The organism is Agrobacterium sp. 20P9.1.2, assembly GCF_057799395.1.
The window spans coordinates 1-115,343 of sequence record NZ_JBYOKI010000010.1; the positions used below are offsets into that span (position 1 = coordinate 1).

The window sequence follows — 115,343 nt, forward strand, 5'->3', positions numbered from 1 at the left end:
GGAACAAATATTCCAGCCGGAGTTTATGCGACAAAACTATCTATGCTAGTCTTGCTTTAACCAGTAGGCGTATTGCCCAAAAAACACTGGGGTAGAACCAGCCTGTCCCAGACGTTCACTCCAGCATATTCGACAAGGCCGCTACTTTGATTACAAATCGTCTTAGAGAAGATAAAAAACATCTCGTTAATTATCGGTAAGAGGTACTTATCGATGGTTAGAAGCTCAACTCTCAATCATACCATGTGAGGAACCACAATATTCAGATAGAGTTCGTATAAGAAATCATATATCATGATTTCAATGACTTACGATCTCACGAAAATCAGTATGACAGCCCTGATGCGGCCGGCTTTCGACGCCGGTCTTGCTCTCACGCGTCTGGATGAGCGTATCGCCCGTTCACCGGTTGGCGCGGGCTGGATCGAACGATCCCACTTTGCTGACGCATGCGCTTCGCTGTGGATAGACGGCGAACTCGTCCATCTCGAAGACCTCGTCCTTCACGACGCCACGAAGGATATTCGCACACCCACGCACGAGCTGACAATCGCTCGCGACGTGCTGCGCACTCGCCGGCGTATCTCTGGCCAATCCCCAGATTGGGCGCTCTCTGCCGATGGCATCCGCTCGCTGCGGAAAACCTCGGAGATCGGGTCGGGCGGCGGGGACGAGGCAACGACGGCGGGAATCATTCGGGCGGCGGTCGCGATCGATGCGGAAGGGGAGGGGGATGGCGACAACGTTGAAGATCTGCCCGGCGTCGACTATGCCGCCATCGATGCGGTACTTGCCCGATCGGAGGCGGCGATCGAAAACGCAACGCGGCCCGGCCGCGCCATCGCGGAAGACAGAGACGCACTGGTCTATGATCTCGACTGGGACGAGGATGCCCGGCTCGAGGAGTGGCGCGGCATGCTGCGGCAGGCCCAAGGACAGTCGGCGGTGCTGCAGGCCATCGTTGCCCTCGATGCCTGGAACGAACTCTCCGTCCTTCAGCACGCGCCCTGGCTTGGCCGGTTGCTGGCCGCTTCGATCCTGCGCCAGGCGTGCATCACGTCAGGTGCCCATCTCGCGGCCATCAACCTTGGCCTCAAAACCATCCCGGTCGATCGGCGCCGGCATCGCGATCGCGAGACCCGGCTGCTGGCCATCGCCCACGGATTTTTGGCGGCCGCCGAGATCGGAATGAAAGAGCATGACCGGCTGACTCTGGCGAAGACGATGATGGACCGAAAACTTGAAAGACGGCGAACCTCCTCGAAATTGCCAGAGCTGGTCGAGCTGGTGATGGCAAAACCATTGGTGTCGGCCGGGATGGTGGCCAAAACGCTCGACGTCACGCCGCAGGCGGCGCGGCGGATTGTTTTGGAGCTGGGGTTGAGGGAGATGACGGGGAGGGGAAGGTTTCGGGCATGGGGGGTGTTGTGATGGAGGCGCGACCTTGTTCATGCCAGACTACCTTTGGCTAGCCGGGACCATCTATAAGATCATAAGCAAAGCCGTGCTCAGCAAGCACCTGAGTGGTTTCATAAGGCACGCCAATCCCGCTGATCCGGCCGGCTTCAGCGATAAGGTGCAGGTTTTTTCGGGGGCGAGAGGCAACAACATAGAGCAGTTTGCTGGCGCTCTCTGCCGCGTTCGGTTCTGAGAAGTGCGGAACCATTCCCTCAAGCAAAGCGAAGGCAATCACTGTATCGAACTCTGCTCCCTTCACGCCGTGAATCGTCGAAACCGTTATGCCAGCTCGGGTGGCGAATACACGTCTGAACATGGCAACGCTCGATACGCCTTGAACGCCGGCATTCTCCAGTCGTTGGATTTGAACCCGGGACCGTTCGAAAAAGGCGACGTGGTGCTCCTGGAGTGGTGGGAAAAGATCGATCTCAATGTCGAGTACGAACAGCAGTTCCGCGAAGAACAACTCTAGATACTCCAGCCCATCTTCCACAGCGATCTCGATGCTATTGCAATGGCGCAGCAGATCACGCGGCGAGATCTTTGAAACGTCGACACCCGCGGATCTGAGGTGATCCAAAATCTCCTTGGCCCATCGTGTGCGTCGGACGAAGAGCTGAGGATCTGGACGGGTCAGGGCGAGACGTGAAATCTTGAACCAGATGTTGTCTTGGTCACGAGAGAATGGGGCCATGCCGGGGCCATCGAAGCTATACTCTGGAAGCGCTGCAACTAGGCGCCTCGTGACGGCAGCGAGCTGGATCCACTGCGGTCCAACCACACAGATTTCGTGAGGGGGAATGCCAAGCGTCTCGATATTGTAGCGGATGAGCCGGACGATTTCGTCGTCCAGCTCCTGCTGATTGATTTCCTGATTGAACGAGACCACGCTCGGATATTCTTTGTCAGGACCGACCGCTTCGATGACCGCTGGGACGACGCAATAATTGGAAAAGTAGTCGACGATCCTGTCCGAGGAGCGGTAGTTGCTTAAAAGGCTTTTGTCGGCAAGTGCAATGCCTGCCAGAGCGGCGAAGTCCAAGCGGCTCATGGCGAAGCCGCCTAGCGATCCGTAGATGGCCTGATTTGGATCGCCAACGATGAACGTCTCTGTATTCCCAGCCGACGCGCTGAGTATCGCAGCGACGATCGCGTACTGGATTTCCTTTGTATCCTGATACTCGTCTATCAGGATGTATCTGAACAGCTTGCCGAGCAGGATGGGAATAGAGGGTTGGGCGACGATGAGCTCATAAGCGCACCTTAAAATCATCTCAAAATCAATCAGCCGGTTCTCTTCCAAGTGGTGCCAGTATCCGTTCAACACGGAAAGCGCAGCCAGGCGCCTGTTCGGGTTCGCATTTTCCAGCTGACACCCGGCTGTCGAGTAATAATATCTGCAATCGAGTGCTCGAACTTGATACGGTGACTGATGGCATAGTTGGTCCAAAATTGCTTCGGTTTCATGCTGGTCCACCACGCGAAATCCGTTTTGCAGTTTTTCGTGATAGACGGAGTAAGGCCGTAAGATCCAGTCAAGACAAAACGAGTGGATTGTGCCGATCCAGAGCTGGTCCGTTGCCACGCCTAATCGCTCGATCCGCTCGGAGATTTCCTCGGCCGCGCGGTGCGTGTAGGTGATGGCAATCACCCAATGACGGTTGCTTTCGAGCTTGGATAACTCCAAAGCGATTTTATAAGTCAGTGCTCTGGTCTTGCCGCTTCCGGGGCAGGCGGCAAGGTACACGCTTCCGTCGTGCTCAATGGCGTCGACCTGCTCTTCATTGAGGTCGCCGTCTTCCCAGACAAACACCATCAAGCGTACCCCAGAACGTCGATGATGACGTCTCCTGCCATTGCGCCGATGATCGCTTCTCGAAGCGGTTCGATCTCCAAATCGCCGATACGGAATGCCTCGACTTGGGCACGCAACGCCAGGACCTGCGCCTCGGAAACAACGGCCGGATCCGTGTGGAATTTCAACCGGTGATCAATCATGTTCGCTAGCACTCGCCGGCTCAGTGGTTTGTGTGCGGTAAAAATCGCTTCAACCAGGTAGCTTGGGATTCGCGTTGTCCCTGTCACCAATTTAGCAACCTGTATTGCCAGCCAGCCCTTCTTGGCATAGCTCGCCATTGCGAGGATTCGCTTTCCGTAGATTGCAACATCGCCGGACCGCAGCTCCTCGGTCGCAGCAACAATGGTTGCGGCGTCGCTGTAGACGGAGTTGAGCACCGAAACTGTGAGCTCGACGTTCCCGGCTGCAACGAAATCGACTTCGAACGTGCGCGGCGCGTAGTGGACCGAAATCCAGTCGTTTCCATCCTTGAAGGCCGTCAGACGAGTACGTCGTGCGACTCCAGCTGCCTGCGAGCCAAGCGCCTTCGCTTTGGCACTCTTCAAAGCATCAGGATCGTCCAGATGCGGGTCAGTGTTGAAGAAGGTGGCGTCCAGATCCGTCACGATTGCGCAACGTCGACGAATACGATCATCGTGAAACAAAACTGCGACGTTCTCGAAGCCAGTGCTGCGGATGTTGATCAGACTTATGCCCAGTTCGTCGAGGCTCACACCCAGCACCTCTTTCACCAGTACCGGCACGAGGATTTCTTCGGCGTCGCCCTCTACCAGGATCACGCTTTTCGCGAACAGTAGATTGCTGCGGACGGCGTCAAGATAGCGCTGAATGCTGCGGATTTTTGGTGCTTCCAGGCCAGCACTCGGCTGGAACGCTTCGCAGCGCGAACCGCTCCGGCCCAAGATGTTGACATTCTCAATGTTGCTAACTTCGGAAATTTGGGTTGAATGCGTGGAGTATATCACCTGGGTGTCGGGGTAATTCAATCGGTCGAAAAGTGTCTTCTGAATATGGGTGTGAATGTGGGCCTCGGGTTCTTCAATGACTAGGAAGTTAGCGCAGGCCTGCTTTGCTTTCTGATACTTGAACTCGAGAAGCTTGAGGGTGAGAAATATGAGGTTGGCGCCGCCGAGACTCAGCTCGTTGATGGCTCCCTCGTATTCATCATCGGTCTCGCCAACAAACAATTTTAGAGATTGGAAAAGCCGATCCGCTTCACCCGGGACGGCCGATCGCACTGCGAGGCTCGCTGGCGAGTAAGTTTCGCCGGCAGCATCCCGGATCGTTTGGCGGATGTCGGCCCGGATTTCTCCGACGTCGGGAATTGCTTCGATTTCACTGTTCAGTTGGTTCACCCGATCAGTGATCGGCGCAAGCACCGCTGGATCCAGATCCCCGCTTTTGCTGCGGAGGAGCGTCAAAAGGGGATTTGTTCTCTGGCCTTGGAACTCACTGACTACGTCACGAAGGGCTTGGATGAAGGTGAAGCAAACCTCCTTGCTGACCGACATTATGCCTGGAACTCTTCCTCCGAGGGTCGCGGGATGAAGCTCTGCCGGAAACTGCACGGTCTCGAAATTTCCGACGAGTTCCTGGTACACGGCTGGATCAGAAAAGTCCGCGGTGCTTTTGCCGGTGAAGACGGTCTCGTAGTCGTCCAATGTGACCGCATGCAAGATCGCAGCCAAACCCGCATGATCGTCTTGATCGAGTTGCGCCAAACGCGTCCGGATCGCGGCATTCGGTCGGAAAATTAGATTGTAGGTACCCCGAGCAATCGCTTCTTCTTCGATAACTCCGGTCCCATGCAGGAAAAGTGCTTGTACGGCTTCGTCCTGAGACACCTCCCCAAATTCTATGCTGATGACGATCCAATGACCGCGCCAGTTGCCGATCCCGCGATGAAAATCGCTTTCCTCCATGCGATAGGCCCAGCGAAGGAAATCGTCGTCCAGCATGAGACGCATCGCGCGGAACGGATTGGTCTTGCCCGATCCGTTTTCACCGATGACGGTGTTTATGCCTTTGTTAAAATGAAAACTTGCGCGCTCGAAATTTCGATAGTTAACGAGCTGAACGCGAGAGATATGCATCGGGAACCCTTTGTGAATCGCCATAAGGCGTACGAATTGATGGACCGTGAAGAGCCGTTGCTTCCAATTTTCGTGGCCGCGACCTTCGAAGGGTAGCGTGCTATAGCGACCGGTTGAGGAGAAAGACGGCGATGCTGCACGCAACGCTGACAACGAGCTCAGCCTCGGCAGCACTTGCATCGCGCCCTTCCTGTACATGTCGACCATTTTGCGAAGCATATCCCCAGAGCTTGTGTAACGCCTCGCCCAACGGGGCCGTGAGGGCGAGGCCATTGATGAGCTGACCCAGGTTCATGTTTGGGGCGTTGGACAGGTCCCGAGCGACACATTCGAGCGCCGCCATAGAGTGCTGGATTGCGCCGGTGCGATCGGGTTCGGGTCGGCGTGAAATATCCTTTAAGGCTTCGCGGATCTCCCCTGCTGCCGTATATCTCCCACTCTTTGCAAAGGTGGCGACGGCCTCCTCGGTGGCAACCTTGAACGTTTGGCCGCCTCGAAAGACAATACCGTCCGGATGCTTCAGCTCCCACCCGATGCCTTTCTCACGAAATACGCGGTTTAGTTCGCTTCCAAATCGAGTTTGCTGATCAGGTCGGCGATCGAGAGACCGCCAGATGGCTTCGGCGACGTCATAAACTTTATACCAATCGCAGTGCTGGAGGAGCCCAATAACCTCGTCCCAAATGTTCGGATATTCACTCCAATTCCTGGAATCCGGTACCTCCAAGAGGACGTTGCAAACGATGGACCGAATTTCGCTGGGCCTGAGGTCGCATTTTTCCGCGATGCTGGCGACCTGAAAACGGAGAAAGTCGGGCGCATCTTCCCGAATGGAAATGTCCGGCTCGGCCCCGCTGTAGCCGTGCCTATCTGAAAAGGATCGTTCCATTTCCCCTCCGCAACAACGCAATTCGACCAGTGGATTTGCTCATTTTGCGTTCGAAAATGCAACCGAATCTCCATAGTCTCGCAGAGATTCGAAGTTGAAGGTCATGGCAGTGCAAGGAAACGTTACGTTCGATCCTCTCGCTTTCGCCGAGCCTGTGAAGGATCCCGAAATCAGCGAGATCATCGATCTCGAAACTGGCGCTTTCGTCGATGTTGTCTCGTTCATCTCAGGGCGCCGATATGACCGCCTCATTTCCGAGAGGGTGTCGATTAGCGAAAGTCTCGCCAACGCGCCGAGGTATGGGTGCGCTCTGTGTGCGACTCCGGTCTATCTCGTAGCTTCACGAGAGAAACGCTTTTTTTTCCGGCACAGTCGCGAGGATGGGTCCTGTCCGTCCGTTACCAGATCCCTATTGAGCCGGGATGATATCAAAGCTCTGAAATATCGAGGCCAGCGGGAGAGCCTTGCCCATCGAGTGGTGAAGGAGCTGATCGTGCGAAGTCTATCCGCGGACCCATCCAACGAAAAGATCCTGGTTGAAAAGCATTGGCGCTCCATACGAGATCCAGCAAGCCGACGGCAACCTGATGTCCAAGCCATCACCGTGCACGGGCGCGTTGCGTTCGAGGCACAACTTTCAACAACCTTTCTGGACGTCGTCGCTGGTCGGCGAACCTTCTACCGCGACGAAGGCGCACTGCTTGTTTGGATAATGGCCGAATTCGACCCTGATTACCGCCGGCTGACGACGGATGATTTGTTGTTTCCCAACAACTCGAACATCCTTGTGGTCGATGAGGAAACTACGGCTCTCTCTGAAAACACCGGGACCTTTTATCTTCGGGCGCATTTTCGCGTCCCGGAAATTGTTTCAGGCGCCATACAAGACCGATGGAAGTCAGAAGTCATAGCCTTTCGGGACCTCACCGCCAATCTCGACACACAGACGGCATGGGCCTTTGACTACTCAGGCCAGTCGGAACAGCTGCTAAAGCAGGAGAAGGAAAGCGCTGAGAGGCGCGACGACGACTTGCGCCAACGGTTTTGTTCCTTTTGGATCGGGAGGAACCACCACATGCCTGGCGGCGTGTCGACCGAGGAAGCTTGGCGCAGTTTGATTGGAGAATTGTCGGCCCGGGGCGTAACGCTACCGGCCAACGAGAGATATGATCGAGCAGTAACCAGTCTCATGAACGGAATTCTAAGCGCTCGCGAGAAAGAGCCGGTTGGCTGGGACTTCAAGCACCTCGTCGAGCTGGCACACCGAATATGTGACGGCTATCCCGAGCATGCGTTGGCGATCGGTTTCGCGCTTCGCATATACGGGTGCGAAGAATTGTTGGTATCTCAAGACAAGAGCAAGAAGTGGGAGAAGCGCGCCCGCTTATTGAAGGAGGCAATCCGCGCCGGTGATCAGCGCTATCTGCCTGATCAGGATACACTGCCATTTCTGAAATTTATGTTTCCCGAGGTTGGTGAAAAGATCGAGCGATTCCTTGCCTCGCGGCTCGCCCAGTCGAACTTTTGAGGTCGATGTCGGTGCTATCGCAACGACGGAAAACCTACGCCAGAGGACAGAGATCATGCTCTGATGGGGTCAGTTTCTCATCGGTCGAAACGTGTTCGAAGCACCCGCCAGAAGTTCGTCAGCCCTGCCGTGCACTTGTGCGCTGAACCTGTGCAAAGTTTTGGGGGGCAATAAGTGAAGAAATTCTCTTATTTCGGCGGAGAGCCCTCGGATGGAGCCGAGTTTCAAGGTGTAGATTTTTGTGTCTTTGCTTGGTGCGGCGTCGTAACCGCTAACATACAGGGTTTTCTGGCAGGCATCCCGGGCGAAGCGCTTCATCTCACGCACATCCACTGAGACTGCCCCTCTTTCAATCGAAACGCATGTCGAAAGAAAGATCATGTGCGCGGCCGGCCCATCGACAGAGTAAATCGACGAACCACCCGCCAGCATCTCCCTGAGCTTGAAGATCCCGACTTTGTTCAAAATGAAAGCAATGAGACGTTCCAATAAAGGCTCGCATTTTGATCGGCCAAGGTAGTCGGCGGACAGCGCGTAAGCTACGCCCACTCGGTTTACGGGAGTCGCCCTCGAGAAAGTGTTGAATATGAAGCTTTCGATCTCCTGGTGAGCTCTCCCGTTCTTCATAAGGTACTGGTAATAGACGTACAGGCGGCCAGGCGTTGTATTGCCCTCCGCCAGTGTCTTCTCTTCCTGCTTGATCGCCGGGTCCCGCGCAGTTATCATGAGGACCTCTTGGCTGATCGTGCCTTTGGCGTGTTCAAGCCCGGAGCGCATGTTCGAAACTGCCTCTGCTGGGCCTTCCGCAATGAACGACAGGATCTCGCTATTCATGTAGCGGAAGAAGGTAGTGTACATTTCGATGCTGAATTTTTCTCGACAGAAGAATTCTGCGACCAGGAACTCGACGTAGCTCTTGTGGGGGAAATAGTAGATCCGCGGCCCTTTCGTCCCAAGTACGGTGGGCTCGCCAACGTGCTCCACCACAGATCCGACGATGATCTCTCTGAGTGCTGCGTCGCTGCTGCGCGAATTTCGTATTGATTGCGGGACGAAATCAGCCGGCACTTCATTAGCTCTAAATCGGTTTTCCTTTTTCTCGGTTAGAAGCCACCACGCCAACCTCTGCATGAATATTGTACGGGGGTCGCTGTATCCGATGGATGAATCGCCCAGCTGATCGACAGTTAGCTTGCGGCTCGCCTTCGAATGCTCACGATGGACAAAACGGTAGATGAATTGAAAATAGAGATCATATCGGCTGAATTTGCCCTCCGGCGCCGCGGCACTGCTCATGATTGTCGTGAACATATTCAGCTGGACGGGCCTCGACAGAATGTCGAGCTCGTCTTCGAGCGCGCGGTCTTTGAATTGCCTTAGCCGGCTGATGTTTGGATCAGCGGCTTTCCGTTCGAGAAAGTTGTCGAGGTAAGTGGCCACTTGGTCCCTGCGCAACAGGTCAACCTCCACTTTTCGAAGGCGGCGCAAATCGCCCAGCACATTCGTTAAGATCGCGTCGATGACAGCATTCTCTTCCTCCGCCGAGAAGAAGGAGTCGGGTCTGCCAAGGATAATTGTTTTGGAATTGCCTTCGAATAGAAGCGCCATATCCTCGAATATGAACTTGAAATCGTCGAGCGTCATGGCGTGACGCATCTCGTCGAAGCCGTCCAAGATCAGAAGGAAATATCCCTCACGGTTCATCTAAAGGAAGAGATTGTAGGAAAAGTTTTGGACGGCGGCGCCCCCATCGGCGCCGGTCAACGCTGAGCATATGACACCTTTGAGGTCCTGTTTGGTGAACAGGTCCCCAAGCGTCAGTCGGATTGGTATCCTATCGAATTCCCCCGATCGGTGCCGTTCGGTCATCAATTTACAGAAATACAGGCTAAAACTGGTCTTCCCGACGCCGTATCCACCGTAAGTCAGCAGGATATTCTCGTCTGATGCGAGCCAATCGAGAGCTGCTTGCTCCAAGCTCTTGTTTTGCCCTCTTACGTTGGTGTGGATGAAGTTCTTCGAGGAATCGTGATTGTGATAAGCGGCAATGTTGTCCTGAAGAACATAGCTAAAATTCATCAGCGTCGTGACAAACCGCTCAAATGAGACGTACGTCACATCACGCAATGCTGAGGTCGACCTTGATGGCTGTTGTGAAAGCTCCTTGTCCCCGATGATCAACAAATTATCGATTTCACTGCTGTCGAGTGACGGCCTGTAGAGATTATAAATTTCCGCGATGTCAGAAGAGGCGAGACCTTTCTTCCAGTCTTTGCACTCAACGGCGATTTTCTTCGGAAAAAGCTGACTGCTTTCATCAATGAAGAAGACGTCTGCAGTGGTAACTGCGAGACCTTTTTCGAGCTCCACGTCAGCGTGGATGCATTTTAAGAGGCCAGCTACTTTATCTCGGAGAGAGGAGCCTGCGGGTTTCAGCTTTGGCGCCATTTCGAACAATCCATATCGTTTGATGAGTGGCTGACAGAGCCGGTTGTCGGCTCGTTCTTTACGCAGAATTCAAGGCCAGAGTTCGCTTCACAATTAACTCGTCTTCACGGGACCGAACATTCCACTCTCAACCATCGCGAGATAAATTTTCTTCATTGCCAGTGCTGTATCTTGGCTGACGAAGAGCGATGATCTGCTTCCATATGGAGCGCCGAGAAGATAAGGCCGCATCGTTTCCCAGTTCTCCGCCCGGGATGACCATCGCCAAACCGGGATTTCCTGCTCAAGCATAAGCGGGACAGCAAGCGATTTCGGCACCAGCTTCCCCGGCTCGAGCATTGCATCCCATTCACAGCGAACAAGAACCGCTTGGGTACCGGTATTGTAGAAGGGAACGTCAAGAATCTCAGCGGTGATCTTTGCACGGGGATGGTGCGGGAGACTGTCAGCGGATGCGACAACTTTCTCGCCGTTTACATATGGGCAAGTTAAAAAGCCGTGCGCGAAATAGACCGTATGATCAAGCCCCTGATAGCCACAACGATCACTGGGATAAGTCTCAGGATTGTGCTCATCGTGACGCGATACCAATGGATGCCATGTCGGATAGCCTTCAACAACTGGTCCACACTCATCGATGATATCCAGTAGCGCACGCTCGCTCCGCAAGCGTTCAGCGGGAGTGAAATTTCTCGACACTAGATAGCTTTTCGCTCGTTCGAAACCATTGACGGCGGCTTCATCAGCTCTGAACGCCATTCTCTGCACTCCTCAACTGGTTAATGCATAGAATATAGTTAAAGCGCATGAAATGTCAATTTTATGCGCAGAAATTTGATTCCGTTTGGAGATTCTGCTCACGACACGCGAGGACCGAGCCGAACCAAGGTTCGCCCATCGATCAATCACCTCGGATAAAATGGCCTTCCTATGCGAGTTCATGCGAATGTTGAGGCACTAGTTGCTCGTTCCGAAGACCGAACCCCATGAGTGACCGAAATATTCGGAAGTAGTAGTGTCGGGTTGACTTCATACGTGCAGCGCCCGTCTTGAACTCGAAAGTTCGAGGCCGCCAAGCCCACCCAGAACAGCGCCATGTCCCTGTCCGCAGTGCAAAGCATAAGATGTTCGTGCGGAAAAAAACCGAAGAGAGCTGCAAGGATCTCCAGCGCCCTAATGTCGGCGAGTGCGTTGTAGACATCCGCCAAAGCGTACTCCTGGCCAAACTTAAGCAGGCCTTTAGCGGGATTGCTCTTTTGCGGTGAAATAACCGCACTCAGTGCAGCCAAGACGACGAGGGAAGTGGACGGAAGACCGTGACGCGCTGCCGCATCAACAACGCGATCCGAAACGACGTCGCGGCGTTGGCGGCTCACGGGCGACTTGAGGTGTTGATTTATCTCAAGAAGGAATGTCTGCTTTCGCTGCGCTCCCTCGCGAGTGTCTTCTATAAGCCCCAGTACGCCCCGGAGACCTTGGTCATCTCCGGCAACTATCTCGCAGTTCGGCAAGGCCGACCGCAGCTTCGTGCGTGCTTCAGCCAAGTGCCGGCGGAGTTGATCGGGCGTTGGATTGCTTCCCTGGTCCCCCTCAAGCACAAAAAGTAAGGGGTTGATTCGAACGGGATTGGCTGCGAAGAGGTCGATGAAGTCCGGTTCGGATCCGTCTCTCGTAATCCCATCCTTCAATCTTGAGGCGAGCTGGGCGACCACGCGGCGGTCGGGTAACACGACTGTATCTGCGATATGTGCTAAAGCCGAAGGCAGCCATCCGCCCTGCACAAGTCCGATGGCTTTCGATGTAAAGCGGCTCTCCAGGATCGTGCTGAAAGTCGCAATCTTTCCGTGGTGGATATCAAGACCCTGGGTCGAATGGACCCGACCGCGGCCTCTCAGCGGGATGTCCAAACGCTGGTGGAGCTTTGCGCCCCGCAGAGCGTTAAAATCGAGCGGCGCAAACTTTACGTCAGTGATCGATATCTCCCGGCCCTGCGACCCATCGCTGCCGGTCTCTCGAACGGTCAAAACATTACCCGCCACCTCTACACCTCACTTTAGAACGTCCCCGGATGCTCCACTTGGTTAGCTTTCATCGAGCCAGGCTACCGGGTTGATGGAAGTGGCGTCCATTCCGCCGGCGTTCATCAAGTCGCCACTAATTTCGTTCAACAACACCGAAATATCCTGGGAGTCGCCCAAAGTGTAAATCGGGAACACCGTTCGGGAGGCCAAGCGGCCAAACACTGCCCCGCCATTGAATCCATCGAACCGGCCAATACCGACTTCGCCCATCGTGTGGATGTCAACGCTCACGTCGGCGGGTGCTGCAGGGTAACTGCTCTTGCGCCTCAAGCGGTCGAATAGTCCAACGGCGAAACCCGCGGCGGTTATAACGAGATCCGCAGTGCATGTGCAGGATGACGTCGGACGGACCTGAACGAAGGATACTGTGACTAGGCCGTCGCGCATGACCGTCACGGTCTTGTCGAACCCTCCCTCTTGGCGCGACGTCACCCCGCCGAGGATTTTGCGCCCCGAACCTTCGACATAGGTGTAGGTCTCAATCCAATGCGTAGGTCGCCGCTCTGAGCCCTGTATAATACCAATGGCACCGGGATCGGGAACGAGGCCATTGAAGCTTTCGAGCCTTGGGAGACCGATTCCAAAGTGTGGAACGATTGTGACCTGCAGGCCTAAAGCCGCCTGACCGGTCTGCTTCAGCCATACCGGAACGCCGCTGTCATTTGGGCCGCCGAGAAAATTCGCAGGCTTCAGATGAACGAGGTGGTCTGCGAAGTGCTTCTGGAATCGGCTCCGTTCCTCAACCTGCCGTGCGGCAGCCTCGTCCAGCGATCTTGCGCGTCTGAGCACCATGTCGTGAAGCTCCGGCATTGAAAGAGTATCGCATCGATCTTCTCTGCGAATGGTCGGTTTTCTGCTTTTCTTCACCCAATGAGGACCAAGCGATGAGGGCGAGGTTTCGATAAGCACGACCCCCGAGCCATCATTCTCGGTCACCAGGGAGCGTACGGCAAGGTAGGGGAGCCTGGGCTCGATGCAATCGTTGAACGCATCGCGCAGGCGCCTCTCGAGGTGGAAGACATTCGGGAGTACGTTCAGCCTCGAAGCTCTCGGCGGCGCTGCCTCGGTCTCCTCCATTCCGAGAACGAGCGTCCCACCGTCAGCATTGGCAAAGGCGACAATCTCTTCGGCAAGTGCATCGCGTCCAAAGTTCGAAATGCTCCCGAAGCCCTGCCACCCGCGAGGAACGGAAAGCGACGGATCCTTCGCTCTCTGGGCCTTCTGCTCCTCCGGGCTCACCGGGATATCCAGTTTGAATTCGATGCTGAGGCTCTCGCTCACGCCGTCCACAATGAGCTGACGGACATCTTCGATCGTGATGAACTCGATTGCTTTCCCGCGCATGGACCTGCCGTTCCTAAAGTGTCGCCCGTCTGTCAAACGCTGCGTGGGCTTAGCTAAAAGTCGCGTCTTCAAGCTCTCGCAGGTCCTTGACCTCGCGTCCCACCAGGGGTTGGTCGCCGAGGCGCGCCACCGCCTCGGCATGCTCTGCCCCGGCAATCTCGCAGCGGCTCGGAAGATCGCCGGCAGGATAACCGTGTGTCATGGCGCTCCACCAGGCGTTCATGAGCATGATGAGGGTAAGCCCCTTCTCCGCAGCCTCTCTCGTTCGATAGAGCCATTCCGATGGTCCAATCATCAAACCGATCTCTGTGCGCTGAGCGCATGACAGGAGATAGCCGCGGTCGGTCGAGGTGAGACGGTATCGATGTTCGGTATCGATTTCGGCTCTTAGAAGTTCAACCATCTCTTTTTCCCTTGACTGTTTTGATGAAAAACCGGCCGGCGAGCCGCGCTCAGGCCACGCTTTCCGAAATATCGTCATCGTCTCTCGCCATCCGCTCCATCGTGTCCAGCAAGATCGTTTCGGGACGCCCGATGTTCAGGTAGGCGAGCGCGCTCGAATTGGCGATCGCCGTGTCGAGGCAGGTTTTCAGTAGCTCTCTCCTGCGGCCGTCCTCTTCGAGCAGATCGAGCACATCCTCGAACGGGCGACTTGACCCGCCATTGATGGAAAAATTGCCTTTCTGATGGACCGCCAAGTAGGTCGCCTCGTCGATTATTTCTCTGTGCTGAAGCAATCGCAAAAAGTCCGTCAGGACCTGCATTCTCAACATGCCCGAGACGATCTCGGTCCAGGTCAGCGCCCGGCCGAATGTCTCCACCGCGGCCGGGATAAAGTCGGAAATCCGGAAGACCAATCGTGCAGCGAATGCAGCGGCCGCGCGTGCGTCGAGGGGAAAGACAGAGCTGAGGACCGATCGGCATCCCAAAGCCAGGAAGCCGTTTGCGACCGTTGCATGGTTTCTATCGGCCGCGTGGGTATCACAGGCGCTCAAAATGACGATCGGCGGCGGTTGGGGAACGCGGTCGCGCAATTGCCAGACGTCAATCTCCTGGTCCTTGAGGTGCAACACCCCAACCCCGTCCTTTGGATGGCTGCCATGTCCATCAAAGATTACCAGGGGGCCGTCGAACTCATTCAGGGCGGAAACGAGCTCGTCGGCATTTGAGACCTCCACGAAATCGACTTGAAGCGTTTCGTGCCAGTGCTTGCCGAAGGCATCAAAGGCGATTTCGAACATCGGCCGTATTGGGTCTTCGCGTTTCAGTGCACTGATGACGAGGATCCGGCGGAAACTTGCGGGGATTAGCCTGATCAGAGGAAGCGGCGCCAGCTGGTCGATGAACAGGTTCCCGGGTGTGACAGGAATTCTTGAGACGTTCTTCCTCAGGCAAAGCGGAAGGCCATCGACATCGAGCCATTCCACATGGGCGTCGGCAACAATGCGAACTCCGTCTTTTGATGATTTCACGAGCGGCACAAAGCGTGCGGGGAAGGCCGAGGCGAGTGCTGCCTGTAGCTGCTGAAAGGCTCGTAGCCGCTTTTTTGATCCGTCCCCGTCGCTACGATAATGCGCTGCGAACTGCCGTACCGCCCCCGATGTCGTGTTGATGGCGTTTGGAAGACGAATGGTTGCCGAGAGATCCGAGGCTGAAAGGGCTGCGATCGCCTCGGTCGCGAGGGCGAGCTCGAGTTGGCGAAGTCGCGAGAGCGGGTGGGGTGACGGTTTGGCTCGCCCTGCTTTTATCTCCTCCAGCGACGCACCGAACAAAGCCTCTGCCTGATGCGGTGTTTTCGCGGTGTACCCGTAGCCAGTCTGGCGTACAAGGGCGTTCCTAACCGTTAAGAACCGCTGCTTTTCAGGCCCCACCATGTCATCGGGAGGAGCCATCGTCGCCACGTGGGAGAACATTGCCGGCGCAAACAGGTTCAGGTCGGGGAAGCTGCGATAGGCGTCGCTAGCACCTCCAGCATCGGATTTTTCTCGCTCCGCGTAGATGTTGTTGGTAGTTGCCACGATTTGCTCGACATATGGGTCAATCCCGTTGCCTATGTCGTCAAAGGGACCTTCCACCATATCTGCAAACCCAAAGGCCGACAGGGCCATCAAGTTGGGGACGACGGTCGCATGCCCTCGGATGTTATATTTGAGACGACGTGAAGGAGGAGGCAACCATCCTTGGAGCGCTTCTCTGGCGTCACGAACGTGGTCCGGGTCGATCGATTGCGGCAGGCGATCGCAGGCGCGTAGGCAATAGGCTTGTAACGCGTTGATCGTGAGGTCCGATAAGGCCAAGTCACCCTCTTTATCTGCGACGACGAGGGGAGCGATGGCGCAGGATTGCGCCCAAGTACGAAATTCGGCGGCAGCGTGCATCTCGCCAACCAAAAGGATGTTGAAAGGTAGATAAGCGGGCAACGGCACGGAACGGATCGCCCGTGGAGACATCGGAAACCAGTTGATCGGATTGACCCCGCAGATTCGCCGGGGCGCGAAGGTCCGCATACCATCCTCGGTTAGATCATAGATGGAAGACGGAAAGAACGACGCCGCGCGAATGAGCCGCACGTTATGGCATAGGCTCACGGAGAAGCCTTGGAGCGGTGTTGCCTTCGTGGGCTCGCCATCGGCCACGGGAATCAAGAATCGAATTGAACTGTCGAAAGTCGATATCTCCGGGAGTTCACTCATTGGCTTGCATTCGCACCACATTGTACCGTGAGCCCGCACGCTATCTAACCGTAGCGCCAAAATCTACTTCTTGAAGTTTAGGGTTGTCGAATGGAATTCCCTTACCCTGAACCGAATATCGGGTTGCCGAAACGGATCCCTTTTTGTGTCCCCCCGCGCTGGGAAGACAACCACGTCATAGCCCAGCAACAGGGATACACGGAATCAAAAGCTGGAAATTCGCTGAGCGCCCAAATCTCGAACGCGAATCGCCTGCCCAAATTTCTTAATCGGCCTGTCACGCGGCGCCTGCGGTCAAAGCACACTGAAGTTCTCGGCCTTCGACTTCCTGTCTAGCAGTCGGGGCGGGAGAGCCCCAACGTTATCTAGTTGTTTGCTGCGCAGTACATATAGACATTTTTGCGGATATGCGGCATAAGAGTTATATTTGCTGCGCAGGGAATATCTATGGAAGAGCCCATAGCTTTCGATATGTTGAGTGAGTTGACGGCCAGCCTTACGGAGGCAGGCGGAGAAATCACGTCCGAGCCTATATTTGAGCAGCAGATGGGAAACTCTCGCGCAGATTTCCTTATAGATGCGCGATTTTTTGATGCGCCTCTCAAACTTATTGTCGAGGTCAAAAGATCGGCTTTTCCGAGAGACGTCAGGGAAGCAATCTGGCAGCTGAAAAAATACATTGCCGCCATGCCGCCCGGCAATTCCAGAGTTCTCCCCCTATTGATGGCCGATACCATTTCCCCAGGTGCACGTGCACTCCTGCGCGAGGAGAAGATCGGTTATTTCGATCGTAGCGGCAGTCTCTATCTTTCGTCCGACAATCTCTTTGTTCTCGTCGAAAAGCCAGCCTCGAAGCAGCAGGCTCGATCGCTCAACAATCTGTTCGTTGGGAGTCGCGCACAGGCCCTCCATGCCGTCTGGACATTTAAGGACCAATGGTTCGGTGTGCATGAACTGGCCGAGCGGGCATCCGTATCTCCGACAACTGCATCCCAGGTTCTTATCGAACTAGAGCGCCGCGAATGGGTGAACTCCAAGGGTGCCGGTCCATCGAAGGAAAGGATACTCTCCAACCCCCGCGCGCTGCTTGACGAGTGGTCTTCCTATGTCGCTTCGATCAAACCGAAGCCGCTCCGCTCTTACTATATGCGGATGACCAATATCGATGAGGCGATGCATGAGATTGACCGCATCAGCGATGAGACGGGAGTTCGCTACGAAATTTCCGGGCTCATGGCTGGGCAGATCCATGCACCGCACCTCTCGAAAATATCTCAAATCCATTGCCGCATCGATCACGGCGGCGAAAGTCTTCTTCGGAAACTGGGAGCAAAGGCTGTCAAAGAGGGCTGGAATCTGGGAGTTATAGACTCTAATCCACGCCACGACTTTCTGTTTCGCCAGAGGGTCGGTCATGTCTGGGTCACAGATCCACTTCAAACTTACCTCGACCTTCTGCAGCTTGACAGCGGTCGCTCAAAGGAACTGGCCGACCACCTTCGGCTGACAAAACTCGCGGGATCCGAATGACAAAGCCCCAGATACTGACTGAATACAGTGCCGATGTTACCCGCGACTGCGAGCGCGTCTTGGTTACGCTCTTCAGCGGCCTCGGCCCCTGGCGTGATTCCGTCTTTCTGGTCGGCGGACTGGCACCGCGCTACATTGTCACCAAGCGGCCGCCTGACGTCCCGCCTCATGCAGGAACCGGCGATATCGATGTCGTCGTCGATCTGTCGATCCTCGCCGACACAGAGGCATACCGGACGCTCGAGCAGAACCTCAAAAAAATGGGTTTCGAGCGTGCGCAAAATGACAAGGGCAATAAGGTCAACTGGCGTTGGCAGACCCTAACCGAGCACGGTATTCTCGTCATCCTGGAGTTCTTGGCAGACGATCCGAAGCTCCGGGGTGGCGCATTGCAGGAACTGCCGACGGAAGGAAATGTTTCTGCGGTGAATATTCCTCACGCGTCGCTCGTGTTCGGGCACCACGATCGGATGGAAGTCACCGCTGATCTGTTGGGTGAAAAAGGCCGCTCGACAGAATCCATCCCCTACGCCGATATCGTGGCATTCACATGCCTCAAGGCGTTTGCCTTTGATCACCGGCGTGAGCGCAAAGATGCGCACGATCTCGTCTACTGCCTCGAACACGGAGAAAGCGGGCTCGCCGGTGCAATCGCCAAATTCCAAGAGGCTCTGAAAGGCAACGATCGGGAGGTCATCGAACGTGCCCTGACGCTATTGCTCACCCGTTTTTGTGATCCGGAGCCAGACGAAGGCTACCTGCGCGAAGGCAATGTTGCCGTGGCGCAGTTCGAAATTGAAGGTTCTGCAGACGACACGGAAATCAGAGAAGCCCGGATTTTGCGCCAGCGTGACGTCAATGACATCATGCGAGAGTTTTTAGGCGCGCTAGGTATTGCGTTTAAGTGATGCTCGGAGCGCGGAAGCGGATAGATCATGGAGTGACTTGATCGATATCTCATTCTGATGCCATTGTTTTTTATGCATATTTTCGGCAGAGAACTGGGGTTGCGGGTTCGTATCCTTTCAAGGCGAAGACGCTCACGAAGCTTGACACAACGAGTCGGTGACTCCGACCTGAATGCGGAGTGATGGGATCACACAAATAAAGGTGCAATATGCCACACCTGCGCGCGATGGGTCCGCACGTGTCGAGAGTTGCTTATCTAGACGAGAAAAGCCAGGCCTCGATCACAATGCACAGATGCCAAACCCCTAATCTCGCCCGATGATTTCGCTTGCCCCACAATCTGAGTGTATGTGAAGTTCGTGATTCACGAAAACAAGCTGCGATCATAGCGGCAATAAAAATTTGAGGACTTTACATGCCATTTTTCCTCGTGACCCAGACCTCGCTGGTTGAGGGGAGAGATGAGATCTCTGCCGCAGAAAAGACGCTCCGCCAAATCAGGGAGGCTGACAAAGTCGCTTTTTCAGTGAAATTTGACGAGGATACTATCACGCAGGTCTCGATCAGTGTGCCCGGCAAGATGCTTGAGGAGACCGCCTCTACAGGGGCTCATCTCGCGAGGCCTGCCGAACCGACTGACAACGGGTTGGAGCCACCGCACTCGGTTGTTGCCCCGGTGTTGGGACGTGGTTTCCTCTCGACGACCGCTCTTGTGGCGACGGGGGTGGTAGTCGGAGCTGCCTGGAGCCACTGGATCGCTTGAGGCAATAGCTCTAAGTCACAGTGCCCATTGAGATCGATTGATGGAAGGATGATAGTCGCGCTCGGATGGCTGTAAAATTAGGAAAGAAAGAAAAGCACGCCATTCCATCCGCGTCCCGCGGATTGCTTACTCAGCTCGCAGCCATGCCAGAGCACCTGAGGCGTGCTGATTTTCGCCAGCAATATGCCGCGCTCTGCTTCCGGCGCGTTCCCGACGGCGATGACATCGAGATATTGGTGGTTACCTCGCGCGAAACCGGGCGCTGGATTATTCCCAAAGGCTGGCCGATGAAGAAAAAGAAACCGCATGAGGCGGCGGCGCTTGAAGCCTCTCAGGAGGCTGGCGTGCGCGGCCGGGTCGGCAAACGTGCAGTCGGACGCTACACCTATCTTAAATGGCTCAATAACCAGCATGTCGCGCCCTGTATCGTCGAAGTCTTTGCAATCGAAGTCACAGAGCAAAAGGCCAGTTTTAAAGAACAGGGCCAGCGTAAGCTGGCGTGGGTTTCCCCCGACGAGGCTGCACGGCGGGTGCGCGAGGTCGAGCTTAAATCGCTGCTGGTTCATTTTCGGCCGACGCGGAAGAAAACTTCTTGAGTGGAATCTACGAAAAGCTGATTGCGACGGTCCTCACTTAGTCCATCATATGATCAAAAACGGCGTTTACGCGAAGATTCTGGAGCACTGAAAACCTTCAGAAGAAGCCCTGCCAGAATCGCGAGACGACCCGCGAGGCCTGCCGAAGACTTGGGCCGCAGGTATATTGAAAATAACGGTCAGCAAAATGTGCGGAACACCGCATCGGGATATTCCGACTACGCTATCCCATTTTAATAGGGCCGATATTTCTCTCAGCGCCTGAAATTTGGAAAGTCTGCGGATTACAAAGTTGGTGAAATTGCCGGAAGCTGTGCCTCTAATTTGGAGATCGAGACATGAGAGCATGGATTGCGTCGGCGTTGGGTGCATTGGCAGGACTGGTTGCGCTAGGCCAGGCTCATGCCGCAGACATTTCTGAGATCCGCATCGACTGGGCGACTTACAATCCCGTCAGCCTCCTTCTGAAAAGCGACGGATTGCTGGAAAAGGAATTCGAGAAGGACGGCATCACGATCACCTGGGTGCAGTCTGCCGGTTCCAACAAGGCGCTGGAATTTCTCAACGCCAGCTCGCTGGACTTCGGCTCCACGGCAGGTGCAGCAGCGCTTGTCGGTCGGATCAACGACAACCCGATCAAATCCATCTACGTCTATTCGAAGCCTGAATGGGTCGCACTGGTGACGCGCAAGGATACCGGCATCACCAAGGTTGAAGATTTGAAAGGCAAATCGGTTGCCGCGACCCGCGGTACCGACGCGCATATCTTTCTGGTGCGAGCGCTTGCCGAAAAGGGCTTGACGGAAAAGGACATCAAGCTGGTTCTGTTGCAACATGCCGATGGCCGTCTGGCTTTGCAGCGTGGCGATGTGGACGCATGGGCCGGTCTCGACCCGATCATGGCATCTGCCGAAATCGAAGATGGCGATATCCTGTTTCATCGCAATCCTGCCAACAACTCCTGGGGCGTGCTAAATGTGCGTGAAGAGTTTGCCAAGGAACACCCTGAAATCGTCAAGCGTGTTCTGGCAACCTATGAACGCGCCCGCGACGAAGCACGCAAGGACCCGGCCAAGCTGAAAGCAGCACTCGTGGCGGCAACGAAACTGCCCGACGCCGTGATTGCACGCCAGTTGGAGCGCACCGATCTCAGCCAGTCCAAGATTGGCGATGAGCAGGCTCAGACGATCGAGGCGGCAGGTCTCGCGCTTCAGAAGGCGGGCGTTATAAAGGAGAATGTTGACGTGAAGGCAACGGTCGCAAGCCTTATCGACACAAGCTACGCTCCTGCGGCGGGTCAGTGATATCCCATGGCTTTGCTGGATACAGTGCTGCTGAAGCGGCAAGACATCGACAGACCTGAAAACCGGCAACCCCGGTTTTCGCTGCTTGATCAGCCGTTGATCGGTATCGCGTTTCCGATCGTCGTTATTCTCGGTTGGGAACTTCTGGTGCGTGCAGGTGTCATTGGCGGGCGGCTGATGCCGCCGCCATCACGGGTACTGGCAACGGTTCAGGAGCTGGCGACAACTGGTGATCTCCTGACCCACATCTGGGTCACCTTGAAACGCGTGCTGTTCGGGTTTACGCTGGGTGCCGTGGCCGGAACGGTTCTGGGTGCCCTGACGGGGTTTCTGCCGCGGGTTGCGCGCATCCTCGACCCCACCTTGCAGGCGCTACGTGCTATCCCTTCCATCGCATGGGTGCCGCTCTTCATTCTCTGGTTTGGCATTTTCGAAGCCTCCAAGATTGCCTTGATCGGCGTGGGCGTGTTCTTTCCCGTCTACCTCGGCGTCTATGGCGCCGTGGTTGGTGTGGACAGACGGATCGTCGAAGTCGGGCGTATTTACCGTCTCTCCGGCCTTGACCTTGTACGCCGCATCCTGCTGCCATCGATCCTGCCCGGATACGTGCTGGCACTCAGATCGGGCCTTGGCCTTGGCTGGATGTTCGTCGTGGCCGCCGAATTCATGGGTGCTTCCGAGGGACTTGGTTATCTCCTTGTTGATGGACAGCAACTGGGTAAGCCGGACCAGATACTCGCCGCCATTCTGATTTTCGCCATCGTCGGCAAGGCGACAGATAGCCATCTCATTCTGGTAACCGCTCCTTTCCTGCGTTGGCAGGACACGCATGGGGGGGCACAATGATGCTGGATATTCGCAATCTCTCCAAGGTTTATCCCAACGGCACACATGCGCTCGATGGCTTTTCGCTGAGCGTGCGCGAAGGCGAGGTCGTCGCCGTCATTGGCGGCTCCGGTTGTGGCAAGAGCACGCTTCTGCGCCTGCTGTCGGGGCTGGAAAGCCCAAGCAACGGTGACATCCGCCTCGATAACAAGCGCCTGGTAAAACCGGACCCGCTGGTCAACATCGTCTTTCAGGAGCCGCGCCTGTTTCCTTGGCTGACGGTGGCCGACAATATCGGCTTCGGTCTGTCGTCTCTCAGTGCGAACCAGCGCCGCGACCGCGTGCAGCAGGTGCTGAAGAAGATTGGGCTCTCAGGCTACGAGACACGGTGGATCAAGGAGCTTTCGGGCGGGCAGGCGCAGCGCGTTGCACTGGCGCGGGCGCTGGTCACGAAACCATCGGTGCTTCTACTTGACGAACCTTTTTCCGCGCTCGACGCCATGACCCGTGCCGATCTGCAAGACCATCTGGTCGATCTGTGGAGTGAGGCAGGCTCGACCATGCTGCTCGTCACACACGATATCGAGGAGGCCATCATCATGGCAGACCGCATCATCGTCATGCAGCCGTTTCCGGGCCGGATTCTTGAGGAAGTCTGCGTTGACCTACCGCGCAAGCGGGAACGGACATCACCGGACTTTGCGGCCTTGCGCAAGCATTTGTCAGAGCTTCTGGCCCTGTCTCTTTCCAACACCAAAAGCAGTGCAAGCGCATGAGCGCAAACTTTCATTTGAAATTGGAATCTAGCATGCCGGTTGTGGCCGTCATCGGCGGTGGCTTCAGTGGCGCAGCTTTCGCATTGCACTTGAATGCTTTGAGTGCTGGCGAGTTGCGGATTGTTGTTTACGAACCGCGCCAACGTCTGGGCGCCGGCCTTGCATACAGTACGGAAGACGCCGCGCATCGCATCAATGTGCCTGCGGGTCGCATGTCTGCCTATCCTGACGATCCTGAAAGCTTTCTTCGGTATCTGGCGACAACGGAGGAAGCCATCACCGATGCGTCCCTCGTGGGCAAGGATGGCCTGCCCTATCCGCGCCGTCAGGTCTTTGGAGACTACGTTGCCTCGGAAATCACGCCGCTGCTGGCGTCAGGCGCTGCTGAACATCGGCAAGCCGAGGTTACCTCCATCGTGGCTTCAGGTCACGGTTGGCATATCCGCGACAGCGATGATGGAGAGTTGCAAGCACAGTTCGTGGTATTGGCAGCCAGCCATCCCTCGCCCACGTTGCTTCGCCCGTTGCTGCCCTTTGCGAACCACTCGAAACTGGTTGCCGATGTGACGGTGCCCGCAGCACTTCATGCGATTGAACCTGATGACCGTGTCATGATCCTCGGAAACGGGCTGACCGCCGCTGATGTCGTCGCGTCACTGGAAAAGCGCGGCCATCGAGGCACGATCCTGTCGGTGTCGCGTCGGGGGTTACGCTCGCGTGGCCACGCGCCATCCGTGCAGGAGCCATTCGGCGATTTTTCGTCCCAGCCTTCAACGAGGGCCTCGGCGCTGCTGCACAATATCCGCCGGTCGATCAGAGAGGCCGAGGCTAAGGGCTTGACGTGGCATGCGGTGCTGGATGCCGTGCGTGGGCAGGCCTTTACCATATGGCGGGCGCTTCCCGTCACTGAGCGCCGGCGCGTCGTACGCCTTGCGCGCCCATTCTGGGATGCGCACCGTTTCCGCATCGCACCACAGGTGGAAGACACGCTCGACGCGGCCATTGGTGCCGGGCGTTTGAGCATCCGTGCGGCACGGCTGAAGCAGGTAATAAGGGATGGCGACGCCTTCCGCGTTACACTGTCTGCGGGGAATCAACCCGCGCCTGAAGAGCACGTTTTCGATGCCATCATGGTGACGACAGGTCCGGCGCATGACCATATCCTCCAGTCTCAAGCCTTTCTGGCTGAGCTGTCGGAACACGGCCACATCAGTGCATGCGAAACCGGTCTTGGTATTGCCTGTGATCTCCACGCCCGCGCACTGAACCGCAATGGCGAGCCCGTCGAGAACCTGCTGATCGCAGGGCCACTGGCGCGCGGCACCTTCGGGGAACTGATGGGCCTGCCGCAGGTGACCGAACATGCAGTCTTCGTCGCCCGAGAAATAGCCGACGCCATCGACAAAATACATCATCGAAATTCAGAACCACACTCCCGTCGTTTGGCGGTTTGATTGACAGTAAGGACAGGTAATATGGCCAAGACATCTCAGCCTCTCGATTTTCTCTGGTTCATCCCGTCGTCCGGTGACGGCTCCTACCTCGGATCGGACGATCTCGCCCGCCCCTCGGACCCCGCTTACTTCCGCGAGATTGCGCAGGCGGTGGATCGCCTCGGCTATTCCGGCGTGCTGATCCCGACCGGCGCGGCCTGCGAGGAATCTTTCATTCTTGCCGCCAATCTGGCCGCCTATACCGAAAACCTCAAATTCCTAGTTGCAATCCGCCCAGGCGTGGCATCGCCCGCCTATTATGCCCGTCTCGCCGCAACGTTGGACCGCGTTTCCAACGGTCGGCTGCTTCTCAATATCGTCGTTGGTGGAAGCGCGCAGGAACTGGCGGGCGACGGCATTTTTCTGCCGCATGACGAGCGCTACGATCATGCGGACGAATTCTTTCAGGTGTTCAACAAGCTGATCGAAACCGGAAGCGCGCATCTGGATGGCAAATATATTCAAGCCCACAATGCCGAGCTCGGCCTGCCGCCGGTGCAGGAGCCACGCCCGCCAATCTACTTCGGTGGCTCCTCGGACGCGGCCATCGACTTCTCGGCTGGCATCATCGACAAATACCTTACCTGGGGCGAGCCGCCGGCACAGGTCGCCGAAAAGATCGAGAAGGTCCGCAAGGCATCCGCTGCCGTCGGTCGTAAGGTCTCTTTCGGTATTCGCCTGCATTTCATCGTCCGCGAGACGGACGAAGAGGCCTGGGAAGCGGCAGATCGTCTAATTTCCAAACTTTCCGACGAAACGATTGCCGCGGCACAACAGGTCTTCCTGAAGAACTCCGACTCTGTCGGTCAGGCCCGCATGGTCGCACTTCACGGCGGGCGTCGCGACAAGCTGGAGGTCTCGCCGAACTTATGGGCCGGTATCGGCCTCGTGCGCTCGGGCGCTGGCACGGCCTTGGTGGGCTCGCCCAAGACCATCGCCGCGCGCCTGCGTGAATATCAGGATATCGGCATCGATACCGTCATTGCGTCAGGCTATCCGCATCTGGAAGAAGCTTACCGCGTGTCGGAACTTCTGTTCCCTGAAATCGGCCTGGAAGGCCCGCGCGGCCAGATCCGCTCGTCCTTTGGCAAAGCACAGGTTTTCGGCGGTGGCGGCCATGGCGGCAACGTCAAGGTGGCGTCAGGCTCCTGACAACGACAATCGCAATCCCGCCATCCAGAAACAGATGGCGGTCATAGCTTGATGAGCGCTTTCTATGTGAACATTCGCCGCTGCCTGTTCGCGCTAGGTTTAAATCAAGACTGAACACGTCGGTAATTGGGCGTCGTCTGTACCGGATCGCGGTTTAGCGATGGCCTCACGGCAAATCCTCCGCGCATTCAACAAATGCGGCCGGACCGGCCCCTGGCTTTATTTTGGCGGACCAGGGGTGTCTGGCAAGCCTCGGCAAGGCAGCAGTCGGCCTAAGGCTCTCTTCCGCGTTCGCCCTTTGCACCAAAGAAAGCGACCTTTTCCAAATCTTCCGCGTCATTTGAAAATCTATTCCTGTCCAAAATTTAAATTGGATATAATCTATAAAAAAGATAGATAACAAGGGATTTCAGATGACTGGACCAACCATCCTCGGTCTATCGGGAAACGTCAAACGCCCATCACGTACCGCCTCGCTTGTTGATGCTGTCGTCTCTTTCGCTGCGGAGCGTTTGGGCGGGAAAGGTCGGCTGATCGAGTTGGTCGACGCTGCTCCTATTCTTTTCAAAGCGTTGCGCGCCGACCAGCTCGATGCAGCGGGCAGGGCGATCATTGAGGCCGTCGAGGCGGCCGACGTCCTCGTTGTCGGCTCGCCCGTCTACCGAGCGTCTTACACCGGCGCGCTGAAGCATCTCTTCGACCTCGTCGATTACCGAGCGCTAACCGGAAAGCGAGTCATCCTCGTGGCGACAGGCGGAACCCCGCTGCATGGTTTGATGATTGAGCATCAACTTCGGCCGCTGTTCGGCTTTTTCAACGCACTCACCCTTCCCACCGCAATATATGCCACGGAAGCCGACTTCACCGACTATGACCTCAGCAACCCCGCAGTGCACGGGCGCATTGAGCGCGCCGTTTCTGAGCTGGCGCAAGTTCTGCCCGCCGCCCATCAGGTTGCTTCCGCAGGCCATCGCGCTGCGCTCGTCGTGGCCTCGGCCTGACAATTTTAAAGAGGGAGAATATCATGTCTTACGCAAGCAGAGAGCCGGTCAAATTCGCCTACTGGGTTCCCAATGTCTCAGGCGGCCTGGTTATTTCGAACATCGAACAGCGCACAAGCTGGACGATCGAGTACAACAGGAAGCTCGCGCAGATCGCCGAAGCCAGCGGATTTGATTATGCGCTGAGCCAGATTCGCTTCACGGCAGGCTATGGCGCAGAGTACCAGCATGAGTCCGTGTCCTTCAGCCATGCGTTGCTGGAATCGACGACGACGCTCAAGGTCATCGCCGCCATTCTGCCTGGCCCGTGGAATCCGACTCTGGCCGCCAAGCAGATCGCCACGATCAATCACCTGACCAATGGCCGCGTTGCCGTCAATGTCGTCAGTGGCTGGTTCCGCGGCGAGTTTCACGCGATCGGCGAGCACTGGCTGGATCACGACGAGCGCTATCGTCGCTCGGAAGAATTCATTCGCGCCTTGCGTGGCATCTGGACGGAAGACAACTTCACCTTCCATGGCGATTTCTATCGCTTCAACAACTATTCACTGAAGCCCAAGCCGCTCGATCCGCAGCCGGAAATCTTCCAGGGCGGCTCCTCGCGCGCGGCCCGCGACATGGCTTCGAGGGTCTCTGACTGGTACTTCACCAACGGCAATACGCCAGAAGAAATCCGCAAGCAGGTGGACGATATCCAAGATAAGGCAAAGGCCAACGGCCATTCCGTCAAAGTCGGCGTCAATGCCTTCGCAATCGTGCGCGAGACCGAGGAAGAGGCCCGCGCCGTTCTGGCCGAGATCATTGACAAGGCCAATCCGCAAGCGGTCAACGCCTTCGGCCATGAAGTGAAAAATGCCGGAAAATCATCGCCGGAAGGCGAGGGGAACTGGGCTAAATCCTCTTTCGAAGATCTTGTCCAGTACAATGACGGCTTCCGTTCCAACCTAATCGGCACACCGCTTCAGGTGGCCGAGCGCGTCGTCGACCTGAAGCGCGCTGGTGCCGATCTCATCCTTCTCGGCTTCCTGCACTTTCAGGAAGAGGTGGAATATTTCGGCAAGCACGTCATCCCGCTGATCCGGGAGCTTGAGGCGGTCGGAGGAGAAACGGCTGTCGCAGCCGAGTAATTGCCCATGAGCATTGTCGGTCGGTAGATCCGGCTGCTGGTAACAACAGAACGCGATCCGGTCCGTGGTTCGTGGCGGGGAAAGTGTGCGCCCATCAGACCGGAAGGCTTGGTGGTGCGCGACGGAGAACAAGGGCATGCGCGCAATGACATTTGCCTACGGAGGTCTGGGATCAGCGCCGTTTCCGTCTGACGTTCAGGAACATTTGGCGGGCCTTGAGGGGCAGTCACTACCGGCAGTCATGGCATCTCAGGATGCCACTGGAATGGACAGGAACGTTCTCCAGCTGTCCGGTGTCAGCCTGTCCTTCGGCGGTGTCGTCGCCTTGAAGGACATCGATCTGTCCGTCGGACGCGGCGAGATCCTCGCGATCATCGGACCGAATGGCGCGGGCAAGAGTTCGATCCTCAATGTGATCAGCGGTGTCTACAGGCCGGATCGCGGCCGCATCAAAGTGGCCGGGCGCGACTATGTCCAAGTTCCGACGCAGGCACTTGCCCGCCATGGCGTTGCACGCACCTTCCAGAACCTGGCCTTGTTCAAGGGGCTGAGTGTCCTTGACAACATCCTGTCGGGCCGCGCCTACAAGACCCGCTCCAGCTTCGTCGAGCAGATCGTCGGCATAGGCCGGGCAAGGACCGAACAGTTGGACGCGCGTCGCCGCGCCAAGGACGTGCTCGACTTCCTGCATCTCTCCCATGTCCGCGATAGGCTGGCGGGCACGCTGCCCTATGGTCTGCAAAAGAGGGTCGAGCTTGCGCGTGCGCTAGTTGCCGAGCCGGATATCCTGCTTTTGGACGAGCCAATGGCGGGCATGACGGCCACCGAAAAGAACGAGATGGCCGGCTTCGTTCGCGCCACGCGGGACACGCTTGGAACGACGGTGGTTTTGATCGAACACGATATCGGCGTCGTCATGGGGCTCTCCGACCGGGTCGTCGTGCTCGACTACGGTCGTAAGATTGCCGATGGCACGCCCGCCGAGGTGCAGGCCGACCGGCGGGTGATCGACGCCTATCTGGGCGTGGCACCTGAGAACCAGGACGGGGAGGGTATCTGATGGCCGATTTCGACTGGCTGTTCTTCAATGAAGTTCTCGTCGGCGGTCTTCTCTCCGGCGTCATGTATTCGCTGGTCGCAATCGGCTTCGTGCTGATCTACAAAACCTCCGGCGTGCTCAATTTCGCACAAGGTGCTATGCTGCTGTTTGCCGCGCTGACCTTCGTCAGCCTTACAGAGCGCGGCATTTCCTTCCCGCTCGCCTTTGCCATCACCTTCGCGATCATGGTGGTCATCGGCGTGGCCATCGAGCGGACCGTGCTGCGGCCGCTGACCAACAAGCCTCCGATCACGCTGTTCATGGCGACCCTCGGTCTCTCCTACATCATCGAAGGGTCCGCGCAGTTGATCTGGGGAACGCAGGTGCACGGGCTGGATCTCGGCATTGAGGATGTGCCTTTCGATGTCGGCGGCATCTACATCAGCCAGTTCGATATATTTGCAGCTGTTGTTGCCGCTGGCATGGTGGCCCTGCTTTCTGTCTTCTTCCGCTACACCCGCATCGGTCTCGGCTTCCGGGCCGTGGCGGACGATCAGTTCGCCGCACTTGCCGTCGGTCTCAGGTTGCCGTGGATCTGGGCTACGGTCTGGGCTGCTGCTGGCCTCGTCGCCCTGGTCGCCGGTCTCCTATGGAGTGCGCGGGTCGGCGTGCAGTTTTCCCTGTCGCTGATCGTCCTCAAGGCGCTGCCGGTTCTCGTTCTCGGTGGGTTCGACTCGATCCTTGGCGCGATTGTTGGCGGATTGGTGATCGGGGCATCCGAGAAGCTCGCCGAGGTCTATATCGGCGAATATTTTGGTGGCGGCATAGAAAGCTGGTTTGCCTATGCGATCGCGCTCGCTTTGTTGCTGGTGCGCCCCGCCGGACTGTTCGATCAAAAACTCGTGGAAAGGGTCTGAGACATGTCCGTGATCGCTTCCGATCTGCCGCGTGAGCATTTCTCAGGACGCTGGGCCGTACAGCTCGCCTTGCTGGCAGTCGCCTATGCCGGTGTGCCGCTTCTTGGCTCCAGCTATCTGTTCGAGGCCATCCTTCTGCCTTTCCTGGCGCTCAGCCTCGCCGGCGTCGGGCTGAACATACTCACCGGCTATGCCGGTCAGGTATCGCTGGGAAGCGCCGCCTTCATGGCGGTCGGGGCCTTTGCCGCCTATAATGTCAATCTCAGGGTCGATGGATTGCCGCTGATCGCGAGCATCGTGCTGGCCGGATTTGCGGCCGCCGCCATCGGCCTGGTGTTTGGCCTTCCAAGCCTCCGCCTCAAGGGTTTTTATCTCGCTGTATCGACGCTTGCGGCGCAGTTTTTCGTGCAATGGGCGCTGACCAAGTTCAGCTGGTTCTCCAATGACTCCGCCTCTGGCGTCATCGATGCTCCGGTGCTCTCGGTCGGCGGCTTCGTCTTCGAAGGCCCCGTGGGGCGCTATTATTTCGCGTTGAGCGTCGTCGTGGTGCTGACCGTGCTCGCCTACCGGCTGGTCAATTCCCAGACGGGACGCAACTTCATTGCCGTGCGCGACAACGAGACGGCTGCCCGGATCATCGGTGTGCCGGTGCTCAAGACCAAACTCCTGGCATTCGCCGTTTCTTCCTTCATCATCGGCGTCGCCGGCGTTCTGTGGGCCTTCGCCTATCTGCGCACTGTCGAACCGGCCGGATTCAACCTCGACCGTTCCTTCCAGATCCTGTTCATCGTCATCATCGGCGGGCTCGCCTCGATCCGCGGCGCGTTCTTTGGCGCGGCATTGATCGTGGTGTTTCCCTTGGCACTCTCGCGGCTTGGATCCTTCCTGCTCGGTGACGTCTTCGATTCCGGTGTGCTCGATATGAGCCAGCGCATCGTGCTCGGTGTGCTGATCATCCTGTTTCTGATCCTCGAGCCGGATGGCCTTGTCGCCCTCTGGGACAGGGTCCGAAGACGCATCGGTTCCGCTGTCAGGCGGACCTGAGTCCACCAGAGCCTCATCGCTCTCAAACCCGCAGTCATCCTTTCTCGATCAACCCAGAACCGGTGGACTGCCCGGTCGATACCTGGAGTGTGTGCACATGACGATTTTTAGAAAATTCAAGATCGCGGCGCTTGCCGCCGGCATCGCCTTCACTGTAGCCCTGCCGGCAGCCCATGCCGACGAGCAGTATTTCCCGCTGCAAAGCTACCGCGTCGGACCCTATGCCGCCGGCGGCACCGGCTTTTTCGGTGGCTTTATCGACTATCTAAACCTGATCAACACCCGTGACGGCGGCGTCAACGGTGTCAAGCTGACCTGGTCGGAGGCCGAAACCCAATATGAAGTTGAGCGCGGCGTCGAGGCCTATGAGCGGTTGAAGAGCAATCCGAACGTCGCTGCCTGGAACCCGCTCTCTGTCGGCATCGCCTATGCCATGATCGACAGGATCACGCAGGACAAGGTTCCGCTGATCACCATCAATCATGGCCGCACAGATTCGACCGATGGCCGCGTCTTCCCGTACGTCTTTCCGCTGCTGCTGAACCCCTACAGCGAGACCTCCGGCATCGTGAACTATATCGGCTCCAAGGAAGGCGGGCTTGAAAGCCTCAAGGGCAAGAAGATCGTCGTGCTTTATCATGGATCGCCCTATGGCAAGGAAACCATTCCGATATACGAACTGCTCGCGAAGAAATACGGCTTTGAACTGCAGCAGATCGAAGTTCCGCATCCGGGCAACGAGCAGCAATCGCAATGGCTTACAATCCGCCGCGCCAAGCCGGACTACGTTGTCTTGCGTGGCTGGGGTGTCATGAACCCAGTCGCCTTGAAGACAGCCGCTAAGACCGGCTTCCCGGTCGATCACATCATAGGCAATGTCTGGTCGAACTCGGAAGAGGACGCCATTCCTGCCGGTGAAGCCGCCAAGGGCTATACCGCGATTACCACTCAGGCATCGGGTGCGGAATATCCTGTGGTTCAGGAAATCGTCAAGACGCTCTACGACGCTGGCAAGGGCAATCTGGAAGACAAAAAGCGCATCGGTTCCGTCTACCACAATCTCGGCATCGTCAACGGCATCCTCAATGTAGAGGCGATCCGTATCGCGCAGGAAAAATTCGGCAAGCGCACGCTGACCGGCGATGAGGTCCGTTGGGGCTTCGAGCACCTGCAGCTTGATCCGGCTCGCGTGGAAGCGCTTGGCGCGAAAGGCCTGTTCCATTCGATCAATGTCACCTGGGACAACCACGAAGGCAACGGCTACGTAACCTTCCAGAGGTGGGACGGCACCAAATGGAACGTGGTCTCCGACTGGATTGCGCCCGACTGGGCCTTGCTGCGGCCGATCATCGAAAAATCGTCCGAGGCCTATGCCGCCGAAAAGGGCATCAAGCTGCGCACAGCGGAAGATGCCGCGACAGCGACTAACTGATCCTTCAGGGCCGCGCTTCAAGGTGCGGCTCCGAGGTCTCCCGCGCGGGGCTGGTGTCCCCTCCCTCACAACCTACCCCGCGCATCCCTTTTCATGCAGCCTTTTGCACGCAGACAGGAAAATAGTCATGGCTCAAGAGCATGTTTTACTGACGGTGGCCGATGTGAAGGCGACCTACAACCACGCGATCACCGCACTCCACGGCGTCAGTTTTAACGTCGCGCGCGGCGAGATAGTGGCCTTGCTTGGGGCCAACGGCGCTGGGAAGACGACGACGCTGAAGGCGGTCTCCAATCTCCTGCCTGCTGAACGCGGGCAGATCGTTTCCGGCAGCATCCGGTTCGACGGGCTTGATGTTATCAGGACAAGCCCCGCCAATCTGGTGCGCGCAGGGCTTGTTCAGGTTCTTGAGGGCCGCCATTGTTTCCGCAGCCTGACGGTCGAGGAAAATCTTGTGTCCGGAGGGCTCGGCCGCAGCAGTAGCCGTGCCGAGATCGCCGATGATCTGGAGAAGGTCTACACACATTTCCCCAGGTTGAAGGAGAAGCGGCGGGCCCTGTCCGGGCTGACATCCGGCGGCGAGCAGCAGATGACGGCGATCGCCAGGGCGCTGATGTCGCGCCCGCGTCTGCTGGTGCTCGATGAGCCATCCATGGGGCTGGCACCGATCATCGTTCAAGACATTTTCCGCACGTTGCGCCGACTCAATCGCGAGGAAGGGCTGTCCGTTCTGGTTGCAGAGCAAAATTCCGCCGTCGCGCTGAACTATGCCCATCGCGCCGTGATCCTGGAAAACGGCGTGGCCGTCCTCTCTGGCAAAGCCGGCGATCTGCGCGAACGTGGCGACATCAAGTCCTTTTATCTCGGCAAGACGGCCGCCTCACCGGACATTCCGGTGCTTGCCAGCTAACCCCCAATCCAAAAAGAGAGAAGTCCATGACCCTATCCAATGTCAATACAGAGAATGCCGCAAAGGCAGTGCCGCCGGTGCCTCGTCCTGCCGAACCCGCCCATGTCATCAAGACCGACGCCGAGGCGATCACCGTTGCCAAGACGCTTGCGGCCGAGTTTATCAAGGGCTCGGCGATAAGAGACCGCGATCGGATCTGGCCGGTCGAAGAACTCGACGCCTTCTCTCAGAGCGGGCTGTGGTCGATCAATGTACCGAAGGCATTTGGCGGCCCTGAAGTCTCCTATGCGACCCTTGCCAGGGTCATCGAGATCATATCGGCGGCAGATAGCTCGATCGGACAGGTTGCGCAGAACCATCTCGGCGTGGTTGCCGCTATTCGTACTGTTTCGGATGAGGAGCAGCAAAAGCTCCTATTCTCCGAAGTGCTGAAAGGCACGCGCTTCGGCAATGCCTTTTCGGAGTTCGGCTCCAAACGAGCTGTGGACTTCGAAACGAGATTCGTCGATGCCGGAGATCATGTCGTCGTCAACGGGAAGAAGTTTTATTCGTCTGGTGCGTTGCTCGCGCATCTGGTGCCAATCGTCGCGCTGGATGACGAGGGCAGGGCCTGGTACGCGATCGCCGATCGCGGCGCGGAGGGACTGACTGTGATCGACGACTGGTCGTCGTTCGGGCAGCGCACGACGCTTTCTGGAACCGTATTGCTCAACAACGTCAAAGTGCCAAAGACGCATCTTGTGCCCGGCTACATAGGCTATGAGGTTCCAACGGCCGATGGTGCGATTTTCCAGATCATCCAGGTTGCCGTCGATACCGGCATTGCGCAGGCCGCGATCGACGAAACCGTGAATTTCGTGCGGACCAAAAGCCGCGCATGGGTGGATTCCGGCGTCGACAATGCTTGGGACGACCCCTACACGATCCAGGCGGTCGGCGACCTCACTTTGCGGCTGCACGCGGCGCAAGCCTTGCTCGAGAAGGCCGGGTACGCCATCGACCGTGCAATAGCCGATCCGAATGCGGAAACGGTCGCCGATGCCCAGATCGTCACAGCAGAGGCGAAGATACTGTCAACGGAAATCGCCATTCTTGCCACCAACAAACTGTTCGAATTGGCTGGCACGCGCTCGACCCTCGCCGAACACGGCTTGGACCGCCATTGGCGCAACGCCCGGACACACACGTTGCACGACCCGGTTCGCTGGAAATATGCGATCCTCGGCAAATATTTCCTGAATGGCGAGAAGCCGCCCCTGCATGCATGGAGCTGATGAACGAACAGGCCGGTAGCACCTGCTCTGGCCTGTCCCGCTTCCGCTTCGTCAGCATCGATGCAGGCTTCTACACAGGCTGAGCATTTCCCCTCAGAGACCCGATCAAAAAGCCGCCATGGAGCGGACGATGACTGTCGCGTCCACCGAAAAGCCCTCGTTTTCTAGAAAGCTATTTATAATTAGCAGCTTGCCAATAGAAATGCGGTTGTCGAAGGTTAGTGTCTATTAAGGGAGGCAATTCTCCAGCAATCTTATCGGAGGCGTTCCGCCTCAATCGCACTCGCGTTTTGGCGCCACTATCCTCTGATCTCAAGGGAAGCGTCCGCGATCTGTGAAATCTGGAGATGACGATGTCAATGCCGGTCTATGTGATCATGGCAGTCGTGCTTCTGACGTTCGTTCCACAATCTCCTCGGCCATTTTGGCAAGGCTTCGCAAGAAACCTTCGTCTTTCTCACACTACCAAGCATTTACCCGGATATCTCTCGCACACCCAATAATTCCGGCTGAACAAAAGAGACCCCAGAGGCAAAGGGATCAACAAAACTAAATATTCCAAAAATGGCTTGTGAGATGTCATTTTTTACCTTGTGAAATCTTAAGGTTTCGATATCGTTATTGCATGCTCGATCAATCATCACCCTTCGCCCATCCCGCCCTTCAACCCGAAGGAAAGAACGCATTTGCCTTTAAACGCTTAAAACGAGCTTTGATCGAATGTGAGCTGGCACCAGCAGACGCGGTATCTGAAGGCGACATTTCGGAACGCTTTGGTCTGGGTCGAGCTGCCGTGCGGAACGCCCTTGCCAGACTGGAAGTGGAGGGGTTCATCTCTGCGATTCCAAGAAATGGCTGGCAGGTTGCCCCTATCACCGGCGCGGCAATTGGAGACATTCTAGAAGCTCTGAATGTCGTCGAATCCCAGTTAGCTAAGGGTGTTCTCTCGCCAGAGGAGTCGGCAAGTTTCAGGATTATCGCTTCTCAACTTGACGCTCTAGCTGGTCGCTCAGAGGCTGAGACTGTCTTAGCAGCCAGAGCGCTCGACCGCTCCTTCCTAAATCTTCTAGCAAGGCGGCGCGGAGAAATAGTCGTACAGTGGCTTAATGGCGCCCTAGATCATTCCGCAAGGCTGCTGTCTTACTTCGAAGGAAAACATCCCAGCTACGTTTCTTCCTCCCGCACCGCTCTGGTCTATGTCCTTGAGAATGGCGATGACGCCGCTGCAAAGAACCTCCTGTTGGAAGATGTGCAGCGGTTCCGCGAATACATTGTCGATCACATGTTGCGATCGAAAACCTTCACATCAGCACTGCCTCAGCCTGCCTTTGCCAGCCGGATGAGTGAGCAGCCCTCCATCGACCCCAGTGCTGCATCACACATCCTCTTAGGCCCGTCGAATTCCGAAAATAAGGGTAATGAGCAATGACAAATTCGCTTCGCAGAAAAATGCTTGTTTCGGTCTTGGGAGTCTACCTCTTAACCGCGCCCATGGCTGGCCAGGTCTGGGCGAAGGATGCCCTGACGATTGATCTCGTCAACGAGCCATCATCGCTGGACCCGCATGTGCAGTGGAATCCAGACAGCTACTACGTCTATCGAAATATTTTTGATAATCTTGTCACCCGCGATGACGCCGGCAAGATTATTCCGCAGGTTGCCACCGAATGGAAATATCTGTCCGATACCGAGATCGAGTTCAAGATACGCAATGACATCGCGTTCCACGACGGTTCCAAGCTGACAGCGGATGATGTTGCCTTCAGCGTCAAGCGCATCACTGACCCGAAATTCGGCAGTCCACAGCTCGGCCAGTTCAACAAGATTATTGATGCGAAGGCGACCGCTGAGAATACCGTAACGCTGACAACGGACGGTCCTTACCCTGCGCTCCTTGCTCAGCTCGTTAAATTGTCTATCGTGCCAAAAGCGATTGTCGAGCGTGTTGGCAAAGACGCCTTCAATTTGCAGCCGATTGGCAGCGGACCCTACAAATTCGAATCGTGGCAACGTGGTGTTTCCGTCACCCTTGCGCGTAACGATAACTATTGGGGTGAAAAAGGTAAATTTGAAAAGGCGACGTTCAGGGCCGTGCCGGACGCATCTACCCGATTGGCCAACCTCCAAGCCGGGACGTCTGACCTCGGCGTCACTCTCGATGGCGATCTTGCAGCGCAGCTGGAAGGCTCCGCTTCCGCCAAAACATTGTCGGCGCTTACGGAACGTGTCGCCTATCTGCGCCTGAATACGCAAAAACCTCCTTTTAACGATGTAAAGCTGCGTCAGGCCGTCGCTCATGCAATCGACAAGGAAGGGCTGATTGAGGGCATTCTCGGCGGTCACGACAAGGCAGTCGACGAGCTTGCAACGCCGGTTCACTTTGGCTGGGTCGATGGCATCAAAGGGCCCACGTTCGATCCTGATCAGGCTAAAAAGATCGTTTCTGATGCCGGAGAAGCTGCGAAGGCGAAAATCAATTTCGCAACGGCGCCGGTCTTCGATCAGCGTGTGGTGCAGGCCATACAGCAGATGCTTACCGATGTCGGCTTTAACGTCGAAATCGAAATGACGGATATGGCGACCTATCTGAAGCGCTCTCAGGGTGGTCCAGAAACCGCATCCTTGCTGGGCTATGGCCGCTGGTCTTGCGCGTGCCAGGATGTCGACGGTGTTCTCTTCCCGCTTCTGGATTCCAAGAACATCTGGTCCACATATCGAAATCCCGAGGTCGACAAGCAACTGGCGGATGCCCGCTCTACGCTCGATGAAGGCAAGCGTCTGGAAAGCTACCAGAAGGTCCATGAAACGGTGGCAAGCGACATCCCTGTGATCCCGCTCTACCAGGTGGCCGCAATCTATGGCGCATCCAATCACCTCGCATGGACGCCGACTCCGAATGAAAGCCTGTTTCTGAACCGCATGACATGGAGTGATTGAGGCATCGTATCGAACGCTTGCCAGAGCGTATCTGGCACCAGCTCAAAGAAGCAGAAAGCTTCGAGTATAAAGGGAACGAACATGAAAAACGTGAGGAACGGGTTGCTTGCCGTGGCCGCAGGTTGGTTGCTTTCGACGGCCACCCCGCAATTTGCGATGGCTAACGATATGTTCACGGTCAATCTGGTGAACGAGCCGTCGTCACTGGATCCCCATTTGCAATGGAATCCAGACAGCTATTTCGTCTATCGAAACATCTTCGACAACATCGTCACACGCGACGATGACGGCAAGATCGTTCCGCAACTGGCGACCGAGTGGACGTATCTGTCCGATACGAGGATCGAGTTCACCATTCGCGACGATGTGACCTTTCACAACGGTCAGAAGCTGACCCCGGAAGATGTGGCCTTCAGCGTGAAGCGGATCATCGATCCTGCTTTCGCAAGCCCACAGCTGAGCCAGTTCAATAAGATCGTGAATGCAGAGGTGACAGGCCCGTCAAAGGTCACGCTGACGACAGACGGTGCCTATCCGGCCCTGCTCGCGCAGTTGGTGAAGCTTTCTGTGCTGCCGAAGGATACCGTTGAAAAAGTTGGCAAGGACGCTTTCAATCTCAATCCGGTTGGCAGCGGGCCGTATAAATTCAAGCGCTGGGATCGCGGCGTTGCAGTCGTCGTCGAGGCCAATGCAGACTACTGGGGTGACAAGGGACCGTTCAAGGAAGTGACATTTCGTGCTGTCCCGGATGCAGCCACGCGCCTTGCCAATATTCAGGCCGGAGCTGCAGATCTTGTCGTCACGCTCGATTCCGACCTGGCCGCCCAGCTTGAAGGCTCTGCCTACGGCAAAGCACTGTCTGTCTTGACCGAACGGGTCGCCTATTTTGCCTTCAATGCTCAAAAGGCTCCAATGGACAATGCCGACCTGCGTAAAGCTGTTGCCTACGCTATTGATAAGGAGGGCATCACCCAGGGTATTCTTGGTGGATATGATAAGCCAGTCGATCAATTCATGAGTCCTGCGCATTTTGGCTGGGTAGCAGGTCTGTCCTCCACACCCTACGATCCAGACAAAGCCAAGGAACTGATTGCAGCCGCGGGTTCGGCGGCAGCACAGCCGATCCCACTTTTGACGTCACCCGTGTATGACCAGCGCGTCGTGCAGGCATTACAGCAGATGCTGACCGATGTAGGCCTCAATGCGCAAATCCAGATGACCGACATGGCAACCTGGTTGAAGCAGATGCAAGGCGGGCCAGCGACCGTCCCGGCAACGGCGTTCAGCCGGTGGTCCTGCGCCTGTCAGGATGCCGATGGCATTCTATTCCCGACGCTGAATTCCACCAGTGGCTGGGCCACGGCAGGCGACAAGTCGATTGACGAGGCGCTGGTCGCAGCGCGGCAAACGCTTGATGAGGCCAAGCGGCTGGAGCTTTATAAAACCGTGCAGCAGATCAACTCGGAAAAGAACTACCTTATTCCGCTTTATCAGGCCGCGATCATCTACGGTGCTTCGAACAAGCTTCAATGGAAGCCGACGCCGAATGAAAGCATGTTCCTCAACCGCATGACGTGGGCTGACTGATGTTGGCAGCATCATGAAACATTTTCTTATCAAACGACTGGGCGAGGCTTTGGTCGTGGTTTTCGGCGTCACGACGCTCATCTTCTTTCTTCAGCGTCTGACGGGCGACCCGACCTTCCTGCTGGTACCCGAAACGGCATCGCTTCAAGATATCGAAGCGATGCGGCGTTCCCTCGGCTTCGACCGGCCGCTTCTCGTTCAATATGCTTCCTTTCTTCTGGACCTGATGCGGTTCGATTTCGGGCGATCGATCATCCAGAACGTGCCGGTAATCGATATCATCGCGTCGAGACTGCCTTACACATTGATGCTCGCCGGTGGCGCGCTCTTCGTAGCCTGTGGCATCGGTATTCCGGTCGGAATCTTTCTAGCGCTGTTTCACCGCAATCCGGTCAGTGTGTTTCTGGCTGGCGTTGTGCTGGCGGCGCAAAGCCTCCCGACATTCTGGAGCGGTATTCTGCTCATCATGTTTTTTGCCGTGAAACTCGGCTGGCTGCCGCCGTCATCGGCAGGCGGTTTCGAACACCTCATCTTGCCCTCCATTGCACTAGGGCTGATCAGCATGGCGACCTTTGCCCGTGTGACGCGCACGGCGCTGATCGATGAACTCTCCAAGGACTATGTCAGGACAGCACGCGCCCGTGGCGTGCCGATGGGGCGACTGGTGGTCAAACATCTTCTGAGAAACGCATCCATATCCGTCATCACCGTCGCCGCACTCGAAATCTCCAATCTTCTCGCCGGTGCCGTGATCGTGGAAACGGTCTTTGCATGGCCGGGCCTTGGGCAGCTGACGGTGCAGTCTATCATTTCCCGCGATTTTCTCATCGTTCAGGGCGTCGTCATCATGGGGGCTTTCGTGACCATCGCGCTGAACATCCTTGCAGACGTTCTCTACAGCGTTGTCGATCCGCGCATCAAACTGGAGATCAAGCGATGAGCGGCGCAGTATCGGCGGCATCTCCGCGCACAAACCCCAGACGTCTGCGTCGCAATCTTAGGGCGCTGCCATTCATCATCATCATGGCGCTCTTCGTGCTGGCTGCCATCTTCGCACCCCTCATTGCGCCCTATGATCCCAACACACAAAATCTTCTGGGGCGACTGAAAGTCCCGGGCACAACCGCACGCAACGTGTTTTACGCACTGGGCAGCGACGAGCTTGGTCGTGATCTAGTAAGCCGTCTGATATATGGCGCACGCGTGTCGCTCTTCGTTGCGTTCTCGTCTGTCATCCTCTCCGGCATCGTCGGCACTGCGCTTGGAATGATCGCTGGTTACGCCCGTGGCGTGGTCGAGACGGTCATCATGCGCCTGACCGACATCTTCCTTTCCATTCCAGCCATCCTGCTGGCCATCATAACTGTCGCGATCCTTGGTCCCGGCCTCGTCAATGTCGTGATCGTCCTGGCGCTGACACGCTGGCCACGCTACGCCCGTGTTGCCTACGGCCAGACTCTGTCCGTCGCCATTATGCCCTATGTGCGGTTGTCGCGCTTCATGGGTGCCGGTACGCTGCACGTTCTTCTGCGCCATGTCCTGCCAAACATCATGGGTGCGCTGATCGTTGTCGCAACGCTGGAGTTTGGCCTCATGGTGCTGTTTGAGGCGGGGCTTTCTTTCCTCGGACTGGGTGTCCAACCACCCACCGCCAGCTGGGGCGCGATGCTCAGCGTGGGGCGCAATTATGTGGCCACCGCCTGGTGGATCGCCACGTTCCCCGGCATCTGCCTGTTTCTCCTTGTCCTTTCCGTCAACATGCTCGGCGACCAGCTTCGTGATCGCTTCGACCCCAAAATGAGGTAGTTCTATGAGTAGCGGTTTTTCCGGTAAACGGATCGTTGTGACAGGTGCGTGTGGCGTCATCGGTCAATGGATTGTCGAGGCGCTCCATTCAGCAGGTGCGCATTTGTGTCTCACCGATGCCCGAACAGCAGAACTCGACACACTTGCTGCACGGCTGAGCCTGACCGAACAATCGTTTGTTCACACCTGCGATCTCACGGATGCACAGTCTATCCAGGGACTTGTGGACGCTGTCGGAAACAACTGGGGTGCACCGGATGTTGTCGTGAACAATGCCGGCATCTACCCAAGCGGCTTCCTTCTGGATATCGATGTCGCGGAATGGGACCAGATTTTCGACATCAATCTGCGCGCTCCCTTTGCGATTACGCGCGGCATGGCTCTGTTGATGATCAAGGAGAAGGTGCGGGGCAATATCGTCAACATCTCCTCTGGTGCCGCCCGCAAGATGCGTCGCACCGTTGTTCCGTATTGCGTTTCGAAGACAGCGCTCGATCGCTTGACCAAAGGGTTCTCTCTCGAGCTTGCGGAATATGGCATTCGCGTAAATGCGCTCGAGCCCGGCTTTGCAGCAGGCAGCGCCGTCAGCAAGCTCACCGATGACCACGTCAATACCGTGACAAACACCATCCCGCTGGGCAGGGCATCGTCCGCAAAGGATGTCACCGACGCGCTGTTTTACCTCGCTGGTGACACCGCAGCTTATGTGACCGGCGCGACGCTCACCGTCGATGGAGGCAATTCCGCAGGGGTGATGACGGTCTTTCAAGACAAGAGGACCGCGCTTTGACAAATCATTTGAAGAATTTAGGTCCATGGCCTAACTATCAATGGCCTGACGGCAAGAACAGCGCCTTTTCTTTTTCGGTCGATGTCGATGCCGATTCCCCGTGGCTCTGGCAGAACCGGGACGACGCGTCTCCACGATATCTTGGTCAGTTGGAGCAGCGGCGCTTTGGTCCCCGGGTCGGGATCTGGCGCATCTTTGACTTGCTGGATCGATACGACATCAAAGGCAGTTTTTTCGTGCCGGGTTCAGTGGCCGAGTTCTATCCTGAGCTGCTGCCAGCTATGGTCGAGCGAGGCCACGAAATCGGTTTGCATGGCTACTTTCATGAAATCGTTTCCCAAACCAGCGACGATGAGTTCTCCCGTGCGCTTGAAAGATCTCTGGAGATTTTTCACAGTCAAACGGGTTTGAAACCAGCTGGTTTCCGTTCACCCGCTTGGGAGTTGACGCCTCATATGCTGGCGGAAATCAACCGCAACGGGCTTTACGATACATCGCTGTCGGGGTTTGACCACCCTTACACCATTGGCGATGTCGCTGAGGTTCCGGTGCAATGGGCAATCGATGACGCCATCTATTTCAAATTTTTAGGCGGCGGAGTTGACCACTGGCCACCGGCGTCGCCACAGGCTGTTTTCGAAATATGGCGTGACGAGTGGCAAAACCTGCACCGTTACGGTGGCATGCTGATGCTGACCGTCCATGACTGGATTTCCGGAAGGGCGCACCGCATCCATCTCCTCGAAAAGCTGCTTGACCTCGTCACGCAGGAAAAAGCCGTGTGGATCGCCACCGTCGGCGACATCGCCAGACATCACCTAAACTCGCCCAATCGCGACAGATATCACGTCGATGCCGAAATACCGGTGGGTTTCAAAACCCGCACAAACATGGAATAGCCTTATGCAGACCTGGACAATACTGAAACCTTCCGTCGAATGTCGCGCCGGCATCGTTTCGGCCCAGAACCGTTTCGCTGCGGAAGCCGGGGCGGATGTTCTGGCAAAAGGCGGAAACGCCATGGATGCCGCAGTCGTCACAGGCCTTGTCCTGAGCATCGCGGAGCCATGGCTTTCGGGCATAGGCGGAGGCGGGTTTCTGCTCCATGCGGACGTGAAAACCGGCGAGGTCCATGGTCTTGATTTTGGTGTGAAATCATCGCGCAGACTGAACCCGGAGAGCTATCCGATCACTGGCGACCAAGGCGGTGACTGGTTCAATTGGCCGGGTGTGAAAGACGACCGTAACCTCATCGGTTACTCATCCATATGCGTCCCGGGAACCATTGCAGGCTTTTCCGAGGCACTCGTGCGCTTTGGGACATTGAGCTGGGCCGAGGCACTCGCGCCTGCCATAAAGCACGCCGAGCGCGGTCTGCTGATGGACTGGTATTCCTGTTTCTGTATCGCGACCGAGTGGGCAACGTTGTCGACGTTCCCGACGACCTCTGATCTCTTCATGGAGAATGGAAAACCGCCCCGCACTTCGGACCGTGCCGCAGACGTCTATCGTCCTATGAAAGCCAAAGCGAAGGTTCTGAGGCGGCTGGCAGAAGTGGGTGCGCGTGACTTTTATGAAGGTGATATCGCCAAAAGTCTGGTGCGTGACCTGAACGCGGGTGGCTCGCCCATCGATCTGCAAGATCTCGCCTCCTACCAGCCGCGCTGGGTCGAACCCAGGACGATGGATTACCGTGGGGTCGAAATTAATGTGATGCCGGGATTGAGCGGCGGGCCGAGCTTTATCGACGCGATGGAGTTGCTTGCGAATTCTCTTTCGGCTCAGGCAACGCCGGATGCGACCTCAGCCGTTGCCTATGCCACCGTGGCACGCACGTCCTATCGGAAAAGGCTGACCACGATGGGACAGGCGGCGACACCAGATGGTGATTGCACGAGCCATATCAGCGTGGTCGATGCCCATGGCAACATGGTCTCACTGACAAACACGCTCCTGTCCCGGTTCGGATCGAAGGTCGCCTTGCCGGAAACCGGCTTTTTGATGAACAATGGCGTGATGTGGTTCGATCCGCGTCCGGGCCACCCGAACTCTATCGCTGCAGGTGTGAAGCCGCTTGCCAATATGTGCCCGCTCGTACTGCGCAAGGATGGACAGCCGTTTATGGCCATCGGCGCCGCGGGTGGTCGCCAGATTTTCCCGGCGCTGACGCAGCTTGTTTCCTATGTTGTCGATTACGGATTGACGCTTGAAGACGCATTTCATCGCCCCCGCATAGACAGCAGCACGCCGACGATCAAGATCGACCAACGCGATGCGGACGACATCGCCGCTGCCGTATCCAAACACTATCCGGTAGAGATTGTCGACAATGCGCTCTACCCGGTCAATTTTGCGATCCCGTCGGCTGTGATGATCAGAAGCGACGGCATGCGTGTCGGCCAGGCGCACCCCTACAGCCCCTGGGCCCATGTGGCGGCTGAGGGCAAGACCGGCAAGGAGGCAACGTGATGGTTGGGCAATCGGTGCCGCTGTTGAATGTGGAAGGGCTACGCGTCAGCATCGATGGCGCCGCGATTGTCGATGGGATTGACCTTTCAATACAGCAGGGCGAGATACTGGCCATCGTCGGCGAAAGTGGCTGTGGCAAGAGCATGACGGCACTGTCTATTCTGGGGCTCCTACCAGATGCGGCTAAGATGCAGGGAAATCTGCGGATTGCCGATAGGGATGTCGTCAATCTGAGTCCGAAAGACCGACGAGCCTTTTGCAGTGCCAATATGTCGGTGATCTTCCAGGAGCCGATTGCCGCGCTCAATCCCCTGATGCATGTCGGTGACCAGATTGCCGAAGCTCTCATTCTTAATCGCGGAACCGGCAAGGCCGAAGCCAAAGAGACGGCCATCGAGATCATGCGCCGCGTCGGTATCTCCGACCCTGAGCGACGCTACAGCCAGTACGCCTTCGAGCTCTCCGGCGGCACGTGCCAGCGTGTCTCGATTGCGGCAGCGCTGATCTCCAAGCCGAAACTTCTGATTGCCGACGAGCCGACGACGGCGCTTGATGTGACCATCCAGGCGTCCATCCTCGACCTCATGAAGAGCCTCCGACAGGAAACCGGCATGTCCATCCTGCTGATTACCCACGACATGGGCGTCGTGGCCGAGATGGCTGACCGCGTGGCCGTTATGTATGCGGGCAGAATTGTGGAAACAGGTTTGGTGGACGACGTGTTTGCCGCGCCAGCGCATCCCTACACAAAACTTCTGCTGACGACGATCCCCAAGCTTTCTGGGACACGCAAAACAGAACTTAACACAATAAAAGGCACAGTTCCCGATGTTGGCAACTGGCCTGCTGGCTGTCGTTTCCGCAATCGCTGTCCCTTGAGCGATGCGATTTGCGAAATACAGCCAGCCACAGAACCTGCGCCGAATGGCCGCGCCGTCGGCGGAGACACTCACCTGCGTGAATGTTGGCACGCTGAAAGAACGGTGGAACTGGCATGACTTCACCCCTTCTCTCCGTAAAAGACCTCAAGATACATTTCAATGTCAGCCAGCCCGCAGCATCTGGCGGACGCGCCGTCCTCAAGGCCGTGGATGGCGTCTCGATGGACATCGAACGCGGTAAGACTCTTGCGCTTGTTGGCGAAAGCGGGTGCGGCAAGTCCACGACCGGGTACGGAATTCTGGGTCTTGCATCCGTCACCAGCGGCGAAATCCATTTTGATGGCAAGCCTCTGAGTTCGATGCAGCCGAAGGCACGACACGAACTCATCTCAAGCGAGATGCAGATCGTCTTTCAGGATCCGAGTGCCGCACTCAATCCCAAGATGTCCATTGCCGACAGCATCGGCGAACCACTGAAAATCCGTGGCTGGTCGCGGCCGGATCGCGCCAGGCGCGTGGCCGAACTCATGGAGATGGTCGGTCTTTCAGCCATGCAGGCCAGCCGTGTTCCCAACGAAATATCGGGTGGCCAAAGGCAACGCGTGGTGATTGCGAGAGCGCTTGCCCTATCTCCCAAATTGATCGTGTGTGACGAGGCCGTATCGGCCCTTGATGTCTCGATCCGGTCGCAAGTCCTCAACATCCTGATGAAACTGCAACGAGACCTGAATCTGAGCTATCTATTCATCTCTCACGATTTGTCGGTCGTTCGCCATATCGCCGACGAAGTGGTGGTCATGTATCTCGGCACGATCGTCGAACGTGGTAAAACCGATGATGTGTACGGAGCGCCACGCCATCCTTATACTGAGGCGCTGATATCTGCTATTCCACTGGCAGACCCGGTGGCGCAAAGAGCACGCAAGAAGATCGTTCTGTCCGGCGAAATTCCAAGTCCACTTGCTTCACCAGCTGGCTGTCCTTTTGTCAGCCGCTGCCCGATCAAAGTCGAGCGGTGCTGGACAGACCGACCTCGACTTGAGCCAACAACGAGCGGAACTGATGTTGCGTGCCACGAGCGCCGTGGATAAGCCTAAGGAATGAAGCGCATGTCAATCATCGATCACATTACGAGCTTTCTTCCGTACCTTGTCGCCATCCGCCATGATCTCCACGCTCATCCGGAAATCGGCTTCGAGGAAGAGCGAACCTCAGATGTCGTAGCAACGCATTTGCAGGACATGGGCGTAGAAGTGCATCGGGGCATCGGCAAGACCGGCGTGGTGGGGTTGCTGAAAAATGGTGAAGGCCCGACGATTGCCTTGCGATCGGACATGGATGCTTTGCCGATGCAGGAATTGACCGATCTTCCCTATCGGTCTCGCCATGACAATCGCTTTCATGGTTGCGGGCACGATGGACACATGACCACGCTCCTCGGAGCTGCGCGCTACCTTTCAGAAACCCGGAATTTCTCAGGAACTGTAATGTTCGTGTTCCAACCCGCTGAAGAAGGATTGGGCGGCTCGAGGGCGATGATATCCGACGGCCTGTTCGACCGGTTCCCCTGTGATGAAATCTACGCGCTTCACAACGCACCCCATCATCCAAAAGGCATGGTTGCGATCTCCAGCGGCTCTGCGATGGCCGGGGCAGACTTCTTCGATATTCGCATAAAGGGCAGGGGAGGCCACGCAGCACTGCCCGACACGACAATCGACCCTATCATTGCCATGAACACACTCATCCAGTCCTTTCAGACAATTGTCTCGCGAAACATCTCTCCCATTTCATCGGCGGTTATTTCGGTCACAAAGATTGTGGCTGGATCAGCATATAACGTCATCCCAGACGTCGTGGAGTTTGGTGGAACGATCCGCGCTCTGGATGAAGGGACGCGAATGCTCATCCGCGAAAGGATGCGTCAGGCTTCAAAAGGCTGCGGAGAACTCTACGGCGTAGAGATTGACGTCGATATCCGAGATGTCTTCTCCGTGCTTTCTAATCATCCCGATCAGACACAAGCCGTGGTCGACATCGCAAGTTCGCTGCTTGGAGCAAGTCAAGTGGCGGCAGATTGCCCACCGTTCATGGCGAGTGAAGACTTTGCAGATATGTTGAACATCGTTCCTGGCGCATATTTTTTCATAGGCCAGAAAAACACTGCTCCCCTGCACAATCCAGCCTATGAGTTTGACGATGATATCATTCCAGTCGGCGCGGCCCTTCTTGCTTCGATCGCGCAGACCAGAAGTTCATTGCGCCGGTGACAGGTAGTTTTGTTTGCGTTTTTCGGTTAACACAAGGATGCCGAGAGTTCATATCCTGTCAAGAGCAACAAACCGTTGTTTCTCTATTTGGCTCATGTCGCTTACCGACAAATGGAGCCTAGTTTGAGTTCAATCACTCGCCGGCACAACGCATCACGTCGGCAAAAAGCGCAGCAGTCTTACCTAATGATCTGTCGCCTTACGGCTCAACCTAGGTGCAGATCGCTGACAGGCTGCATAGGCTTCCGTTCGTGAATATGGTGATCCTTACCCCCCAAAAACTGTCCGGCAAGGTATGACGACATCTTGAGCACCGATGAGTGGCCGCTCAAGACTCAAGCGTCCCTTGGGCGAGCGCATATTTCCCGCTCAATCCATTGACGGATTCATCAAAAAGCATCTGCGAGTAAGCGTGATGCGTCGCGCCGCGTTGCAAGTCTTCTTTTGTCAGCTCATCGACAAAACTGCCGTCTTTCATCACCAGGACGCGGTCGCACATATGCGCGATGACCGAGAGATCGTGGCTGACGAGAACGTAAGTGAGCGTTCGCTCATCCCTTAAATCACAAAGAAGGTTGAGAACTTCCGCCTGCAATGAAACATCAAGCGCAGATGTGGGTTCGTCGAGTAGCAGGATTTCCGGTTCCAGCATCAATGCTCGCGCAATGGCGACACGCTGACGTTGCCCCCCGGAAAGCTGATGTGGAAAGCGTTCTGCGAAGCTTGTAGGTAAGCCAACCTGCTCCAATGCGGCCGCCACACGGTCCCAACCGGCCCCCTTTTTCATGGCGCGAATGGGTTCTGCAAGCACGCGTTCTATACGGTGGCGGGGGTGGATGGAGCCGTAAGGATCCTGAAATACCATCTGCGCCAGCAACAATTGTTCGTTGGTGCGTTCGCGATCAACCGGTGTTCCCGCAAAGGATATTGTTCCCTGCCAATGCCGGTCCAGCCCCGCCAACGACCGAAGCACGGTGGATTTTCCACAGCCCGACTCGCCAACGATGCCCAACGTCTCGCCTTTTTTGACGGAGAATGACACCGATTTGACAACCTGCTTGCGCGCATCACCCTGACCAAATGAGACGGCTAGGTGTTTGACCTCAATCATGACAGGCTCCCTGCTGCATTGATGGCTTGCCGATCCAGAACCTTCAAACGGGAAACGGGATTTTTAGGGTCTGGCATGGCCGCGATCAGCCCTTGTGTGTAGGGGTGTTTTGCTTCCTCCAGGTTTTGCAGAGTTTCGATGACCTGCCCCTGATACATGACAAGAATTCTCTCACAGAAGGATGCGACCATGCGAATGTCGTGGCTGATAAGAAGAAGGGCGGAATTGTTTTCCCGAACCAACTGGTCGAGAAGCCTCAGCACATCACCTCTGACGCTAACATCCAACGCCGACGTCGGTTCATCGGCAATGACAAGACGCGGCTTTGCCAGTAGCATCATGGCAATCATGACGCGCTGACCCATGCCACCGGAAATCTGGTGTGGATAAAGCTCCATGGTCCGTTCGACGTCTGCGATACGGACTTTTCCGAGCATTTCGGCGGCGAGTTCAAAAGCGCGCTTCCTGCCAATCTTCTGGTGCAGAAGCGCTGCCTCGGCCACCTGTTTGCCGACCTTCAGCACCGGGTTGAGAGAATAACGCGGGTCTTGCATAATCAACGCTATGCGGTTGCCGCGAAGGCCGCGCATGGCTTTTTCACTGCGGTTAAGAAGTGGCACGGTTTCGAAGTCGAGTGTCGACGCCTCGATACGGGCAGACGGCGGCAAAAGCCGCATGATGGCGCGACCGAGCGTGGATTTGCCTGAGCCGGACTCGCCAACGATGCCGACCCGTTCTGCGCCGAGATCAAAGCTTACATTTCGAACAGCCGGAACTTCCGCCCGCCCGAAACGCACCGAGAGATCCCGGACTTTGAGAATAGTTTCATTATCGGGCATGGCGTGGATCCAGAATATCGCGAAGCGTATCGCCCACGAGATTGAAAGCAAGGCTGGTAACAAGAATGGCGATGCCCGGCATTACCGCGACCCACCAATTGTCGAGCATGAATTTGCGTCCGTTCGAGATCATCGCCCCCCATTCTGGCTCTGGAGGCTGCGCGCCCAGGCCGAGGAAACCCAACGCTGCCGCCGTGAGAATGACGCCAGCCATGCTGAGTGTGAGGCGCACGACAACGGAGGGAATGCACATCGGCGCGATGTAGAGCAGCAGCAATCTGGTGCCGGACGCACCGTATAGTCTGGCCGCGGCCACATAATCCGTGTTGCGCACGATAAGTGTTTCGGCGCGCGCCAAGCGCGCAATCGGCGGCCATCCGGTGAGCGAAATAGCGATGATGGCAGTGTTGAGGCCTGCACCAAGCGCTGCGGCGAAGGCGAGCGCGAGGATGAGCGAGGGAAAACTGAGAACGATGTCAGTCGCGCGCATCAGGAACGCATCGGTGCGGCCACCCACAAAACCGGCAACAATGCCAATCAACAGGCCAATCGGGCCGACAATCAGCGAGACGGCAAGCACGGTCTGGATGGTGATGCGGGTGCCATAAATCAGACGCGAAAGAATATCGCGCCCGAATTCATCGGTCCCTGCCCAGTGGGCAAGACTTGGGGGCTGCAAAGCCTGCGATAGATTTTGCGACGTCGCACTATAAGGTGCGATCCACGGTGCGAGAATGGCGACGATGACCAGTAGCAACAGCACGGCAAAGCCGAACATGCCGAGAGGTTCGTCTGCCAGCTTTTTTAAAAAGCTTTTGAAGCTGCCAGTGGCGCGGCTGAGGGCACCCGATGTTTGGGGAGGGGTCGCTAGGGTTTGACTGGTGCTCATGTCGTGGCCTCTCTCGTGCGGGGATCGAAAACGAGATATGCTAGATCGGATAGGAAATTCAGCATCATGAAGATCAATCCAATGATCAGCGTGCCTGCCAGAACGGCGTTCATGTCGCCATTCATCAGGGCGTTGGTCATGTATTGACCGATGCCGGGCCATGAAAACACGATCTCGGTTACAACCGCACCTTCAAGCAAGCCGCCGTAGGAAATCGCTAACACGGTTATGAGCTGCACGGCGATGTTCGGCAGAAGATGGCGCATGACAATGCGCAGACTAGATGCGCCTTTGGCGCGTGCGGCTACCACGTAGTCCTGGTTCAATTGCTCCAGAGTGAAGCTGCGGGTCATGCGCGTGATGTAGGCCATAGCCGAGTAGGCAAGGATACACGCAGGCAGAATGATATGGTGAACCGCGTTCCAGAACACTTCTGTGTCGCCAGCCATGAGACTGTCAATCAAAAGCAGACCCGTTCTGGGCTCGACAAGGCCTTCCAGGTAGACATCCACGCGTCCCGGACTGCCAGCCCATTGAAGGCCTGCATAAAATATCACCAGACCTACGATGCCGAACCAGAACACTGGAATCGAATGGCCAACGAGTGAGATAACCCGCGTAAACTTGTCAAACCAGCTATCGCGAAAGAAGGCTGCAGTCATTCCGAGCGGAACACCCAACAGCGTCGATATGAAAACTGCCAAGGTTGCAAGTTCCAAGGTTGCTGGAAAAGCGTTCTTGAGATCCTCTGTGACGGGATTGCCCGTCAGGATCGCTGTACCGAGATCTCCACGAAACAGGGAGGTCATGTACAACCAGAACTGATGATAGAGCGGCAGGTCCAAACCCAGCCGCTCCCGCATTGCTTGATAGGCCCGGGGATCAGCCAGCTCGCCAACGATCGCACCGACCGGATCGGTCGGCAAGATGCGACCGATCACGAAGGTGACGACAAGCAGAACGAAAAGGCTTAAAAACAGGTGGCCGATCCGTCTAGCTAGTTCTAGGAGTGTAAACTCTTTCATGTGCGCAATGGCCTGATTATGGAGCGTCGGATTTCGTGACACCTTCAATGCGGGTCAAAGACCATGGATGGCCGCTGTAACCCTTCAATCGGTTGCTCAAGACGATAGGCTCGAACCGTTCAAACATCGGCAAGACCGCAGGCTTGAGCTCGATGAACTTTTCTTGGATCTGTTTTACCAGTTCCATACGCTTGGCGTCGTTCCTTTCGCTGTTTGCCTGCTCGCGCAAAGCATTCAGCTCAGGAATGTCCCACGCAGAGCGCCAGACAAAGTTGCCAGCGTTGTTGGCTTCTTTGGAATTGTTGGGATTAGACGCAAAGTTATCCAGAGAGCCTAGTGCAGTCGGCATGAACGAACCGGTCTGGGGAATAAGCAAATCGAAATTGCGCGCGCGGTGCGCGGCGACGATGTCGGCGCCGTTGCCCTGCTGGATATTGACCTTGACGCCGATCTCAGCAAGGTTGGCCTGAATAGCCGTGGCCATGTCCACCCGAGGCGTTTGCGAAATGGTTTTGAGTGTCACTGTGAAGCCATCTGGATATCCGGCGTCCGCCAGAAGCTTCTTGGCTTTCTCTGGCTGGAAAGACCAGTCGGGGTTTGCAATCGCACCTGTCCAATCCTCTGGCACTGGAACGTTGCGGACGCGGCCGTAAGACCCCAGGATCGTATCCGCTATGCCTTTATAATCGATGCCGTAGGCAAGGGCTTCACGCACCCCTGGCTTGGAAAAAGGCTCTGTGCCTGCATTCATCGCAAGAACATAATAGCCACCCGTCTTGACCTTATCAATGACAAAGCTTGCGTTAGTTTCAAACGTCTTCACATCCGCTGCGGTCAGGGCGCTCGCGATATCGATATCGCCGCGCTCGAGCATCAAGCGGGCTGCCTGGCTTTCGGGAACGTGGCGCATGATGATACGACGCATGGTCGGTTTGCCGTCACGATAATCGTCGTTTGCTTCGAGAAGAACGATATCATTGGGCGTCCAGCGACGCAGGACATAAGGACCTGAGCCTGCGGTTTTGGTACGCAGCCACTCGTTGCCATAATCGTTGTTGGTGACGTGCTTTTCGACTTCCACGCTGTCGACGACCGACGATACACCCATTGCGAGACGATAGAGGAGCGCTTCTGGGATTACTTTATCAGTCAGCTCGATTCGAAACGTCTTCTCGTCGGGAGCTGAAACGAGGCTTTCTATGTTGGCGGCAGTGTATCCAGCTGTCTTGTAGTTTGTAGCTGCAGATTGATCGAGTTTTAAAAGCCGGACAATGGAAAACAGGACGTCCTTGGATGTCACCGGATTTCCCGAGGAGAAATACGCGTCTTTCAGTTTGAAGGTGATGCCCTTGTCGTCAACCTGCCAGCTTTCCGCAAGTTGTGGCTTGATCTTGTTGCCATCCGTCTGATCGGCGAACACAAGCCGGTCGTAGGTGTTCGCCAATATTTCCTGCGTCTTCACTTCGGTGCCTTGCTGTGGGTCAAGTGAGAGCACCTGCGCCAGAGAGGTGCCGATAACCAACTGATCGTTCGGTGTTGCGGCAATCGTTGCCGTGGAACTAGAAAGCGCAACGAAAAACGCTGCTGCAAAAACAGGATTTGAACAAACTAAATTCATGGGTTTCTCCTCCAAGATAGACCGTTTCAGCGCGTGCAAGTCATACGATGATTGCGTTATTTTTGTGAGCCTCATCAAGCATCTGGTATGATGTCTAGAGTTCATAAGCCGCGTTCATGATCCGAAGTGAAGCCCAATATTGGTCGGCGCGCAAGTCGCATTTGCATCCATTCACGCGCGGACTTACGCCTTGCGAAAATTCAAATCCAAGATTCGTTAAAACGTGATACAATCAAAGCGAAAATTCAAGATACATTTATAAACCTCAGGTAACATTAGAGTTTTTAATTTATATGTTTGTTTTCAACGCCAAGACGATTTCTCCGACTGGGTCGCTAGCGTCCTGCATGGACAAGCATTTGATTGCAAGAATAAGGCGGCACTTTCTTATGGGGGAAGTCGCGAGCGCTTAAAATAATTGAAACTCGACAAGCGATAAAAGAGGTATTATCTCTTTTTGCAAACCAGGAGAAAAACCATGTATGTTGGGACGCAGCTGGCCGCGCGCGATGATGATGACTATCGGATTTGGTTGCAGCTTGGAGTAAATAACATCTGCGCTGATCCGGACGGTCCACTGGACAGTTGGGATCTCGATGACCTGAAACGTTTGCGCGAAAAAGTCGAAAGTTTTAGTCTGACGCTGGATATGATCCAGCTTCCCTTGCCTTCAAGCCCCATCGAAACCGCCACATATCCAGACATTTTGTTGGCCGGTCCCAACCGTGATCGCCAGATCGACGCGATCTGCAAACTCATTGAAAATCTTGCTGAAGCGGGCATCCCCGCCGCCAAATACAATCTCAACCTCATTGGCATTCCCCGCACGCCGGACGAGCAGGGAAGAGGCGGTTCAAAAAACGCTTCCTTCCGTTGGGATAAGACCGATCAAAATGCGGCGCCGGGCCAAGCCGGCGTTCTTTCCGAAGATGAGAACTGGGAACGGATCGACTATTTCCTCGAGCGGGTCGTGCCCGTCGCGGAAGCGAACCGCATTCGCCTCGCCTGCCATCCGCACGACCCCTACACGCCACCCGGTTATAAGGGCGTAACACGGGTGCTGGGAACCGTGGATGGGCTGAAGAAATTCGTCACCATGCGCGAAAGCGATTATCACGGCCTGAATTTCTGCCAGGGAACGGTCGGCGAAATGCTCGATAATCCTCGCGAAGAAATCGATGACGTCATTCGCTGGTTCGGCAGTCGCAACAAGATTTTCAACCTTCACTTCCGCAATATTCGCGGCAAGAAGCTGTCCTTTATGGAAACCTTCCCGGATGAAGGCGACATGGATATGGCCCGCTCTCTCAAGATCTATAAGGAAGTCGGCTACAAATACATGATTATGCCGGACCATGTACCGACCATCTCTGGTCGTGATCCGCAGGGTGTCGCCTTTGCTTATTGCTATGGTTACACCGCCGCATTGCTACAGGCACTGGATGCCTATGGGGCTTAACAGCCTCAATTTTGAAGTGAAATCTCGCACATATCGATGTGCGGGAGGAGACCGCCACAGCCCTTTTGAATGGCCGCCTTTGGCGTGACACTAACCACATGAGTGGCCACACTGGCCTCAGGAATGAACCATGTTCTCACACAATCGTGCCGATTTTGGACCGGATTTTGTTTTTGGCGTCGCAATGGCTGCCCACCAGATTGAGGGTGGCCAGACGGACGAACGCGGTTCATCGATCTGGGATACATTTGCGGCGACACCCGGAAATGTCAAAAACGCGGATACCGGAAAAATCGCCTGCGACCACTACAATCGCTGGGCAGAAGACCTCGACCTTATCAGGGATGGCGGCTTTGATGCATATCGATTTTCCTTTGCGTGGCCGCGGCTCATTCCAGATGGAACGGGCGCGCTTAACCCTGCTGGTTTTGATTTTTATGATCGCCTGATCGACGGCATGCTGGAGCGAGGCATCAAACCTTTGGCGACACTTTACCATTGGGATTTACCAAGCGCCTTGCAGGATCGTGGCGGCTGGATGAACCGCGACACGACCAAAGCTTATGCCGATTATGCTGCGCAAGTCAGCCGTCATTTCGGCGACAGGCTGGAAAGCATTGCAACCTTCAATGAACCATGGTGCGTGACGGTGCTGAGCCATTTCCTCGGCATCCATGCACCGGGTTATCGCGATGTGCGCGCAACGGCTCGAGCGATGCACCATGTGCTGCTTGCCCACGGTCTCGGTATCACGGCCATGCGCGATGAGGGCATCAAGGACAAGCTTGGCCTTGTCGTGAATATGGAAAAGGCAGAGCCTTTTAGCCAAGGCCCGAAAGACATCGAAGCGGCGGCGCTGGGTGATGATATTTTCAATCGCTTCTTCTTGGATGGTGCGGTCAAGGGAACATATCCGGAGCGTGTGACGAAGATTTTGGAGCCTTATCTGCCCGCCAATTGGAAGGACGATTTGAAAGCCATGAGCCCGTCCCTTGACTGGATCGGCATCAATTATTACACGCGCTCGCTCTATAAGCATGATGATCGCGTGCCAGTTTTCCCGTTCACACAATCACGCGGCGACTTGGAAAAGAGCAATGTAGGTTGGGAAGTCTACCCACAGGCGCTGACCGAATTCCTCGTTCGCGCATCAAAGGATTATCCGGGCTTGCCGATTTACGTGACCGAAAACGGAATGTCGGAAACCGATGAGAGCAAACGCATCGCATTTTTCGACAAGCATTTCGGCGCGATCCGTGATGCACAGGCTCAAGGTGCAGACGTGCGCGGCCATATTGCATGGACGCTGATCGACAATTTTGAATGGGCCGAAGGTTACGAGCCCAAATTCGGCATCGTCGGCATGGACCCTGTGACGCTGGATCGGTTGCCGAAGGAAAGCTACCGCGCATTCCAGCAGATGTTGACGAAGGGCCGCGAATAGAAGCGGGAAACCGCCACTTTCTCACGGCCATATCAAAAAACGGAGGACTGCATGCGCGCGACCGGAACAGTGCATAGTGCTTATGCGGTTGGCACCGTCGATGGCCGTATCTACGGGTCGTTCATCGAGCATCTCGGTCGCGCCGTTTATACCGGAATTTTTGAGCCGGAGCATTCTACTGCGGACGCTAATGGCATGCGGCAGGACGTCATCGATCTTGTGCGTGAGCTGGATGTGCCGGTCGTTCGGTATCCCGGCGGCAATTTCGTGTCCGCCTATAATTGGGAAGACGGTATCGGCCCCCGCGAAGAGCGTCCGGTTCGTTTGGATCTCGCCTGGCATAGTGCCGAATCCAACCATGTCGGCATCCACGAATTTGCTGATTGGGCGCAGGCCGCTGGCACGGAGATGATGCTGGCCGTCAACCTCGGTTCCCGTGGGCTGGATGCGGCCCGATCATTTCTGGAATATGTCAATCATCCCGGCGGAAGCTATTGGTCAGACCTGCGGCGTGAGAACGGACGGGAAGCGCCTTGGGGCGTGAAAATATGGTGTCTGGGCAACGAGATGGACGGCCCTTGGCAAATCGGCCAGAAAACGGCGGATGAATATGGCCGTCTCGCTTTTGAGACGGCAAAAGCCATGCGCGCCTTTGACCCGTCTATTGAATTGGTGGTCTGCGGTTCCTCATCACCACGCATGCCGACCTACCCGGATTGGGAGGCGACAGTTCTCGACTACACATACGACACGGTCGATTACATCAGCCTACATCTCTATTTCGACTACGATACCGGCAACACGGCGGATTTTCTGGCTGAAAGTGCTCGTCTGGACGACTATATCGGAACTGTTGCGGGCGTTATTGCCTATACCAAGGCGAAGAAACGCTCTCAAAAAGACGTCTATATCAGCTTTGACGAATGGAATGTTTGGTATCATTCCCGAGAGGCAGACAAGGCATTGCTCGCGGGCGAAAATGGCTGGCCGCATGCGCCAGCGTTGCTAGAAGATGTCTACACATTTGAAGACGCGCTTCTGGTTGGCTGCATGATCAATACCGTCATCCGCCGGTCGGATGTGGTAAAAATTGCCTGCCTCGCGCAACTGGTCAATGTCATTGCGCCGATCATGACGGTGCCGGGTGGAGAAGCGTGGCGACAGGCGACGTTTTATCCCTTCCTTTTCGCTTCGCGATATGGACGTGGGCGCGCTTTGAAGCTCGCGCTGGATGTTCCAAGCTACGCGACAAGTTTTGCGAAAAACGTGCCGTATCTCGACGTGTCGGCGATCGAAGCCGAAACGGACGGCGCGCTGACTTTCTTCATTGTCAACCGCCACCAGAGCGAGGCCATTGAGCTGGATATCGCCGTTGAAGGGTTCGGAACACGCCGTGTTGTTTTCGATCAGGTCATCGAAGGCCATGATCTAAAAGCGACGAACGGCCCGCAGGGAGAAACGGTTGCGCCGAAAGATGCGGTCGGTTCCAGCGTGTTGGATGGACGATTGAAGGCAACAGTTTCGCCGCTTAGCTACCGCGTTATCAGGCTGGGCTGAGATGCCATTTCTGCCGATTTCCCATATTCAATGGAGGTCTTAAAGTCCATCGATCTGATTTCTAATATACTGAAATAATTAGATAGTTTATCGAGAATAAACCTAATCCGCCATGGGCGGAGCATTTGGAAAACGGAGGATAATGCAAATGCAGAAGGTTATATTGATAGCTGCAACCTGCCTGACAGTCGCGGGTGCAATGTTTGCGACGACCACGGCTTCGCTGGCCAAAACAATGGTTTACGTGTCCGCCGCAACGGACGGTGAGATCAATACCTACAGCATGGACGAGAAAACGGGAGCTTTGACCCCGGCGGGCAATGTCAAAGCGGGCAGTTCTGTTATGCCGATGACAGTCAGCCCCGATGGCACGCATCTTTATGCGATCATCCGATCGCAGCCGTACCGCGTGCTATCCTATGAAATCGATCCCAAGACGGGCGGGTTGACGGAAAAGGCAGCGGCGGCATTGCCGGATAGCATGCCTTATGTTTCCGTGGAGAAATCTGGTCGGCTTTTGTTTTTCGCGTCCTATGGCGGCAATAAGATCGCATCTTTGCCGGTGGGAGCGGATGGTCTGGTGAAGGACGGTGCCAAACAGGTTATCCTGACAGGCCGCAATGCCCACTCAATTGTCAGCGACGAAACTGGAAAATACGTGTTCGTTTCGAACCTCGGTTCCGATATGGTTCTGCAATATGTTCTGAATGCCGAAACCGGCCTCCTGGAACCCAACGCTCCTGCCAGCGTCACGACCAAGGAAGGGCAGGGACCGCGTCACATCATTGTCTCGCCAGACAACAAATCGGTATATGTCGTGACCGAGCTCAGTGGTGAAGTCATTCACTATGCGCTGGACGCCGCCAGGGGAACGCTGACGGAAAAAGATGTTGTGGCCGTTTTGGCACCCGATGCCGGTCTTGAAAAAGGCGTCACGCCTCCTGCACCGGCGGCGTTCAATTCGCCACAGAAACCGGCGGCTGCCCCCCCTGCTGAAGCACCGCCGCCAAAGATTTGGGCTGCTGACATCGGAATCACGCCGGATGGAAAGTTCCTCTATGCATCGGAGCGCTCAACCAGCACGATTGCGGTCTTTACAGTGGCTGCGGATACCGGTGCGCTGACCCGTGCTGGCTCTGTTGAAACTGAAAAACAGCCGCGTGGCTTTCGCATCGATCCGATGGGACGGTTTCTGATCGCGTCTGGTGAGAAATCTGATCAGCTTTCGGTTTATGGCATTGACCAGAAAGACGGATCGCTGAAAAGCGTCGGTCGTTACCCGGTTGGCAAGGGTGCGAACTGGGTCGAGATCGTCGATCTGCCATAAACTGAGTGCGAGAATTGTTGTCGCGCCTGCTTTTGTGCCTCGAAAGCCGCGTCGCGGGCACGAACAAGGTCGCGAACTGCTTTATGGGCTTCATCCGGCACCCAGACATGTGTCAACTCCCTAGCTCAATGGAGTCTCGCAAGAGTGACATCATCGCGACGATTGGTCTTCAGTCCATCACCAGCACGTTTTGGCACCAATGACGGCGCGATCACACTGTTCGTGACTCAATTCAACAATTTGTCTATAGAGACCATACCCGGCGGGGCCCGCCTCGTAACAGAATTGAAGATCTTTCTAAGCGCACTGAACAGCAGGCAGCTTCTCTTGAGGAGACCGCAGCAGCGCTGGATCAGATCACTACAAATGTTTCCAACTCGTCGAAACGTACTGAAGAGGCGCGCCATGTGGCAATCGAAGCCAACAAGTCCGCGCGAAAATCCGGTGAAGTCGTCGCCAACGCGGTCAATGCCATGCAGCGTATCGAGCAGTCGTCGAGCCAGATTTCCAGCATCATCGGTGTCATCGATGAAATTGCTTTCCAAACCAACCTGCTCGCTTTGAACGCAGGTGTCGAAGCGGCTCGCGCAGGGGGACGCTGGCGAAGGCTTCGCGGTTGTTGCCCAAGAAGTGCGAGAACTTGCGCAACGTTCGGCTCAGGCGGCAAAGGAGATAAAAGACCTGATCCGCAACTCTGTTGATGAGGTCAGCACCGGCGTGAAACTTGTTCAAGAAACCGGGCAGGCGCTCAAGGTTATCGAGGACCAGGTTGTCACGATCAACACACAACTTGATGCAATTGCGACTTCTTCCAAGGAGCAGTCGGTGGGACTTGCGGAGGTTAATACCGCTGTGAATCAGATGAACCAAGTCACGCAGCAAAACGCGGCTATGGTTGAAGAATCCACCGCCGCAAGCGCTTCTCTTGCGGAGGAGGTCAAACGCATGCGTGAGATCATATCAGAGTTCCGCGTCGGATCTGAAGCTGCAGTTGCATATGGCAAACCCGAAATCGTCAAGGCGGGTCACAAAACGGTCGCGTCACCTGCACGACGGATGCTCGCCAAGGTAGCTGGCGCCGTAGGCCTCGGTGGCGCGGCTGCATCAGACAATTCGGAAGAGTTTTGAGCCAGCAGCACTGGACGCTCATACACGAATATCCTTACCCAAAGCCGGGGCTGTTAATGCCCCGGCGCGACCAATGCTTCATCTTAAGCCTTTTGAGGGGTGGTAGAGTGACCATGGTAAAAGCTTTGGTAACCCGCAACTGATAGAAAGATGACACCGGTGTCCCTAACCCGGCCCCTTAAGCCGTCGAGCCTGCTTTCGTATTGCGTTCAGCTCGACGGCCACCGCGCTTCCGACAGCCGTTCGTGACACTCGGATCAAGGTTGTTTCAGAAGACGTACACGGTTGCCGATTCCGAACGAATCTTGCGACGGTGGTCTGCAACGACAATCAATGATCGATCATTCGAGCAGAGTTTACGTAACTATGACAATTCATGCGTGGGCGCTCAGGGGAGTCTGGTCCAGTCGTTACTCGTATGGAGATCATTGCCACGACACACCCAACTTTAATTTTACCAAGCACTTGTCCTGTCTTGGAAACGTGTCATTAGTTCGATCCCATTCAAGGCGAGACGACGATGCTCGGCCCAGATGCAACATGTTCTGGGTGTCCGAGCCGAGCATCTCATTCGATCTTACGCAGCTTCCCAAACCTGATTGAGGATTTTGGCGGCCAGTGCGGCCTTGTCTTGCGGAAGGAAGCGGCCGTAGTGCTGCTGCACGACATCGGGCGTATCTTGAATGGCATAGCTCGCCTGCTCGTAGGATCCGGTCTGCTTCAGAATATGCGTCGCCAGAATGTCCCGCAGGTTATGCGGTCCATGCGGCAAGAGGCCCTTGATCGCACCCCGTCCGGTATAGGGATTATAGATGCCATAACGTTGGATGACAGTCCGCCAAGCCTCGTAGAATGTGGTCGAATTGTAAGCAGCATCAATACTGGTCGTCTTCACCGTCTTGACGAATAGCGTTTGGGGATCTTTCGCACCGCCGAGCAGAACGCCACGATGACGGTCGATATAGGCATCGAGATATTCGTAGAGGTCGAGCAGGTCTGGCAATATCAGCCGAAACGGTTTCTGTCCGAAGAAGGATGAACCGGAGTTTTTGAATGCGACCGACGGGATAAGGACCTCCCACCCCTGGTCGCGATCACTCCAGCGCAGCTCGCCGCATTTCAAATCCTCCAGCCGGCGTTCTGACGTCGGATAGTGTCCACGGGGGCAGACACGAAGTTGGCGAAGGTTCTTTTGTCTGAGCCCAAGGTGCAGGCCTAGCCGAAGCAATAGGAATGATCTAACGGCTTCGGCGGCCTGTCGTGGATATCTGCTCTCATCCGGCATACGTCTCACGATCTCGTCCGTGATCTTGCGATATTCCGCCAGCGGGCTGTCCGATTCAAGTACACACATGATCGGTTCAAATGGATCGCGATGCACGCGCATCACTCGCTGGATCTCCTTGGAACGGTTAGCAGCATGTCGGTGAAACGCATCACAGGCGCCATGCCAGTCGCGAGCCGCAAAGTCGATTTCTTCCTGCTCAATTAAACCTGCAATGGGCCTGACATTCCGAAGCAGCTCCGGATGCTGCCGGATCCAACCGACGTCTGCGCGAGATAGGGCTTGGGCGACCATCAGCATGTCTTCTTCCCATTTGGTGTAGAAGCCACGCCGCTGTTCCCGCCACTGCAGATACCAGTCCCAAACGCCGGGGAAGACGAGAAGGCCGAAGCTTAACTGGCTGACTGGCACACCGAAACCCTTCACGACACCGTTTGGCGAGGCAGCAAGCGCACCAAACATCAAGCCGAGGTGCTCAATCTTCTGGGAGGCCGTTTCCTCACCCCAGACGCCGTTCCGTTGGAACCCAATCGCCGTCAGCGTCGAAGTCTTGAAGCGGATGAGATCAGCCATTTCCATGGCAAGTCTCGGCGGTGCGTCGATAACGCCGGAGAGCAAATCAGGATCATCAAGTTCTGCGGCAACGTTCTGATTGGCGCCGGCCGCCGAGGCCAACGATCGAGAGGAAAGAAAGCTGCTCCCATAAGTGACGCCGGAAAATCGGATGGCGTATCGCTGCTTGCTGGCCGCCGCCTGATAGCGGCGATATTCCGTAGAGCCGGAAATGATCACCCGGCGCACCCAATCGAGGATCTCCTTGCGCTTGGTAAAGGGCAGGCTGTTGAAGTCCTCGGGCAGGTGCAATGAAATCCGTCGACGCTCGGCTGGGCTGATATCACCGAGATCGTGACCATACAGCGCGCGCGCCTGATGTGGCAGTTTCTCTTTGAAATATCCCTCTGGAAGTCGATAGCGTCGCTCGATGCGGCGGAGGATATTGAAACTGGCAACAGATCGGGGCACGCGCTCTCCCTGGATCCAGGATAGCAGCGTCTTATTGTCGAAGGTCTCTTTCAGATGAACAACGGCACGGTAAAGCTGCCAATAGGTGTCGCCGAACCGACGCATATGATAGACCAGTGCATCCTGAAAGCTCGCCGGATCTTCTGTCGCTTCGAACAGTGGCTCCGGGAAAGGGCTGATCGGCTTTGGAGCCGGTCCGCGTAAAGTAGATGCATACGGAGCAATGGTGTCGTCGGTCGTCGCGCGTTGAGGCTTTCTGGTTGAAGTCGCGGAGGCAGCCTTTTGGGCGGGCGCGATTTTGTCCGAGCTAACTGTCGGGTTTGGCGGTCGTCGTTCTTTGGCCATTAGCGGTGCGCCGAGCCATCGGATGATTGCATCCAGGCCTGGCCGGAGCTGCTTTTTCAGTTCTGCCGTCAACTCGGCTTCGATCCCACAGGCCTGACCGATCATCGTCCAGTCGATATGGCCATTCAGAAGCGGGGGAGATTTCCGATAATTAATCAGATTGGCCAGATAAGGCCGTATATTCTCCAACACCCGCCTGGATACGATTGGAGCGATGCGAAGGTCGCAGAATTCCGAAATTTTTCGCTGAAATTGTCGTGATGAAAGGTCGTGTTTGGTCATGCTTATTCCGTTTCTCTCGGCACCAGTGCCGAGGGCGAGTGGGAATATGAGGCGAGCTTTAACAAAATATGTTTAGGGCAAGAGGTTGCCTGTCGATCGCTGCCTCTTGAGTGGAGGCTGCAGAATGTGGTGCTGAGCGATAGACGGGCTTGCAATAGCTCATTCACGGCGATAATTATGAGCTATAGAGAGGGATTCTATAACTCATGAAATGGAACTGGCAAAATACTGACTGGCCAAACTTCAGATACGACACCGCAAGCCTGGTACCGTTGGAGCAGAAATTCTTGCAGTCCGCCGGCGAGGTTATCGGTGCTGTTCGACATTTCAACGATGACGACAGCAACCAACTTCGCATTGAGTTGCTGAGTGACGAAGCGGTCAAGACCTCAGAGATTGAGGGGGAATTTCTGGACCGCGTGAGTGTCCAGTCATCACTCCGCCGGCAGTTCGGGCTAAACACTGATGATAGACAGATCCGTCCCCAAGAGCGGGGGATCGCCGAGATGATGGCGGATGTCTATCGAAGCTGGCATAGGCCGCTGGGCCATGAGGGACTGTTCCATTGGCATTCAATGCTGATGGCCGGAAATCGATATATTGAAACGGTTGGTGCTTACCGCACGCATGAAGACGCCATGCAGATCGTATCAGGTCGATTGGACAAACCCACTATCCACTTCGAGGCTCCCCCATCTCGTCAGGTTACCGCTGAGATGGAGACCTTCATCACATGGTTCAATCAATCCGGGCCAGATGGTCAAACGTCGCTTCAAGCTTTGGCACGCGCCGCAGTAGGACACCTTTACTTTGAAAGCATACATCCATTTGAGGATGGCAACGGCCGAATTGGACGCGCTCTCGCCGAGAAATCCCTGGCGCAAAACATAGGGCAGCCAAGCCTCATTTCACTCGCCTTCACAATCGAGAAGCGCCGGAGGGCCTATTACTCAGAGCTTGAGCGGCACCAGCGCACGCTTGATATCACCGACTGGGTCATTTTCTTTTCAGAGACTATCCTGGATGCTCAACGAGCGACCCTTGAGCGCGTAGATTTCTTCATCCAGAAAGCAAAGTTCTATGATCGTTTTCGGGACAAGCTGAATGAGCGGCAAGAAAAGGTAGTCGCGCGTATCTTCAAGGAAGGCACGGCTGGCTTCAAGGGAGGTCTAAGTGCCGAGAACTATATCTCGATCACAGATACATCCCGCGCTACAGCAACACGCGACCTTCAGCAGCTCGTGGAGATCGGTGCACTGACGCGTAGGGGTGAACGTCGGCATACTCGGTACTCACTGTCATTGCAAAAATAAATCGCTGCCACTCCAATGAACACCACCAAAGTCATTATCTAGGTGAACGTCGGTTCGATTCCTTTCAAGAGCCCATACTTTTACGACCGAATATTCCGATGCAGGCTGGACGCAGTATGCGATCCAGCCTGCTCATCTGTTTCTGCAGGCTACCGCGGTGCTGCGACCGCAATGTAAACAACAGTATGGCCGTGATACCGTGGTTCGAACCATTGTCCGCCACATTCCCGGTAGCTGACTCCGTTCACAACCACGTTGACGCACTCGGGGGGTAGCGTCGCGATGACCGTGCCAACCGCAATTGCCGTCGCTGCACCCCACGCTGCCGCAGGTCCCCAATAGCCGGGCCAGTACGGTCCGGGTGGCGGAGGCGGCGGAGGCAATGGACGAGGCGGCGGTGGCATTGGATGCGGGCCTGGTACGGGATGTGGCCCTGGGTGAGGACCCGGATGCGGACCGGGCAGGGGTGGATAAGGATGGTGTCCGGACGGGTGCGGCACGGGATGGGGACCCGGCTGTGGAGGCCGTGGGTGCATTCCGTGCGGAGGTTGTCCGGCGGGATGGAAACGCGGCTGGATGTGCGCAGGGGCATTGAAGTGATGCATGCCACCACCGTGCATGCCGCCGCCACCAAAGTTCATGCGTGGCATTCTTCCACCAAAGCCTCCACGGGCCTCTGCGACGTGCGGAATGACGAGGGCCGTAGCCATAAGAACTGAAGCGAGAAGACCGAGCCTTTTCATTTGCCGTCCTCCTTGAGGAAGCGGATCTTTTCAGCGTCCGCTTCGGGTTTGTATTGGAACACGTCGTCCGCGATCTGCGCGTTTTCCGTCCAGACGAGAACCGTGGTGACACGCGGTCTGGTGAGGTCATCGCGATCGACAAGCGAAATCTTGAGAGGAAGCTTGGCGCCCTCGGTCGCAATCCAGATTTCGGCATCCTGGTCCACTCCACGAAACGCCCAGTGGTCGGTTTGCTTGCCGTTCACATAGGCCTGACCGACGAGAAAGCCTTCCTTGATCAAATCGATGGGAGAGTCTGGCGTTCCCCACGCGAACAGGTCGGCAAGAGGGAAAGCGAGATCGTATTTCTGCGCGGCGTGTTCGAGCGTCTCCTTGATCGTGGCGGGTGCAGGCACCTGCGCATAGACCTTCTGGTCGGGCGAGGCATAGACGAGCGTCTTGCCGTCATAGACCAGTTCACCGTGAACCACGTCCGATGCGAGATCGATGCGGAGACGGTCGGGACGCTTGACCTCGTATGTCGCCTCACTGCCGATCTCCAGCTTCTGATCGGTATCGAGGACGATCTCCGCCGTCGTGTGCGCCTTGATGCTGAATGACTGCATCGACTGCAAATGCTCGCCCATCGCTTTCAGCGCTTCGATGGAGCCAGGCTCGATCTTCGGTTCGTCCGGTTGCCGCTCCTGGGCAAACAAGGGCGTGATAATGAAGACAGCCATGAGGGCCGTGGCAGTCGTCAGACGTAGTGATCTCAGTCTTGACATCGCTTCCTTCCTCTCTTCCCGGTTGAGCGGGAGCCTGGACGGTAGGAGTGAATGGCGCTGCTCGGAAGGTCGTTACAGTTACGGTTACGTTACGAATGGCGTATGCATCTCACGCCGGGGCGGCTGATGCTGCCTTCGCCTCCTGCATCCGCACCGCCGTCACTGCAGCCGCCTGCTTTTCGTCGCCGCCGACCTGCATCGTCGGCTGGGCGAACTCGATCCCGTTCTCCATGAAGGCTTCCCTGATCATCAGGTTCGCCCGCCGCCGGATCATCGACTGCAGTCCGCTGGGGCGAAGCGTCATACCGAAACTCAGGACCATGCCGTAGTCACCGAACTCCTCCACGCCCTTCATCTTGAGCGGCTCCATGAAGAGCGGAGCGAATTCAGGGTTTTCCGCAAGGGCAACGCCTATCTTCTTGGTCAGCTTGCGAGCCTTCTCGACGTCGGTGTCATAGCTGACGGAGATCCGGAATTTGACGACACCCCAGTCCCTGCTCATGTTCTCCACCGCGCCCAGCTCTCCAAAGGGGACGGTGTAGACCGGGCCGCGGTGGTGTCGAAGCCGCACGGAGCGCAGGCTGAAACCTTCGACAGTTCCCTTGTAGCTTTTCGCCTGAATGTACTCGCCCACCCGGAAAGCATCGTCGAGCATATAGAAAACGCCGCTGATGATGTCCTTGACGAGCGTCTGCGAGCCGAAGCCAAGAGCGACACCGAACACGCCTGCTCCGGCAATGAGGGGGGCGATCTCCACGCCCAATTCTGCGAGCACGACCAGTCCCGCCACCACGGCCACGATCACGGCCAGCACGTTGCGGAAGATCGGCAGCAATGTCCGACGTCTTCCCTGACGGGCAGCCTCGGTCGGATCCTCGACAGAAGCCGAAGAAGCGAGACTGCGGTCGATCCATGATTTGGCGAGGTGCCAGACGAGATCTGCGAGAAGGAGCACGACGACGCTCTTGAGCAGCCCGTAAGAGACCGCGGTAACCGCCGGGTTGCTATGGACGAGCGAGTTCGGATCCAGCCGCCATACAGTCGCCAACCAGGCGACAGCGACGATCACAACCAACGCGCGGCTCCCACGAACAAGCAGAACACGACGCGTTGTGTTCGCTTCCGATGGTATCACGGCTGCGACTGCGTGACCTACGAAGCGCAGGACGGAGGGTAAGGCGACGGCGTAGACCGCGATCCAGAAAAGCCCGCGCAGACCTGCGACCCATAGTCCCCAGATCGCCATCAGGACTACGATCATCAAAACCTTCGTTCGAACGGATTTGCCGGATAGTGAGATCACGCCCTCCGTCGCGAGAGCAAGAAGAACGACAGAGAAGCAGAACGAGAGGGCCGACACTACATTGGAATCGGTGCCCATCGGTGCTCCCAGAACCGCAGCGCCGACGCCAGTGATCGCCATGGCTGCGAACAGCTTTGTACGCCTTTTCGATGAAGTCGGAAGAACCGCAGCGTCGAGCAAGGCTGAGATCGATCTGAACGTAACCAGCGCCAGAAGACAGACGAGCAGAACGATGCGCGTAAGCGGAGGCCAGTCAAAGGCGAAGAACACCACGGCCATCGCCACCGAGAAAACGCCGATGGCAAGCAGGCGATCTGAAAGCCGCGTGCGGTGTCTCGAGCGTAGCAGGAATTTTTCAGCGACGAGCCCGACCGCGATCAGGCCGATAAAGATCATGAAAACCGGAACCCCGCCGTAGGACAAGGCTTCCGCTCTCGTCTTGAGCGTGGCGGCTTTTACCGCATCAGGTATCGCTGGGATAGCCTCTACGGTTCCTCTGATGCGAGCACGCGCTGCCGTTTCCCAAGCGGATAAATTGTCGGTCTTCTCGGCCACAGACGGCGCGATCGATGCAGGCGCCGTTTCCAGCCAGGACCGCACGTCTGGGTCCTGCAACAGTCTGACAAGATCATCGACCTTCTGCGGTCTGACTTCGTCCTGCGCCAGAGCGGTACCGAACATCGTCAGGGCAAAGAGAAGTCCGGCAATCCACTTCATGCGGGAACATCCTATTTCTCGAATGCGAAGATTTTCTTCCAGTCCGCCTTCATGTCGACGACGAGCCAGTTCCTCCGCTCGGCTTCGTTCAGTGCCTTGTCAAGTTTGCCGATGGCACTCTTGCGGTCATAGGCCGCCTCGCGCACGTCGTCCGTATGATGGACGATCATTGCGAAACCTGGACCCTTTGCCGCTGTCACCCAGCGCAGCATCTCGGCGTCGCCATCCGAGTTCCCTGCAACAAAGATCGGTTTGCGACCGATAAACATGTTGATGCCCGAGGGCTTGCCCTTTCCGTCATCAACGAAATCGATCTTTGGCAGACGACGGAGCACGGGCACATCACCGACGATCGCGTATTCCGTCTGGATGGTGCTTCCGACGACCTGTTCGGGCGGAATGCCATACATCTTCTCGGTCATTGGTCGCATGAATTCGACGCCGCCGCCGGAGACGATATAGGTCTTGAAGCCGTTGGCACGAAGGTAGTCCAGCAGTTCGCGCATCGGCAGAAAGGTCATTTCGTCGTAGGGCTTGTCAGTCTTGGGATGTCTGGCCGTCGCAAACCAGTCTGAGACGATCTTGGAAAACTGGTCGGTCGTCATTCCCGCGTGCGTCGTCGTGACGAGATCGATCAGACCCTTTTCGCCGCTCTTCAATGCGCCCATCGGGTCGCCCGCGAGGACTGACTTGTACGGCTCTTTCGTCTTCCACTCCGGGTGCTGCGCAGCCAGGGCCTTCACCCGATCAAGCGCGAATGCGAACTGGAAGTAGATCGGCTGCTCCGACCACAGCGTGCCGTCATTGTCGAAGACGGCAATCCGGTCATAGGGCGCAACGTAACCATCGCCGCCCTCCGTCACGGTCGCCTTGACGAACTCCATGATGCGCGTCTTGGCGGCACTGTCATTCCAGGATGGCAGCGGTTCCTGAGCGATGGCCGGATGGACAAAGCCGACGGTGAGCAGCATGACCGCCACGGCGATTGCGGCAAGCATTGCATCGGTGGATGCGCGAAGTCTATTCATCACCATCTCCTTCATGTTCTATTCCGTTTGATGCAGCGAAAGCCGACGTGGCTCGTCGACGTATCCTCGGGTTCCGCATGCCTTGCAGCAGGACGGTAGCGGCGGCAGTAGTTCGGGGCGCAGAGGTGCGACCCGCCCTTGAGTACCCGTCGGGCTATGCGGATATCCGGCTGGCGCGGATCGTAGCTCGCCTGCGCGTCCGCGCCGCGGGGATTGGTTGGAATGCAGCAAGAATGTCTTGCGGGTTCGGGGTGCCGGGTCGACCAGAAATCGGACGTCCATTCCCAGACGTTGCCGATCATGTCGAACAGGCCGTGATCATTCGCTGGGAAGGACCTGACGGCAGACGTGCGCTCCTGGCCCTTGGGCTTGGTCGAATGGGTCGGGAACGTTCCGCTCCAGATGTTCGCCATCGAACGACCGCCCGGAGACAATTCGTCGCCCCAGGCGAATTCGCTGTCATCCCGGTTCCCGCGCGCAGCCACTTCCCACTCTGCTTCGGTCGGGAGATCAAGTCCGGCCCATTGCGCGTAGGCCAGCGCGTCGGAAAACGCCACGTGGACGACCGGATGATCGAGCTTTCCACGAAGATCGCTCAGGCCACCAAGAGGGCGCTTCCAGTTGGCACCGAACTTGAAGGTCCACCACTGGGACATGTCGGGTCCATTTACAGATTTCGGCTGAGTAAACAGAAGCGATCCGGCCCGCAGCATCTCGGTCTTCGCACCTGGATAGTCCTTGGGATCCGGTGCCTTCTCGGCGACGGTGATGTGCCCGGTTGCCTGCACGAAATTCTTGAACTGTCGATTGGTGACGGGGGTCTCGGACATCCAGAAACCGTCGACGGTGACAGGATGGGCTGGTGCCTCTTCGGGGTAATGGTGGTCGGACCCCATGACAAACGTTCGTCCGGGAACCCAATTCAGTCCCTCTTGGGCAGACGGTCTCTCTTCCATAATGTCGAACGCGAGTGCCATCGCCACCTCCTTGGATCGATGACCAGACATTAGCTGCGGGATGCTCGCATGGAAGGATGTTACAGTTACATTCGACGTAACAAAGAGGCTTCCTCAGGTCGGATTGAGCCTGGGCAGCGAGGACTTTCGCATCCGCGCTTTTGTCCGTTTCGGCGGTGTAATGCTTCTGCTCAAAGCCTCGCGGTCGAGCGTCTCCGGCGACATGTCGAACAGGCGTCTTTCGAGAATTTGAAGCTGCTCCATAAGGGCGTCGTTGCGCTCTGCTTGAGCCCAACCCATCAGAGACCTGTGACCAAGACTTTCACTCCAGGCCTGCAGACCGCGGTAGATGTCCATTTCTCCCGCTCCTCCGATCAATCCCCGCAATACCCGAAGCCTGTGCCGTAGCGAATTGTGATAGCTCGCTCGTACATGCGCCAAGACTACCTGAAGGTCCAGTCTGAATTTCCAGATCGCCAAACACGAGATCAACACAGCAAGAGAGGCCAGCGTGATCGCCACTGCCACGCGCGTTCGTGATCCAGCGCTTGACACCTGCGCTTCCAAAGTCGGGCGGATACCATCCCCCTTCGTCGTTGCAGCGACAACCATATCGACGGCAGGCAGCGTCGCAGTCGACATGGTCCTGGTGTCGAGATCGAACCAGCGATAGGAAAGAGCTGGAATGCTGGACTTACCTGCACTCGAGGTTGTGTAGACCACGGTTTCCGTTCGCGTGCTTCCGGTCTCTACCGTGCGGCCAATGCCGCGGCGCTCCACGTTGTCGCCGAGGACGGCTGGCTTTCGATACTGGGCCAAACCCGACGGTTCTGGAAAGTCCACAGGCGGAATGAGCATAGCCTGCGTATCCGAGGCGAACACGACGACCGTCCTAACCAGCGCGTCGCCAGCCTTGAGGGTTGCCGGATCGGGGTCGAACGACTGGGAGATCGTCAGATCGCGGGCAGCGAAGGCGCCGGCTAGTTGGCTCGCTGCCGACGCTTTCACCTCGAACGAGGGTAGGGCGACCCGGACAGAGGCTTTCACAGGATTTCCATCCTTCGGGTACCCGGCCTCGACATCGATCACAGGAAGCGAGAATTTTCCCGACTTCTGGGGGACGACCGTGTAGGCGCGCCTCAGACCGGAATACTGAACGCCATCGACCGTCTGAACGAGGTTCTGGGCCCGGTCACTGGAAAGAGTAACCAGCGCGTCTTTCAGTTCAAACAGGGGATACTGTGGGGGCGAGGTGAAGAAGTCGGGCACGAAGACTTCGACGGAAACGTGAACCTGCTGGCCTGGAACGATGTCGGCCGCATCCTCTATCGAGACCCGCGAGAATGGTTCGGCTGCGAAAGCGGGCGCGCACGAGAAGACAAGAAGGAGGAGCCAGACATGTCTCATTGCGATATCCTCCCCGCCTCGATGGAGAACTTTCGGGCCATGAGGTCTGCCGGGCTGACGACGATGTTGTCGATCCACATCTGCGATGTCTGCTCCGCGATGTTGATCGCGCCCTCCTTGCCCTGTTTGCCCTTCTCGTCGAACTGAACACTGTCGGGTGTCTCGCTGGGCTGATCCGGCTGTTCCTCCTGCTTGTCCTTCTGCGCCTTGAGAAGCCGCCGGACGAGCTCGAGATTGGCCGTCGCTTCCACCCAGTTCGGCCGGGCCTTGAGCGCGGTTTTGAAGGCTGCGACCGCGTCCTCGAATCTACCCATATGCGCGAAGGCGTTGCCCTGATCGTACCAGCTTTTCGGCGTATTCAGCGCTGAGAAGGCGTCCACAGCATCCTGAAATTTCTCCGCCCTGTAGGACGACACGCCCTTCCACATCGGGTCGGCGAACAGGCGTGCCGCGTCTGCATAATCGCCGCGCTGGAATGCAAGCTGTCCTTGCTGGTCCTTCGTAAGAAATAGATCGACAAATCCGTCGGCATGGGCGTCTCCCGGCGACGACAGATGCAGGGCAAGGAGGATTACGCTGGTTCTGACCACCCATCCGCGCCTGAACGAGTAGGCCATGGCGAGAGCCGCCGGAAGGGCGAGCCACCAGCCCTGATCGCGCCAGTTGTCGCCCGAATCCGTCCGCCTCTCTGCAAAGTTCGATTGTATCCGTTCCAGCACCCAGCGCACGTCGGCATCGTCGTCCGTCACGGTCGCGACGCCCGCTCCCGTTTCCTTGCCCAAGGATTCGAGGTGGGCGGTGTCGAAACTGGACAGAAGGCGGGTGCCGGAAGCGTCTGTTGCGAACCCGCCATCGGGCGAACGGACTGGCCCGCCAGCAGATGTGCCGACACCGAGAACGACGATGCCGTTCAGGCTTGACCGGATAGCCTGGGTGGCTGCAGGTTCGAGACCGTCGGTCAGCAGCAGGATGGTACCTGTCGAGCCTTCCTTTTCAAGAACGGCATCGGCCATGTTCAAAGCAGCGACGGTATTCTTGCCCGGCTTAGGCATGATGCGTGTCGCCAGAGCTTCCGAATAGCTCTCCAGGAGGCCTGCATCCTCGGTCGGCGGCATGACGAGGTGCGCGCTACCAGCATACGCTACGATCGCGGTTCGCGCTCCTGGCCGCCGATCGATCACATCCTTGATCTTGAGCTTGGCGCGCTCGATCCGTGATGGCGTGACATCGATCGCGTCCATTGTCTGCGACAGGTCGACGGCGATGACGAGGGTGGCTGTATCTGCAACGAACGGCGGCGGCACCCGATCCCATGTCGGACCCGAGGCGCCGAAGATCCCCAGGACGAGTGTCGCGGAGAACATCAGCGATGGTCGAAGCCTGGACGCTGCAGAGCTGTCGACAATGAGGTTGTCGAGCAAGTGGGGAGCGATCATCCCTCTCCACCGCGAGCGGATATCCGTGGCGCGGTCAGCCAGCCAGAAGATGCCGAACGGGAATACGAGAAGGATCGTCAACCAGGGGCGCAGAAAATGGAAATCTGAGATCATGCGAATGTCCTCCGCCAGAAAAGACCTGTCGCGGCAGTAACCGAATGGAACGCGGATAACACCACCACTGCAGCGATCAGAGGCCAGTGGAACAGTTCGATCTTGGGACGCCATGACAGAACCTTCTGGTTCTGTGGTGTGATCCGGTCGAGTTCCCGGTAAATTGCCGCGAGCTGGGTCTGATCGCCGCCGAAGAAGTATCGACCGCCCGTGCTCGTCGCTATCTTCTCGAGCGTCTCCGTATCCAGCTTATCCTCGCCCGTCGCGGCCGGGTCGCCGATGCCCACGGTGTGGACCATGACGGATTTCGACCTGGCTATCTCTGCTGCCTTCAACGGGGGCATGCGACTGGCGGTGTCGTTTCCGTCGGTCAGGACGATCAGGACCTTGTCCGGCGCATCGGTCTTGTCGAACATCTTGATCGCCAGTCCCAGTGCATCCCCCAACGCGGTTCGGGGTCCGGCCATCCCCGGCAATGCTTCCTTGATCATCGTCTGGACGAGAGCGTGATCCATCGTGAAGGGTGCCAGGGGATAGGGCGCGTCCCCGAAGGCGACGAGGCCAAGGCGATCGCCCGGTCTCCTGCTCACGAAATCCGAGACCACGTCCTTCACAGCTTCTACACGTGTCTGCGGAATGCCACTCGTAGAAGGAAAGTCCTTCGTATCCATGGACTGAGAAAGGTCGAGCGCGATAAGGATGTCGCGCTGCGGCTCGAGCTTCTCGACTGGCGGCTCGACGAACTCCGGGCGTGCCAGCGCAAGGACCACAAGACACCAGGCCAGTGCCTCGCATGCGGTCTGCGGTACGCTTCTCCGGGTGACGACGGAACCTTCTGTGGGACGCACGCCGGCGGCTTCCGCGACTTGAGTGAAGAATGGAAGTCGGATCGATGAAGAGCTTTCTTTGCGAGGAGGAAGCAGCCACAATACGAGTATCGGGGCAGGCAGGGCGAGTAGCAGCCATGGGAGTTCAAGCTGATACATGATGGCGCTCGATCCATGCCCGCGCCGCAACGACGACCTCGTCGCCGAACCTTGTGCCGCCAAAATCGTCCGGTCTCCGATATTCGGCATCGTCAAGCATCCGGGCAAGTTCGGAAGAGTCCACATCGCCGCCATGGTCGCGAAGAAAGTTTGCCCACGAGCGGCTCGACAACGAAGCGACCTCTTTGCGGGGCCATGAGGAGGCCAGCGCCGTGCGCTTCAAAAGTTCCGCCAACTGGTACACGGCATCCGGGCGTGTCGACGGTTCAAGCAGAAGGCGCTGAATGTCATCGAGCATTATGAGCGCCTCGCGCCGATAGGCATTCGCGCGGTAGCGTTTGATCCATCGGAATGCCGCTACGAAGCAGATCGCGGCCAGCAATGCGGCAATTAAAGCCCACCCCAACGTCTGTGGAAGCCAGGATACGGGTACGGGCACAGCGAGATCGTGCAGCGAGCGGAGGGCGGACTGCAATGTGGGATCCGGGCCTGTCTGTTCCATCAGCGCCTCCTCTGTCGCCACACCGATTGTTCGAGAAGCCGCCGAAGCTGGGGAGCGGTCTCCTCGGCGGCAGAGACGGGCAGCATGGGCAGTCCCAGTTCCGTCTGCCATGCGAGGAGTTCGCGGCCACGCTTGCGCGCGAAAGCGTCTATGGACGAGCGGACACTGTCCGTCCTTAACGCAATTTCCGCCTGGCCGCCGTCGCCGCTAACGACGAGGTTTCCCGATGTTGGAAGTTCCAGAAGAAACGGATCGTAAACGAGGATGCAGACCACGTCGTTGCGGGAAGAAAGCCTGAGGAGCAGGTCGCGGGTCCTCGGCGTGTGCCCATCGAAGTCGGAGATCACCACGATGAGATGATCGTGATGCGCTATGTTCGCGACTTTCTCGAGTTGGGCGTCTAGCTGGCCTGCTGCCGACTGCGTTGCCAAATCCGCTCGCAGCTCCGAATTCATGCTGGCGACATAGTCTGCAAACGCCACCACGGCGTTGCGGCTGCGGTGTGGTTTCACCTCGTCGGTTTCCGTGTCGTTGAAGACGATACCGCCGACCCGGTCTCCGGAGCCTAAAATCCGCCAGGCACAGAGCATCGCGGCTTCGGCTGAAGTGACCGACTTCATCGAACGTCTGCTGCCGAAGAACATGTTGACGCGCTGATCGACGATGATGAGAGCGGGCCGTTCCTTCTCCTCCGAGTAGATTCTGACGACGGGTTTCGTCGTGCGAGCGGTGACGCGCCAGTCGATGGAGCGGATGTCGTCTCCGGGCAGATAGTCGCGCAGCTCTTCGAAGGTCAGGCCGCGGCCGCGCATTGCCGAGTTCATGCGGCCGGCGAGCTGCTGGTGGCTGCGTGCCTTCTGCACGAATGCGAGGTCCCGCGCCTTCGTCTCGAGCCTTACGAGGTCATCGGTCGAGACGTGGACGGAGCCGGTCATGACACTGCCACCTGCTCAAGAATACGGTCGATAATCTGATTGGGCGTCGTGTTCGACGCGTGGGCCTCGTATGAAAGGATCAGCCTGTGCCGGAAGACGCCGTGAACGATGGCCTTCACGTCGTCTGGAGTGACGTAGGCTCGGCCTCTCAGCCATGCGTAGGCTCTTGAAACCTTGTCGAGACCGATCACGCCACGCGGACTGACGCCGACCTGCAGGAGTTTTGCCAGATCCTTGTCGTAGCGATCGGGGTACCGGGTGGCGAAGACGAGTGCGACCATGTACTTTTCGACGGGATCGGAAACCGTGACAGTCCCTATCTCACGGCGAGCATCGAACACTGCCTGCGGATCGAGCCTCTCGGGTGGGGCTGGTTTCGCGCCGCCATGCGCCTCGTTCTCCTCGTCGCGGTTCAGACGCATGATGGCGGTTTCCGAGGCCTCGTCCGGATAGCCGACTTCGACATGCATGAGAAAGCGGTCGAGCTGAGCCTCGGGTAGGGGATAGGTGCCTTCCTGTTCGATGGGGTTCTGGGTCGCCATCACCATGAACAGATCGGGTAGGGCGTAGCTCTTGCCGCCGACTGTCACCTGATGCTCCTCCATCGCCTCCAGAAGCGCCGACTGCACCTTTGCAGGCGCCCGGTTGATTTCGTCTGCAAGGATGAGGTTTGCGAAAATGGGGCCTTGCTGGAACTTGAACTCGCCCTTGCCGCCATCCGAGAAGTAGATATCCGAGCCCGTGATATCGGCGGGGAGAAGGTCTGGCGTGAACTGGACGCGTGACAGTTCTGCATCAAGATTTTTCGCCAGGCTCTTGATGGCTCTCGTCTTGGCGAGACCCGGCAGGCCTTCCACCAGCAGATGGCCGTTGGCGAGCAGGCCTAGAAGAAGCCGCTCCACCATCTCGTCCTGGCCGATGATGGACTGCCCGATGCGCTCGCCGAGCGCAATGATTTCGTCGCGTGCCGCCATGGAATCCTCGAAGAAGAAGGAAGGGCGCCCGGATGTCTCCGCGCGCCCCAACGGGTGGACTTACTTCTCGATGCCGCGATCCTTGAAGGACTGGTCGATCGCTTTGTCGACCTGCGCGCGCACCCCCTCGATGTTGAAGCTGGCGACACGCTGGCTGGGTGGGTATTTCACGAAGGATTCGAGGAAAGCTGCGGATTTCAACTGACCCTTGACCATGAGGTAGTCGTTACGAACCATCCAGTCATAATATTGATCTGAGACGACGTCGGCCCGCTCGTACGGATCCATTCGCAGATTAAACAGCTTCGGAACCCTGAGCGTCACGAACGGTTCCGCCCAGACTTCGAAACCACCGGGCTTTCTCTGCTCCCGGAAAACGATCTTCCAATCGTCGTATCGGATGGAAACGAGATCGCCGTCATCGTCGAAGTAGTAGAATTCGCTGCGCGCGCTTTTGTCCGCCTTGCCCGTAATGTAGTCGAGCTGGTTGTATCCATCCAGGTGGTTCTTGAAGGAGACGGCCGAACCATCCGGCTTCCAACCACTCAATAGCCTGCTCTTTACATCAGGATCGCCGGCAGCCGCGAGCAGCGTCGGGAACCAGTCGAGGCCGGAGACGATGCCGTTCGAAACTTCACCTGCCTTCACATGGCCGGGCCAGCGAACCATCGCAGGCACGCGGAAAGCGCCTTCCCAGTTGGTGTCCTTCTCGCTGCGGAAGGGCGTGGTCGCAGCATCCGGCCAGGACCACTGGTTCGGACCGTTGTCAGTGGTATAGACGACAATCGTGTTGTCGCTTATGCCAAGCTCGTCCAGTTTGTTCAGCAGCTTGCCGACATCGCCGTCATGTTCGAGCATGCCGTCGGCGTACTCGTTTCCGGGCATTCCGCTCTGGCCTTTCATCGAATCTCTGACATGCGTGAATGCGTGCATGCGCGTCGTATTCATCCAGGTGAAAAACGGTTTGTTGGCTTTTGCCTGACGATCAATGAAATCAATGGCGGCGGCGGTTGTCTCGTCGTCGATCGTTTCCATGCGTTTCTTAGTCAGAGGACCGGTGTCCTCGACCTTTCCATCGGCGGATGCCTTGATGACGCCGCGCGGAGAGTAGGCCTTCAGAAATTCCGTGTCGTCCTTGGGCCAATAGGCTGCCTCTGGTTCTTCCTCGGCATTGAGGTGATAGAGGTTGCCGAAGAACTCGTCGAAGCCATGCTTGGTCGGAAGATATTCGTCCTTGTCGCCCAGGTGGTTCTTGCCGAATTGTCCCGTTGCGTATCCCAGCGGCTTGAGCGCGGCCGCAATTGTGATGTCCCCCGGCTGCAGACCAACGGGAGCACCGGGTGCTCCAACCTTGCACAGACCGGTGCGCAAGCAAACCTGCCCGGTGATGAACGTCGATCTCCCAGCCGTGCAACTGTTCTCCGCATAGTAGTCGGTGAACATCAGGCCTTCCTTGGCAATGCGATCGATGTTCGGCGTTTTGTAACCAAGCAGCCCCATCGAGTAGGCGCTGATATTCGTCTGACCGACATCGTCACCGAATATGACGAGGATGTTGGGTTTTGAAGCTGTCGTCGCGGGTGCGTTGGTGGTGGGCGCAGCGGATTGCTGTGCCAGAACGGGTGGCGCGATCGCGACCGAGGTCACGGTCATCGCGACTGCGGCGGTGGCCGCTAGAAGCCTTCGGTGAACGGGCGTACTCATGACAGGTTTCCTCTCTGCTTGACGTTGGATCGCGTCACAACTGTCGGACGGATCGCCGGATGCGAGCGGGATACTGCGCGAGGTGAGGGAAGGTGGTAAGGTTGTTACAGTTACATTGGTGCCCGGCGAGGGTAACAATCAGCGTAATGCTAGCTATTAATTCGTCAGGGGTGCGGATTGACGGTCTGTCCGGAAATCGGTCTGCAACTCGTTGCCTGCGGTAGGTCTTTTCAGCGGCGGCCGCTCGACGATCGTCAAGGGCGCTGCAACGGTCGCGCCAGCCACCCGGCCTACCGTTCTGGCGGTTCCACCGACGACGGCGGCAACGCCCTCGCCAAGCGAGACGTTGGAATCCGTCAACGTCTGTCCTGTCATCAGTCGTTGCCCGATGAGCTGGACGATCTGCGGGCTTTCCGCGAATTTTCCATGATGAAGGCTGTCGTTGGTTTTGACCTTCGTGAGGTCGATCGCCGTGATGCCGGCAATCTCCAGTCGCGAACGGTACAGCTCCTCCGTCGGGTCTATCGCGCCCAGCCGTGACACGTTTCCGGTGATGAAGCTCGATGCGGCCAGCGCGCGGTCGTCCTGCGACACGAAGATCGTGAACTTGGGCTTCCGGTCGCCCATCTCCACGTACTGCTTTGCGAAGACTTGGATATCGATGTCCGGAGACGCAAGGATGACGTTCTCGATCTTCCTGTTTACGTGACCGTCGCGGATTCCCATCTGGCGCAGGGATTCCATCGCAAGCCAGGTTCCCATGGAATGCGCCAGAATCGTGATGTCCTTGACCGCCGGATCGGCAGCGAGGATGCGCAGCGACTGCTCGAGTGCCGTCCTGGAATAGTTGGTACTTTCCTTGTCGTACTCGTATCCGGTCAGCTCCGCGCGCGAGGGCCATGTGAACAGGATAGGCGTCGCCCGCATGTTGCTGTCGTGGACGATCTGAGCAAGACGGAAGACGCTGTCCTCATAGCGATTGTTGAACCCGTGAATGAAGACCAGCGCGTGGCCGCCTTCGATGTGCTGGCGAAACCAAGCTCGGCCTGCAGCAACTGTCTCGATTGGCTTCACGCGCGTGACTGCGAAATCGGTCGCTGGGTTCGGAGGCAGACGACTGGGCCACTGCACGGTTCCCGACTGGCGGTTTCTCGGGATTGAGACGGCAACGTCCGTTAGGAATGGTTTGGGACTGCGTTCACCGTTGAACAATGTCGCCGGATCTCCTGACTGCTGCCGGGTAGTCGCGACAAGCATATCCACCGTTGCAGCTCCGGGTGCGGACAACGATGCCGATACAGGCTCCATCACCCCGACGGGATGCCCGCAAGCCGAAAGTAACAGCAAGAGAGGGAGGATGAAGCCCGTGCCTTTAATGTGCGCAGGTGGCATCACAAGCTCCTACTGTGCCGCTATGTTCACAGGTTTTGTAATTGATAGGGGAATGGAAAGGCTGAGGAAGACGGCATTACCCTCGGCGCGATTCTCTGATCCGAACTCATGGAAGTACTTTATGCGAGTCGAAACCGGCAGTTCGCCAGCCTTGAAGGTATAGCCGATTGTTGCGCCGATGGCGGCCACCTGTCCCTGGAAGTCGCTTGTCGCTCCGGCACCACTGTCTCCGGTCACCTGGTTGTAGTAGTACCCGACGAGGCCCGCGTCGAACTGTTCGTTGAAGTGCTGGACCGCGGCCCATTCAAAATGGAACTCGTTCCCAGTTCGATAGTCGGTTGCCGGGTTTTCGGCATTGAACGTCATGCCCACCACGGCCGAGAGGTCCAGGCCGATCGCAGGGTCAAGCCAGGTGACACCTGCAGACACATCCGCGCCCCAGTGGTGGAAGGCAATGTTTGAAATTTCGCCTTCCTGATAGTCGCCGACGGGAACGTTGACCAGAAGACTTGTCTGCCAATGAAAGTTGCCCGTCTCCCAGCCCAGAAGCCCGCCAACAACTGGGTCGCCGACCGTGAAGACGGGGTCCGACACGGAACCAGAAGCCGTTCCGCCGAGCGGCCCGGCGAACGTCACATCCGCTTTTGTCTTCTTCCAGCCTATTGGAAGGGTTGCCGTCAGGCCTAGGTGACCTCCAAGAACCTCCTCGGGGAGAACCCAAAGTACGGTCGGGACATCGATAACTGCGGAACCATCGACACCGACCGCAAGACGGCCTCCGGATGGTAGCGCTCGGCCACCGCCCAGTTCTCCAGAATAGATGTAGACATCGTTGGAGAAGAAGACGCCGGGTGGTGGAGTTATCGCGGCTGCCGGACCCTTAGATCCCAGTAGATAGAACCCCGCGCCGCCTTCCGCCGCAAACGCGACAGTGGGTCCGACCTGAGCTGCGCAAAGGAGAACAAGGCCTCCTATCGAGGTGAAGCGGGTTGTGCGGGCAAGCGACTTTCTGGACATTGCGGGACCTCTTCTCGATGTCATGATCCGCAGTCAGCGGCCCTGAGAAAGCTAGCCATCCAGCTAGCTGACGCAATGATGTTACAGTTACATTGCCCCGTTATGGGCAAATTCCGGAGACTTCAAACCAGCCTCGCCTATGCCCACGCGGAGAGCCTGTTCCAAGTCCCGATGATAGCGCGTGCCTGAGAACATAGCCGATACCACGCGGTCCAGGTCCGGATGTTGCATTCTCGCTGCGGCGATCTCTCGGACGATGACGGCGTGGTCGCCCATTCGTGCCACAGCAGCGAGCTTCAACACGGCAGTCGGCGTGTCGGCGGCCGGTATTTGCCTCGCGAGGAAGACGGCCTCGGCGTACCGGCCTTTTCGATAGGCGTCGAGGATCATCAAGAATCCGCCGTCCTGCACGCTTTCACCAGCCAGTTCCACGGACTCTTGGGCAAGCCTTATGCCCTCGCTCCACTGTCCGCTCAGGTAAACCGCAAGGGCAAGCTTGGAGCGGAGGTCGGCGTTCTCCGGGTTGAGTGCAATTCCACGTCGTCCTGCGGCAATCGAGGTTTCCGTCTGACCTACCTGATATTGAGTAGCAAGTTGCGCAAGTGCTGCTCGTGACGATAGGGGCGACATGATCGCCGCCCGGTTGGCGAGATCCAGACCGCGTGCGAAGTAGCTGTCATCTCCATTCGCGCGGCCTGTCCAGAGATAGACCCTTGCAAGCGTCGCCATCGCGTCCGAGTCCGTTGGATCGGCAGCAACGGTGGCCTCCAGGCAGGGACGGCTGTCTCTCAGAGCTGCCGGGCGCCGCTGTTCGACCGCCGCCTCTCCTCGTAGCACGCACAGATTGCCTGTCGTAGACAGCGGCAGGTTCCTGCGAAGCTCGGAGATGTTCACGATGCCCGCTGGCCCGGCCACTTTGCGGGACACCGCAAACAGAAGTTGACGGATGGCATCGTCCCTGGTCTTGCCCGCGACCGGACGGCGCTCTTCGCTCGTCCAGATCTTTTCCCCAGTCGTCCCGTCGGACATATCCGACCAGAGCATTACTTCATCTGCAGACTCAGAGTAGCGAACATTGAGGTGATAGCGGGTCTGGTTGGATGTCTCTGTCGCGCTTTTTAAGCGTCCGGAGGCAGAGGCAAGTCGCACGGTCCCAAAGCGGTTCATCGATGCCGCGAGCCGCTCCGCTATCGTGTCGGAAAAATCAACGGGAGGCTGCGACGTAAGCGATCTCAGCTCCACGATTGGGCGATCTGTATCCAGACGTGCAGGAGAGGACATGTGATACAGTGCATAGCTTCCAATCGCTACCAGCCCAACGACCATGGCCGTCGCAGCGAAGATCGTGCGGCGGGGAGGGAGAGGCTTTGTCGTCGCGACTTCTTCCTCGGGAAACTCGACATCATCAGATTCCGAGGGCATTTCTTCACATGGCTTGAGACCTCTTTGGCTGAACACCGGAAGATATCTCCCTCGAGCGATGTCGAGCCGTGCGCCATCCTCGTCGCCAATCTGATCGTAGTATTTTGCCAGAGCTTCGCGCAAGCGCGTGGCTTCGATCCTGACGATCGGATCGGAAGAGGGATCGAACGTCGGTGGCCTGTTGAAGACGTCTATAGCGATCGAATAGGCTTTGACCGTGTGGCCCCGTCCTTCGAACAGAGCATCGACGATGTATCGCAGAAAGGCCCGATGTCGCTCCGACACGTGGAGCCGTGGATCGGAGAGAAGACGCTCCGCTTCCGCTCGTGCTGCAACGTCAGAAACTGCCCCCGCAGCACTCTCGCCATTCGCCGTCATGACATGTACCCCACGCTGTCTCTGGCAATATTAGACTGGACTCATATTACGGCGGAAACCAGAAGTGGCAATGTTACAAATAACAGGTGTACTTTACGGGGATTTGCCAGATAGGGCTTTAGAAGCTTCGAAACGACAGTGACGCTCCACGTCGGCCTCCAGATCGGTACAGATCTCACGGTACTCGTCCACCAGAAGTGGATCCGTCGGTAGTGGGCGTACGACCATCCGCTCCAATGTCGTTGTCGCATCGTCGTAGGCCTCGCAGAGGGAGACGAATGTCAGATCGCTAGGCCACATCCGTTGAAGCTCGGCCCTACGCGACGGCAGGCGCAGCATCAGTTTTAATAGGCCGCGATACGCGGGATCGACAGACCTGCCCATTGCAACGGGCGCTCCTGTTCGTTGGAGAAGGAATATCATAGGTTGGTCATAACACCTGTCTTCCCGTGAGATTGCGACATTGTAACAGTAACAGTCAGGCCTCTTGTCCCTGGGTAACCGTTACATCCTGTCGAAAGTCTACGGTTCGTGATCGAGTACATTGCATACTCAGGAGGTGGCAATGCGACTGATTTCATCGATCTCTTTGGCCCTGGTGGCTGCATGTACCGGATCGGTGTTCGCGCAGGAGGAGCATGGCTCGGTGAACGACGCCAACAATCCCCTGACACCGAAAATCACGATCAATATCCAGGACTACTTCATCCCGTCCTTCATAGAAGTGCCGGGCGATCCTCACGCAAACCAGTTCCTTCTGCGTGGTCTCGTCCCTTCCGACATGTTCGGCGTTCCGCAACTTCTTAGATTCACCCTGCCAATTGCTACCTCGCCTGACCATCCTTCGGGATACGAGACCGGGCTCGGTGATTTGACGCTGATGGACATATTTATCTTACCGAAGAAGGGCGACGTCACGGTGGGAGCAGGACCCCTCGTTGTCCTGCCGACAGCAACGGATTCGTCACTTGGCAGTGGCAAGTGGCAGGTCGGCGGCGCAGGCATCGTAGTCGCCCCGCAGGACTGGGGACTGCTTGGTGGCCTTGTGACTTACCAGACTTCGTTCGCCGGGCGCGAAAGCCGGGAGGACGTCAACCTCTTCACGTTCCAGCCAATCCTGAACGTGAATCTGTCCGACGGCTGGTATCTTCGATCGACGGCGACCTGGAACTTCAATCTTGAAAGCGGATCGTCATACGTCCCGATCGGCGCTGGTATCGGCAAGGTGTTCCAGCTCGACAAGGGTGTGACACTCAACGCGTTCATCGAGCCGCAGTACACCGTGTGGAGCGATGGCGCAGGCGCACCGCGCTGGCAGATTTTCGCGGGAATGAATTTCCAGTTTCCAATCGGTCGTTAAGCGCCCAAAACAGAATGGTCACGAATGAACTGACCAATCAGAAGCTCGTTGCGTGCGATAAATTGTGTCATAAAATAGCGTCAATTATTCCAGCAGCTTGGCGAACTGATGCGGCAACGTCGGTTCAGCTCCTATCAAGGCAAAGGGCCAGCCCAGTTTATCCCAAGATCATCAGCCGGATTACGTAAGCGACCACGAAAAGAACGAGCACGCTCGCAAACCAGATGCCGGCGAACCACGAAAATCGTTTGAACAGTGACCCCTGCATCAGTGGTAGCCTTCGTCGGGATCGATCTTGCCGCGAAAGACCCAGTAGGCATAGCCTGTGTAGGCAAGGATGATGGGTATCAGCACAGTTGCACCCACCAGCAGGAATGCCAGAGAACTATCAGGCGCTGCCGCTTCCCAGATCGTCAGGGAGCCCGGCACGATATAGGGGTAAAAGCTGACACCCAGACCTGCAAAGCAGATGACGAAGATGCCAAGCGCTGCCAGAAACGGCTGAAGGTGCTTGTCTCGCGTCAAGCCTTGCCAGAGCGCCACTGCGCATAACGCCACCAGCAGCGGTACGAAGGCTGAGAAAAACGCCGTGGGCCAGCCGAACCAGCGCTCGAAATAAATCCGGTTGATAAAGGGTGTCCAGAGACTGACTGCGCCGATGAGGGCAAGGGTTCCCGCGGTAGTCGCCATGGCAATCTTGCGCGCCTTTGCCTGCAACTCACCCGTTGTCTTCAGATTGAGCCATGTTGCCCCTAGCAACGCGTAACCCACGACAACGGCCAGTCCGGTTGTGATGCTGAACGGCGTCAGCCAGTCCCACCATCCGCCGGAATAGGCGCGGTTGGTAATCCGAATGCCCTGCACCAACGCTCCAAGTGCGATGCCCTGCATCATGGCGGCGATTGTCGAGCCGATGCAGAAGCCCCAGTCCCACCAAATGCTACCGCGCGTCGTTCGCCAGCGAAACTCGAACGCAACGCCACGAAAGATCAGCCCCAGCAACATGAGGATGATGGGCATGTAGAGGGCAGGCAGCACCGTGGCATAGGCAACGGGAAAGACAGCCATCAACCCGCCACCACCCAGCACCAGCCATGTTTCGTTTCCATCCCAGACAGGAGCGATGGAATTCGTCATAACGTCCCGGTCATGTCTTTTCGGGAAGAATGGGAACAGAATGCCGATGCCGAGATCGAAGCCATCGAGGATAACATAGGCCAGCACTGCGAAGGCGATGATGGCAGCCCAGACAAACGCAAGATCAAACATCATGATGGCCTCCCGAAAGGTTCTGCGTGGGGCCGGGCGTTATCCCCGCCGTGCGGGTTGGGGCGTGATCCAGCTCATGATCCTCATCAAGCACGGGTGTGCGTCGCATCAGCCGAAGCAGGTAAAACACGCCTGCGCCGAACACGAGGAAGTAGACGATGGTGAAAGCGATGAGTGATGCGCCGACGGCAGGAGCATCGATGGGAGACAGGCTGTCCGATGTTCGCAACAGACCGTAGACCGTATAGGGCTGGCGGCCCACTTCGGTCGTGTACCAACCCGCAAGCACGGCCACAAATCCCGATGGTCCCATCAGGACAGCGGCTCTGTGAAGCAGGCGATTGTCATAGAGACAGTCTCTCCACCGCGCCCACAACGACCAAACGCCAACAAGCAGCATCAGCACGCCAAGCCCGACCATGACCCGGAAGGTGATGAACGGGATCAGCGCTTTCGGGCGGTCGCTTTTATTCCATTCTTTCAAGCCTTTGATCTCGCCGTCCAGCGAATGGGTCAGGATCAATGAACCAAGCCTTGGTATCTCCACTGCGTATTTCGTCACTTCGGCTTCATCGTCGGGAATCCCGAAGAGAATGAGCGGTGCACCACGGTGTGTTTCGTAATGACCCTCCATCGCGGCAATTTTTGCTGGCTGATGTTCCAGCGTGTTGATGCCGTGCAGATCGCCGACGAATATCTGGATAGGGGTGACGAGAGCCGCCATCCACATGGCCATGGAAAACATGACCCGCGCCTGTCGATTGCTCTTGTCTCGCAACAGGTGATAGGCGCCGACAGCACCAACGCCAAAAGCCGTGGTCAGGAATGCGGCCAACACGGTGTGAACGAGGCGATAGGGAAACGACGGATTGAAGATGATCTTCCACCAGTCCGCAGGCAGAAACTGCCCGTTCTCACCAATGGTGAAACCCTGCGGCGTCTGCATCCAGCTATTGGCCGACAATATCCAGGTGGCGGAGATGAGCGTGCCAACAGCCACCATGGCAACGGCAAACATATGCAGGCCATCGCCCACGCGTTTGCGTCCAAACAAAGCAATGCCCAGAAATCCGGCCTCGAGAAAAAATGCCGTCAGAACCTCATAACCCATGAGTGGGCCAATCACCGGCCCGACCTTGTCGGAAAACACCGCCCAGTTCGTGCCGAACTGATAGCTCATCACGATACCGGACACGACACCCATTCCAAAGGTGATGGCAAAGATCGGTTTCCAGTATTCGAAGAGCTTCAGATAGACCGGGTCACGTTTCCACAGCCATAGCGCATTCAGCACCGCAAGATAGCTGGCGGTGCCGATTGAGAAGGCCGGGAAGATAAAGTGGAAGGATACCGTAAACGCAAACTGTATGCGCGCCAGAAGCTCCGCACTGAAACCATCAAACAATTTGACCTCCATCAAGGCACGAGATTGCTTGTCGTTCTATTCCTGTTTGTGCTGGACGGCTGCGTGCCAAATTACCGCGTGCCAAAACATCACACGCGGCATTGTGACGCTTTCACATCTCCTCCCACCTGGCAACAGATTAAAGCACACGGCCCGCTGCTCAATGGATAGCAGCGGGCCGTGGCGTTGAAGGTCTGGGAGAATGGACCTTCAGAGATTGGCGAGCAGGTCGTTGATCCGCGATTCCATATCGGCAAGCGCCGCGTCAACATTCTTCTGGCCGATGATGGCGGCGTTCATTTCCTCGCCGACAATATCCTGGATCGCGAACTGGCGCTGGACCGTCGGAGGCAGCGGCGTACCCAGCGTCGCGATTGCCGAAACCGTGTCGCGATGCGGCAGGGCCTTGAACGCTGCGCTGTCCAGAACAGCCTTCACCGACGGCAGATGGCCTGTGCGTGCCCATTCGAAGTCGTTATCGGCGAAGAATTTCACGAACTTGCCGATGGCGGCGGTTTGCTCCTCGCTCCAGTCCTTCTGGGAAATGCCCCAGGCGTGGCCGTTGGCACCGAGCTGTTGGCACTCAGCGCGGCACCTTCCTGTCCGTCCCTACGCTGATTTCTTAGCAACTTGGTGGTCTTGGCTACTTGGCTATGCCGCCGTTCGGTCGATACTTTCGATGGGTGTCATTCCTGTTAGCCTGCAAGCCAAGTTACGTCTGCGACTGTGAACGAATTGGGTTGCGAGTGTTCCCCAGGCGTGGGGTCGACGGTTCGACTCGTTTCAAGAGCTTAAGTACGATCGCTTTTGTCGCGGCAACGTGAAGATTTTTAGAGCCATCCCTTTAGGGCCATCAAAAGTTCTTCTGACCCCATTGTGATAGCGCTCATGCTACAAAACGGCGTGCCGAACGCGCCATGCCTTCTTCTACATGTCTCGTTAGCGGCTTGCACATTGTCAGGTATTCTTATGGACTTGCCGAAGATAAAAACGCTGATCGATTTCGTAGGGCGTTCTAACGTGACCGAACTTTCGGTGACGGAAAAGGACGTAACGGTTCGAATCATTAAGTCAGTCAATCAGCCTTCCCAGGTCCATCAGTTGCCAGTGAATGAAGCTGTACAGCCTGAAGAACAGGCAAAATCCGTCAGCTCTTCGGCAGCGAAAGTGCATTCGCCCATCTTCGGTGTTCTGCATCGCGCTTCTGCACCGGGCGCTGAGCCATTCGTCAAGCTGGGCGATCTGGTTCAGGAAGGGCAGACGCTTTTCATCATCGAAGCAATGAAGGTTTTTAACAGGGTTCCTGCACCCAGCGCTGGCCGGATCTCGTTTCTTACTGACGTCGATGGCGGCGAAGTGGACGCCAACGATCTTCTCGCGGAGATCGGATGATGGAAACGAACTTCGACCATTCCGCGCCGGGTTTCGATACGGTTTTGATAGCAAACCGCGGTGAAATCGCCGCGCGCATTCAGCGCGCCTGTCATGAGCTGGGACTGCGGACTGTCGGTATCTGCTCTGAAGCAGATAAGGCAGCATCTTATGGTGATGCCGTTGACACGTTTCTTTGCGTCGGACCAGCAAACGCTGCAAAGAGCTATCTCAATCAGGATGCCCTGTTGCTCGCTGCCAGGCTGACCGGTGCAGGTGCGGTGCACCCCGGATACGGCTTCTTGTCCGAGAACTCTAAGTTTGCAGCCGCAGTTGAAAAGGACGGGCTCGTCTTCATCGGACCGAACGCCCAGTCTATCTCGACAATGGGCGATAAGATCGCGGCGAAACGCGCGATGATCGCCGCTGGTGTGCCCTGTGTACCAGGTCCTGACACTGCGCTACCTGAAGATGCTGATGAAATCACACGAATTGCCGATGAGATCGGCTTCCCTGTGATCATCAAAGCTGCCGGCGGCGGCGGCGGGCGCGGCATGAGGGTCATTCATGACCGGGCCGACGTACGTGAAGCCGCCGCGCTGACGCGAGAAGAGGCGCGTCAGGCCTTCGGCAACGCTGAGCTTTACATCGAGAAGTTTCTTCAACATCCGCGGCACGTTGAAATACAGATCTTGTGCGACACACATGGTAACGCCGTCTGGCTTGGCCATCGCGATTGCTCCATGCAAAGACGCCATCAGAAGGTCGTCGAAGAGGCTCCGGCGCCCGGAATTTCTCTGGACGTGATCGGTCACGTCGGTCTGGCCTGCGTCAACGCCTGCAAACAAATCGGATATCGCGGTGTGGGCACATTCGAATTTCTGTTCGAGGATGGGAATTTCTACTTCATTGAAATGAACACGAGATTGCAGGTTGAACATCCGGTTACGGAAATGACCAGCGGTGTCGACATTGTTCAATTGCAGATCAAAGTCGCCTTGGGGGAGAAACTGGCATTCGATCAGGACGCGGTCCTGTGTGAAGGACATTCTTTTGAGTGTCGCATCAATGCAGAAGATCCACACACATTCCTGCCTTCTGCTGGCGTCGTAGCGGATATCGTCTGGCCGCATACTGATGGTGTGCGGGTCGATACTCATATTTATGAGGGATACAAAGTCTCTCCCTACTACGACTCGCTGATCGCCAAGTTGATCGTGCATGCACCGACAAGAGCCGAGGCAATTGCCAAAATGAGGGTAGCGCTTGCGGAGACTCGTCTGGAAGGCATCTCCACGAACCTCCCACTTTTGCGGGCGCTCTTTGAGGAGGCTGCCTTCGTTGAGGGCGAGACCGATATCCACTTTCTGGAGCAATGGCTCAAATCATGGAGCGCGCCATGAGAAAGCTAGACCTCACGGATACAGCCACCCTTGCAGCGCTGACCGACATGCTGACGGCGGCTGGCGTGGAAGGACTGGAGATCAAAACAGCTGACAAGCAGCTTCGGCTTGTCATTCCAACTTCCGGCAAGACGGGAGCATCATCCGCTGTAGACGCAAAAGTGGGGACAGGAAGTGCCCGTAAAGCCTTGGTGAAAGCGCCGACGGCTGGCCAGTTCCAGACCTTAAACACAATCGACGGGAAGCCATTCCCGAGGCAAGTGGCCTCGAATGAGGTCGTTGGTTCTGTTCGAATAGGGCTTGTTCTCGTCCCTGTGATCGCCAAGTGCGCAGGATTGCTGCTCAATCCGCTTGTAAAGCAGGACGATCTTGTAGGCTACGGTGATCCTCTCTTCGAAATCGAGCTTCAATGATGATTGCGACTTCAAGCATCCTCACCACGCAGGCCCTGCAGGTCCAACCAGCCAAAGGACAGGCGCGCGTATCGTTTATCGGATCGCGATCTATCCTTCTGGAAGCGCCGGGTGAGTTCGATCTGGCTGCACAACGCTGGATCTGGGCTCTGTCTCAGATAGCGGGTGCCTGGTCGGATGTTGCAGAGGTCATTCCCGGAATGACCAACCTGCTGACCATTCTCAAAGAAACTCCGGAAAGCCCTGAGGCAGTGGTGGATCGCCTGTTGAACGCGTGGGACAACGCTTCCAGCGTGGATCTGGTAGGAAAGACCGTCGAGATACCCGTTCATTATGGCGGGGAATACGCCACGGATCTTGCCGCGCTGTGTGACTTTTCGGGTCTGAGCGACCGGGAGGTCGTTCGCATACATCATGAAGCCACCTATCGTGTGTTTGCACTCGGCAGTGCGCCGGGTTTCGGTTATCTGCACGGCTTGGATGCGCGCATATACATGCCACGAAAAACTGTGCCATCGATCAAGATGGAAAGAGGGTGCGTGACAATCGGTGGCATGCAGACAGGCGTCGCCATGCTGACAGGTCCCAACGGCTGGAACTCGATCGGTTATGCGGATCTGCAAATGTTTGATCCCTCCGCCGCTACTCCTGCGCTTCTTGCGCCGGGTGACACGGTTCGCTTTGTTCCAGCGAGGATTGAGTTGTGATCGAGATCATCGAAACAGGCCCATTCAACACTGTTCAGGATTTGGGTCGTCCGGGCTACCGTAACATCGGAGTTACGGCTGGTGGCGCGATGGATCCGCTGGCCCTGCAAATCGCCAATGTTCTTGTCGGAAACGCCGATAGTCTCGCCGCCGTCGAAGTACAAACATTTCCATTCAAGCTTCGGTTTCTGGGGCCATCCGTGTTCGCGGTTGCTGGAGTGGATGGTTGTCCATTGCTGAATGGCCGGGAGCTTTTACCTTGGTGTGCCAACCTTGCAAATGAGGGCGATATTTTAGAGTTGAGCTCCCCACCTCGTCTTGCCCGTGCTTACATCGCCGTAGCTGGCGGGGTGGATGTGCCTGTCTTGATGGGGTCTCGCAGCACGGCCTTGCGTGGTAATTTCGGTGGTGTGGAAGGACGACCGCTCCAGAAAAATGACAGGCTTTCCATAGGAACGCAGGTCAATCACTTGCCTTTGCCTGCCAGCGGGCTTGCGGTCATCCAGCCATCGCAGGCAATGGCGGATGTTTTCGAGCCAATTGTCGATGGAGTGTTACAGATCCGGGCCATTCCCGCTGGTGAACATCATCTGTTTGCCGATGATGCGGAAGCATTCTGGAGCCAAATCTGGCGCATTTCCTCGCGCAGTGACCGCACTGGCTACCGCCTTTCCGGCGATCCTATCAAGCCGACCGAAGTCGTTGAGATGCGCTCGCATGGTGTCGTCCCCGGTGTCGTACAGGTTCCGCCGGGCGGGGAGCCTATCATCCAGATGAGCGACGCGAACACGGCTGGTGGTTATCCGAAAATTGCCGGTGTGATCGAGGCCGATCTCTGGCGGTTGGGACAGGCACGTGCCGGAGGCAAGATCAGGTTTGTCCGCTCCAGTCATGAGGAGGCGCGTCGGGTAGAGCAGGCAGTTGCACGCTACGTCGAAGACATCAGACAAACCGTACCGATGGTCAAACGCGCGCTCAACGCGCTGACTTGAGGAAAAGGGAAGGGCTTTATGAGGATCGATCTCAATTCTGACATGGGCGAAGGTTTTGGCCCCTACAGGCTATGCGATGACGAAGCGATGATGAAGCTCATTTCTTCGGCCAATATCGCCTGCGGATTTCACGGAGGCGATCCTGATACGATGGCGCGGATGGTTCGGCTTGCGAAGCAGAACGGCGTCGGCATCGGCGCGCATCCTGGTCTGCCGGATCGTGCAGGTTTTGGTCGTCGCGAATTGCCGTTTCAGGCGGATGAGCTCCGCCAGCAGATGCTCTACCAGCTCGGCGCATTGATCGCTATCGCCAGATGCGAAGGCGTGAATGTGGGGCATATCAGCTTTCATGCGGCGATGGGCAACATGGTCAATCGCGACCCTGCTCTGACTGAAATGATGATGGATGCCATCTCAATGGTAGACCCGGAGCTTGTAGTATTCGTTACGCCGGAAAGCGAAATTGAACGGGCGGCAAAACGGGCCAAGCTGAAGACGCTGGCCCTGTTTCTGGCCGACCGGGCCTATGACGCCAAGGGAAGCCTCGTCGCGCGTGGCCTTCCGGGTGCGCTGGTCAAGGACGAGGTCTCGGTGCGCGCGCGTGTCCGCCGCTTCCTGACGGATGGCACTGTCGAGGCTATCGACGGTACGATTATTCCCATGGCAGCCCGATCCATTCTGGTTCACAGCGATACCCCTGGCTCGCTGGAGCTTGCCGGTGTTGTGCGCAGTGAAATCATCAATTCAGGGGCAACACTTACGCACGCCTCGGAACTTGCATCTTAACGGGCCTTATGCGCCCCGCTTTTCTGTCTTACTGAAGGATCACGTCGATGCCCTCAACAGCCGATCGATTGAAGAATGTTTCTATTTCCGCGTCTGCCGCCATGACGCAGCGCGCCAGAGAGCTCGCCGCCCAAGGGATTAAAGTGGTGAGCCTGTCATCTGGCGAACCTGATTTTCCAACACCAAGCCATGCCATCGAGGCCGCACACGAAGCTGCTCTTGGCGGACAAACCAAGTATCCGCCTATGGACGGGACGCCAGACCTCAAGGCCGCTATCGCGCAAAAATTCAAGCGAGACAACAATCTGACCTACGACGCCAGCCAGATCATCGTATCCGGTGGCGGCAAGCAGGTAATCTTCAACGTAATGCTGGCGACCTGTAATCCTGGTGATGAGGTGGTCATTCCCACACCGTCATGGGTCAGCTATGCCGACATCGTCAAATTTGCTGGTGGTGTTCCCGTCGCTGTTCCCTGTTTCGAGCAGACGGGTTTCAAGCTTCGCCCGGAAGATCTGGAAGCGGCGATCACGCCGCGGACAAAGTGGCTTTTCCTGAATTTTCCGAATAATCCGACAGGCGCAGCATGCTCTAGGGTCGAGATGGCGGCGATTGCGGAAGTCATGTTACGTCATCCGCATGTCTGGATCCTGACTGACGATATCTACGAGCATCTCGTTTACGACGGTTTCGAGTTCGGTACGATTGCCGATGTCGAGCCCCGGCTTTACGATCGCGTACTGACCATGAATGGAGTATCAAAAGCATATGCGATGACCGGCTGGCGGCTGGGCTACTGCGCCAGCGGCTCGAAGGAACTGATTGCTGCCATCAGCAACGTCAACGGCCAGAACAGCGGCGGCATCGCTACCGTTTCTCAAGCCGCCGCGATTGCAGCTTTGGATGGTCCCCAGGATTTGCTCAAGGAGCGAGCTGACATTTACCGCGAGCGGCGTGATTTCGTCCTTGATAAACTGAAGGGAATCGATGGCATTCGGTGCCATAAGCCGGAAGGCGCCTTCTATCTCTATCCCAACATGTCAGGCCTGATCGGGAAGACCACGAAAGGTGGTCGGAAGATCGAAAATGACGTGGATTTCGTGATGGGACTGGTCGAGGAGCACCACGTCGCGACCGTACAGGGTGCCGCTTATGGGATGAGCCCGTATTTCCGCATCTCTTACGCGACAAGCATGGAGATGCTGGGCGAAGGCTGCGCACGTATCGCTCAGTACTGCCACGATATGCGTTGATTTCTATCCGGTGCATGGCCCGCTCCGTCGGGCCGTTAACCCTTAAAGCTTCAGCTTTTCAGTCAGCTCGATCAGAATGTCTTTGACCGCAAACGCAGGCTCCGACAACGAGTTCTGGTCAGAGGTACAGAGTGATAAAGTCTCTTCGATACGGGGAGAGAGGAGCCGGCAGATCAAGGGTTCCTTGCTCTCGGAGACGATGCGGTCAGCAATCGCCTTTGGCATAATGGTTGCGCCTAGGCCATTCGCAACTGCGCGGGCAAGCGTTCTGACGATTTCTACTTCCGCGACGACTTTAAGATTGATGCGGCTTCGGGTGAACGCCGTATCGACTGCCCGGCGAACGAAGTTATAAGCTGGTGGCATCAGCATCGGGAGACCATCAAGGGCAGCGATCGGCACCGGTTTTACATCAGCCTCGATGGCGAAATCTCGATGTGCGACCAGATAGAATTCTTCACTGAGCAAAGGCTCGAAACGCACACCCTTGATTGGACCGACGCCGTGGATCAGCGCCAATTCAAGGCGGCCGTTCATGATCATTTGGCTATAGGTCTGCCCGACGCTTTCCGTCAAATGAATTAGAATACCCGGGTGACGCTTTCGCGTCTCGGCGAGAAGATCGACCGAAAGTGTCGCAGCACTGCTGAACGGCACCAGACCAACGGAAACGCGTCCTGCGATAGAGTTTCCGGCTGCCGATGCGTCTGCCTGCGCTTGCTCCATTTGCCGAAGAATGATCTGCGCGTGCCTGTAAACCGCATGGCCCGCATCCGTCATTGTCACGCCCTGTTGGCTGCGTATCAAAAGCTTTTGCCCGAAATGCTCTTCGAGTGCGGCAAGTTGTTGGCTGAGTGCTGGCTGTGCCAGATGCAAAATATCAGCGGCCCTGGTAATGCTGCCACTGTCCACGATGACTGTAAATGATTTAAAACGCCTGATGTCCATGCCAGTAAAACTGCTTTGTGATGGGCGGAGCTTATCCGTTCGCGATCATTTTGCAATCGGCATCGTCGTTTAGCCGCATGCGCTTACGTAACTTCAAGGCTGAATGAGAGCGCTGAAACACAGCTTTTGAAGCTCCATAAAACTTCCTTATTACCTCAAAAGTAATCGGTCTTAGGCAAGCGAGAAAAGCTTCGCTAAGCTCCATGGCAACAATAAGGGGATCACAATGCCATTCTCCGATTACAAGACCGCATTGGTCACCGGCGCATCGTCCGGTATCGGCGCCGCCATCGTGGAGAGGTTTCGCCGCGAAAACATCGAAGTCCACGCAATCGCCCGTAGTGCCGAGGCATTGGACCAATTGGCGCAGCGCACAGGCTGCATCGCTCACGTCATCGATGTCACGGATCGCGCCGCCATCGCCGATCTCGCAAACCAGGTGCAGTTCGACATTCTCGTCAACAATGCCGGTGTGGATCGCCCGAAGAAATTCCTGCAGGCCGATGCAGATGACATCGATCTCCTTGTCGATGTGAACCTGCGCGCCGTCCTTCATATCTGCCGTCTTATCGTGCCGGGCATGGTGGAGCGTGACCGCGGACACGTCATCAACATCTCCTCCATTGCCGGGAATTACAATTTCGGCGGAAACTCCACGTACCATGCCGTCAAGGCTGGCGTTGCCATGCTGTCGAACCAGCTGCGGCTGGATGCGTTCGGCAAGCGTGTTCGCGTCACGGAAATCTGCCCGGGTCGTGTGGCCACCGATATTTTCAACCATGTCCACGGCAATGATCCGAGCATACGTGAGCGCTTTATCGATGGCTTCGAGTTGCCGAAGGCTGAAGATATTGCCGATGCCATCGCTTTTGCCATTGCCGCACCGATTGCGGTCAATATCGGACATATGGAAATCACTCCAACGCTTCAGGTGATGGGCGGTCTGCAAACGGCACGGCCACAAGATGTTAAGGATCCTGGCGTAACAAAGGAGCCTAAGCCGTGAAGGGCTTCGACCTTTGGTCGATCCTGAGCAATCAGGAATACATTGGGATGCTCATCCACGGGATCGAGATGACATTCGTCATCTTTCTCGGGTCGTGGTCGCTGGCGATGTCGCTGGCACTCATCCTGCTCTGCATCCGGTTTTCACCCTTCCGCTTCGGAGACCGCGTTGTTGCTGCATACGTCTCCTACCATCGCAATGTGCCGACGTTGGTGCAATTGATGCTCTGGTATTTCGGCATCTTCACGCTGCTGCCCTCTGGTCTGACCAATTGGCTGACCGACCACAATGCCGAAGCAATTTTCGCCGTTGTGGGGCTGGGCCTCTGCCAAGCCGCCTATTTCAGTGAAGATTTACGCTCCGGTCTCCGCTCGGTTGGCTCGGGTCAGATGGAAGCCGCCAAGGCCTTGGGTCACGGATACATCTCGGCCATGCGTTTCATCATCATGCCGCAAGGCGTGCGCAATGCCCTTCCACCGCTCATTAATCACAGTGTGTCCCTGTTCAAGAACAGCAGTCTGGCTCTCGTCATCGGCGCGTCCGAACTGACGCATGCGATCAAGGAAATCGAAAATCTCAGCTTCCAGACCTTTGAGATCTATCTGGTCGGCACCGTCCTCTACCTGTTCTTCTCCCTGCTGATCATGGGGGCCGGTTCCTATCTGTCGATGCGCCTCGATCCGGTATGGAGGGCGCGCGCATGATCGGCGAGATGATCACCATCGTTCAGGACAACTGGCTGCTGCTGTTGATCGGCCAGTATCCAAACGGCCCGCTGGGCGGTCTGGCGAACACTATCATTCTTTCGGCGCTTGCCATCTTGCTTGCTTTCCCGGTCAGCATTCTCATGGCGCTGGCGCGCTTGTCCAAATGGCGGCTTTTGCGGTTGCCAGCGACCGTGCTGGTTTATGTCACGCGCGGTGTGCCGCTGTTGATGCTCATTTTGTGGGCCTATTTCCTTATCCCGCTCTGGACAGGTGCAGATGTGCCAAGCTTTGCCATAATGCTTGCGACGCTGGTCGTCTATCAGGGCGCGTTCCTCAGTGAAGTCGTCAGGGGCGGTATCGTTGCTTTGGGTGCCGGTCAGATGGATGCAGCAAGGGCGCTTGGTCACAGCTATCTGGGTGCCATGCGCTTCATCATACTGCCGCAGGCCCTCTACAATATGATCCCCAGCATGATCTCGACTTTCGTCGCCACGATCAAGGACACCACGCTCGGCTATGTTATCAATGTGCCGGACCTGACCTTTGCGGCCAGCCAGGTCAACAACCAGCTTCTGACGCAGCCCTTCCAGGTCTTCCTCATTCTGGCCATCGTCTATTACGCCATCTGCTGGAGCCTGACCTATCTCGCCAACACAGTCGAGCGCCGCATTGCCAAGCGTCGCGCAGGCGTGGTCGCTCGCCCGCAGCAGGCAGCCTTGGCGCAGGCAAAAATCTTAACGGAGCAGCCATGACAGTATCTTCGACAGAACAGACAATCCGTATTTCGAATGTCTGCAAGAGCTATGGCGACTATCAGGTTTTGAAGAATGTGGACGCGGAAGTCGCGCGCGGAGAGGTGGTCGTCATTTGCGGGCCCTCCGGCTCGGGCAAATCCACGCTCATCCGCACTGTCAACCGGCTTGAGGAGATCAACAGCGGGTCCATCACGCTTGACGGTCAGGACATTCACGCAGCGACGAAGACGAGGGAACTCAACCTTCTGCGCAGCCGCGTCGGTTTCGTCTTTCAGAGTTTCAATCTGTTCCCGCATCTATCGGTTTTAGAGAACGTTACGATCTCGCCAATCCGTGTCAAAGGCGTTTCACCGGTGGCGGCACAGGAAAAGGCAACAAAGCTGCTCGACCGGGTTGGGCTCTCTGACAAGGCGGGCGCCTATCCGGGGCAGTTGTCCGGTGGTCAGCAGCAGCGTGTGGCGATTGCACGCGCGCTTGCCATGGAGCCACCCGTCATGCTGTTCGATGAGCCGACGAGCGCACTCGACCCCGAAATGGTCGGCGAAGTGCTGGCCGTCATGAAGGGGCTGGCCTCAGAAGGCATGACCATGCTGTGCGTCACACATGAAATGGGATTCGCCCGTGAAGTTGCCGATCGCATCTGGTTCATCGACGCCGGTGAAATTCTTGAAAAAGCGACGCCAGAAGAGTTTTTCAAAACCCCCCGCCATCCGCGCGCGCAGCGGTTCCTGTCCGATCTGCGCCACTGATACCAAGCAAAATCATAAGAGGAGAACAAGAAATGAACTGGAAATCCCTGACACTGACGGCGATCCTTGCCTCTACAGCGCTTGCCTCGCCAGCGGCTGCCGATCAGTTGGACACGATCATGAACAACAAGGTGCTGCGTTGCGCGACCTTCGCGGACGTCGTACCCTTTGCCGCACCCGATCCGAAAACCCGCGAAATGGCTGGCTTCGACGTCGATCTCTGTAACGCCATTGCGAAGGAACTGGGCGTGAAGGCCGAAGTCAAGCCGGTTTCGGTCGAAGCCCGCGTGCCTGAAGTCAAGCTCGGCCGCGTCGATATCACCGTTGCCAATCTCGCCTATACGCAGAGCCGCGCCGAGCAGATCCAGTTCAGCGATCCCTATTATCTCGCCAAGGAAATGCTGATCGTTCCTATGGACGATGCTGGCAAGAAGAAGGCCGATTATGAAGGCCAGCGTGTTGCCTCCACCAAGGGTTCGACCTCTGAAATGTCGATCAAGCTCAACAAGTCCGACCCGCTGACATTCCAGGATACGGCGTCCGCCTATCTCGCCGTTCAGCAGGGCAAGGCGCGTGGTATGGTCGCCAACACGATGACGACGACGAAGTTCGTCAACGAATCCAAGACCAAGGGTAAACCAATGCGGATGATCGAGGAGCCGATGCTGTATCAGCCAATCGGCATCGGCATGGCAAAGGATAATCCTAAGCTGACGGCAAAGATCAACGAAGTCCTTCGCAAGCTGGATTCCGACGGCGAGATCAACAAGATTTGGGACAAGTGGCTCGGACCGAACACCGAGTACAAGATGTCCCGTACCGACAAAGTCGTTCCGCTGTCCGAGCTGAAGTTCGACCCGATTCCCTGATGCTGCCGGGCAAAGCCACGGCCACAATCTGAACCACAGCACTTAAACTCAATAAAAGCGGCGGGACGCTCCCGCCGCCGTCCTTACCATGGGAGGTTTTTATGATCCACATTAAAGATATCGCAGAACGGCCGAGCAAGGCAGAGATCGACGCGCTTTCGAAGTTTTCGCCAGCCACCATTCACGAGGCACAGGGCCGTAAAGGTGCACTTTCCTCCCGTCTTAAGCCGGTTGATTACCGGATGAAACTGTGTGGCCCTGCATTCACGGTCAAGTGCGCGCCGCGCGACAACATTATGCTGCAACTGGCGATCAACTACGCCAAGCCCGGTGACATCATCGTCGTTTCCGCCGGTGAGTACGAGGAAGCTGGCTCCTTCGGTGACGTGCTGGCCAATGCTTGCCTCGCCAAGGGCATCGGCGGTCTGGTCACGGACACAGGCGTACGTGACACGCTACAATTGAGAGACCTCGGTTTCCCTGTGTTTTCGCTCAGCGTCTGCATCAAGGGTACGGTCAAGGAAACGATCGCGGCGGTCAACGACAGCATCATCGTTGGTGGTGAGATCATTAATCCCGGTGACATCATCGTCGGGGACGCAGATGGGCTCGTGGTCGTGCGTCGGGAAGATGCGCAAGAGTCGGCTAGACTTTCTCAAATCCGTGAAGACGCCGAAGCAGGTTATATCGACGCCTACAAGCAGGGCAAATCGGTTATCGAAGTTAGCAATCTGGAGCCTGTTTTGAAGGCAAAAGGTCTCGTTATCGATATCTGATCTTCAAGAACTGCATGAAATGCATGAGGCGTTTCGTGCTCTCCCACCCGAACGGCGTAACGCTCTTTACGCCGTTTTGCTCATGCAGTCCGTTGTTGAGGGAACGAGGTTCCGATGACTTTTCCACTTTTTGACCTTTCCGGTTCACGTGTCCTGATCACGGGTTCTTCGCAGGGGATCGGGCTGGCGCTCGCCAAAGGAATGATCGACCACGGCGCGTCGGTGGTTCTGAATGGTCGCGACACGGTCAAACTCGCCGAAGCAGCGGCAGCTCTGAAAACGGAAACAGGCGTTTCTGTCGAAACCGCAGATTTCGACGTGACCGATGAGGAAGCCGTTAACCGCGGTGTCGCATCCATCGAGCAAGATGCGGGCCCTATCGACATTCTCATCAACAACGCCGGCATGCAGTTTCGTACCGCACTTGAAGATTTTCCAGCGGATCGCTGGGACCAACTACTGAAAACCAATATCTCGAGCGTCTTTTACGTTGGCAAGGCAGTTGCGAGGCATATGATTGAGCGAGGGCGCGGCAAGATCATCAATGTTGCATCCGTGCAAAGCGAACTCGCCCGTCCGGGTATCGCACCCTATACCGCAACCAAGGGTGCGGTGAAAAACCTGACGAGAGGCATGTGCACCGACTGGGCAAAACACGGCCTTCAGGTGAATGCGATTGCACCGGGCTATTTCAAGACGCCGCTCAACCAGGCACTCGTCGACAGCGAGGAGTTTTCATCCTGGCTTGAGAAGCGCACCCCCGCTGCCCGCTGGGGCAATGTCGATGAACTTGTCGGCGCTGCTGTCTTCCTGTCCGGTAAAGCTTCCTCTTTCGTGAACGGTCATACGCTCTATGTCGACGGTGGCATTACAGTTTCCCTTTAAGCTGAATGGAGCTCGGGGACCCATCGTGGTGATGGGTGTCTCGGGATGCGGCAAGTCGTCCGTTGGCCAACAGTTGGCTTACATTCTCGGCTATCACTTCATTGAAGGCGATAGCCGCCACCCAACTGAAAATGTCGAAAAGATGCGCAACGGCATCGCGTTGGTAGATGCAGATCGGTGGCCTTGGCTTGAAGCGCTTGGTGCCGAACTGAGCAAAGAAGAAAACACGGTCATATCCTGCTCGTCTCTCAAGCGATCCTATCGTGATCTCTTGCGGGCAAAAGCAGGGCGATCGCTGATGTTTGTTTTCTTGCAGGGCTCGCGTTCTACGCTGGTCTCAAGGATGGCGGCACGGAACGGACACTATATGCCGCTGTCTTTGCTTGAGAGCCAGCTGGCCACGTTGGAAATTCCTGTCGGCGAGCCGGATGTCGTCACTGTCGAGATCGATCAGCCTGTCGAGCGAATTGTTTCAGAGGCGATCAGTCGCATCGCTGCGATCGGTTTTGCGGCAGCAACAGAAAATTAATAAGATTGTCATGGAGGAAACGATGATGAAACCGGAAATTCTGCTCGTCGGTCCGTACCCAGAATGGGACCTTGTCGAAATGGAAGCGCAATACGACGTTCGCAAGCTTTATGAGGCCGCTGAAAAGGATGCATTTCTTGAAACGCATGGCCCTCAAATTCGTGCAATCGCCACTCGCGGCGAACTCGGCGCATCCGCTGAGCTGATCAATAAGCTTCCAAAGCTCGAAATCGTCTCTGTTTATGGAGTCGGTTATGACGCGGTCGATCTTCAGGCTTGCCGTGAACGCGGCATCCGTGTGACGAACACACCGGATGTGTTGACCAACGACGTAGCCGATCTCGGTATCGGCATGATGCTCGCCCAGTCGCGCGGCATTATTGGCGCAGAAACATGGGTGAAGGATGGGAGCTGGCGAGAGAAGGGCCTCTATCCGCTGAAACGCAGGGTATGGGGGCGCAAAGCCGGCGTACTTGGTCTCGGTCGCATCGGTTTCGAAGTCGCCAAGCGCCTCAAGGGTTTCGATATGGATATCGCCTACAGCGATGTCGACGCTAAACCATATGCGGATGGCATGACGTTCATCGCCGATCCCGTCGAGCTCGCGCGTGACGCGGATTTTCTGTTTGTCACGCTTGCCGCGTCGGCTGCCACAAAACATATCGTCTCAAGGGACGTCATCGAGGCTTTGGGACCCGAGGGCATGCTGATCAACATCTCGCGTGCATCCAACATCGATGAGGAAGCATTGCTGACAGCGTTGGAAAATGGCGCGGTGGGCTCGGCGGCACTCGATGTGTTCGAGGGTGAGCCGAAACTCAATCCGCGTTTTCTGGAACTTCACAACGTGCTTGTGCAGCCACATCACGCCTCCGGCACGATCGAGACCCGCAAAGCCATGGGCAAGCTGGTGCGAGACAATCTCGCCGCCCATTTCGAGGGCGTGGCCCTGCCAACCCCTGTACTGTAAGGATAGCTCCATGAAAGCCGTCGTCATTCATTCAGCCAAAGACCTGCGGATCGAAGAGCGGGAAACCGAAAGCCTCGCTGCAGGGCAGGTCGAGGTCGCGATCGAAGCCGGTGGCATCTGCGGCTCCGATCTGCATTACTACAATCACGGCGGTTTCGGCACCGTTCGCCTTCGTGAGCCAATGATCCTGGGACATGAGGTTGCTGGAACAATCCGGGCACTGGGCGCAAGCGTTTCAAACCTCGCTGTCGGTGACCGGGTCGCGGTATCGCCCAGCCGCCCCTGCAATGCCTGTGAATATTGCCTGAAGGGTCAGCAGAATCATTGCTTGAACATGCGCTTTTACGGATCGGCTATGCCGATGCCGCACATTCAGGGAGCGTTCCGTGAAAGGCTGGTGGCTGAGGCTTGGCAATGTCACAAAGTTGCGGATGGCGTATCTATCAATGAAGCCGCCATGGCGGAGCCATTCGCGGTGACACTTCATGCGGTCAATCGGGCCGGCAGTCTGGCTGACAAGCGGGTACTAGTAACGGGATGCGGACCGATCGGTGCGCTCGCAATCATCGCCGCACGTGCCCACGGCGCTCGGGAGATCGTAGCGACCGATGTCATGGATGCCGTCTTGAAGAAGTCACTAGAGGTCGGCGCTGACCGGGCCATTAATGTTGCGGAAAACCCGGACGACCTCTCCGTCTTTTCGGCCAACAAAGGTTACTTTGACGTCCAGTTCGAAGCCTCAGGCAACGAACGCGCAGTTCGTTCAGGTCTGGAGGTGTTGCGACCACGTTCCACTGTAGTCCAACTAGGTCTCGGAGGAGACGTCTCGATTCCCCAGAATATGGTCGTCGCAAAGGAAATCGAGATGAAGGGCACGTTCCGTTTTCATGAGGAGTTTGGTCAAGCGGTCAATCTTATCAATCAGCGCCGCGTTGATCTCAAACCGCTGCTTTCGAGAACCTTCCCTCTGGATGAGGCCGTGTCGGCATTCGAAGCTGCAGGTGACAGAAGCCGCTCGATGAAAGTGCAAATTAATTTTTAGTCACGATCATCCAGATCTCCAGCGTGTACTGCTGAGTAGAACGCGCAAAAATAGAGGGCTGTAACGTCAAATTTTGAGATTGATAAACAATTTTATCTGCGTGGCCAGCAGTTCGATTCCGCTCAAGGCGTGCCGTCTTGAGAATGCGCACTTCAAGCTGCATATCCGGTAGCAAAACGTGAAAATGTATGCGCGACCCGGATGGCGACAAGCTGACAGCGCGACATTACTGACGAGCTGGGTAAAAGAACTTCAGCTACGCATGTTGCCGAACTGCAGACTGGGTTAATCTAAGGCGCGGCTGGCTTGTAATCGCTAACCAGACAACTGATGAAGCTCTTTTGACTACAGCTGAAAGGACTCAAAAATGAAAATCAGTGCCAGAAACCGCCTGAAAGGCAAAATTATTGAGGTTACCAAAGGCGCGACCACGGCTCATGTTCGCATCGACATCGGGAACGGCGTCATCGTTACTTCCTCCGTCACGAACGAAGCGATCGATGAACTGGGGCTTCAGGTGGGCGCCGAAGCATATGCGGTCGTGAAAGCGTCAGACGTAATGATCGCTGTTGATTGAAACATCTTGCGTCGTTTGCAGTCGCTTCCAGTATCGGCAAACGCTATTCATGTCTTCTGGTATACATGTACCGCTTCGACAACGACGTCAAAATCGCCCTTCTGCGCTGGTGCGATCGGTTTGAACAGGCTTCGGTCCGGCTTCAGATAGCGGCTGTTGCTTTTCATCGAGGCTGACCCAATGGAGTGTAAAAAACTTCGAATGCTCTGATTCTTAGGGCCAAGCTTTCGATAATCAGCCTTACTGACATAGGGATAACTTAATTCGCTTTACGAAGCGTGGCTAGTTGAGACGTATGAAGAAGTGTGCCGGCGCGACGACGCAAAGGATGGTAATCGCCTGAACCCCGCGAGGGCAATATTTTATCATTCAAGGCGTGCTGCTATGAAATCAATGAACACGCGCACACGAGCAGGGGTATTTGCGCCACCGACAAACACCGCGTGAATCAACTCCACATCGCCAGGATTGAACTCTTCCAGTATTGGCAAGAGCCTGCCAGCGGCGATGTCCTCAGTGACGCTGAAGGCACCGACCCGAGCGATGCCGACGCCAGCGGCAGCAAGCTGGCCAAGCGTCTCACCATTGTTCGCCTCGATGCTGCCTTTCACCGATAAAGTGATGTCGTGTCCGTCGCAGCGGAAAGGCCAGACCGGCTCAGCGCGGCGAAAGTTGAAGTTGAGGCAATTGTGCCGGTACAGATCATCAGGTGCCGTCGGCATACCGTGGCGTGCAAGATACTGCGGCGCTGCGACGATTATTCGTCGATTTTCGCCTAGCTTGCGTGCGGTCAGCAGACTGTCGGCGAGCGGGCCAAACCGTATCGCAACATCCGCCTGCCCAGCCGCGACATCAACGACCGCGTCGGTCAGTGCGATATCGATCAGAATATGTGGGTAGAGCGCAGCGAATTCATCGAGAAGCGGCACGACGCACAGTCGCCCATGCGACAGCGCGGCGCTGATCCGCAGCCGCCCGCGGGGTGCGCCCTGATCGGCAATTTGCTGCTCGGCGTCGTCGAGATCGGCGAGGATGCGGCGTGCGGTTTGCAGATAGGCCTGGCCTTCAGCTGTCAATATCAGGGCGCGGGTCGAGCGCAGTAACAGCCTGACACCAAGCCTGGCCTCTATCCGATCGATCGACCGTGCAACTGCAGACGGTGTCAGGCCGAGGGCGCGTCCGGCGGCAGAAAAGCTGCCCTCTCGCATCACCGCTACAAAAATCTCAAGTGCCCTTGCCCTATCACCACCCATGACCACCTTTGCGTCCAAATCAAAAATCCTTCGCGTTCGTAACGGCTACCGGGGCATTCTTCGACTGTTTATCTGTGAACTCATATAACAATCGGAGTGAAGAGACATGGAATATCGGCAGCTGGGTTCATCAGGATTGCGCGTACCGGTGCTTAGCTTCGGCACCGGGACTTTCGGCGGCACTGGGCCGCTTTTTGGTGCTTGGGGCCAGAGCGATGAGACAGAAGCGCGGCGGCTAGTCGATATCTGCCTCGAGGCTGGCGTCACCCTATTCGACACCGCTGATGTCTATTCGAACGGAGCGTCAGAGGCGGTGCTGGGCGCGGCGATCAAGGGACGTCGCGACCAGGTGCTGATCTCGACCAAAACAGGTCTGCCGATGGGGGACGGGCCACAGGACTGGGGCGCATCGCGCGCCCGGCTGATCCGCGCGGTGGAAGATGCGCTACGGCGGCTCGGAACCGATCATATCGACCTGCTTCAACTCCACGCTTTCGATGCTTCCACACCGACCGAGGAGTTGATGGGCACGCTCGATATGCTCGTTGCCGCTGGCAAGGTTCGGTACACCGGTGTTTCCAATTATCCGGGCTGGCAGCTGATGAAAGCGCAAGCGCTCGCTGACCGCAATGGCTGGCCGCGTCTCGTCGCGCATCAGGTCTATTACTCACTGATCGGCCGCGCCTACGAGGCGGACCTGATGCCTTTGGCAGCAGATCAGGGCATTGGCGCGCTGGTGTGGAGCCCGCTTGGCTGGGGCCGACTGACGGGGAAAATCGGGCGCGACCGGCCGATTCCCGAGGGAAGCCGTCTTCATGAGACCGAGCAGTTCGCGCCGCCGGTCGAGGCTGAGTATCTCTACCGCGTGATAGACGCACTGGAGGCAATCGCTGCCGAGACTGAACGAAGCGTGCCGCAGGTTGCGATCAATTGGCTGCTTCGTCGGCCCACCGTCGCTTCTGTCATCATCGGCGCGCGCAACGAAGCGCAGTTGCGTGACAATCTCGGCGCAGTCGGTTGGGCCTTGTCGGCTGACCAGATCGCCGTGCTCGACGCGGCCAGCATGGTGCTGCCACCCTATCCCAATTCCCCCTACCGCCAGCAGGAAGGGTTTGCCCGCCTGCATCCAGCGCTGGTGTGAGGAGTAGGTCGATGAAACTCAATTTTGGCCTTTTGGCGCTGTCGGTCGGCGCATTCGGCATTGGCGTGACTGAATTCGCGCCCATGGGACTGCTCCCCGTCATCGCGGAAGACTTGGGCGTGTCTATCCCGACCGCCGGGCTGCTCATCAGCGCCTATGCTCTCGGTGTGGTGATAGGGGCACCGCTGATGACATTAACGACAGCACGCGTGCCGAGGCGAACGCTCCTGATCGTGCTTGCTGGTATCTTTACGTTGGGCAACCTGCTGGCGGCGATCTCGAACAGTTACGGCATGCTGTTGGGCGCGCGCATCCTGACCTCGTTGAACCACGGTGCATTTTTCGGCGTTGGAGCGATCGTGGCAACCAGCCTCGTTCCAGCGGAGCGGCGCGCTGGGGCGGTGGCGGCGATGTTCATGGGACTGACAATCGCCAATGTCGTCGGCGTACCGCTTGCGACCTGGGCCGGCGATTATTTTGGCTGGCGCGCATCGTTCTGGGGCATCGCAGTGCTGGGTGTGGCGACCATGGCGGCGCTTCGGCTGACATTGCCCGCGCTCCCGGCAAGGCCTGATGGCAATGCGATGGCGGAACTGCGCGTCATGAAGCGCAGGCAGGTCCTCAGCGCGTTGGGTCTAACCGTTGTGGGGGCGAGCGCGATGTTCACCGTCTTTACCTACATCGCCCCTATTCTGCGCAACGTAACTCAAGCTTCGCTCGGCTTCGTTACCGCGATGCTTGTCACCTATGGCATGGGGTTGACCGTAGGCAACTGGCTGGGCGGGCGTTATGCCGATCGCTCTGTTGATCGCACGCTGATCGTTACCCTGGCGTCACTGACCGTGATCCTCGCTGTGTTTGCGCTGTTGATGCCCTTCAAGATGCCGACCGCTGTCCTGATATTCCTATGGGGCGTCGCGAGCTTCGCGTTGGTGCCGCCGCTTCAGGTGCGGATTATGAACGCAGCTTCGGATGCGCCGAACCTCGCCTCAGCGATGAACATCGGCGCCTTCAACTTGGGCAATGCAATCGGCGCTATGCTGGGCGGCGGGGTGATTGCGACTGGATTGGGCTATCCTGCCGTTGCGGTGGCGGGAGCGATAGCCGCTGCAATGGGTTTGTTTGCAATGCTTATTACTTCGCGCGGGGACGCGGGAAGCGTTGATCGCCAGTATTGTGAAACGTCGAAGGTTGCGTTTGACGTTAATCGACCCTAGAGGCGTTCCTCCGAATCTGCCGCATTCTGCGACTTCGACTGGAGTGTGATCAAGGAAGTGGTGCCAAGATGGTCTTCTGGCACCACTTCCAAGTTAAACTGCCACGTCGGTCAGGCGGCCCACTGTCCCCGCAGATCGGTGTCAGAGGCTTGTCCACCACGCAAGTCAAACTGCGCCAGCAACTGGTTGAGCGCAGCAGCTTCTCGCGCAAGGCTATGGCTCGCCGCTGTGGACTGCTCCACCATGGCTGCATTCTGCTGAGTTCCCTGGTCCATCACGTTAACAGCGGTGTTTATCTCCTGCAGTCCCGTGGACTGCTCGCGGGATGATTCCACGATCGCATTGACATGACGGCTTATTTCCCGGACCTCGTCGACAATGGTGTCAAGCGAGTTTCCTGTCTGCTTCACCAGGCTGACCCCAGTCTGAACCTGCGAACCGGAAGCAGCGATCAGAGTCTTGATCTCCTTTGCGGCTGTCGCTGAACGTTGAGCGAGTTCGCGAACTTCCTGTGCAACGACCGCGAACCCTTTCCCGGCTTCACCGGCGCGAGCAGCTTCAACACCGGCATTCAAGGCCAGCAGGTTGGTCTGGAATGCGATCTCATCAATAACTGAGATGATATTGCCCATTTCACCTGCGGATTTCTCTATAGCCATCATGGCCTGTACCGCGTCTTGCATCAACTCGCCCGAGCGTTCGACCCCGCTTCGCGCTTTCTCAACCAGCTTGCCTGCGTCGTCAGCGCGTTTGGCTGAGTCTCTCACGGTCGTGGTGATCTGCTCCAGCGCCGCAGCGGTTTCTTCGACAGATGCAGCCTGCTGTTCTGTACGCCTCGACAGATCGTCAGCGGCAGACCTGATTTCATTTGCGCCAGCATCGATGCCAGCCGCATTCTGTCCAACGGATTTCAGAACCGAATGGAGTTTTTCGACCGAGCCGTTGAAATTCGAACGAAGTTCGTCGAGCGTGCCTGTGAAGGGCGTCCGGATTCGATGAGAGACATTACCGTTTGCAAGGGACTCAAGCCCTCCGCGAAGCGCGTCGACTGCAAACTTTGTGTTTGCTGCATCTTCCGCCTTCTGTCTTTCCCGTTCCAGTCTCTCGCTTTCAGACAGGGCACGGTCAGCATCTGTCTGTTTTTCGAGACGATCCTTTTCAATTGCATTGTTACGGAAGACAGCGACTGCTGACGCCATGCTGCCGAGCTCATCACGTCGATCGGCACCTGGAACGACCTCATCGACCTTTCCAGAAGCGAGCGACATCATGCGTGAACGTAGACGCTCGATCGGAGACGTGATTTCGCGTTTCGTGACAAACACGGCCAAGAAAAGCGTAAGCGAAAATACCCCGGCGAGGGTGATAAGGGTGTAAATGATGGTGTCGCTCGTCTTTTCGGAGAGTTCTGCTGACCTTGTCTTGATGCCATCGCTGGCGCCATTGATCCACGTCCTCATCTCACCGATCGCCTTGGCAGCCTTCTCGTCAGCCTGAACGAGCAGCGCTTTCGCTTCCTCATCGCGATTGGCCGATCCCGCTGCTACCGCCTTGTCGGTAATCTCGATGATTGATTCAGCCTGAGACTGCAGAGCGCCAAGCGTCTGGCTTTCTTCTGGCAGCAGCTTTTCGGCGTTATCGATCAGTTGGTGAAGTCTGGTCTTGCTCGCAGCGTAGTCATCCGTCGCTCTCTTCATTCCTGCTGTACCAGTGTCGTAAAGGAAGACTTGATACGCGTCATAGACGATTGCTACCAGGCGCTGGCTGGCGATCGCCATATCGATCTCCGCGTTGCCGTCACTGGAGATGAAGTCAGTGTACTCGGTGTCGGCGGATTTAAAGTTGCTGGAGACATAGAGAGCCCCTCCGATGCCGATTAGGCATGTGGGAAGGACCAGGGACAGGACTTTCGTCCTGATCCGGAGGTTTTGCATGAGTGACATGATGACACTTCCATGGACAGAGGTCGGAGACGTAAAAAAAGGGGTGAACATCATCGTCCGCGTTTTAGAGCGGCTTCTGCCGTTCGCGCCTTTACCCCAAGATTATGTAGGATAATATTCGCTCAAAACATTAAAGTGTTGTTAAGCTTATTTTGGGTTGAAACGCCTGTCTTCGGCGGCATTTAAAACAACTCTAAATAAACGTTTTCTGCTATATCCTACTAAGGAGTTGGTTTTACGGTCCTATTTACAGGCTAGTTGAAATTCACAAGACACGGTCTGAGATGAATTTTCTGGGTCCGGATCACAACAGGGTGACTGCGGAGTGTCCAGTGACTGGTCAACTTTAGCCACAAAATCAAGATTGGACCCCGCAACTTCGGCGAACACCTCCAATACTGCCGCGGAACGTGTGGGTTTCAGTTGCCCCGATTTTGGGGTCTCGAAGGTAATTCACGGCGCGCTTTCTTATGCCACTTTGGCCGATCATGTAGCGCGGCATTTAAACAATCAAGAGCGAATTTCCCATCTTTGCTGGCGATTCCAGATGGACATTTCGCAGAGCAATTTAATCAGGGCGCAGGTAGTTCGAAATCTTTCAAGAGCGGTAATTGCGACCTTATCATTAGTTTGACAAACTTTGCCATCAGCAAGTATGTTGAGGGATAAGGAGACTAGAATGGCGACGATGAATGTATCTCTGCCAGACCCCATGAAAGATTGGGTTGAAGCACAGGCCAAGACAGGTCGATACTCGAATGCGAGCGATTATGTCCGGGACCTGATCCGCAGAGACCAAGCCCGTACGGATAAGATTGCCGAGATGCAGCGATTTGTCGATGACGGGATCAGAAGCGGAGTTGGGAGCCGTTCAATGGAAGAGTTGTTTGCTTTAGCCACCTCTCAAGCCGCCATCAGCCGCGGACGCGCTTAATGCCATTCAGCCTATCGGTCCAAGCGGAAGAGGATATTATTTCCATTGCAGAAGAAGGCATCCGCATCTTCGGAGCACTAGTCGCCAAACGATATCACGATGAGCTTTTTGCCTTGCTTGAGCTCATCGCCACCAACCCAAGAATGGCACGCGAACGCCATGAGATTTCTCCTCCTGTCAGGATCCATCCTTTCAAGGCTCACCTTGTCGTGTATCGCATCATTGAAGAAGGGAGCGTATTCGTCATCCGCATACGGCACGGCCATGAAGATTGGGCGGGAGATTCTTTTTAACCAAACACTTCGCCGAATTTATAACATACTGGTCGCAAGTGCGAATCTCATCAAGGCGGTGATCAGGAAAAATTCTCCAGCACGGCCAGGAACGTATGTCTATCGCCCTGTCCCTCAGTCAATCGTACGCGGCCCTCGATGTCTGCAAGGTGATGGTCCATCAGTTGCTGCGCCTTTGCGAGATCCTTCCCTTTCAGGGCTGTGACGATCAAACGATGATGATCGGCGCCACAATCATCCTTCCGCTCCTCTTCGTAGAGCGACATTACGAGAGAGAGGCGGGCGACGATCTTGGACAGCATCTCCGTCATGACGGCGTTGCCGCCGAGTTCTGCCAGAACGACGTGGAATTTGCCGGACAGCACCGTCTTCGACTTTTCGTCTCCGTGATGGTGGATATGCTCCTCTTCGTCCGTGAGTTTTTTCAGCGCATCCAGTTGATCGCTGGTGGCGCGGTCCATGACGAGTTCGAGGATGACGTGTTCTAACTTGCGGCGTGCTTCGAACAGGGCTTTTGCTTCTGCGATGCCGGGCTCGGCGACAAACGTGCCGCGGTTCTTCTTACGCTCCAGAAGGTGGTCACTCTCCAGCACACCCAGCGCGCCGCGTACGACCGTGCGGCTGACCCCGAAATGGTCGGCTATGGCATCTTCCAGAATTTTGACGCCGGGCTTGAGCGCGCCCTCACCGATTGCTGCGGCCAGAGTGTTGCGGATGCGCTCGGTCACGTCGTCATTGGCGGTTTCGGCCGTATCTACCGGGCTGCTGGCCTTGGGTGCGGTCTTGGCGCTTAGACGTCGCCTTGTGGTCTTCATTGTCGTCTCCAGATCGGATCAAGCGATATGATTATTTTCATGGGAATATTCCTGCGTATATGCGCTTGATCCTAAAAATTTGGTTCGTCCCTTGGTTTTTAAAGTTGGCAACACACGTGTTCGATGGAATACGCGAGTCCTAGGCTGCGTGCTGCTTCCTGGATGGCGTCGAAAGTGGAATTCCATTCGCCTGGCAAATCTCTTCAATGTGACGCGCAGAATCCTTGATGAAGGTCACCGCTTCGTTGAAGCCATAGGACTGGTGTTCATAGGTCGGATAGCCGTACTGGCTTGCCTCATAGGTCTCCCAGTTCGGGATTTCTCCGGCTGCCACACGTTTTTCAAATGCGTCCACCAATCCGAGATAGGCTTCCAGTTCCTCCGGCGTCAGGTCGGGATGGCCTGCACGCCAGATGGGGTCGTAGATCTCGATGCATTGGCGGGGATTGGCCTTGCGTGGCTTGTCCTCGACAGAGGCCGCAACCTCAAGGGAGAGGTTCAGGTCGGGATTCGCTTTGGCAAGAATGGGGATGATCGTGGCGAAATCGACGATGCCGCGACCAACCGGGCGGGTCTGGAAATCGAGGCCACCCGTGGCGCGACCAACATAGGCATCCTTGATATGGCTCTGGCGCACATATGGGGCGACGCGTTTTGCAGCAAAAACCGGGTGCTCGGCGCGCTGCAGGCCGTTTGCCGTGTCGAAGACGACACCAATGCAATCCTCGCCAACCCTTTCGATGAGCCGGAGGATTTCAAACGAGGTGATCTCGTCATGGGTTTCCATGTTGAGATGGACACCGTTTGCGCGCGCCACGGGTGCGAGCTTCAGCAGCACCTTTTCGATGCCCAGCAACTGCTCGTCCCATGTCACATCGGTGCGGAAGCGGTCATTGGCCAGCCGTCCGCGATATTCCGATTTGAAGTTGCCGGGCGACACCCAGAGTTCGCAGCAGCCGATGGCCGCACTCGCTTCGATCATGCGGGTGAAACCGAGGATGACATCGCCGCCGCCGATCGCGCGGAACTCCGGGGCCTCGGCGCTGCAATAGGGGTTGATCTTGCCAACGCCCGCTTCGAGATAAAGGCCAAGTTCGTCGGCCTTGGCTCTGATATCAGCGAGTTCGCCCTTGTCCAATGTTTCGCTCATGTCGAGGATCGTGCTGAAGAAGATGCCGCCGAGACCGATTTCCTTGACGTGTTCGAGGCTTTTGAGTGGTCCGCGTTTTTTCGCTTCGGGCAGTTTCTGTCCGTCGATGCCTAATTTCATGATCTGCTCCTCGATGTTTCCTGGTCGGATTTGCTGCAACGGCATTTCCGTTTGATTGATGGTTGAGTTGGCGTCGCGTCAGGCGCGACGTGTGTTGTCTTTCTGTGCACCGGCGTCACGGCCTTTCGGTGCGAGGCGCTTCTCCAGAAAATGCTGGCCGACGGATGCGATTGACGTGATGAGGAGGTACCAGAGCGAGGCGACACACAGCAGCTCGATGACAAGGAAGTTGCGCGCATAGATGGCCTGCGCCTGGGTCAGTAGGTCCTGCATACCGATGACGGAAACGATGGCGCTTGCCTTCAGCATGCCGATGGCCTGGTTGCCAGTCGGAGGAACAATGAGGCGGACGGCCTGTGGGAGAATCACGGTTCGGAGGGTCTGGAGCGGTCGCAAACCCAGTGACGAGGCGGCCTCGCGCTGGCCACGATCCACGGCGGTCAATCCACCACGGATGATTTCACTCATATTGGCGGCTTCATGCAGGCCAAGTGCCAGAAAGCCTGCAAGGGCAGGGGTGACGAGTTCGTTGATCGATATCGAATAGGCACCAATGCCCACTTGCGGAATGAACAGTGCGATGTTGAACCAGAAGAAAATCTGGACGATGAGCGGTACGCCGCGAAAACACCACACGAAGGCGACAGCCATCGCTTTCAGAGCGATATTCTGGCTTGTGGCCATGACGGCGACGATGCAGCCGAAAGCGATGCCGAACACCATTGCGCCGGCCGTCAGTTGCAACGTCAGAATGACGCCGTCGAGGATAACCGGGTCGACCATGTAACGTGGGATTTCGCCCCATTGGACAGTCTGGTTGCGTGCGATGGTGAGGATGAAGAGAGCCAGCGCGAGGATCGCGCTGGTGCCTGATGTGATCTGCCCCCACCGTATCGGCTTGCCGAGCGGTGGGGCGATGGCCATGCTGATGGGTTGAGCAAAAAGAGACATGGCTTAATTCACCGGCATGCTGGCGGCGTCGTTGAATTTGACGGTCGTCACAGCCAGTGGGCCAAGACCCCATTTCTCCATGATGGCCTTATAGGCGCCGGTATCGACCATATGCTGAAGCGAGGCGATGACCGTATCGCGCAGGTCCGGATTGTCCTTCGATACCAGCATACCGAGATAGCCGACGGCGAGACGGACATCTGGGAGTGCTTGAAGTCCGACGCCCTTGCCGGTCTGGTTTTCGGTTGTATAGACGCTCGTGGCATAACCGTTGACGGTTGCGTCAGCGCGGCCGGTGCGTACGGCCTGCAAGACGTCAGGCATTTTCGGGATCGACATGATGTTCATGGGTGTCGCGCATTTCGCCGATGCCGCTTCCACCATGCGCGCCTGAAATGTACCCACCGGCACGGCAACCTTCTTGCCGCAGAGGTCTTCCATGCTCTTAATGCCGAGCGGATTGCCCTTGATGGTCATGATTGTCGTGGCATCAAACATGTAGTCGATGACATCGACCTGCTTTTCCAGCTCCACATCGTCATTGATGCCGGAAATGGTCATGTCGAAACGCTTGGAGAGGACAGCGGGTACGATTGCTGCACCTGCACCGACATTTGTCATCTGAACATCGATGCCGAGAATGACGCCAAGTGCTGCGGCGATATCTGCATCGATCCCGATCAGTTTGCCGTCTTCCGCCTGAAAGCTGATGGGAGGCGTCAGATCGGTTGCCACCCTGAGCACTTTCTTGTCCTTGATCGCAGGTGGAAGGCGGTCCGCCAGCGCCTTGTCGAACACGACGCCCGGCAGTTTAGCGACAACGGCATCGGGCACCATTTTGATGGCGTTGCCCTCTGCTGCATGTGCGGAGGTGGCCAGCAATACGAGAGCGATACCCGTCAGGCCATTCTTGAGATTTGTCTTGAAGCTGCGCATGCGATCCCCTTTTTGATTTTTATCGGTTTGAATTTACGGGAAGTACGAAGCAATCTGCATGCCAGCTTGATGGATGAATATTAAGCGCATTGTTTTTAAAGACCTATTTTCTAGTTCTTGAGTCAAAGAAATATTTCGCACAGATATTCGCATAAAAATTCGTAAATATACTGATTAAAAAATCCCTCCTAACGATCTTCATGCCGCAGGTTGCGCGCTCTACAGCCTAAGTTTCTGCTTTCGCAGCGTATTCCGCTAATTTTTCAAATGGCGGCGGCCATGATCTGCCAACTACTTTCGATCAATCAACGGCAATTTTTTCAGTTTTTGCACTGAAATACTGCTTATTGAATAAGCGGTATCGATAGGAAGTGCACATTTTTTAAATCCGAAAATAAATCCGGTTTAATATTATTATTAATATTCGCAAAAATAGAAAACAAAAATAAGCATTTTTAATCAGTATGTTGATAATGGCTTTCCGTTAAAAATCGCAAACTGGCACACAGCTTGCAAATCCCTTGGCATGACCAACACAGAAACCCAAATCGCTGATCGATCCCATCTTCGCTTCGTAACATCGGGCGCAGAAAACTTTGACGGCGGCAGGCAACCCAAAGGGATATCAATGGCAGAGGGCTCGAAGGCAGGCGATGGTAAGCAGCTCAGCGTTCGTGGCCTGACCCATAGCTATGGCGGGCAGAATGCGATCAGCGATATCTCGTTCGAGGTCGCGGCTGGTGAGATTGTTGCGCTTCTGGGGCCCAGCGGCTGCGGCAAGTCCACGGTGCTGCGGGCGATTGCTGGTTTGATCCAGCCGAAGAGCGGTGTCATCCAGCTCGGTGGCCAGGACCTCGCCCATGTTTCTGCGCGCTCCCGCGGCATCGGCATGGTGTTCCAGAATTACGCCCTGTTTCCGCATCTGACGGTGGCAGAGAACATCGCCTATCCACTGGCCTGCCAGCGAGTACCGCGGACGCAGCGCAGGGAGCGGGTGGAGGAAATGCTCTCGCTCGTGCAGTTGAACAGTTTTGGAAACCGCTTGCCACGTGAACTCTCCGGCGGCCAGCAGCAGCGCGTGGCGGTTGCCCGTGCCATTGCCGGACGGCCCTCGCTCCTCCTGCTTGACGAACCCTTCGGTGCGCTCGACCGGGCGCTTCGCTTCGATCTGCAGGTCGAACTCCTGCATCTCCAGAAAACCCTCGGCATCACGACGCTGATCGTCACCCATGACCAGGAAGAGGCGCAGAGCCTTGCCGGACGTCTGGTGCTGATGAACAAGGGTAATGTCGAGCAGATCGACACGCCGATGGCCGTCTATGACCGGCCGAAGACGCTTTTCGTCAACACCTTCATCGGTCAGGCCAATCTCCTGCATGGCACGGTGCAAGGGTTGGATGCGGAGGCGACGACCATTGCGCTCACGAATGGCAGAACACTCGTTCTGCCGCGCCGCCTGAATTTTACGGTTGGCTCCAAGGTCACCATCACCTTCCGCCCCGAAGACGTCCGTCTTTCAACGAACCCAAGTGAATTTGCACTGCCAGCACGGCTGACAGTGTCCGTGCCCCTTGGGCCAACGCTCGTCCATGATCTTCTTCTTGAGGACGAAACGGGCCTGCGCGCTTCGCAGGTACGCGGACCTTCCACCTTCATTCCCGAGCCGGGAGCGCAGCTCTTTGCCGAGATTGACACCACCAGGTGTCACGCCTTTCCGAGCGAACCGGAAGCATCCAGTGAATGAACAACAACAACAGAGGTGAACAGATGCAGGACTTTAACATCACACGACGTCATTTCGGATTGCTTGCTGCCGGTGCGGCAGTAGCCGTCACCGCCCCCTTTGCAGCCCGTGCTGCCGGCGGCACCGCAATTGCCGCGACCTTTCCGGGCAACTGGGAAGACGGCTATCGCACGGTACTGACGCCACTCGTCAAAGAAGCCGGTTTCGATCTGACGGTCGCGCCCGCGATGGCGCAGGACCAGCTCGCCAAGGTCATGGCCAGCCCCGGCAACCCGCCTTACGATACATTGCTGATGTCTCCCGGCCAGATGGCCGTCGCCATCGAGAATGACCTGATCCAGAAGATCGACCCTTCCAAGCTCAAGAACTGGAGCATGCTCGATCCTGCATTCCAGGGCGAATACGGCCCGACGGTTACGGTCGAAGT

The 115,343-nt window shown here is 56.6% G+C and carries 102 protein-coding genes and 3 pseudogenes (1 of these 105 running past the window's edge); 62 read left to right on the top strand and 43 right to left on the bottom strand.

Annotated features, from left to right (window positions below; translation table 11 throughout):
* Positions 1 to 294 precede the first annotated feature (294 nt).
* Complete coding sequence (locus AC27VJ_RS21245; protein ID WP_488685691.1) at positions 295 to 1,431, top strand: RHE_PE00001 family protein; 1,137 nt, start codon at positions 295 to 297, stop codon at positions 1,429 to 1,431.
* 37 nt (positions 1,432 to 1,468) lie between these two features.
* Here AC27VJ_RS21245 and AC27VJ_RS21250 read toward each other — a convergent pair whose 3' ends face one another.
* The 3 genes from AC27VJ_RS21250 to AC27VJ_RS21260 are packed head-to-tail and all read right to left on the bottom strand — an operon-like array spanning position 1,469 to position 6,298.
* Positions 1,469 to 3,274 (bottom strand): UvrD-helicase domain-containing protein, encoded by a 1,806-nt coding sequence (locus AC27VJ_RS21250; protein WP_488685692.1) that lies wholly within the window; start codon positions 3,272 to 3,274, stop codon positions 1,469 to 1,471.
* A complete protein-coding gene (locus AC27VJ_RS21255; RefSeq protein WP_488685693.1) occupies positions 3,274 to 5,589 on the bottom strand; it encodes an ATP-dependent nuclease in 2,316 nt (771 codons plus the stop codon). Before AC27VJ_RS21255 ends, AC27VJ_RS21250 begins: the two co-directional genes overlap by 1 nt.
* Positions 5,510 to 6,298, bottom strand: coding sequence for an AbiJ-NTD4 domain-containing protein (locus AC27VJ_RS21260; protein ID WP_488685694.1), 789 nt, complete (start codon positions 6,296 to 6,298; stop codon positions 5,510 to 5,512). The genes AC27VJ_RS21255 and AC27VJ_RS21260 overlap by 80 nt, the downstream gene beginning before the upstream one ends.
* Positions 6,299 to 6,401: 103 nt before the next feature.
* On the opposite strand from AC27VJ_RS21260, the gene AC27VJ_RS21265 reads away from it, so the two are divergent.
* Positions 6,402 to 7,826, top strand: a complete 1,425-nt coding sequence (locus AC27VJ_RS21265) for a DUF6035 family protein (RefSeq protein ID WP_488685695.1) — start codon at positions 6,402 to 6,404, stop codon at positions 7,824 to 7,826.
* Between the two features lie 69 nt (positions 7,827 to 7,895).
* Here the strand turns inward: AC27VJ_RS21265 and AC27VJ_RS21270 are convergent, their stop codons facing one another.
* The 7 genes from AC27VJ_RS21270 to AC27VJ_RS21300 all read right to left on the bottom strand — a co-directional run bounded on the left by AC27VJ_RS21270 (position 7,896) and on the right by AC27VJ_RS21300 (position 16,392).
* The gene (locus AC27VJ_RS21270; RefSeq protein ID WP_488685696.1) at positions 7,896 to 9,500 is read right to left on the bottom strand and encodes an NACHT domain-containing protein; all 1,605 of its coding nucleotides are present in this window, start codon (positions 9,498 to 9,500) and stop codon (positions 7,896 to 7,898) included.
* A gap of 30 nt (positions 9,501 to 9,530) precedes the next feature.
* The gene (locus AC27VJ_RS21275; RefSeq protein WP_488685697.1) at positions 9,531 to 10,274 is read right to left on the bottom strand and encodes a hypothetical protein; all 744 of its coding nucleotides are present in this window, start codon (positions 10,272 to 10,274) and stop codon (positions 9,531 to 9,533) included.
* A 93-nt stretch (positions 10,275 to 10,367) separates the two neighbouring features.
* Positions 10,368 to 11,033, bottom strand: coding sequence for a hypothetical protein (locus AC27VJ_RS21280; RefSeq protein ID WP_488685698.1), 666 nt, complete (start codon positions 11,031 to 11,033; stop codon positions 10,368 to 10,370).
* 179 nt (positions 11,034 to 11,212) lie between these two features.
* The gene (locus AC27VJ_RS21285; protein ID WP_488685699.1) at positions 11,213 to 12,313 is read right to left on the bottom strand and encodes a hypothetical protein; all 1,101 of its coding nucleotides are present in this window, start codon (positions 12,311 to 12,313) and stop codon (positions 11,213 to 11,215) included.
* Positions 12,314 to 12,355: 42 nt separating this feature from the next.
* Positions 12,356 to 13,699, bottom strand: coding sequence for an AlbA family DNA-binding domain-containing protein (locus tag AC27VJ_RS21290; protein ID WP_488685700.1), 1,344 nt, complete (start codon positions 13,697 to 13,699; stop codon positions 12,356 to 12,358).
* A gap of 49 nt (positions 13,700 to 13,748) precedes the next feature.
* On the bottom strand, positions 13,749 to 14,102 hold the full coding sequence (locus AC27VJ_RS21295) for a hypothetical protein (protein ID WP_488685701.1): 354 nt from the start codon (positions 14,100 to 14,102) through the stop codon (positions 13,749 to 13,751).
* A gap of 49 nt (positions 14,103 to 14,151) precedes the next feature.
* Positions 14,152 to 16,392 (bottom strand): CHAT domain-containing protein, encoded by a 2,241-nt coding sequence (locus AC27VJ_RS21300; RefSeq protein WP_488685702.1) that lies wholly within the window; start codon positions 16,390 to 16,392, stop codon positions 14,152 to 14,154.
* Between the two features lie 447 nt (positions 16,393 to 16,839).
* Between AC27VJ_RS21300 and AC27VJ_RS21305 the strand changes: the two genes are divergently transcribed.
* The 28 genes from AC27VJ_RS21305 to AC27VJ_RS21440 all read left to right on the top strand — a co-directional run bounded on the left by AC27VJ_RS21305 (position 16,840) and on the right by AC27VJ_RS21440 (position 47,224).
* A complete protein-coding gene (locus AC27VJ_RS21305) occupies positions 16,840 to 17,922 on the top strand; it encodes a hypothetical protein (RefSeq protein WP_488685703.1) in 1,083 nt (360 codons plus the stop codon).
* On the top strand, positions 17,919 to 18,830 hold the full coding sequence (locus tag AC27VJ_RS21310) for an antitoxin (RefSeq protein WP_488685704.1): 912 nt from the start codon (positions 17,919 to 17,921) through the stop codon (positions 18,828 to 18,830). The genes AC27VJ_RS21305 and AC27VJ_RS21310 overlap by 4 nt, the downstream gene beginning before the upstream one ends.
* 416 nt (positions 18,831 to 19,246) lie before the next feature.
* A complete protein-coding gene (locus AC27VJ_RS21315) occupies positions 19,247 to 19,594 on the top strand; it encodes a hypothetical protein (protein WP_488685705.1) in 348 nt (115 codons plus the stop codon).
* A gap of 65 nt (positions 19,595 to 19,659) precedes the next feature.
* On the top strand, positions 19,660 to 20,190 hold the full coding sequence (locus AC27VJ_RS21320) for an NUDIX hydrolase (RefSeq protein ID WP_488685706.1): 531 nt from the start codon (positions 19,660 to 19,662) through the stop codon (positions 20,188 to 20,190).
* Positions 20,191 to 20,528: 338 nt separating this feature from the next.
* On the top strand, positions 20,529 to 21,494 hold the full coding sequence (locus AC27VJ_RS21325) for an aliphatic sulfonate ABC transporter substrate-binding protein (RefSeq protein ID WP_488685707.1): 966 nt from the start codon (positions 20,529 to 20,531) through the stop codon (positions 21,492 to 21,494).
* Positions 21,495 to 21,500: 6 nt separating this feature from the next.
* Positions 21,501 to 22,340, top strand: coding sequence for an ABC transporter permease (locus AC27VJ_RS21330; RefSeq protein WP_488685708.1), 840 nt, complete (start codon positions 21,501 to 21,503; stop codon positions 22,338 to 22,340).
* Entirely contained in the window at positions 22,340 to 23,095 is a 756-nt protein-coding gene (locus AC27VJ_RS21335; protein ID WP_488685805.1) for an ABC transporter ATP-binding protein, read from the top strand. The genes AC27VJ_RS21330 and AC27VJ_RS21335 overlap by 1 nt, the downstream gene beginning before the upstream one ends.
* A 32-nt stretch (positions 23,096 to 23,127) precedes the next feature.
* The gene (locus AC27VJ_RS21340; RefSeq protein WP_488685709.1) at positions 23,128 to 24,549 is read left to right on the top strand and encodes an FAD/NAD(P)-binding protein; all 1,422 of its coding nucleotides are present in this window, start codon (positions 23,128 to 23,130) and stop codon (positions 24,547 to 24,549) included.
* A 21-nt stretch (positions 24,550 to 24,570) separates the two neighbouring features.
* Entirely contained in the window at positions 24,571 to 25,740 is a 1,170-nt protein-coding gene (gene ssuD / locus AC27VJ_RS21345) for an FMNH2-dependent alkanesulfonate monooxygenase (RefSeq protein WP_488685710.1), read from the top strand.
* 413 nt (positions 25,741 to 26,153) lie between these two features.
* Positions 26,154 to 26,741: an FMN reductase gene (gene msuE, locus AC27VJ_RS21350; protein WP_488685711.1), complete on the top strand. Its 588-nt coding sequence runs from the start codon at positions 26,154 to 26,156 to the stop codon at positions 26,739 to 26,741.
* Between the two features lie 23 nt (positions 26,742 to 26,764).
* The gene (sfnG, locus tag AC27VJ_RS21355) at positions 26,765 to 27,868 is read left to right on the top strand and encodes a dimethylsulfone monooxygenase SfnG (protein WP_488685712.1); all 1,104 of its coding nucleotides are present in this window, start codon (positions 26,765 to 26,767) and stop codon (positions 27,866 to 27,868) included.
* Positions 27,869 to 28,004: 136 nt separating this feature from the next.
* Positions 28,005 to 28,928: an ABC transporter ATP-binding protein gene (locus tag AC27VJ_RS21360; RefSeq protein ID WP_488685713.1), complete on the top strand. Its 924-nt coding sequence runs from the start codon at positions 28,005 to 28,007 to the stop codon at positions 28,926 to 28,928.
* Positions 28,928 to 29,824, top strand: coding sequence for a branched-chain amino acid ABC transporter permease (locus tag AC27VJ_RS21365; RefSeq protein ID WP_488685714.1), 897 nt, complete (start codon positions 28,928 to 28,930; stop codon positions 29,822 to 29,824). Before AC27VJ_RS21360 ends, AC27VJ_RS21365 begins: the two co-directional genes overlap by 1 nt.
* A 3-nt stretch (positions 29,825 to 29,827) precedes the next feature.
* A complete protein-coding gene (locus tag AC27VJ_RS21370) occupies positions 29,828 to 30,868 on the top strand; it encodes a branched-chain amino acid ABC transporter permease (RefSeq protein WP_488685715.1) in 1,041 nt (346 codons plus the stop codon).
* 97 nt (positions 30,869 to 30,965) lie between these two features.
* Entirely contained in the window at positions 30,966 to 32,300 is a 1,335-nt protein-coding gene (locus tag AC27VJ_RS21375; protein ID WP_488685716.1) for an ABC transporter substrate-binding protein, read from the top strand.
* A gap of 127 nt (positions 32,301 to 32,427) precedes the next feature.
* Positions 32,428 to 33,210 (top strand): ABC transporter ATP-binding protein, encoded by a 783-nt coding sequence (locus tag AC27VJ_RS21380; protein WP_112500799.1) that lies wholly within the window; start codon positions 32,428 to 32,430, stop codon positions 33,208 to 33,210.
* Between the two features lie 26 nt (positions 33,211 to 33,236).
* On the top strand, positions 33,237 to 34,484 hold the full coding sequence (locus tag AC27VJ_RS21385) for an SfnB family sulfur acquisition oxidoreductase (RefSeq protein ID WP_488685717.1): 1,248 nt from the start codon (positions 33,237 to 33,239) through the stop codon (positions 34,482 to 34,484).
* A 625-nt stretch (positions 34,485 to 35,109) separates the two neighbouring features.
* A complete protein-coding gene (locus tag AC27VJ_RS21390; RefSeq protein ID WP_488685718.1) occupies positions 35,110 to 35,913 on the top strand; it encodes a GntR family transcriptional regulator in 804 nt (267 codons plus the stop codon).
* Positions 35,910 to 37,421 (top strand): ABC transporter substrate-binding protein, encoded by a 1,512-nt coding sequence (locus AC27VJ_RS21395; protein ID WP_488685719.1) that lies wholly within the window; start codon positions 35,910 to 35,912, stop codon positions 37,419 to 37,421. Before AC27VJ_RS21390 ends, AC27VJ_RS21395 begins: the two co-directional genes overlap by 4 nt.
* 81 nt (positions 37,422 to 37,502) lie before the next feature.
* On the top strand, positions 37,503 to 39,008 hold the full coding sequence (locus AC27VJ_RS21400) for an ABC transporter substrate-binding protein (RefSeq protein WP_488685720.1): 1,506 nt from the start codon (positions 37,503 to 37,505) through the stop codon (positions 39,006 to 39,008).
* Positions 39,009 to 39,021: 13 nt separating this feature from the next.
* Positions 39,022 to 39,948: an ABC transporter permease gene (locus AC27VJ_RS21405; protein ID WP_488685721.1), complete on the top strand. Its 927-nt coding sequence runs from the start codon at positions 39,022 to 39,024 to the stop codon at positions 39,946 to 39,948.
* The gene (locus AC27VJ_RS21410) at positions 39,945 to 40,814 is read left to right on the top strand and encodes an ABC transporter permease (protein ID WP_488685722.1); all 870 of its coding nucleotides are present in this window, start codon (positions 39,945 to 39,947) and stop codon (positions 40,812 to 40,814) included. Before AC27VJ_RS21405 ends, AC27VJ_RS21410 begins: the two co-directional genes overlap by 4 nt.
* Positions 40,815 to 40,818: 4 nt before the next feature.
* Complete coding sequence (locus AC27VJ_RS21415) at positions 40,819 to 41,604, top strand: SDR family NAD(P)-dependent oxidoreductase (protein WP_103660289.1); 786 nt, start codon at positions 40,819 to 40,821, stop codon at positions 41,602 to 41,604.
* Positions 41,601 to 42,503: a polysaccharide deacetylase family protein gene (locus AC27VJ_RS21420; RefSeq protein ID WP_488685723.1), complete on the top strand. Its 903-nt coding sequence runs from the start codon at positions 41,601 to 41,603 to the stop codon at positions 42,501 to 42,503. Before AC27VJ_RS21415 ends, AC27VJ_RS21420 begins: the two co-directional genes overlap by 4 nt.
* Positions 42,504 to 42,507: 4 nt before the next feature.
* On the top strand, positions 42,508 to 44,073 hold the full coding sequence (locus tag AC27VJ_RS21425) for a gamma-glutamyltransferase family protein (RefSeq protein ID WP_488685724.1): 1,566 nt from the start codon (positions 42,508 to 42,510) through the stop codon (positions 44,071 to 44,073).
* Complete coding sequence (locus AC27VJ_RS21430) at positions 44,073 to 45,071, top strand: ABC transporter ATP-binding protein (RefSeq protein WP_488685725.1); 999 nt, start codon at positions 44,073 to 44,075, stop codon at positions 45,069 to 45,071. Before AC27VJ_RS21425 ends, AC27VJ_RS21430 begins: the two co-directional genes overlap by 1 nt.
* Positions 45,068 to 46,045 carry an ABC transporter ATP-binding protein gene (locus AC27VJ_RS21435; protein ID WP_488685726.1) on the top strand — a complete coding sequence of 326 codons (978 nt, stop codon included), beginning with the start codon at positions 45,068 to 45,070 and terminating at the stop codon, positions 46,043 to 46,045. The genes AC27VJ_RS21430 and AC27VJ_RS21435 overlap by 4 nt, the downstream gene beginning before the upstream one ends.
* Before the next feature lie 18 nt (positions 46,046 to 46,063).
* Positions 46,064 to 47,224: a M20 aminoacylase family protein gene (locus AC27VJ_RS21440; RefSeq protein WP_488685727.1), complete on the top strand. Its 1,161-nt coding sequence runs from the start codon at positions 46,064 to 46,066 to the stop codon at positions 47,222 to 47,224.
* Positions 47,225 to 47,552: 328 nt separating this feature from the next.
* Here AC27VJ_RS21440 and AC27VJ_RS21445 read toward each other — a convergent pair whose 3' ends face one another.
* From AC27VJ_RS21445 to AC27VJ_RS21465, 5 genes are read right to left on the bottom strand one after another with little or no spacing between them, the layout of a single operon-like run.
* On the bottom strand, positions 47,553 to 48,335 hold the full coding sequence (locus AC27VJ_RS21445; RefSeq protein ID WP_488685728.1) for an ABC transporter ATP-binding protein: 783 nt from the start codon (positions 48,333 to 48,335) through the stop codon (positions 47,553 to 47,555).
* On the bottom strand, positions 48,332 to 49,174 hold the full coding sequence (locus AC27VJ_RS21450) for an ABC transporter ATP-binding protein (RefSeq protein ID WP_488685729.1): 843 nt from the start codon (positions 49,172 to 49,174) through the stop codon (positions 48,332 to 48,334). Before AC27VJ_RS21450 ends, AC27VJ_RS21445 begins: the two co-directional genes overlap by 4 nt.
* Positions 49,164 to 50,063, bottom strand: coding sequence for an ABC transporter permease (locus tag AC27VJ_RS21455; protein WP_488685730.1), 900 nt, complete (start codon positions 50,061 to 50,063; stop codon positions 49,164 to 49,166). The genes AC27VJ_RS21450 and AC27VJ_RS21455 overlap by 11 nt, the downstream gene beginning before the upstream one ends.
* Positions 50,060 to 51,088: an ABC transporter permease gene (locus AC27VJ_RS21460; protein WP_488685732.1), complete on the bottom strand. Its 1,029-nt coding sequence runs from the start codon at positions 51,086 to 51,088 to the stop codon at positions 50,060 to 50,062. Before AC27VJ_RS21460 ends, AC27VJ_RS21455 begins: the two co-directional genes overlap by 4 nt.
* A 16-nt stretch (positions 51,089 to 51,104) precedes the next feature.
* The gene (locus AC27VJ_RS21465) at positions 51,105 to 52,706 is read right to left on the bottom strand and encodes an ABC transporter substrate-binding protein (RefSeq protein ID WP_488685733.1); all 1,602 of its coding nucleotides are present in this window, start codon (positions 52,704 to 52,706) and stop codon (positions 51,105 to 51,107) included.
* A gap of 478 nt (positions 52,707 to 53,184) precedes the next feature.
* Between AC27VJ_RS21465 and AC27VJ_RS21470 the strand changes: the two genes are divergently transcribed.
* From AC27VJ_RS21470 to AC27VJ_RS21485, 4 genes are all read left to right on the top strand, one after another.
* Positions 53,185 to 54,165, top strand: a complete 981-nt coding sequence (locus AC27VJ_RS21470) for a mannonate dehydratase (protein ID WP_488685734.1) — start codon at positions 53,185 to 53,187, stop codon at positions 54,163 to 54,165.
* A 130-nt stretch (positions 54,166 to 54,295) separates the two neighbouring features.
* On the top strand, positions 54,296 to 55,609 hold the full coding sequence (locus tag AC27VJ_RS21475; protein WP_488685735.1) for a GH1 family beta-glucosidase: 1,314 nt from the start codon (positions 54,296 to 54,298) through the stop codon (positions 55,607 to 55,609).
* Between the two features lie 51 nt (positions 55,610 to 55,660).
* Positions 55,661 to 57,166, top strand: coding sequence for an arabinosylfuranosidase ArfA (arfA, locus tag AC27VJ_RS21480; RefSeq protein WP_488685736.1), 1,506 nt, complete (start codon positions 55,661 to 55,663; stop codon positions 57,164 to 57,166).
* A gap of 148 nt (positions 57,167 to 57,314) precedes the next feature.
* Positions 57,315 to 58,493 carry a lactonase family protein gene (locus AC27VJ_RS21485; RefSeq protein ID WP_488685737.1) on the top strand — a complete coding sequence of 393 codons (1,179 nt, stop codon included), beginning with the start codon at positions 57,315 to 57,317 and terminating at the stop codon, positions 58,491 to 58,493.
* Between the two features lie 8 nt (positions 58,494 to 58,501).
* Here AC27VJ_RS21485 and AC27VJ_RS21490 read toward each other — a convergent pair.
* Positions 58,502 to 58,784: pseudogene (locus tag AC27VJ_RS21490) on the bottom strand (IS110 family transposase); the annotation flags it as partial.
* Between AC27VJ_RS21490 and AC27VJ_RS21495 the strand changes: the two are divergent.
* Positions 58,781 to 59,621, top strand: a pseudogene (locus tag AC27VJ_RS21495) (methyl-accepting chemotaxis protein); the annotation flags it as partial. The pseudogenes AC27VJ_RS21490 and AC27VJ_RS21495 overlap by 4 nt on opposite strands.
* Before the next feature lie 577 nt (positions 59,622 to 60,198).
* On the opposite strand, the gene AC27VJ_RS21500 reads toward AC27VJ_RS21495, so the two are convergent.
* Positions 60,199 to 62,556, bottom strand: a complete 2,358-nt coding sequence (locus AC27VJ_RS21500; RefSeq protein WP_488685738.1) for a hypothetical protein — start codon at positions 62,554 to 62,556, stop codon at positions 60,199 to 60,201.
* A 206-nt stretch (positions 62,557 to 62,762) separates the two neighbouring features.
* Here AC27VJ_RS21500 and AC27VJ_RS21505 point away from each other — a divergent pair, with 206 nt between their 5' ends.
* On the top strand, positions 62,763 to 63,869 hold the full coding sequence (locus AC27VJ_RS21505; RefSeq protein WP_488685739.1) for a Fic family protein: 1,107 nt from the start codon (positions 62,763 to 62,765) through the stop codon (positions 63,867 to 63,869).
* Positions 63,870 to 64,266: 397 nt separating this feature from the next.
* A complete protein-coding gene (locus AC27VJ_RS21510) occupies positions 64,267 to 64,464 on the top strand; it encodes a hypothetical protein (protein WP_488685740.1) in 198 nt (65 codons plus the stop codon).
* Positions 64,465 to 64,608: 144 nt separating this feature from the next.
* Here AC27VJ_RS21510 and AC27VJ_RS21515 read toward each other — a convergent pair whose 3' ends face one another.
* From AC27VJ_RS21515 to AC27VJ_RS21585, 15 genes are all read right to left on the bottom strand, one after another.
* The gene (locus AC27VJ_RS21515) at positions 64,609 to 65,376 is read right to left on the bottom strand and encodes a DUF2092 domain-containing protein (protein ID WP_488685741.1); all 768 of its coding nucleotides are present in this window, start codon (positions 65,374 to 65,376) and stop codon (positions 64,609 to 64,611) included.
* 109 nt (positions 65,377 to 65,485) lie between these two features.
* Positions 65,486 to 67,396: a mechanosensitive ion channel family protein gene (locus AC27VJ_RS21520; protein WP_488685742.1), complete on the bottom strand. Its 1,911-nt coding sequence runs from the start codon at positions 67,394 to 67,396 to the stop codon at positions 65,486 to 65,488.
* A gap of 11 nt (positions 67,397 to 67,407) precedes the next feature.
* Complete coding sequence (locus AC27VJ_RS21525; protein WP_488685743.1) at positions 67,408 to 68,424, bottom strand: HAD family hydrolase; 1,017 nt, start codon at positions 68,422 to 68,424, stop codon at positions 67,408 to 67,410.
* A gap of 11 nt (positions 68,425 to 68,435) precedes the next feature.
* The gene (locus tag AC27VJ_RS21530) at positions 68,436 to 69,401 is read right to left on the bottom strand and encodes a formylglycine-generating enzyme family protein (RefSeq protein ID WP_488685744.1); all 966 of its coding nucleotides are present in this window, start codon (positions 69,399 to 69,401) and stop codon (positions 68,436 to 68,438) included.
* Positions 69,402 to 69,494: 93 nt separating this feature from the next.
* Positions 69,495 to 70,787, bottom strand: a complete 1,293-nt coding sequence (locus AC27VJ_RS21535) for a hypothetical protein (protein ID WP_488685745.1) — start codon at positions 70,785 to 70,787, stop codon at positions 69,495 to 69,497.
* Positions 70,784 to 72,337: a VWA domain-containing protein gene (locus AC27VJ_RS21540; RefSeq protein WP_488685746.1), complete on the bottom strand. Its 1,554-nt coding sequence runs from the start codon at positions 72,335 to 72,337 to the stop codon at positions 70,784 to 70,786. Before AC27VJ_RS21540 ends, AC27VJ_RS21535 begins: the two co-directional genes overlap by 4 nt.
* Positions 72,334 to 73,323 carry a vWA domain-containing protein gene (locus AC27VJ_RS21545; RefSeq protein ID WP_488685747.1) on the bottom strand — a complete coding sequence of 330 codons (990 nt, stop codon included), beginning with the start codon at positions 73,321 to 73,323 and terminating at the stop codon, positions 72,334 to 72,336. Before AC27VJ_RS21545 ends, AC27VJ_RS21540 begins: the two co-directional genes overlap by 4 nt.
* Positions 73,310 to 73,825, bottom strand: a complete 516-nt coding sequence (locus tag AC27VJ_RS21550; protein ID WP_488685748.1) for a DUF4381 domain-containing protein — start codon at positions 73,823 to 73,825, stop codon at positions 73,310 to 73,312. The genes AC27VJ_RS21545 and AC27VJ_RS21550 overlap by 14 nt, the downstream gene beginning before the upstream one ends.
* Positions 73,825 to 74,760, bottom strand: coding sequence for a DUF58 domain-containing protein (locus AC27VJ_RS21555; protein WP_488685749.1), 936 nt, complete (start codon positions 74,758 to 74,760; stop codon positions 73,825 to 73,827). Before AC27VJ_RS21555 ends, AC27VJ_RS21550 begins: the two co-directional genes overlap by 1 nt.
* Positions 74,757 to 75,734: an AAA family ATPase gene (locus tag AC27VJ_RS21560; protein WP_488685750.1), complete on the bottom strand. Its 978-nt coding sequence runs from the start codon at positions 75,732 to 75,734 to the stop codon at positions 74,757 to 74,759. Before AC27VJ_RS21560 ends, AC27VJ_RS21555 begins: the two co-directional genes overlap by 4 nt.
* A gap of 60 nt (positions 75,735 to 75,794) precedes the next feature.
* Positions 75,795 to 77,438, bottom strand: coding sequence for an arylsulfatase (locus AC27VJ_RS21565; protein WP_488685751.1), 1,644 nt, complete (start codon positions 77,436 to 77,438; stop codon positions 75,795 to 75,797).
* 156 nt (positions 77,439 to 77,594) lie between these two features.
* Positions 77,595 to 78,830: an alpha/beta hydrolase gene (locus AC27VJ_RS21570; RefSeq protein WP_488685752.1), complete on the bottom strand. Its 1,236-nt coding sequence runs from the start codon at positions 78,828 to 78,830 to the stop codon at positions 77,595 to 77,597.
* Between the two features lie 9 nt (positions 78,831 to 78,839).
* Positions 78,840 to 79,871, bottom strand: a complete 1,032-nt coding sequence (locus tag AC27VJ_RS21575; RefSeq protein ID WP_488685753.1) for a SphA family protein — start codon at positions 79,869 to 79,871, stop codon at positions 78,840 to 78,842.
* A 63-nt stretch (positions 79,872 to 79,934) separates the two neighbouring features.
* Positions 79,935 to 81,647 (bottom strand): tetratricopeptide repeat protein, encoded by a 1,713-nt coding sequence (locus AC27VJ_RS21580; RefSeq protein WP_488685754.1) that lies wholly within the window; start codon positions 81,645 to 81,647, stop codon positions 79,935 to 79,937.
* A gap of 93 nt (positions 81,648 to 81,740) precedes the next feature.
* Positions 81,741 to 81,947 (bottom strand): hypothetical protein, encoded by a 207-nt coding sequence (locus tag AC27VJ_RS21585; RefSeq protein WP_488685755.1) that lies wholly within the window; start codon positions 81,945 to 81,947, stop codon positions 81,741 to 81,743.
* Between the two features lie 265 nt (positions 81,948 to 82,212).
* Between AC27VJ_RS21585 and AC27VJ_RS21590 the strand changes: the two genes are divergently transcribed.
* Positions 82,213 to 83,007, top strand: coding sequence for a hypothetical protein (locus tag AC27VJ_RS21590; RefSeq protein ID WP_488685756.1), 795 nt, complete (start codon positions 82,213 to 82,215; stop codon positions 83,005 to 83,007).
* 157 nt (positions 83,008 to 83,164) lie between these two features.
* On the opposite strand, the gene AC27VJ_RS21595 is transcribed toward AC27VJ_RS21590, so the two are convergent.
* From AC27VJ_RS21595 to AC27VJ_RS21610, 4 genes and pseudogenes are all read right to left on the bottom strand, one after another.
* Positions 83,165 to 83,275, bottom strand: coding sequence for a DUF2474 family protein (locus AC27VJ_RS21595; RefSeq protein WP_488685757.1), 111 nt, complete (start codon positions 83,273 to 83,275; stop codon positions 83,165 to 83,167).
* Entirely contained in the window at positions 83,275 to 84,279 is a 1,005-nt protein-coding gene (gene cydB, locus AC27VJ_RS21600) for a cytochrome d ubiquinol oxidase subunit II (protein WP_488685758.1), read from the bottom strand. Before cydB ends, AC27VJ_RS21595 begins: the two co-directional genes overlap by 1 nt.
* Positions 84,269 to 85,681: a cytochrome ubiquinol oxidase subunit I gene (locus tag AC27VJ_RS21605; RefSeq protein WP_488685759.1), complete on the bottom strand. Its 1,413-nt coding sequence runs from the start codon at positions 85,679 to 85,681 to the stop codon at positions 84,269 to 84,271. Before AC27VJ_RS21605 ends, cydB begins: the two co-directional genes overlap by 11 nt.
* A gap of 210 nt (positions 85,682 to 85,891) precedes the next feature.
* Positions 85,892 to 86,248 (bottom strand): annotated as a pseudogene (locus tag AC27VJ_RS21610) (sugar ABC transporter substrate-binding protein); the annotation flags it as partial.
* Positions 86,249 to 86,650: 402 nt separating this feature from the next.
* Between AC27VJ_RS21610 and AC27VJ_RS21615 the strand changes: the two are divergent.
* Genes AC27VJ_RS21615 through AC27VJ_RS21645 form a run of 7 tightly spaced genes read left to right on the top strand, consistent with a single transcriptional unit; the run spans position 86,651 to position 92,606 of the window.
* Complete coding sequence (locus AC27VJ_RS21615; RefSeq protein WP_488685760.1) at positions 86,651 to 87,073, top strand: acetyl-CoA carboxylase biotin carboxyl carrier protein; 423 nt, start codon at positions 86,651 to 86,653, stop codon at positions 87,071 to 87,073.
* Positions 87,070 to 88,455 (top strand): acetyl-CoA carboxylase biotin carboxylase subunit, encoded by a 1,386-nt coding sequence (locus AC27VJ_RS21620; RefSeq protein WP_488685761.1) that lies wholly within the window; start codon positions 87,070 to 87,072, stop codon positions 88,453 to 88,455. The genes AC27VJ_RS21615 and AC27VJ_RS21620 overlap by 4 nt, the downstream gene beginning before the upstream one ends.
* A complete protein-coding gene (locus tag AC27VJ_RS21625) occupies positions 88,452 to 88,868 on the top strand; it encodes an acetyl-CoA carboxylase (RefSeq protein WP_488685762.1) in 417 nt (138 codons plus the stop codon). The genes AC27VJ_RS21620 and AC27VJ_RS21625 overlap by 4 nt, the downstream gene beginning before the upstream one ends.
* Positions 88,868 to 89,575, top strand: coding sequence for a 5-oxoprolinase subunit PxpB (pxpB, locus tag AC27VJ_RS21630; RefSeq protein WP_113087091.1), 708 nt, complete (start codon positions 88,868 to 88,870; stop codon positions 89,573 to 89,575). The genes AC27VJ_RS21625 and pxpB overlap by 1 nt, the downstream gene beginning before the upstream one ends.
* Complete coding sequence (locus AC27VJ_RS21635; protein WP_488685763.1) at positions 89,572 to 90,567, top strand: 5-oxoprolinase subunit C family protein; 996 nt, start codon at positions 89,572 to 89,574, stop codon at positions 90,565 to 90,567. The genes pxpB and AC27VJ_RS21635 overlap by 4 nt, the downstream gene beginning before the upstream one ends.
* A gap of 18 nt (positions 90,568 to 90,585) precedes the next feature.
* Positions 90,586 to 91,353: a 5-oxoprolinase subunit PxpA gene (locus AC27VJ_RS21640; protein ID WP_488685764.1), complete on the top strand. Its 768-nt coding sequence runs from the start codon at positions 90,586 to 90,588 to the stop codon at positions 91,351 to 91,353.
* A gap of 47 nt (positions 91,354 to 91,400) precedes the next feature.
* Positions 91,401 to 92,606, top strand: coding sequence for a pyridoxal phosphate-dependent aminotransferase (locus AC27VJ_RS21645; protein ID WP_488685765.1), 1,206 nt, complete (start codon positions 91,401 to 91,403; stop codon positions 92,604 to 92,606).
* Between the two features lie 42 nt (positions 92,607 to 92,648).
* Here the strand turns inward: AC27VJ_RS21645 and nac are convergent, their stop codons facing one another.
* Positions 92,649 to 93,554 (bottom strand): nitrogen assimilation transcriptional regulator NAC, encoded by a 906-nt coding sequence (nac, locus tag AC27VJ_RS21650; protein ID WP_488685766.1) that lies wholly within the window; start codon positions 93,552 to 93,554, stop codon positions 92,649 to 92,651.
* Between the two features lie 226 nt (positions 93,555 to 93,780).
* Between nac and AC27VJ_RS21655 the strand changes: the two genes are divergently transcribed.
* From AC27VJ_RS21655 to AC27VJ_RS21705, 11 genes are all read left to right on the top strand, one after another.
* A complete protein-coding gene (locus AC27VJ_RS21655; protein ID WP_488685767.1) occupies positions 93,781 to 94,560 on the top strand; it encodes an SDR family oxidoreductase in 780 nt (259 codons plus the stop codon).
* Positions 94,557 to 95,264, top strand: a complete 708-nt coding sequence (locus AC27VJ_RS21660; protein ID WP_488685768.1) for an amino acid ABC transporter permease — start codon at positions 94,557 to 94,559, stop codon at positions 95,262 to 95,264. Before AC27VJ_RS21655 ends, AC27VJ_RS21660 begins: the two co-directional genes overlap by 4 nt.
* The gene (locus AC27VJ_RS21665) at positions 95,261 to 96,019 is read left to right on the top strand and encodes an amino acid ABC transporter permease (RefSeq protein ID WP_488685769.1); all 759 of its coding nucleotides are present in this window, start codon (positions 95,261 to 95,263) and stop codon (positions 96,017 to 96,019) included. The genes AC27VJ_RS21660 and AC27VJ_RS21665 overlap by 4 nt, the downstream gene beginning before the upstream one ends.
* Complete coding sequence (locus AC27VJ_RS21670) at positions 96,016 to 96,771, top strand: amino acid ABC transporter ATP-binding protein (protein ID WP_488685770.1); 756 nt, start codon at positions 96,016 to 96,018, stop codon at positions 96,769 to 96,771. Before AC27VJ_RS21665 ends, AC27VJ_RS21670 begins: the two co-directional genes overlap by 4 nt.
* Before the next feature lie 32 nt (positions 96,772 to 96,803).
* A complete protein-coding gene (locus AC27VJ_RS21675) occupies positions 96,804 to 97,640 on the top strand; it encodes an ABC transporter substrate-binding protein (RefSeq protein ID WP_113087031.1) in 837 nt (278 codons plus the stop codon).
* Between the two features lie 101 nt (positions 97,641 to 97,741).
* A complete protein-coding gene (locus AC27VJ_RS21680; protein ID WP_113087030.1) occupies positions 97,742 to 98,416 on the top strand; it encodes a 4-carboxy-4-hydroxy-2-oxoadipate aldolase/oxaloacetate decarboxylase in 675 nt (224 codons plus the stop codon).
* A 114-nt stretch (positions 98,417 to 98,530) separates the two neighbouring features.
* Complete coding sequence (locus AC27VJ_RS21685) at positions 98,531 to 99,301, top strand: SDR family oxidoreductase (protein ID WP_488685771.1); 771 nt, start codon at positions 98,531 to 98,533, stop codon at positions 99,299 to 99,301.
* On the top strand, positions 99,270 to 99,830 hold the full coding sequence (locus AC27VJ_RS21690) for a gluconokinase (RefSeq protein ID WP_488685772.1): 561 nt from the start codon (positions 99,270 to 99,272) through the stop codon (positions 99,828 to 99,830). Before AC27VJ_RS21685 ends, AC27VJ_RS21690 begins: the two co-directional genes overlap by 32 nt.
* Before the next feature lie 22 nt (positions 99,831 to 99,852).
* Positions 99,853 to 100,800 (top strand): 2-hydroxyacid dehydrogenase, encoded by a 948-nt coding sequence (locus AC27VJ_RS21695; RefSeq protein WP_488685773.1) that lies wholly within the window; start codon positions 99,853 to 99,855, stop codon positions 100,798 to 100,800.
* Between the two features lie 10 nt (positions 100,801 to 100,810).
* Positions 100,811 to 101,842: an L-idonate 5-dehydrogenase gene (locus AC27VJ_RS21700; RefSeq protein ID WP_488685774.1), complete on the top strand. Its 1,032-nt coding sequence runs from the start codon at positions 100,811 to 100,813 to the stop codon at positions 101,840 to 101,842.
* A gap of 367 nt (positions 101,843 to 102,209) precedes the next feature.
* Positions 102,210 to 102,419: a TOBE domain-containing protein gene (locus tag AC27VJ_RS21705; RefSeq protein ID WP_488685775.1), complete on the top strand. Its 210-nt coding sequence runs from the start codon at positions 102,210 to 102,212 to the stop codon at positions 102,417 to 102,419.
* 365 nt (positions 102,420 to 102,784) lie between these two features.
* On the opposite strand, the gene AC27VJ_RS21710 is transcribed toward AC27VJ_RS21705, so the two are convergent.
* Positions 102,785 to 103,672, bottom strand: coding sequence for a LysR family transcriptional regulator (locus tag AC27VJ_RS21710; protein WP_488685806.1), 888 nt, complete (start codon positions 103,670 to 103,672; stop codon positions 102,785 to 102,787).
* 106 nt (positions 103,673 to 103,778) lie between these two features.
* On the opposite strand from AC27VJ_RS21710, the gene AC27VJ_RS21715 reads away from it, so the two are divergent.
* Positions 103,779 to 104,813: an aldo/keto reductase gene (locus tag AC27VJ_RS21715; RefSeq protein WP_488685776.1), complete on the top strand. Its 1,035-nt coding sequence runs from the start codon at positions 103,779 to 103,781 to the stop codon at positions 104,811 to 104,813.
* 11 nt (positions 104,814 to 104,824) lie between these two features.
* Positions 104,825 to 106,030, top strand: coding sequence for an MFS transporter (locus AC27VJ_RS21720; RefSeq protein ID WP_488685777.1), 1,206 nt, complete (start codon positions 104,825 to 104,827; stop codon positions 106,028 to 106,030).
* 110 nt (positions 106,031 to 106,140) lie between these two features.
* On the opposite strand, the gene AC27VJ_RS21725 is transcribed toward AC27VJ_RS21720, so the two are convergent.
* Complete coding sequence (locus tag AC27VJ_RS21725; RefSeq protein ID WP_488685778.1) at positions 106,141 to 107,973, bottom strand: methyl-accepting chemotaxis protein; 1,833 nt, start codon at positions 107,971 to 107,973, stop codon at positions 106,141 to 106,143.
* A gap of 679 nt (positions 107,974 to 108,652) precedes the next feature.
* Here AC27VJ_RS21725 and AC27VJ_RS21730 point away from each other — a divergent pair.
* Complete coding sequence (locus tag AC27VJ_RS21730) at positions 108,653 to 108,907, top strand: type II toxin-antitoxin system ParD family antitoxin (RefSeq protein ID WP_488685779.1); 255 nt, start codon at positions 108,653 to 108,655, stop codon at positions 108,905 to 108,907.
* A complete protein-coding gene (locus tag AC27VJ_RS21735) occupies positions 108,907 to 109,200 on the top strand; it encodes a type II toxin-antitoxin system RelE/ParE family toxin (protein WP_488685780.1) in 294 nt (97 codons plus the stop codon). Before AC27VJ_RS21730 ends, AC27VJ_RS21735 begins: the two co-directional genes overlap by 1 nt.
* Before the next feature lie 62 nt (positions 109,201 to 109,262).
* Here the strand turns inward: AC27VJ_RS21735 and AC27VJ_RS21740 are convergent, their stop codons facing one another.
* From AC27VJ_RS21740 to AC27VJ_RS21755, 4 genes are all read right to left on the bottom strand, one after another.
* Positions 109,263 to 110,015 carry a GntR family transcriptional regulator gene (locus tag AC27VJ_RS21740; RefSeq protein WP_488685781.1) on the bottom strand — a complete coding sequence of 251 codons (753 nt, stop codon included), beginning with the start codon at positions 110,013 to 110,015 and terminating at the stop codon, positions 109,263 to 109,265.
* A 139-nt stretch (positions 110,016 to 110,154) separates the two neighbouring features.
* Complete coding sequence (locus tag AC27VJ_RS21745) at positions 110,155 to 111,285, bottom strand: sugar phosphate isomerase/epimerase family protein (protein WP_488685782.1); 1,131 nt, start codon at positions 111,283 to 111,285, stop codon at positions 110,155 to 110,157.
* Between the two features lie 78 nt (positions 111,286 to 111,363).
* Positions 111,364 to 112,236: an amino acid ABC transporter permease gene (locus tag AC27VJ_RS21750; RefSeq protein ID WP_488685783.1), complete on the bottom strand. Its 873-nt coding sequence runs from the start codon at positions 112,234 to 112,236 to the stop codon at positions 111,364 to 111,366.
* Positions 112,237 to 112,239: 3 nt separating this feature from the next.
* On the bottom strand, positions 112,240 to 113,172 hold the full coding sequence (locus AC27VJ_RS21755; protein ID WP_488685784.1) for an ABC transporter substrate-binding protein: 933 nt from the start codon (positions 113,170 to 113,172) through the stop codon (positions 112,240 to 112,242).
* A gap of 628 nt (positions 113,173 to 113,800) precedes the next feature.
* On the opposite strand from AC27VJ_RS21755, the gene AC27VJ_RS21760 reads away from it, so the two are divergent.
* Both AC27VJ_RS21760 and AC27VJ_RS21765 read left to right on the top strand, forming a co-directional pair.
* Complete coding sequence (locus tag AC27VJ_RS21760; protein ID WP_488685785.1) at positions 113,801 to 114,916, top strand: ABC transporter ATP-binding protein; 1,116 nt, start codon at positions 113,801 to 113,803, stop codon at positions 114,914 to 114,916.
* Positions 114,917 to 114,939: 23 nt separating this feature from the next.
* A protein-coding gene (locus AC27VJ_RS21765) for an extracellular solute-binding protein (protein ID WP_077122107.1) crosses the window boundary here: on the top strand, positions 114,940 to 115,343 show its 5' portion. It continues 637 nt past the right edge of the window; 404 of the gene's 1,041 nt are visible here — the first part of the coding sequence; its start codon is at positions 114,940 to 114,942; its stop codon lies off the right edge, out of view.

Coding starts and splice junctions, on each gene's coding strand:
- AC27VJ_RS21530 (WP_488685744.1), bottom strand. CDS start 69,401: ATGGCACTCGCGTTCGACATTATGGAAGAGAGACCGTCTGCCCAAGAG.
- AC27VJ_RS21705 (WP_488685775.1), top strand. CDS start 102,210: ATGAAAATCAGTGCCAGAAACCGCCTGAAAGGCAAAATTATTGAGGTT.
- AC27VJ_RS21485 (WP_488685737.1), top strand. CDS start 57,315: ATGCAGAAGGTTATATTGATAGCTGCAACCTGCCTGACAGTCGCGGGT.
- AC27VJ_RS21360 (WP_488685713.1), top strand. CDS start 28,005: ATGCGCGCAATGACATTTGCCTACGGAGGTCTGGGATCAGCGCCGTTT.
- AC27VJ_RS21615 (WP_488685760.1), top strand. CDS start 86,651: ATGGACTTGCCGAAGATAAAAACGCTGATCGATTTCGTAGGGCGTTCT.
- AC27VJ_RS21675 (WP_113087031.1), top strand. CDS start 96,804: ATGAACTGGAAATCCCTGACACTGACGGCGATCCTTGCCTCTACAGCG.
- AC27VJ_RS21575 (WP_488685753.1), bottom strand. CDS start 79,871: ATGACATCGAGAAGAGGTCCCGCAATGTCCAGAAAGTCGCTTGCCCGC.
- AC27VJ_RS21315 (WP_488685705.1), top strand. CDS start 19,247: ATGCCATTTTTCCTCGTGACCCAGACCTCGCTGGTTGAGGGGAGAGAT.
- AC27VJ_RS21465 (WP_488685733.1), bottom strand. CDS start 52,706: ATGAATTTAGTTTGTTCAAATCCTGTTTTTGCAGCAGCGTTTTTCGTT.
- AC27VJ_RS21680 (WP_113087030.1), top strand. CDS start 97,742: ATGATCCACATTAAAGATATCGCAGAACGGCCGAGCAAGGCAGAGATC.
- AC27VJ_RS21375 (WP_488685716.1), top strand. CDS start 30,966: ATGACGATTTTTAGAAAATTCAAGATCGCGGCGCTTGCCGCCGGCATC.
- AC27VJ_RS21255 (WP_488685693.1), bottom strand. CDS start 5,589: ATGCAAGTGCTGCCGAGGCTGAGCTCGTTGTCAGCGTTGCGTGCAGCA.
- AC27VJ_RS21535 (WP_488685745.1), bottom strand. CDS start 70,787: ATGAGACATGTCTGGCTCCTCCTTCTTGTCTTCTCGTGCGCGCCCGCT.
- AC27VJ_RS21335 (WP_488685805.1), top strand. CDS start 22,340: ATGCTGGATATTCGCAATCTCTCCAAGGTTTATCCCAACGGCACACAT.
- AC27VJ_RS21515 (WP_488685741.1), bottom strand. CDS start 65,376: ATGTCAAGACTGAGATCACTACGTCTGACGACTGCCACGGCCCTCATG.
- cydB (WP_488685758.1), bottom strand. CDS start 84,279: ATGATGTTTGATCTTGCGTTTGTCTGGGCTGCCATCATCGCCTTCGCA.
- AC27VJ_RS21685 (WP_488685771.1), top strand. CDS start 98,531: ATGACTTTTCCACTTTTTGACCTTTCCGGTTCACGTGTCCTGATCACG.
- AC27VJ_RS21330 (WP_488685708.1), top strand. CDS start 21,501: ATGGCTTTGCTGGATACAGTGCTGCTGAAGCGGCAAGACATCGACAGA.
- AC27VJ_RS21445 (WP_488685728.1), bottom strand. CDS start 48,335: ATGATTGAGGTCAAACACCTAGCCGTCTCATTTGGTCAGGGTGATGCG.
- AC27VJ_RS21670 (WP_488685770.1), top strand. CDS start 96,016: ATGACAGTATCTTCGACAGAACAGACAATCCGTATTTCGAATGTCTGC.
- AC27VJ_RS21405 (WP_488685721.1), top strand. CDS start 39,022: ATGAAACATTTTCTTATCAAACGACTGGGCGAGGCTTTGGTCGTGGTT.
- AC27VJ_RS21325 (WP_488685707.1), top strand. CDS start 20,529: ATGAGAGCATGGATTGCGTCGGCGTTGGGTGCATTGGCAGGACTGGTT.
- AC27VJ_RS21560 (WP_488685750.1), bottom strand. CDS start 75,734: ATGGCGGCACGCGACGAAATCATTGCGCTCGGCGAGCGCATCGGGCAG.
- AC27VJ_RS21715 (WP_488685776.1), top strand. CDS start 103,779: ATGGAATATCGGCAGCTGGGTTCATCAGGATTGCGCGTACCGGTGCTT.
- AC27VJ_RS21580 (WP_488685754.1), bottom strand. CDS start 81,647: ATGACGGCGAATGGCGAGAGTGCTGCGGGGGCAGTTTCTGACGTTGCA.
- AC27VJ_RS21710 (WP_488685806.1), bottom strand. CDS start 103,672: ATGGGTGGTGATAGGGCAAGGGCACTTGAGATTTTTGTAGCGGTGATG.
- AC27VJ_RS21245 (WP_488685691.1), top strand. CDS start 295: ATGATTTCAATGACTTACGATCTCACGAAAATCAGTATGACAGCCCTG.
- AC27VJ_RS21595 (WP_488685757.1), bottom strand. CDS start 83,275: ATGCAGGGGTCACTGTTCAAACGATTTTCGTGGTTCGCCGGCATCTGG.
- AC27VJ_RS21750 (WP_488685783.1), bottom strand. CDS start 112,236: ATGTCTCTTTTTGCTCAACCCATCAGCATGGCCATCGCCCCACCGCTC.
- AC27VJ_RS21295 (WP_488685701.1), bottom strand. CDS start 14,102: ATGGTTGAACTTCTAAGAGCCGAAATCGATACCGAACATCGATACCGT.
- AC27VJ_RS21275 (WP_488685697.1), bottom strand. CDS start 10,274: ATGGCGCCAAAGCTGAAACCCGCAGGCTCCTCTCTCCGAGATAAAGTA.
- AC27VJ_RS21755 (WP_488685784.1), bottom strand. CDS start 113,172: ATGCGCAGCTTCAAGACAAATCTCAAGAATGGCCTGACGGGTATCGCT.
- AC27VJ_RS21415 (WP_103660289.1), top strand. CDS start 40,819: ATGAGTAGCGGTTTTTCCGGTAAACGGATCGTTGTGACAGGTGCGTGT.
- AC27VJ_RS21290 (WP_488685700.1), bottom strand. CDS start 13,699: ATGCGCGGGAAAGCAATCGAGTTCATCACGATCGAAGATGTCCGTCAG.
- AC27VJ_RS21735 (WP_488685780.1), top strand. CDS start 108,907: ATGCCATTCAGCCTATCGGTCCAAGCGGAAGAGGATATTATTTCCATT.
- AC27VJ_RS21400 (WP_488685720.1), top strand. CDS start 37,503: ATGAAAAACGTGAGGAACGGGTTGCTTGCCGTGGCCGCAGGTTGGTTG.
- AC27VJ_RS21745 (WP_488685782.1), bottom strand. CDS start 111,285: ATGAAATTAGGCATCGACGGACAGAAACTGCCCGAAGCGAAAAAACGC.
- AC27VJ_RS21665 (WP_488685769.1), top strand. CDS start 95,261: ATGATCGGCGAGATGATCACCATCGTTCAGGACAACTGGCTGCTGCTG.
- AC27VJ_RS21430 (WP_488685725.1), top strand. CDS start 44,073: ATGGTTGGGCAATCGGTGCCGCTGTTGAATGTGGAAGGGCTACGCGTC.
- AC27VJ_RS21280 (WP_488685698.1), bottom strand. CDS start 11,033: ATGGCGTTCAGAGCTGATGAAGCCGCCGTCAATGGTTTCGAACGAGCG.
- AC27VJ_RS21395 (WP_488685719.1), top strand. CDS start 35,910: ATGACAAATTCGCTTCGCAGAAAAATGCTTGTTTCGGTCTTGGGAGTC.
- AC27VJ_RS21565 (WP_488685751.1), bottom strand. CDS start 77,438: ATGAGTACGCCCGTTCACCGAAGGCTTCTAGCGGCCACCGCCGCAGTC.
- AC27VJ_RS21320 (WP_488685706.1), top strand. CDS start 19,660: ATGGCTGTAAAATTAGGAAAGAAAGAAAAGCACGCCATTCCATCCGCG.
- AC27VJ_RS21570 (WP_488685752.1), bottom strand. CDS start 78,830: ATGCCACCTGCGCACATTAAAGGCACGGGCTTCATCCTCCCTCTCTTG.
- AC27VJ_RS21380 (WP_112500799.1), top strand. CDS start 32,428: ATGGCTCAAGAGCATGTTTTACTGACGGTGGCCGATGTGAAGGCGACC.
- AC27VJ_RS21545 (WP_488685747.1), bottom strand. CDS start 73,323: ATGTATCAGCTTGAACTCCCATGGCTGCTACTCGCCCTGCCTGCCCCG.
- AC27VJ_RS21385 (WP_488685717.1), top strand. CDS start 33,237: ATGACCCTATCCAATGTCAATACAGAGAATGCCGCAAAGGCAGTGCCG.
- AC27VJ_RS21265 (WP_488685695.1), top strand. CDS start 6,402: ATGGCAGTGCAAGGAAACGTTACGTTCGATCCTCTCGCTTTCGCCGAG.
- AC27VJ_RS21450 (WP_488685729.1), bottom strand. CDS start 49,174: ATGCCCGATAATGAAACTATTCTCAAAGTCCGGGATCTCTCGGTGCGT.
- AC27VJ_RS21470 (WP_488685734.1), top strand. CDS start 53,185: ATGTATGTTGGGACGCAGCTGGCCGCGCGCGATGATGATGACTATCGG.
- AC27VJ_RS21500 (WP_488685738.1), bottom strand. CDS start 62,556: ATGACCAAACACGACCTTTCATCACGACAATTTCAGCGAAAAATTTCG.
- AC27VJ_RS21700 (WP_488685774.1), top strand. CDS start 100,811: ATGAAAGCCGTCGTCATTCATTCAGCCAAAGACCTGCGGATCGAAGAG.
- msuE (WP_488685711.1), top strand. CDS start 26,154: ATGACTGGACCAACCATCCTCGGTCTATCGGGAAACGTCAAACGCCCA.
- pxpB (WP_113087091.1), top strand. CDS start 88,868: ATGATTGCGACTTCAAGCATCCTCACCACGCAGGCCCTGCAGGTCCAA.
- AC27VJ_RS21760 (WP_488685785.1), top strand. CDS start 113,801: ATGGCAGAGGGCTCGAAGGCAGGCGATGGTAAGCAGCTCAGCGTTCGT.
- AC27VJ_RS21475 (WP_488685735.1), top strand. CDS start 54,296: ATGTTCTCACACAATCGTGCCGATTTTGGACCGGATTTTGTTTTTGGC.
- AC27VJ_RS21260 (WP_488685694.1), bottom strand. CDS start 6,298: ATGGAACGATCCTTTTCAGATAGGCACGGCTACAGCGGGGCCGAGCCG.
- AC27VJ_RS21250 (WP_488685692.1), bottom strand. CDS start 3,274: ATGGTGTTTGTCTGGGAAGACGGCGACCTCAATGAAGAGCAGGTCGAC.
- sfnG (WP_488685712.1), top strand. CDS start 26,765: ATGTCTTACGCAAGCAGAGAGCCGGTCAAATTCGCCTACTGGGTTCCC.
- AC27VJ_RS21585 (WP_488685755.1), bottom strand. CDS start 81,947: ATGTGGCCTAGCGATCTGACATTCGTCTCCCTCTGCGAGGCCTACGAC.
- arfA (WP_488685736.1), top strand. CDS start 55,661: ATGCGCGCGACCGGAACAGTGCATAGTGCTTATGCGGTTGGCACCGTC.
- AC27VJ_RS21555 (WP_488685749.1), bottom strand. CDS start 74,760: ATGACCGGCTCCGTCCACGTCTCGACCGATGACCTCGTAAGGCTCGAG.
- AC27VJ_RS21645 (WP_488685765.1), top strand. CDS start 91,401: ATGCCCTCAACAGCCGATCGATTGAAGAATGTTTCTATTTCCGCGTCT.
- AC27VJ_RS21625 (WP_488685762.1), top strand. CDS start 88,452: ATGAGAAAGCTAGACCTCACGGATACAGCCACCCTTGCAGCGCTGACC.
- AC27VJ_RS21690 (WP_488685772.1), top strand. CDS start 99,270: ATGTCGACGGTGGCATTACAGTTTCCCTTTAAGCTGAATGGAGCTCGG.
- AC27VJ_RS21370 (WP_488685715.1), top strand. CDS start 29,828: ATGTCCGTGATCGCTTCCGATCTGCCGCGTGAGCATTTCTCAGGACGC.
- AC27VJ_RS21655 (WP_488685767.1), top strand. CDS start 93,781: ATGCCATTCTCCGATTACAAGACCGCATTGGTCACCGGCGCATCGTCC.
- AC27VJ_RS21740 (WP_488685781.1), bottom strand. CDS start 110,015: ATGAAGACCACAAGGCGACGTCTAAGCGCCAAGACCGCACCCAAGGCC.
- ssuD (WP_488685710.1), top strand. CDS start 24,571: ATGGCCAAGACATCTCAGCCTCTCGATTTTCTCTGGTTCATCCCGTCG.
- AC27VJ_RS21440 (WP_488685727.1), top strand. CDS start 46,064: ATGTCAATCATCGATCACATTACGAGCTTTCTTCCGTACCTTGTCGCC.
- AC27VJ_RS21620 (WP_488685761.1), top strand. CDS start 87,070: ATGATGGAAACGAACTTCGACCATTCCGCGCCGGGTTTCGATACGGTT.
- AC27VJ_RS21365 (WP_488685714.1), top strand. CDS start 28,928: ATGGCCGATTTCGACTGGCTGTTCTTCAATGAAGTTCTCGTCGGCGGT.
- AC27VJ_RS21435 (WP_488685726.1), top strand. CDS start 45,068: ATGACTTCACCCCTTCTCTCCGTAAAAGACCTCAAGATACATTTCAAT.
- AC27VJ_RS21730 (WP_488685779.1), top strand. CDS start 108,653: ATGGCGACGATGAATGTATCTCTGCCAGACCCCATGAAAGATTGGGTT.
- AC27VJ_RS21725 (WP_488685778.1), bottom strand. CDS start 107,973: ATGTCACTCATGCAAAACCTCCGGATCAGGACGAAAGTCCTGTCCCTG.
- nac (WP_488685766.1), bottom strand. CDS start 93,554: ATGGACATCAGGCGTTTTAAATCATTTACAGTCATCGTGGACAGTGGC.
- AC27VJ_RS21550 (WP_488685748.1), bottom strand. CDS start 73,825: ATGGAACAGACAGGCCCGGATCCCACATTGCAGTCCGCCCTCCGCTCG.
- AC27VJ_RS21425 (WP_488685724.1), top strand. CDS start 42,508: ATGCAGACCTGGACAATACTGAAACCTTCCGTCGAATGTCGCGCCGGC.
- AC27VJ_RS21540 (WP_488685746.1), bottom strand. CDS start 72,337: ATGATCTCAGATTTCCATTTTCTGCGCCCCTGGTTGACGATCCTTCTC.
- AC27VJ_RS21505 (WP_488685739.1), top strand. CDS start 62,763: ATGAAATGGAACTGGCAAAATACTGACTGGCCAAACTTCAGATACGAC.
- AC27VJ_RS21695 (WP_488685773.1), top strand. CDS start 99,853: ATGATGAAACCGGAAATTCTGCTCGTCGGTCCGTACCCAGAATGGGAC.
- AC27VJ_RS21720 (WP_488685777.1), top strand. CDS start 104,825: ATGAAACTCAATTTTGGCCTTTTGGCGCTGTCGGTCGGCGCATTCGGC.
- AC27VJ_RS21340 (WP_488685709.1), top strand. CDS start 23,128: ATGCCGGTTGTGGCCGTCATCGGCGGTGGCTTCAGTGGCGCAGCTTTC.
- AC27VJ_RS21640 (WP_488685764.1), top strand. CDS start 90,586: ATGAGGATCGATCTCAATTCTGACATGGGCGAAGGTTTTGGCCCCTAC.
- AC27VJ_RS21520 (WP_488685742.1), bottom strand. CDS start 67,396: ATGAAGTGGATTGCCGGACTTCTCTTTGCCCTGACGATGTTCGGTACC.
- AC27VJ_RS21525 (WP_488685743.1), bottom strand. CDS start 68,424: ATGAATAGACTTCGCGCATCCACCGATGCAATGCTTGCCGCAATCGCC.
- AC27VJ_RS21590 (WP_488685756.1), top strand. CDS start 82,213: ATGCGACTGATTTCATCGATCTCTTTGGCCCTGGTGGCTGCATGTACC.
- AC27VJ_RS21305 (WP_488685703.1), top strand. CDS start 16,840: ATGGAAGAGCCCATAGCTTTCGATATGTTGAGTGAGTTGACGGCCAGC.
- AC27VJ_RS21390 (WP_488685718.1), top strand. CDS start 35,110: ATGCTCGATCAATCATCACCCTTCGCCCATCCCGCCCTTCAACCCGAA.
- AC27VJ_RS21310 (WP_488685704.1), top strand. CDS start 17,919: ATGACAAAGCCCCAGATACTGACTGAATACAGTGCCGATGTTACCCGC.
- AC27VJ_RS21460 (WP_488685732.1), bottom strand. CDS start 51,088: ATGAAAGAGTTTACACTCCTAGAACTAGCTAGACGGATCGGCCACCTG.
- AC27VJ_RS21300 (WP_488685702.1), bottom strand. CDS start 16,392: ATGAGTGAACTCCCGGAGATATCGACTTTCGACAGTTCAATTCGATTC.
- AC27VJ_RS21455 (WP_488685730.1), bottom strand. CDS start 50,063: ATGAGCACCAGTCAAACCCTAGCGACCCCTCCCCAAACATCGGGTGCC.
- AC27VJ_RS21410 (WP_488685722.1), top strand. CDS start 39,945: ATGAGCGGCGCAGTATCGGCGGCATCTCCGCGCACAAACCCCAGACGT.